116 protein-coding genes and 2 tRNA genes (1 of these 118 running past the window's edge) are annotated in these 112,597 nt (G+C 60.6%); 80 read left to right on the forward strand and 38 right to left on the reverse strand.

Annotated features, from left to right (window positions below; all coding sequences use genetic code 11):
• From RLW55_RS12965 to RLW55_RS12995, 7 genes are all read left to right on the forward strand, one after another.
• Nucleotides 1-81 carry the 3' end of a ubiquinol-cytochrome C chaperone family protein gene (locus RLW55_RS12965; protein WP_414463085.1) on the forward strand. It extends 567 nt beyond the left edge of the window, so only the last 81 of its 648 coding nucleotides appear in the window; its start codon lies off the left edge, out of view; its stop codon occupies nt 79-81.
• Nucleotides 78-596, forward strand: a complete 519-nt coding sequence (locus tag RLW55_RS12970; protein WP_423414420.1) for a YceD family protein — start codon at nt 78-80, stop codon at nt 594-596. Before RLW55_RS12965 ends, RLW55_RS12970 begins: the two co-directional genes overlap by 4 nt.
• A gap of 258 nt (nt 597-854) precedes the next feature.
• Nucleotides 855-1,949, forward strand: coding sequence for a phosphate acyltransferase PlsX (plsX, locus tag RLW55_RS12975; protein WP_409560420.1), 1,095 nt, complete (start codon nt 855-857; stop codon nt 1,947-1,949).
• A 2-nt stretch (nt 1,950-1,951) separates the two neighbouring features.
• Entirely contained in the window at nt 1,952-2,929 is a 978-nt protein-coding gene (locus tag RLW55_RS12980) for a beta-ketoacyl-ACP synthase III (RefSeq protein ID WP_013948273.1), read from the forward strand.
• 158 nt (nt 2,930-3,087) lie between these two features.
• Complete coding sequence (locus tag RLW55_RS12985; protein WP_013948272.1) at nt 3,088-3,393, forward strand: integration host factor subunit alpha; 306 nt, start codon at nt 3,088-3,090, stop codon at nt 3,391-3,393.
• A gap of 72 nt (nt 3,394-3,465) precedes the next feature.
• Nucleotides 3,466-3,996: a MerR family transcriptional regulator gene (locus RLW55_RS12990; RefSeq protein ID WP_409560419.1), complete on the forward strand. Its 531-nt coding sequence runs from the start codon at nt 3,466-3,468 to the stop codon at nt 3,994-3,996.
• Between the two features lie 31 nt (nt 3,997-4,027).
• Nucleotides 4,028-4,738 carry a 4'-phosphopantetheinyl transferase family protein gene (locus RLW55_RS12995; RefSeq protein ID WP_423414421.1) on the forward strand — a complete coding sequence of 237 codons (711 nt, stop codon included), beginning with the start codon at nt 4,028-4,030 and terminating at the stop codon, nt 4,736-4,738.
• Between the two features lie 51 nt (nt 4,739-4,789).
• Here RLW55_RS12995 and RLW55_RS13000 read toward each other — a convergent pair whose 3' ends face one another.
• The gene (locus RLW55_RS13000) at nt 4,790-6,058 is read right to left on the reverse strand and encodes a hypothetical protein (protein WP_423414422.1); all 1,269 of its coding nucleotides are present in this window, start codon (nt 6,056-6,058) and stop codon (nt 4,790-4,792) included.
• Nucleotides 6,051-7,424, reverse strand: coding sequence for an APC family permease (locus RLW55_RS13005; protein ID WP_423414423.1), 1,374 nt, complete (start codon nt 7,422-7,424; stop codon nt 6,051-6,053). The genes RLW55_RS13000 and RLW55_RS13005 overlap by 8 nt, the downstream gene beginning before the upstream one ends.
• Nucleotides 7,425-7,748: 324 nt before the next feature.
• Here RLW55_RS13005 and RLW55_RS13010 point away from each other — a divergent pair, with 324 nt between their 5' ends.
• Entirely contained in the window at nt 7,749-8,762 is a 1,014-nt protein-coding gene (locus RLW55_RS13010) for an alpha/beta hydrolase (protein WP_414463080.1), read from the forward strand.
• 175 nt (nt 8,763-8,937) lie between these two features.
• Nucleotides 8,938-9,015 (forward strand) — tRNA-Pro (locus RLW55_RS13015).
• Nucleotides 9,016-9,034: 19 nt separating this feature from the next.
• Here RLW55_RS13015 and RLW55_RS13020 read toward each other — a convergent pair.
• From RLW55_RS13020 to exbB, 10 genes are all read right to left on the reverse strand, one after another.
• A complete protein-coding gene (locus RLW55_RS13020; RefSeq protein ID WP_423414424.1) occupies nt 9,035-10,063 on the reverse strand; it encodes an FAD:protein FMN transferase in 1,029 nt (342 codons plus the stop codon).
• The gene (locus tag RLW55_RS13025) at nt 10,060-10,863 is read right to left on the reverse strand and encodes a DUF4198 domain-containing protein (protein ID WP_423414425.1); all 804 of its coding nucleotides are present in this window, start codon (nt 10,861-10,863) and stop codon (nt 10,060-10,062) included. The genes RLW55_RS13020 and RLW55_RS13025 overlap by 4 nt, the downstream gene beginning before the upstream one ends.
• 23 nt (nt 10,864-10,886) lie before the next feature.
• On the reverse strand, nt 10,887-11,405 hold the full coding sequence (locus RLW55_RS13030; RefSeq protein WP_423414426.1) for a DUF2271 domain-containing protein: 519 nt from the start codon (nt 11,403-11,405) through the stop codon (nt 10,887-10,889).
• A 20-nt stretch (nt 11,406-11,425) separates the two neighbouring features.
• Entirely contained in the window at nt 11,426-12,079 is a 654-nt protein-coding gene (locus RLW55_RS13035; protein ID WP_414463077.1) for a PepSY-associated TM helix domain-containing protein, read from the reverse strand.
• Entirely contained in the window at nt 12,076-12,879 is an 804-nt protein-coding gene (locus RLW55_RS13040) for a tetratricopeptide repeat protein (protein WP_414463076.1), read from the reverse strand. Before RLW55_RS13040 ends, RLW55_RS13035 begins: the two co-directional genes overlap by 4 nt.
• Nucleotides 12,879-13,562, reverse strand: coding sequence for a Fe2+-dependent dioxygenase (locus tag RLW55_RS13045; RefSeq protein ID WP_423414427.1), 684 nt, complete (start codon nt 13,560-13,562; stop codon nt 12,879-12,881). The genes RLW55_RS13040 and RLW55_RS13045 overlap by 1 nt, the downstream gene beginning before the upstream one ends.
• A gap of 78 nt (nt 13,563-13,640) precedes the next feature.
• On the reverse strand, nt 13,641-16,064 hold the full coding sequence (locus RLW55_RS13050; protein WP_423414428.1) for a TonB-dependent receptor: 2,424 nt from the start codon (nt 16,062-16,064) through the stop codon (nt 13,641-13,643).
• Nucleotides 16,065-16,292: 228 nt separating this feature from the next.
• Nucleotides 16,293-17,108, reverse strand: a complete 816-nt coding sequence (locus RLW55_RS13055) for an energy transducer TonB (RefSeq protein ID WP_409560407.1) — start codon at nt 17,106-17,108, stop codon at nt 16,293-16,295.
• Nucleotide 17,109: 1 nt separating this feature from the next.
• A complete protein-coding gene (gene exbD, locus RLW55_RS13060; RefSeq protein ID WP_409560406.1) occupies nt 17,110-17,583 on the reverse strand; it encodes a TonB system transport protein ExbD in 474 nt (157 codons plus the stop codon).
• A 14-nt stretch (nt 17,584-17,597) separates the two neighbouring features.
• Nucleotides 17,598-18,665 carry a tonB-system energizer ExbB gene (gene exbB / locus RLW55_RS13065; RefSeq protein WP_423414429.1) on the reverse strand — a complete coding sequence of 356 codons (1,068 nt, stop codon included), beginning with the start codon at nt 18,663-18,665 and terminating at the stop codon, nt 17,598-17,600.
• Nucleotides 18,666-19,194: 529 nt separating this feature from the next.
• Between exbB and RLW55_RS13070 the strand changes: the two genes are divergently transcribed.
• Nucleotides 19,195-20,106: a glycosyltransferase family 2 protein gene (locus RLW55_RS13070; protein ID WP_423414430.1), complete on the forward strand. Its 912-nt coding sequence runs from the start codon at nt 19,195-19,197 to the stop codon at nt 20,104-20,106.
• A 28-nt stretch (nt 20,107-20,134) separates the two neighbouring features.
• Here the strand turns inward: RLW55_RS13070 and otsB are convergent, their stop codons facing one another.
• The 4 genes from otsB to RLW55_RS13090 are packed head-to-tail and all read right to left on the reverse strand — an operon-like array spanning nt 20,135 to nt 24,334.
• Nucleotides 20,135-20,947 carry a trehalose-phosphatase gene (gene otsB / locus RLW55_RS13075; protein WP_423414431.1) on the reverse strand — a complete coding sequence of 271 codons (813 nt, stop codon included), beginning with the start codon at nt 20,945-20,947 and terminating at the stop codon, nt 20,135-20,137.
• Between the two features lie 14 nt (nt 20,948-20,961).
• Nucleotides 20,962-22,104 (reverse strand): carbohydrate kinase family protein, encoded by a 1,143-nt coding sequence (locus tag RLW55_RS13080; protein WP_423414432.1) that lies wholly within the window; start codon nt 22,102-22,104, stop codon nt 20,962-20,964.
• Nucleotides 22,053-22,862, reverse strand: coding sequence for an ROK family protein (locus RLW55_RS13085; RefSeq protein ID WP_423414433.1), 810 nt, complete (start codon nt 22,860-22,862; stop codon nt 22,053-22,055). The genes RLW55_RS13080 and RLW55_RS13085 overlap by 52 nt, the downstream gene beginning before the upstream one ends.
• Nucleotides 22,859-24,334, reverse strand: coding sequence for an alpha,alpha-trehalose-phosphate synthase (UDP-forming) (locus RLW55_RS13090; RefSeq protein WP_409560400.1), 1,476 nt, complete (start codon nt 24,332-24,334; stop codon nt 22,859-22,861). The genes RLW55_RS13085 and RLW55_RS13090 overlap by 4 nt, the downstream gene beginning before the upstream one ends.
• Before the next feature lie 328 nt (nt 24,335-24,662).
• Here RLW55_RS13090 and RLW55_RS13095 point away from each other — a divergent pair, with 328 nt between their 5' ends.
• Nucleotides 24,663-25,724: an HWE histidine kinase domain-containing protein gene (locus RLW55_RS13095; RefSeq protein ID WP_414464633.1), complete on the forward strand. Its 1,062-nt coding sequence runs from the start codon at nt 24,663-24,665 to the stop codon at nt 25,722-25,724.
• A gap of 17 nt (nt 25,725-25,741) precedes the next feature.
• Here the strand turns inward: RLW55_RS13095 and RLW55_RS13100 are convergent, their stop codons facing one another.
• The 5 genes from RLW55_RS13100 to RLW55_RS13120 all read right to left on the reverse strand — a co-directional run bounded on the left by RLW55_RS13100 (nt 25,742) and on the right by RLW55_RS13120 (nt 36,440).
• On the reverse strand, nt 25,742-27,658 hold the full coding sequence (locus RLW55_RS13100) for a glycoside hydrolase family 15 protein (RefSeq protein WP_409560399.1): 1,917 nt from the start codon (nt 27,656-27,658) through the stop codon (nt 25,742-25,744).
• A gap of 139 nt (nt 27,659-27,797) precedes the next feature.
• A complete protein-coding gene (locus RLW55_RS13105; RefSeq protein ID WP_409560398.1) occupies nt 27,798-29,717 on the reverse strand; it encodes a response regulator in 1,920 nt (639 codons plus the stop codon).
• 11 nt (nt 29,718-29,728) lie between these two features.
• Complete coding sequence (locus tag RLW55_RS13110) at nt 29,729-35,428, reverse strand: HAMP domain-containing protein (protein WP_409560397.1); 5,700 nt, start codon at nt 35,426-35,428, stop codon at nt 29,729-29,731.
• A gap of 233 nt (nt 35,429-35,661) precedes the next feature.
• Nucleotides 35,662-36,204: a sigma-70 family RNA polymerase sigma factor gene (locus tag RLW55_RS13115; protein WP_013948238.1), complete on the reverse strand. Its 543-nt coding sequence runs from the start codon at nt 36,202-36,204 to the stop codon at nt 35,662-35,664.
• Nucleotides 36,201-36,440: a NepR family anti-sigma factor gene (locus RLW55_RS13120; protein ID WP_013948237.1), complete on the reverse strand. Its 240-nt coding sequence runs from the start codon at nt 36,438-36,440 to the stop codon at nt 36,201-36,203. Before RLW55_RS13120 ends, RLW55_RS13115 begins: the two co-directional genes overlap by 4 nt.
• Before the next feature lie 247 nt (nt 36,441-36,687).
• Here RLW55_RS13120 and RLW55_RS13125 point away from each other — a divergent pair, with 247 nt between their 5' ends.
• A complete protein-coding gene (locus tag RLW55_RS13125) occupies nt 36,688-37,491 on the forward strand; it encodes a response regulator (RefSeq protein ID WP_409560396.1) in 804 nt (267 codons plus the stop codon).
• 165 nt (nt 37,492-37,656) lie between these two features.
• Complete coding sequence (locus RLW55_RS13130) at nt 37,657-38,217, forward strand: SRPBCC family protein (RefSeq protein ID WP_409560395.1); 561 nt, start codon at nt 37,657-37,659, stop codon at nt 38,215-38,217.
• Between the two features lie 71 nt (nt 38,218-38,288).
• Here the strand turns inward: RLW55_RS13130 and RLW55_RS13135 are convergent, their stop codons facing one another.
• The gene (locus tag RLW55_RS13135; RefSeq protein ID WP_414463063.1) at nt 38,289-38,906 is read right to left on the reverse strand and encodes a response regulator; all 618 of its coding nucleotides are present in this window, start codon (nt 38,904-38,906) and stop codon (nt 38,289-38,291) included.
• A complete protein-coding gene (locus RLW55_RS13140; RefSeq protein WP_423414434.1) occupies nt 38,903-40,264 on the reverse strand; it encodes a histidine kinase in 1,362 nt (453 codons plus the stop codon). Before RLW55_RS13140 ends, RLW55_RS13135 begins: the two co-directional genes overlap by 4 nt.
• Before the next feature lie 636 nt (nt 40,265-40,900).
• On the opposite strand from RLW55_RS13140, the gene RLW55_RS13145 reads away from it, so the two are divergent.
• Nucleotides 40,901-42,436 carry a hypothetical protein gene (locus tag RLW55_RS13145; protein WP_423414435.1) on the forward strand — a complete coding sequence of 512 codons (1,536 nt, stop codon included), beginning with the start codon at nt 40,901-40,903 and terminating at the stop codon, nt 42,434-42,436.
• A 14-nt stretch (nt 42,437-42,450) separates the two neighbouring features.
• Here RLW55_RS13145 and RLW55_RS13150 read toward each other — a convergent pair whose 3' ends face one another.
• Nucleotides 42,451-42,660 (reverse strand): DUF2842 domain-containing protein, encoded by a 210-nt coding sequence (locus RLW55_RS13150; RefSeq protein ID WP_409560391.1) that lies wholly within the window; start codon nt 42,658-42,660, stop codon nt 42,451-42,453.
• 107 nt (nt 42,661-42,767) lie between these two features.
• Here RLW55_RS13150 and RLW55_RS13155 point away from each other — a divergent pair, with 107 nt between their 5' ends.
• Entirely contained in the window at nt 42,768-43,889 is a 1,122-nt protein-coding gene (locus RLW55_RS13155; protein ID WP_409560390.1) for a COX15/CtaA family protein, read from the forward strand.
• A gap of 74 nt (nt 43,890-43,963) precedes the next feature.
• On the opposite strand, the gene argC is transcribed toward RLW55_RS13155, so the two are convergent.
• From argC to rplM, 4 genes are all read right to left on the reverse strand, one after another.
• Nucleotides 43,964-44,905, reverse strand: coding sequence for an N-acetyl-gamma-glutamyl-phosphate reductase (gene argC / locus RLW55_RS13160; RefSeq protein WP_423414436.1), 942 nt, complete (start codon nt 44,903-44,905; stop codon nt 43,964-43,966).
• Nucleotides 44,902-45,660: a TerC family protein gene (locus tag RLW55_RS13165; protein WP_409560388.1), complete on the reverse strand. Its 759-nt coding sequence runs from the start codon at nt 45,658-45,660 to the stop codon at nt 44,902-44,904. Before RLW55_RS13165 ends, argC begins: the two co-directional genes overlap by 4 nt.
• A 162-nt stretch (nt 45,661-45,822) precedes the next feature.
• Nucleotides 45,823-46,302: a 30S ribosomal protein S9 gene (rpsI, locus tag RLW55_RS13170; protein WP_013948225.1), complete on the reverse strand. Its 480-nt coding sequence runs from the start codon at nt 46,300-46,302 to the stop codon at nt 45,823-45,825.
• Nucleotides 46,303-46,307: 5 nt separating this feature from the next.
• Nucleotides 46,308-46,769 (reverse strand): 50S ribosomal protein L13, encoded by a 462-nt coding sequence (gene rplM / locus RLW55_RS13175; RefSeq protein ID WP_409560387.1) that lies wholly within the window; start codon nt 46,767-46,769, stop codon nt 46,308-46,310.
• 404 nt (nt 46,770-47,173) lie between these two features.
• Between rplM and RLW55_RS13180 the strand changes: the two genes are divergently transcribed.
• The 4 genes from RLW55_RS13180 (at nt 47,174) to RLW55_RS13195 (ending at nt 49,955) form a co-directional block, all read left to right on the forward strand.
• Nucleotides 47,174-47,764, forward strand: a complete 591-nt coding sequence (locus tag RLW55_RS13180; RefSeq protein WP_423414437.1) for a hypothetical protein — start codon at nt 47,174-47,176, stop codon at nt 47,762-47,764.
• Nucleotides 47,765-47,804: 40 nt separating this feature from the next.
• Nucleotides 47,805-48,620, forward strand: a complete 816-nt coding sequence (locus tag RLW55_RS13185) for an enoyl-CoA hydratase (protein WP_423414438.1) — start codon at nt 47,805-47,807, stop codon at nt 48,618-48,620.
• Between the two features lie 2 nt (nt 48,621-48,622).
• On the forward strand, nt 48,623-49,060 hold the full coding sequence (locus RLW55_RS13190; RefSeq protein WP_423416416.1) for a CoA-binding protein: 438 nt from the start codon (nt 48,623-48,625) through the stop codon (nt 49,058-49,060).
• 253 nt (nt 49,061-49,313) lie between these two features.
• On the forward strand, nt 49,314-49,955 hold the full coding sequence (locus RLW55_RS13195) for a GTP cyclohydrolase II (RefSeq protein WP_409560385.1): 642 nt from the start codon (nt 49,314-49,316) through the stop codon (nt 49,953-49,955).
• Nucleotides 49,956-50,003: 48 nt separating this feature from the next.
• Here the strand turns inward: RLW55_RS13195 and RLW55_RS13200 are convergent, their stop codons facing one another.
• A complete protein-coding gene (locus RLW55_RS13200; protein WP_409560384.1) occupies nt 50,004-51,779 on the reverse strand; it encodes a glucan ABC transporter ATP-binding protein/ permease in 1,776 nt (591 codons plus the stop codon).
• A gap of 195 nt (nt 51,780-51,974) precedes the next feature.
• Between RLW55_RS13200 and RLW55_RS13205 the strand changes: the two genes are divergently transcribed.
• Nucleotides 51,975-52,646, forward strand: a complete 672-nt coding sequence (locus tag RLW55_RS13205) for a RibD family protein (protein WP_423414439.1) — start codon at nt 51,975-51,977, stop codon at nt 52,644-52,646.
• A gap of 4 nt (nt 52,647-52,650) precedes the next feature.
• Nucleotides 52,651-53,250 carry a cytochrome b gene (locus tag RLW55_RS13210; RefSeq protein WP_013948216.1) on the forward strand — a complete coding sequence of 200 codons (600 nt, stop codon included), beginning with the start codon at nt 52,651-52,653 and terminating at the stop codon, nt 53,248-53,250.
• Nucleotides 53,251-53,262: 12 nt separating this feature from the next.
• Here RLW55_RS13210 and RLW55_RS13215 read toward each other — a convergent pair whose 3' ends face one another.
• Genes RLW55_RS13215 through RLW55_RS13230 form a run of 4 tightly spaced genes read right to left on the reverse strand, consistent with a single transcriptional unit; the run spans nt 53,263 to nt 56,585 of the window.
• Complete coding sequence (locus RLW55_RS13215) at nt 53,263-54,096, reverse strand: methyltransferase domain-containing protein (RefSeq protein WP_423414440.1); 834 nt, start codon at nt 54,094-54,096, stop codon at nt 53,263-53,265.
• On the reverse strand, nt 54,093-55,139 hold the full coding sequence (locus RLW55_RS13220; protein WP_409560382.1) for a glycosyltransferase family 4 protein: 1,047 nt from the start codon (nt 55,137-55,139) through the stop codon (nt 54,093-54,095). The genes RLW55_RS13215 and RLW55_RS13220 overlap by 4 nt, the downstream gene beginning before the upstream one ends.
• Nucleotides 55,132-55,536: a 6-pyruvoyl trahydropterin synthase family protein gene (locus tag RLW55_RS13225; RefSeq protein ID WP_409560381.1), complete on the reverse strand. Its 405-nt coding sequence runs from the start codon at nt 55,534-55,536 to the stop codon at nt 55,132-55,134. The genes RLW55_RS13220 and RLW55_RS13225 overlap by 8 nt, the downstream gene beginning before the upstream one ends.
• A 23-nt stretch (nt 55,537-55,559) precedes the next feature.
• Nucleotides 55,560-56,585, reverse strand: a complete 1,026-nt coding sequence (locus RLW55_RS13230; RefSeq protein ID WP_423414441.1) for a zinc-dependent alcohol dehydrogenase — start codon at nt 56,583-56,585, stop codon at nt 55,560-55,562.
• A 20-nt stretch (nt 56,586-56,605) separates the two neighbouring features.
• Between RLW55_RS13230 and mdoH the strand changes: the two genes are divergently transcribed.
• Genes mdoH through RLW55_RS13245 form a run of 3 tightly spaced genes read left to right on the forward strand, consistent with a single transcriptional unit; the run spans nt 56,606 to nt 60,212 of the window.
• A complete protein-coding gene (gene mdoH, locus RLW55_RS13235; protein ID WP_423414442.1) occupies nt 56,606-58,420 on the forward strand; it encodes a glucans biosynthesis glucosyltransferase MdoH in 1,815 nt (604 codons plus the stop codon).
• Nucleotides 58,421-58,424: 4 nt separating this feature from the next.
• A complete protein-coding gene (locus RLW55_RS13240; RefSeq protein ID WP_414463048.1) occupies nt 58,425-59,168 on the forward strand; it encodes an FkbM family methyltransferase in 744 nt (247 codons plus the stop codon).
• Nucleotides 59,169-59,198: 30 nt separating this feature from the next.
• Nucleotides 59,199-60,212, forward strand: coding sequence for a hypothetical protein (locus RLW55_RS13245; protein ID WP_409560377.1), 1,014 nt, complete (start codon nt 59,199-59,201; stop codon nt 60,210-60,212).
• Nucleotides 60,213-60,224: 12 nt separating this feature from the next.
• Here RLW55_RS13245 and RLW55_RS13250 read toward each other — a convergent pair whose 3' ends face one another.
• Complete coding sequence (locus tag RLW55_RS13250; protein WP_423414443.1) at nt 60,225-61,118, reverse strand: TIGR01459 family HAD-type hydrolase; 894 nt, start codon at nt 61,116-61,118, stop codon at nt 60,225-60,227.
• A gap of 263 nt (nt 61,119-61,381) precedes the next feature.
• Here RLW55_RS13250 and RLW55_RS13255 point away from each other — a divergent pair, with 263 nt between their 5' ends.
• The 53 genes from RLW55_RS13255 to RLW55_RS13515 all read left to right on the forward strand — a co-directional run bounded on the left by RLW55_RS13255 (nt 61,382) and on the right by RLW55_RS13515 (nt 105,483).
• Nucleotides 61,382-61,765 carry a YbjQ family protein gene (locus RLW55_RS13255; RefSeq protein WP_409560375.1) on the forward strand — a complete coding sequence of 128 codons (384 nt, stop codon included), beginning with the start codon at nt 61,382-61,384 and terminating at the stop codon, nt 61,763-61,765.
• A gap of 101 nt (nt 61,766-61,866) precedes the next feature.
• Nucleotides 61,867-61,942, forward strand: a tRNA-Trp gene (locus tag RLW55_RS13260).
• Between the two features lie 91 nt (nt 61,943-62,033).
• On the forward strand, nt 62,034-62,231 hold the full coding sequence (gene secE / locus RLW55_RS13265; RefSeq protein WP_013948205.1) for a preprotein translocase subunit SecE: 198 nt from the start codon (nt 62,034-62,036) through the stop codon (nt 62,229-62,231).
• Between the two features lie 49 nt (nt 62,232-62,280).
• Nucleotides 62,281-62,856: a transcription termination/antitermination protein NusG gene (gene nusG / locus RLW55_RS13270; RefSeq protein WP_409560374.1), complete on the forward strand. Its 576-nt coding sequence runs from the start codon at nt 62,281-62,283 to the stop codon at nt 62,854-62,856.
• A gap of 191 nt (nt 62,857-63,047) precedes the next feature.
• A complete protein-coding gene (gene rplK / locus RLW55_RS13275; protein ID WP_013948203.1) occupies nt 63,048-63,494 on the forward strand; it encodes a 50S ribosomal protein L11 in 447 nt (148 codons plus the stop codon).
• A 67-nt stretch (nt 63,495-63,561) separates the two neighbouring features.
• Nucleotides 63,562-64,248, forward strand: coding sequence for a 50S ribosomal protein L1 (gene rplA / locus RLW55_RS13280; protein WP_409563275.1), 687 nt, complete (start codon nt 63,562-63,564; stop codon nt 64,246-64,248).
• Nucleotides 64,249-64,580: 332 nt separating this feature from the next.
• Entirely contained in the window at nt 64,581-65,102 is a 522-nt protein-coding gene (gene rplJ, locus RLW55_RS13285) for a 50S ribosomal protein L10 (protein WP_013948201.1), read from the forward strand.
• A 104-nt stretch (nt 65,103-65,206) separates the two neighbouring features.
• Complete coding sequence (rplL, locus tag RLW55_RS13290) at nt 65,207-65,584, forward strand: 50S ribosomal protein L7/L12 (RefSeq protein ID WP_013948200.1); 378 nt, start codon at nt 65,207-65,209, stop codon at nt 65,582-65,584.
• Between the two features lie 278 nt (nt 65,585-65,862).
• On the forward strand, nt 65,863-70,026 hold the full coding sequence (gene rpoB, locus RLW55_RS13295) for a DNA-directed RNA polymerase subunit beta (protein ID WP_423414444.1): 4,164 nt from the start codon (nt 65,863-65,865) through the stop codon (nt 70,024-70,026).
• A 110-nt stretch (nt 70,027-70,136) separates the two neighbouring features.
• A complete protein-coding gene (rpoC, locus tag RLW55_RS13300; RefSeq protein ID WP_423414445.1) occupies nt 70,137-74,357 on the forward strand; it encodes a DNA-directed RNA polymerase subunit beta' in 4,221 nt (1,406 codons plus the stop codon).
• Nucleotides 74,358-75,013: 656 nt separating this feature from the next.
• Nucleotides 75,014-75,385 (forward strand): 30S ribosomal protein S12, encoded by a 372-nt coding sequence (gene rpsL / locus RLW55_RS13305; protein ID WP_013948196.1) that lies wholly within the window; start codon nt 75,014-75,016, stop codon nt 75,383-75,385.
• Nucleotides 75,386-75,456: 71 nt separating this feature from the next.
• Nucleotides 75,457-75,927 carry a 30S ribosomal protein S7 gene (gene rpsG, locus RLW55_RS13310; protein ID WP_013948195.1) on the forward strand — a complete coding sequence of 157 codons (471 nt, stop codon included), beginning with the start codon at nt 75,457-75,459 and terminating at the stop codon, nt 75,925-75,927.
• A gap of 28 nt (nt 75,928-75,955) precedes the next feature.
• Nucleotides 75,956-78,046 carry an elongation factor G gene (gene fusA / locus RLW55_RS13315; RefSeq protein ID WP_409560371.1) on the forward strand — a complete coding sequence of 697 codons (2,091 nt, stop codon included), beginning with the start codon at nt 75,956-75,958 and terminating at the stop codon, nt 78,044-78,046.
• Between the two features lie 113 nt (nt 78,047-78,159).
• Nucleotides 78,160-79,368, forward strand: coding sequence for an elongation factor Tu (gene tuf / locus RLW55_RS13320; protein ID WP_013948193.1), 1,209 nt, complete (start codon nt 78,160-78,162; stop codon nt 79,366-79,368).
• Between the two features lie 74 nt (nt 79,369-79,442).
• Nucleotides 79,443-79,751 carry a 30S ribosomal protein S10 gene (rpsJ, locus tag RLW55_RS13325; RefSeq protein ID WP_013215045.1) on the forward strand — a complete coding sequence of 103 codons (309 nt, stop codon included), beginning with the start codon at nt 79,443-79,445 and terminating at the stop codon, nt 79,749-79,751.
• 62 nt (nt 79,752-79,813) lie between these two features.
• Nucleotides 79,814-80,515 carry a 50S ribosomal protein L3 gene (gene rplC, locus RLW55_RS13330; RefSeq protein ID WP_013948192.1) on the forward strand — a complete coding sequence of 234 codons (702 nt, stop codon included), beginning with the start codon at nt 79,814-79,816 and terminating at the stop codon, nt 80,513-80,515.
• Nucleotides 80,515-81,135 carry a 50S ribosomal protein L4 gene (gene rplD, locus RLW55_RS13335; protein ID WP_013948191.1) on the forward strand — a complete coding sequence of 207 codons (621 nt, stop codon included), beginning with the start codon at nt 80,515-80,517 and terminating at the stop codon, nt 81,133-81,135. The genes rplC and rplD overlap by 1 nt, the downstream gene beginning before the upstream one ends.
• Nucleotides 81,132-81,428 (forward strand): 50S ribosomal protein L23, encoded by a 297-nt coding sequence (locus RLW55_RS13340; RefSeq protein WP_409560370.1) that lies wholly within the window; start codon nt 81,132-81,134, stop codon nt 81,426-81,428. Before rplD ends, RLW55_RS13340 begins: the two co-directional genes overlap by 4 nt.
• Before the next feature lie 9 nt (nt 81,429-81,437).
• On the forward strand, nt 81,438-82,265 hold the full coding sequence (rplB, locus tag RLW55_RS13345) for a 50S ribosomal protein L2 (protein WP_409560369.1): 828 nt from the start codon (nt 81,438-81,440) through the stop codon (nt 82,263-82,265).
• A 27-nt stretch (nt 82,266-82,292) separates the two neighbouring features.
• Nucleotides 82,293-82,571 carry a 30S ribosomal protein S19 gene (gene rpsS / locus RLW55_RS13350; protein WP_013948188.1) on the forward strand — a complete coding sequence of 93 codons (279 nt, stop codon included), beginning with the start codon at nt 82,293-82,295 and terminating at the stop codon, nt 82,569-82,571.
• Nucleotides 82,571-83,011 (forward strand): 50S ribosomal protein L22, encoded by a 441-nt coding sequence (gene rplV / locus RLW55_RS13355; RefSeq protein WP_409560368.1) that lies wholly within the window; start codon nt 82,571-82,573, stop codon nt 83,009-83,011. Before rpsS ends, rplV begins: the two co-directional genes overlap by 1 nt.
• 1 nt (nt 83,012) lies before the next feature.
• Nucleotides 83,013-83,846 (forward strand): 30S ribosomal protein S3, encoded by an 834-nt coding sequence (rpsC, locus tag RLW55_RS13360; RefSeq protein WP_409560367.1) that lies wholly within the window; start codon nt 83,013-83,015, stop codon nt 83,844-83,846.
• A gap of 18 nt (nt 83,847-83,864) precedes the next feature.
• Nucleotides 83,865-84,275 (forward strand): 50S ribosomal protein L16, encoded by a 411-nt coding sequence (gene rplP / locus RLW55_RS13365; protein ID WP_013948185.1) that lies wholly within the window; start codon nt 83,865-83,867, stop codon nt 84,273-84,275.
• 16 nt (nt 84,276-84,291) lie between these two features.
• A complete protein-coding gene (rpmC, locus tag RLW55_RS13370) occupies nt 84,292-84,498 on the forward strand; it encodes a 50S ribosomal protein L29 (RefSeq protein ID WP_409560366.1) in 207 nt (68 codons plus the stop codon).
• 14 nt (nt 84,499-84,512) lie between these two features.
• Nucleotides 84,513-84,743: a 30S ribosomal protein S17 gene (rpsQ, locus tag RLW55_RS13375; protein ID WP_013948183.1), complete on the forward strand. Its 231-nt coding sequence runs from the start codon at nt 84,513-84,515 to the stop codon at nt 84,741-84,743.
• 163 nt (nt 84,744-84,906) lie between these two features.
• Nucleotides 84,907-85,275, forward strand: coding sequence for a 50S ribosomal protein L14 (rplN, locus tag RLW55_RS13380; RefSeq protein ID WP_013948182.1), 369 nt, complete (start codon nt 84,907-84,909; stop codon nt 85,273-85,275).
• Nucleotides 85,275-85,601 carry a 50S ribosomal protein L24 gene (gene rplX, locus RLW55_RS13385; RefSeq protein ID WP_013948181.1) on the forward strand — a complete coding sequence of 109 codons (327 nt, stop codon included), beginning with the start codon at nt 85,275-85,277 and terminating at the stop codon, nt 85,599-85,601. The genes rplN and rplX overlap by 1 nt, the downstream gene beginning before the upstream one ends.
• A gap of 3 nt (nt 85,602-85,604) precedes the next feature.
• The gene (rplE, locus tag RLW55_RS13390) at nt 85,605-86,279 is read left to right on the forward strand and encodes a 50S ribosomal protein L5 (RefSeq protein WP_423414446.1); all 675 of its coding nucleotides are present in this window, start codon (nt 85,605-85,607) and stop codon (nt 86,277-86,279) included.
• Nucleotides 86,280-86,323: 44 nt separating this feature from the next.
• The gene (gene rpsN / locus RLW55_RS13395) at nt 86,324-86,629 is read left to right on the forward strand and encodes a 30S ribosomal protein S14 (protein WP_013948179.1); all 306 of its coding nucleotides are present in this window, start codon (nt 86,324-86,326) and stop codon (nt 86,627-86,629) included.
• 12 nt (nt 86,630-86,641) lie between these two features.
• Nucleotides 86,642-87,040: a 30S ribosomal protein S8 gene (rpsH, locus tag RLW55_RS13400; RefSeq protein WP_013948178.1), complete on the forward strand. Its 399-nt coding sequence runs from the start codon at nt 86,642-86,644 to the stop codon at nt 87,038-87,040.
• A gap of 42 nt (nt 87,041-87,082) precedes the next feature.
• Nucleotides 87,083-87,625 carry a 50S ribosomal protein L6 gene (rplF, locus tag RLW55_RS13405; RefSeq protein WP_013948177.1) on the forward strand — a complete coding sequence of 181 codons (543 nt, stop codon included), beginning with the start codon at nt 87,083-87,085 and terminating at the stop codon, nt 87,623-87,625.
• Between the two features lie 11 nt (nt 87,626-87,636).
• Complete coding sequence (gene rplR / locus RLW55_RS13410; protein ID WP_013948176.1) at nt 87,637-87,999, forward strand: 50S ribosomal protein L18; 363 nt, start codon at nt 87,637-87,639, stop codon at nt 87,997-87,999.
• 24 nt (nt 88,000-88,023) lie between these two features.
• Nucleotides 88,024-88,599, forward strand: coding sequence for a 30S ribosomal protein S5 (rpsE, locus tag RLW55_RS13415; RefSeq protein ID WP_013948174.1), 576 nt, complete (start codon nt 88,024-88,026; stop codon nt 88,597-88,599).
• Between the two features lie 64 nt (nt 88,600-88,663).
• A complete protein-coding gene (gene rpmD, locus RLW55_RS13420; protein WP_013948173.1) occupies nt 88,664-88,852 on the forward strand; it encodes a 50S ribosomal protein L30 in 189 nt (62 codons plus the stop codon).
• Between the two features lie 66 nt (nt 88,853-88,918).
• Nucleotides 88,919-89,473 (forward strand): 50S ribosomal protein L15, encoded by a 555-nt coding sequence (gene rplO / locus RLW55_RS13425; protein WP_414463042.1) that lies wholly within the window; start codon nt 88,919-88,921, stop codon nt 89,471-89,473.
• A gap of 136 nt (nt 89,474-89,609) precedes the next feature.
• Nucleotides 89,610-90,953, forward strand: a complete 1,344-nt coding sequence (secY, locus tag RLW55_RS13430) for a preprotein translocase subunit SecY (protein ID WP_409560363.1) — start codon at nt 89,610-89,612, stop codon at nt 90,951-90,953.
• Nucleotides 90,950-91,543: an adenylate kinase gene (locus RLW55_RS13435; RefSeq protein ID WP_013948170.1), complete on the forward strand. Its 594-nt coding sequence runs from the start codon at nt 90,950-90,952 to the stop codon at nt 91,541-91,543. The genes secY and RLW55_RS13435 overlap by 4 nt, the downstream gene beginning before the upstream one ends.
• A gap of 187 nt (nt 91,544-91,730) precedes the next feature.
• Nucleotides 91,731-92,108, forward strand: a complete 378-nt coding sequence (rpsM, locus tag RLW55_RS13440; protein WP_013948169.1) for a 30S ribosomal protein S13 — start codon at nt 91,731-91,733, stop codon at nt 92,106-92,108.
• A gap of 100 nt (nt 92,109-92,208) precedes the next feature.
• Complete coding sequence (rpsK, locus tag RLW55_RS13445; RefSeq protein WP_013948167.1) at nt 92,209-92,607, forward strand: 30S ribosomal protein S11; 399 nt, start codon at nt 92,209-92,211, stop codon at nt 92,605-92,607.
• A gap of 109 nt (nt 92,608-92,716) precedes the next feature.
• A complete protein-coding gene (locus tag RLW55_RS13450) occupies nt 92,717-93,739 on the forward strand; it encodes a DNA-directed RNA polymerase subunit alpha (protein WP_013948166.1) in 1,023 nt (340 codons plus the stop codon).
• Between the two features lie 159 nt (nt 93,740-93,898).
• Nucleotides 93,899-94,324 (forward strand): 50S ribosomal protein L17, encoded by a 426-nt coding sequence (gene rplQ, locus RLW55_RS13455; protein WP_013948165.1) that lies wholly within the window; start codon nt 93,899-93,901, stop codon nt 94,322-94,324.
• Nucleotides 94,325-94,733: 409 nt separating this feature from the next.
• The gene (locus RLW55_RS13460; RefSeq protein ID WP_423414447.1) at nt 94,734-95,762 is read left to right on the forward strand and encodes an NAD-dependent epimerase/dehydratase family protein; all 1,029 of its coding nucleotides are present in this window, start codon (nt 94,734-94,736) and stop codon (nt 95,760-95,762) included.
• A gap of 103 nt (nt 95,763-95,865) precedes the next feature.
• Nucleotides 95,866-97,299 carry a Do family serine endopeptidase gene (locus tag RLW55_RS13465; RefSeq protein WP_414463040.1) on the forward strand — a complete coding sequence of 478 codons (1,434 nt, stop codon included), beginning with the start codon at nt 95,866-95,868 and terminating at the stop codon, nt 97,297-97,299.
• 123 nt (nt 97,300-97,422) lie between these two features.
• Nucleotides 97,423-98,076 (forward strand): polymer-forming cytoskeletal protein, encoded by a 654-nt coding sequence (locus tag RLW55_RS13470; protein WP_423414448.1) that lies wholly within the window; start codon nt 97,423-97,425, stop codon nt 98,074-98,076.
• Between the two features lie 256 nt (nt 98,077-98,332).
• The gene (locus tag RLW55_RS13475; RefSeq protein ID WP_423414449.1) at nt 98,333-99,649 is read left to right on the forward strand and encodes a replication-associated recombination protein A; all 1,317 of its coding nucleotides are present in this window, start codon (nt 98,333-98,335) and stop codon (nt 99,647-99,649) included.
• 96 nt (nt 99,650-99,745) lie between these two features.
• On the forward strand, nt 99,746-100,393 hold the full coding sequence (locus tag RLW55_RS13480; protein WP_423414450.1) for a ParB-like protein: 648 nt from the start codon (nt 99,746-99,748) through the stop codon (nt 100,391-100,393).
• A 22-nt stretch (nt 100,394-100,415) separates the two neighbouring features.
• Nucleotides 100,416-101,105 carry a VIT1/CCC1 transporter family protein gene (locus tag RLW55_RS13485; protein WP_423414451.1) on the forward strand — a complete coding sequence of 230 codons (690 nt, stop codon included), beginning with the start codon at nt 100,416-100,418 and terminating at the stop codon, nt 101,103-101,105.
• Nucleotides 101,106-101,242: 137 nt separating this feature from the next.
• Complete coding sequence (locus RLW55_RS13490; RefSeq protein ID WP_409560355.1) at nt 101,243-102,238, forward strand: RluA family pseudouridine synthase; 996 nt, start codon at nt 101,243-101,245, stop codon at nt 102,236-102,238.
• Between the two features lie 260 nt (nt 102,239-102,498).
• On the forward strand, nt 102,499-102,861 hold the full coding sequence (locus RLW55_RS13495) for a MarR family winged helix-turn-helix transcriptional regulator (protein ID WP_423414452.1): 363 nt from the start codon (nt 102,499-102,501) through the stop codon (nt 102,859-102,861).
• Nucleotides 102,862-102,892: 31 nt separating this feature from the next.
• Nucleotides 102,893-103,297 carry a DUF1398 domain-containing protein gene (locus RLW55_RS13500; RefSeq protein WP_423414453.1) on the forward strand — a complete coding sequence of 135 codons (405 nt, stop codon included), beginning with the start codon at nt 102,893-102,895 and terminating at the stop codon, nt 103,295-103,297.
• Nucleotides 103,298-103,410: 113 nt separating this feature from the next.
• Nucleotides 103,411-103,926, forward strand: coding sequence for a DUF6790 family protein (locus RLW55_RS13505; RefSeq protein ID WP_423414454.1), 516 nt, complete (start codon nt 103,411-103,413; stop codon nt 103,924-103,926).
• Between the two features lie 76 nt (nt 103,927-104,002).
• A complete protein-coding gene (locus tag RLW55_RS13510; protein ID WP_409560351.1) occupies nt 104,003-104,683 on the forward strand; it encodes an HAD-IA family hydrolase in 681 nt (226 codons plus the stop codon).
• Entirely contained in the window at nt 104,680-105,483 is an 804-nt protein-coding gene (locus tag RLW55_RS13515; RefSeq protein WP_409560350.1) for an ATP12 family chaperone protein, read from the forward strand. Before RLW55_RS13510 ends, RLW55_RS13515 begins: the two co-directional genes overlap by 4 nt.
• On the opposite strand, the gene RLW55_RS13520 is transcribed toward RLW55_RS13515, so the two are convergent.
• Together RLW55_RS13520 and RLW55_RS13525 are read right to left on the reverse strand one after the other, a co-directional pair.
• The gene (locus tag RLW55_RS13520; protein ID WP_414463032.1) at nt 105,476-106,777 is read right to left on the reverse strand and encodes a hemolysin family protein; all 1,302 of its coding nucleotides are present in this window, start codon (nt 106,775-106,777) and stop codon (nt 105,476-105,478) included. The two genes, RLW55_RS13515 and RLW55_RS13520, sit on opposite strands and share 8 nt — an antisense overlap.
• Before the next feature lie 144 nt (nt 106,778-106,921).
• A complete protein-coding gene (locus RLW55_RS13525; protein ID WP_423414455.1) occupies nt 106,922-108,055 on the reverse strand; it encodes an FAD-dependent oxidoreductase in 1,134 nt (377 codons plus the stop codon).
• 55 nt (nt 108,056-108,110) lie between these two features.
• Between RLW55_RS13525 and RLW55_RS13530 the strand changes: the two genes are divergently transcribed.
• The 3 genes from RLW55_RS13530 (at nt 108,111) to RLW55_RS13540 (ending at nt 111,058) form a co-directional block, all read left to right on the forward strand.
• The gene (locus RLW55_RS13530) at nt 108,111-108,557 is read left to right on the forward strand and encodes a MarR family winged helix-turn-helix transcriptional regulator (protein ID WP_409560347.1); all 447 of its coding nucleotides are present in this window, start codon (nt 108,111-108,113) and stop codon (nt 108,555-108,557) included.
• A gap of 133 nt (nt 108,558-108,690) precedes the next feature.
• Nucleotides 108,691-109,398, forward strand: a complete 708-nt coding sequence (locus RLW55_RS13535; RefSeq protein ID WP_414463030.1) for a DUF2750 domain-containing protein — start codon at nt 108,691-108,693, stop codon at nt 109,396-109,398.
• A gap of 127 nt (nt 109,399-109,525) precedes the next feature.
• On the forward strand, nt 109,526-111,058 hold the full coding sequence (locus RLW55_RS13540) for an acyl-CoA carboxylase subunit beta (protein WP_013948150.1): 1,533 nt from the start codon (nt 109,526-109,528) through the stop codon (nt 111,056-111,058).
• Nucleotides 111,059-111,234: 176 nt separating this feature from the next.
• Here the strand turns inward: RLW55_RS13540 and RLW55_RS13545 are convergent, their stop codons facing one another.
• A complete protein-coding gene (locus tag RLW55_RS13545) occupies nt 111,235-111,486 on the reverse strand; it encodes a hypothetical protein (RefSeq protein WP_013948149.1) in 252 nt (83 codons plus the stop codon).
• A gap of 154 nt (nt 111,487-111,640) precedes the next feature.
• A complete protein-coding gene (locus RLW55_RS13550; protein ID WP_423414456.1) occupies nt 111,641-112,336 on the reverse strand; it encodes a ParA family protein in 696 nt (231 codons plus the stop codon).
• Nucleotides 112,337-112,597: the final 261 nt, after the last annotated feature.

Below are 112,597 nucleotides of genomic sequence, written 5' to 3' on the forward strand. Positions count from 1 at the left end.
AGCGGTGCAGCTGCGCAACTCTTGGACGCGAGCACTTCAATGATCGGGCAGCACTCAATGATCGGAAAGACTGAGACGTGACGGACGCTTTGGATTGGACCGAAAAAACCACCGAAATTCCAGCGGGTGGTTTGAACCGCACGCGAGAGGCGACGGCTGAGGAATTGCAGGACGTTGCGAAGGGGCTCGATATCCTCAGTGTCGCGAGCCTGTCGTCGCGCTATCGCATCGTCTCGATTTCGGGCGGCGCGTACCGACTTTCGGGGACACTCTCTGCGCGCGTAGAACAGGCGTGTGTCGTCTCGCTCGAACCCGTCGCTGGCAAGGTCGAAGCGGCGTTTGACGTCGAGTTCTGGCCCGACCTCAAGTCCGAGGAAAGTGATGAGGATTCCAGCGTTCTAAGCGGCAGCGATGTCGAATTGCTGGAGCATGGGTTGATTCCCGTCGGGCGCATCGTCTTCGAAACGCTGTCGGCATCCCTCGATCCCTATCCACGGCGCGAAGGCGCGGAATTCTCATGGGAAGATCCAAAATCGGGTCAGGAGAGCCCCAGCAACCCGTTCGCCGCTTTATCGAAGCTTAAGGATAAGCGCTAAACCGCGCGTTTGGTTGCCCCGGTCCGCACCCGGTCAGGCCAAGCTAAGAAGCCGTAAAACGGCTTCATGGCGCTATATGCGAATGAAAAGTCAAGGTAAAGTACTCAGATGTGAGTGGTTCTGTCACGAGGTGCGATTTCGCCTTGTGGGCGGGCTCCAAAAGGATATGGTCTCGCCGAATTTCGGGGACTGATAGGGCCGTAAAGCTGAGTCTGGTGCAGGTGCGCCGAACGCGGCGTTCGCGGCAATCGACAAAGAATGGCAAGCCCAAAGACGATCGCACTCGATGCCATGGGCGGTGATCACGGTCCTGAGGTCGTGGTCCCCGGCGCCGCGCTCTCACTTGAGCGCCAGCCCGCATTGAGCTTTATCCTTTACGGCCAGCAGCCGCGCATCGAAGCAGCGCTTGCGCAGCATCCGGCGTTGCGCGCAAAGAGCCGTGTCGTCCACACCGATCTTGTTATCTCGATGGATGAAAAGCCGAGCCAGGCCCTGAGGCGCGGCAAGGGTTCCAGCATGTGGCTGCCGCTCGAAGCGGTGAAAGCCGGCGAGGCAGACGCTGCCGTGTCGGCGGGCAACACCGGCGCGCTGATGGCGATTGCGAAGCTGGTGCTGCGCCCAATCGCAGGCATCGAGCGTCCGGCGATCGCGGCTCTATGGCCAACAGTGAAATCCGAATGCATCGTGCTCGATGTCGGCGCCAACATCGGCGCGACGGCCAGTCAGCTCGCTGACTTTTCCTTGATGGGCGCCGCGATGGCGCGCGCCGTCTTCCACATCGAGCGGCCGTCCGTCGGCCTGCTGAACGTCGGCACCGAAGAGATGAAGGGCAACGAGGACGTCAAGTCCGCGAACGCGCTTTTGAAGTCGGTCGATGTTCTCCCGCTCGAATACAAGGGCTTTGTCGAAGGCGATCAGATCGGGCAGGGCGCCGTTGACGTTGTCGTTGTCGAGGGCTTCGCCGGCAATATTGCGCTGAAGACGGCGGAGGGAACAGCCAAGCAGATCAGCACCTATATTCGATCTGCAATGATGAGTTCTATCGTCAGCAAGATTGGCGCCTTCTTGGCGCAAGGCGGCTTCCGCGTTCTGAAAGAAAAAATGGACCCTCGCCGCGTCAATGGCGGCACGTTTCTGGGCTTGAACGGTATTGCGGTGAAGAGCCACGGCGGCACCGATGCCTTTGGATTTGCGAGCGCCGTCGATCTTGCGTACGAGATGGCCGATTCCGGCCTGATCGCGCGCCTCACGGCCGACATTGACGGTTTTCACCATAGGCTTTCGGCGGCGGCTGTCAGCAGCGCGGCACCTGTGCCCCGCGACACGACCGGAAGTTTGCTTGGAAAGGCATAGATTTGGCAATTCTCCGCTCTGTCATTCGCGGCGTCGGCGCACACCTTCCTAAGCGCGTAGTGACGAATGATGATCTCGCGAAAATCGTCGATACAAGCGACGCGTGGATCCGCGAGCGCTCTGGAATTGTCGAACGCCACATCGCCGACGAAAAAGAGCTGACATCCGAACTCGGCGCAGCTGCTGCGAAGCAGGCGTTGATCCGTGCAGGGATCGACCCTGTCGAAATTGATCTCATCGTCTGCGCGACGTCGACGCCCGACCGCACGTTCCCCGCCACGGCGGTGAAAATCCAGACGATGCTCGGCGTCACGAAGGGCGCCGCATTCGACGTGCAGGCCGTCTGCTCCGGCTTTGTCTATGCGCTTACCATCGCCGACAATTTCCTGAAAGCCGGGCAATCCAAGCGCGCTCTCGTCATCGGCGCCGAGACGTTCTCGCGTATTCTCGATTGGTCCGATCGCTCCACCTGCGTTCTATTCGGCGATGGCGCCGGTGCGGTCGTGCTCGAAGCGCAGCCGCAGCGTGGCATGCGCGACGACCGCGGCATCATCTCGACGCTCATTCGCTCCGATGGCCGTTTTGAAGAACTGCTGTATGTCGACGGCGGCCCCGGCTCGACCAAGACCGTCGGTCATCTGCGTATGAACGGCCGCGAGGTCTTCCGCCACGCCGTTCAGAAGATCTCGGGCGTCATCGAGGAGACGCTCGTTCAAACCGGCTATACGCCCGATGAAATTGATCTCTTCATCCCGCATCAGGCGAACAAGCGCATCCTGGATGGCATCGCCAAAAAGCTGAACGTCGCGCCCGAAAAAATCGTCATGACGCTCGATAAGCACGGCAACACATCGGCCGCCTCCATTCCGCTCGCTCTGAACGATGCTTTTGAGGCTCATCGCATCAAGGAAGGCAGCCTGATCCTGATGGAAGCGATGGGCGGAGGATTTACTTGGGGCGCCGTCCTGGCCCGCTGGTAACGCCCGTTTTGGTGCGCTGCAGCGTAGAATATCGTTCTTTATCAGACGCTTGTTGCAGCGTACCCAGTTGACCCCGCGGCGAACCGCCGCTACCATCCCCGGCCGAAATGATGTTTCGAGATCATTTTCAAAGTGATGTTCGGCTGGGAGGAATTGGGATGGTGGGCAAGACATTGACGCGGGCTGATCTCGCGGAAGCCGTCGTGGAAAAAGTTGGTTTGCCGCGCAACGAGAGCCAGGATCTCGTCGAGCGGGTGCTCGAGGAAATTTCCGGCAGCTTGGCGGGTGGCGACGCAGTAAAACTGTCGTCGTTCGGCTCGTTCGGCATTCGTCAGAAAGGCGAGCGTGTCGGCCGCAATCCCAAGACGGGCGAGGAAGTACCGATTACGCCGCGCCGTGTGCTCGTGTTCCGTCCGTCCAATATTATGAAGGATAGGATCAACAAAGGCCACGCGAGTCGCTAACACCGCTGTTGCAAGTGCGCGAAACTAAGCGTTCAATTGCAAGGGGTTGTTGGGAACGCGAGGGGGCGAGCCATGAACAAGTCGGCGGAAGCATTTCGCACGATCGGAGAAGTGGCCGACGAGCTCCAGATACCAAAGCACGTGCTGCGCTTCTGGGAAGGACGCTTTCCGCAGATTCGCCCGATGAAGCGTGGCGGCGGTCGTCGTTATTACCGGCCGGAGGATATGGAGCTGCTGCGCGGCATCCGTGCGCTCCTCCATGCGGAAGGTTATACAATTCGCGGCGTGCAGAAAATTCTGCGCGAGCATGGCGTCGATCAGGTAAAGGCTGCAGCCCATCGAGTCGCTGCACCTCAGCCAGCACCTACGACCGTTGCGACAGGCCGCAAGCGCGGCCGCAAGCCGATCGCGAAGCCTGCGCCGTCCGTCGTGGCGATCGAGCCGCAGACGAAAGCGCCGGTTGATCTTGCTGCCATTACGAAAAGCCAGATTCAAAGCGCAATCCGCGAGCTTGAAATCGCCTGTGCTATTCTTCGCGGACAGCCTATCAATCCTGTCGCCGCACCCGACGATGTGAAGAAATCGCGTGCAGGGCGAACCTAAATCTCCTGCCAAACTAGCTCCGATCTCAGGAGTGCGCGAAGCACCCCCCGATATCCGGATATTCTTCGTCGATCTCGACAGCGCGGCTGCTGGCCTCGAAGTCGAGGAGGAGCGGACGCCCCGGTTGTCGCCCGCTGATGTCGAGCGCGCAGAAGCGATGAAGAATATCGAGGCACGTCGTCATTGGCGTGCCTCGCGCATCGCAACGCGCATCGCGCTTGAACGTATCGTCGGCCCTGGGCTGCGGCAAATTCCGTTTGAAATCGAGCCGGGCGGCCGACCGGTTCTACCTGGAAGATTGGCGCACTTCAGCATCTCTCACACTGGCAGCGCCGCGCTTATCGCGGTGTCGGCGAGCATGCCCCTCGGAGTCGATCTGGAAAGACGCGCCCGGCCGCTAAAGATGTCGCCCGATCGCCGTCACCGCATCGTCGCGGCCGCTGGACGTTTCGCAGCTCAGCCCCACCTTTCGGCGGCCAACGATGCGGGCGTTATCGCGGCGTGGGTCCGGCTCGAAGCTGTGGCTAAGGCATTGGGCATCGGCATCGGCCGTTTGCTGACGCAGGAAGGAGTCGTTGGCGGCGAAGAGGTGAGGGAAACGGACACCGCGCGGCGCGTGGCGGTTCGAGATCTCACGATTGATGCGCAGCATGTCGGCGTCGTCGCAGCCGAATGCCTTCCCGAAACACTCGCCGTCGAGGTATTTCCGCATACGACGCTTGACGCATTCCTGCGCGGCTAAACGCGATCAGCCGCGGTCTCAGTTCGCTGGGTTTATGGAATGCAGCCGCGTTTACGGCCCGAAGAGCATCGGAAAGAAGGAGTTGTCGACCGATTTCTGCTTCCGGTAGCGATAGCGGCGCTTCGCAGGCCTGTCGGCCGCCGTTTCCGCCTTCAACCTCGAATTTCCCGACGCGCTGGTCTTGACGACCGGCGGTATCGTCTCGTTGAACGCCACCGCAGTCTCGTCCTTGACGGCGAGCAGGACATTCGACTCCGCCGGCCGCCACCGATACCCAAGGCTGAAGTCGATCCGAGTTGTCTTGTCCTTCGCAAAAACCTCATTCAGACGCGCCTGATACTTTCCGGCGAAGAGGCTGATCGGCCCTGCGTACCGCCCATAGGGGTGAAGCTGCCAGCCCTTGGCGAAATAACGGATTGGAATGCCGGAATCGTCTTCCAGCAGCGACACGCTATGCTCCAGCAAGTATGTGCGCACGGTGGAGAAGTTGTCCTCGTGCATGAGATAGGACGCGCTCTTGACGAAGCTGTCACCCTTGCCGAGCGTGTCGCAGAACGTCAGGAAGCCGCTCGACTTCAAGCCGCCATCCGAAAGATCGGTGCTGAAATAGTAGAGCGTGCGCTTGGCGCCGACGCTGGCATCTCCGAAGGTGATCTTGACGCCGCGGCCCGTAGGTTTCGCAATCTTCTCATCGACGGAGTGCAACGTCCCATCGCTCGCCAAATCAAACAGCTCGGCGTCGTAGATCGTTTTGCCGGAGCGGGCGAGGAACGTCATCAGCACGGGCGTCGTGCCGTTGAGCTTGGCGCTGCCAAAGTCGATCCGCATGGAGCGCGTGCGGAAGAAGCTGTAGCTCAGCAATGAAGAAAGCGACGCACGAAGCTCACGAAGCGCGCCAGCCATCTCGCCGCGCGAATATTTCCGCAAGTCCGGAATTTGTCCCGGCGGCTCCAACCCTGCCATCACGTAAGTCTTGGCCGACGGAAAGAAAGCGTCTGCGTAGAGATAGTCGGCGCCGCTGAAGAAATAGAACAGCGTCGGCTGCGGATTTTTGAAATTGCGCGACACGAGCATCCGAATTTTGCTCAGTTGACGCTTTTCCAGACCGTCCCAAGCTTGGTTGAAGCCCGCCGCGTACTGCTTCCAAAAGCCATCGTTTGTGTAGGCCTTGAGCGGCGAACCGTCGGACGGCTGCATGCCCGCAATGAACTTGGCGGTGTCGTCCAGGCTTGCGCGAGGTTCGGCACGTGCGGGAATCGACAAAATCGAAACCGCGAGCGCCGCGAAGGCGATCGCTGCGGTCACGCGCATTCTAGCCATGTTGGGTCCTATCGAGATCCTGACCGAGCATCGGGCGCCGCTGCGCATAAGCATACACGGCTAAACCCGTCATCATAATGACGAGACCAGCCAGAGACTGCAGAGGACGCTCTACGATGAGGTGATACATCATGAAGGCAGTTACGCCGAGGAAGATAAACGGCGTGAGAGGGTAACCCCACGTCTTATACGGCCGCGGTAGATTGGGTTCTTTCCAGCGCAGGATGATGACGCCAACCACGGCGAGGAATGAGCAGAGCGTCAGGCTGAACTGAATCGTATCAAGCACAGCCTCGAAACTCTGCGTCATCAAAAGCACGCTGACGATCGCGAGCTGTAGCAGGATTGCATACGTCGGAACGCCGTTCTTGCTGGTGAGAGCCAAGGCGCGGAATAGCGCGTGATCCTTGCCCATCGCCATCGTGACGCGTGGCCCGATCCAGACCATGGCGCTGATCGAGGAAATGAGCCCGATACAAATGAGCGCGCCGACGATCATTCCGCCGAGCTGACCGAAGATGTGCTTGCCCGCGATCATCGCAACGTCGATCTGGCCCGCCATTACTGAGATCGGCGTCGTGTACAGAAAGACGGCATTGAGCGCGACGTAGCAGCTGATGACGATGACGGTCGCGGCAATGATCGAGCGTGGCAGGCTGACGGCAGGCTCTCGAATTTCGCCTGCGATATAGGTCGCAGCATTCCAGCCCGAGTAGGCGTACATCACGAATACAAGGCTGACGGCGAATGGCGCGCTGGCGATGTAATTGAAGTCCGCCGCTGAGGGCGCAAACGAGATCGGCTGCGGCACGCCATAGGCAAGTCCCGCGACGATCAACGCGATGATTAGCGTGCCTTTGATGATCGTCGAAATATTTTGGAATTTGCTCGAATGCTTGATGCCGCTCAAATGGATGAGCGTCACCGCCCAAACGACGGCAAGCCCCAGAAGGAGAGGGGGTGCACTGGGAATGATCCCCTTAAAATACACGCCGAAAGCCATAGCCGCGAGCGCGATAGGCGCCGAAAAACCGAGCGTCGCCGAAATCCAGCCCGCCAGAAACCCGACGGCGGGATGATAAATGCGCGACAGGAAATTGTATTCCCCACCCGATCGCGGAAATGCGGCCGCCAATTCGGCATAAGCCAGCGCACCGCAGAGCGCCGCAATTCCGCCGACGACCCAGAGCATCAGCACCGAGAAGGCCGACGGAATGGTCGCGACCTGAAATCCGAGACTGGTAAAGACACCGATGCCGATCATATCAGCAACGGCGAGCGCGGTGGCGGTGACCGTCGAAACCGCGCGGACATCGAGTCCGGATGTTACGGAAGACGGTGCGCTGATGGATGCGGCAGTTGTCATGATTGGGGCTTAACCAAGGCCAGCTTGCGGACAGTATTGACTCGGTAACGTTCCAACAACTGCCGCAAAAACATGTTAAATCCGAGTTGCCAAAATACATCTAAGAGGCGCGTGCGGAACGTTTTTCGAGCACGATTATGGCAATTGCCAAATTATGGTTGCCGCATTGGTCGACATTTGCCTCACGAATTGAACAATTTTGGACTTTAGAGCGACACATTCGTTTTTGCGGCGCGCTCCGCCCACTATTCTGTCAGAGGGTAAATGCGATTCGAATGATGGCCGTATCGAATGCGGGGGCGCTATGGCATCGCGCCGGCGGCAATGAATAACGGACGCAGGCAATTCCTCGCACGCACGCTTAGTGCAGGCGCCGCCTGGACGCTTGGCCTCGCCTCGGCCGACGCCAGCCAAGGAAAGCCGCGCCCCATCGTTCCATCGAAGACGCTGGTGCAGTCGCGCAGCCGGCCAACGAAAATCGACAAGACCGCTCTCGTACATTTCGATACTGCACCGTTCCCCTATCACGGCATGCTGCCGGGCACGAACGTGCCGTTTCTCAACGTCAACGAGAACGGCCGTTTGGGCCATCGCACCAATTCAGGGCGCCTGTACTGGGAAGATCAAACGTATGACGACAATCGGGTGCTGCTGCACATTCCGAAAGGATTCGATATCCGCCGCCCGGCGCTGATGCTGGTTTTCTTTCACGGCCACGGCGCGACGCTGCAGCGCGACGTCCTCGCGCGCCAGAAGGTCCCGGCGCAGATTACAGCATCGAACGCCAACGTCGTTCTGGTCGCGCCGCAGCTTGCCGTCGATGCGCGCGATTCAAGCGCGGGGAAATTCTGGCAACCCGGCGCTTTCGGCCGCTTTATCGGCGAAGCGGGTCAACATCTGGCGCGCATGTTCGGCGACCGCAGATCGCTGCGCACATTCGCCAGCATGCCGATCATCGTCGTCGCCTACAGCGGCGGCTACGTCGCGGCGGCGTCGGCCATCGAGAAGGGCGGTTTGAAAAAACGCGTGCGCGGCGTGGTGCTGCTCGACTCCCTTTATGGCGATCTCGACAAGTTCGCACATTGGATCGAAGCCGACCCGTCGGCGTTTTTCGTGAGCGTTTATCTCAGCTCGACGCGCAATCAGAATGCCCAGCTCGAAGACATCCTGGCTGCGCACGACGTTGATGTCAGCGGTCAGATCAACACGCGGTTGGCGTCCGGCGGCGTTGCAGTGGTTCCCGGCGGCGGGGGCCGTCACCGCGATCTCGTGACCCACGCCTGGGTCGACTACCCCATCATCGACCTGCTGCAGCGCCTGCCCGAGTATCGACGTTAAAGCATGCCGCCTTACCGCAGGAGAGTCGCAAAACAATGAGCGGCCGACCGACGCGGCGGGGGAGGACACCGCATCCGTCCTTGACGTGCGGATGCGTTCCGGGTACCCAACCGGCAGACCGGGACGGTCTTCCCATGCAATTTTGAGTTGCGGCGGCCGTCAAGATTTTCCAAATCGGAGCGTAGCGCAGCCTGGTTAGCGCACCAGTCTGGGGGACTGGGGGTCGGAGGTTCAAATCCTCTCGCTCCGACCATTTCTTTCAAAACATCGCGTCAGTACAACATCTGCGCCAAGGCAGGCGTGATGCGTTCCGTTAGGGCACGGCCGTCGAAGGACACGAACCGGGCCGCGAACCCATTTGCCGCTGCGAATGCTGGCCCTTCCTCAGGTCCCAGCACAGTAAGCGCCGTTGCCAGCACGTCCGCCGTCATGCAGTCGTCCGAGACGACGGTGACCGAGATCAGGTCGTGGGCGGTCGGGAATCCGGTCCGCGGATCGACCGTGTGGGCATAGCGGCGGCCGCCGTGCTCGAAATATCGTTGCTCGTCGCCGCTGGTCGCAACGGAAAGCCCTGCGAGCGCAAGCACGGTCTCGGGGCAGGTCCTATCAGCCGCCTGTGTGTGGCGCGGCCGTTCGAATTCCACCCACCAGGGCGACCCGTCCGGTTTTAGTCCTTCGCCTCTGAGTTCTCCTCCGATCTCAACGAGGAGATTGCTGACGCCCGCGACGCGCAGCACCGAGACGACCTCATCAACGGCGTAGCCCTTGGCGATGGCGCAGAGATCGAGCCGCAAGCCGCCGGGCTGAAACACGCGCCGGTTTTCCTTATCGAGCATTGCGCTGCGCCAACCGGACGCTGTACGCGCTGCATCGAGCGCCGCCCCGTCCGGCAAGCCGGGCGCAATGTGAAACGGACCGAAGCCCCACAGATCGACAATCGCGCCGACCGTCGGATCATATGCGCCGCCCGTTCGCTCCGCACAGGAGAGCGCGCTGGAAAGCACCTTGAAGAACCCGTCAGCCAAAGGATGCCACGTTCCGGCGGGCGCAGCATTGAAACGCGAAAGGTCCGACGCTGGCTCCCACGGGCTCATCTCGGCGATCACCTGCGCCAGCACGCGTTCGATCCCGCATCGAAGGGCATCGACGTTGGCGTTGCGCGGGAGCGCCATCTTGGCGCTCCACGTCGTTCCCATTGTTTCGCCGCCGATCTGGCACACCGACAATGTGCGCAGCGCTGCGAGCGTCGCGGGTATCGGCGTTCGGCGCGGGATCAAGACCCGCCGCGCCGCGGCCGTCATTCCGGAAGCACCTCAAGCGTTGCTGCATATGTCGAACGGCGCTTGCTCGCTTCCTTGACGCTGGGCTTGTCGTCGGTGACGCTCGCTTCCATCCAGTATAGGCCGGCTTCAGGCCACTTGACCTTGAACACGCCGTCCTTGTCTGTCGTCACCGAGAAATCGCCCGGCTGATTGCGATAGCGCACGCCGCCAGGCACGATCTCGATCTTCGTATCTGCTGCAGGCTTGCCGTCGAGCAGAAGCTTGAAGCTCGCTTCGTCGTTGGCCACGAGATCATTCGGGTGCGTGATCGGTTGCATTTCGAGGCCCTTGCCCGCAGGCTTCAGAGCGGTCTCGTCGGTCTTGCCCGCCGTCACAAACGTTTCCATGCGGCGCTGCGATTGGATCACGACAACATCGCTCGCCGAGGCCGGGATTTCCTTCAGGTTTTCGACCTTGCCGCGCCAGCGCTTCTTCTCGCCATTATCGGTATACTGCGCCATCAGCCGGTCGTCGACGAGCGCGATGCGATAGGTGCCGGGCGCTTTCAGTGGAATGTCGAAGGTACTGCGAAGCTTGCCGGAGTTCGCATTTTCAGGCGCGATTGTCGATCCATCCGGCGCCGTGATCTGCAGGCCGTCGAGGGGAAGAGGACGGAATTCAAAATAAAACAGATCGTTCGAGACCGCAGCGTCCACGGTGACGAACGTATCTTTGGTGGACAAAACGGTTGCCGACGGCCGCAACCATGCCCGATGGGCGTCAGCCGCTGCCGGAATAAGAAATGCGAACGCCGCTGCGGCGTATACGAGACGTTTCATGGTTCGCGGTATCCCAGATTGCATCATGGTTTCGTGCTGATAGTGACGGTTCCGAGTTCGTGCTCGCCTTTGCCGCTGATCGTCGCCCCTTTTTGCAGCGGCCACTGCACAGGGATCTTCACCACCTCACGCCCGCCGACTTCGCGCGCTGCTTCGACGACAAGCTGGTATTGGCCCGGAGCAAGCCCGCTCAAGATTTTGTTCTTGTCGTCGTCGATGCTGATTGAGTGCGTGCCTGGCGCGCGCGTTGCGCTGGTCAGTCCATCGGCCGGGAGCTTCAACTCGCGGCCGGCGCGACGCCACCATTGGCGGAGGTCTTTAAGCCACTTTTCGCCTTCGTTGCGCTTGTTGGCGATGTCGTACCAGACGGCGAGGTTGGCCGCGACGTGCCGGTCCGGACCTTCAAGCCACACCGCCACGTACGGCTTGTGGTACTCGGCAACATCGAGGTGAGGGACCTCGACCGAAATTTCGAGATCTGCGGCGAGCGCCGGCGTTGCGGCAAGACCGGTAAGCCCAACGGTCAAAAAGAGAGTTCGCATTCTTTTTGTTGCCTTGTGTGTCAGTGGATGAGCAAAATCGCAATCAGGATCGGGATGACCACGCCCAACCCGACGACCGGCCATGTGCTCGGTCGTCCGCGTGCGTACATTTGCAGGAGCAGGAGACCCGTCACGCAGAATGCGACGCAGCACAGCGCAAAGACGTCGATGAAGATGCCCCATGCGGCGCCGACGTTGCGCCCTTTGTGCAGGTCGTTGAGATAGGCGATCCAGCCGCGATCGGTCTTCTCGTAAGTGAGTTCGCCGGTTTCGCGGTCGATCGAGATCCACGCATCGCCACCCGGACGGGGCAGCGTCACATAGGCCTCGTCGTCCGACCATTCGACATCGCGGCCGTCGACATCCACGCCGGTTGCGGCTGCGATCCCCGCCGCGGTTGCAGCAGGAAATGGCGACCGTCCCTTTGTCGGAGCGCTTTCCAGCGGCTTCAGGCTCGATTGATCAAGCGTTGCCTTCGCCGTCGTGACCGACGGCTTGGCTTCGATGCTCGCCGCATGATTGAGCGTAATGCCCGTCACCGCGAAAAGCAGCATCGTGACGAGGCTCACCGCACCGCTGATCCAGTGCCATTGCCGCAGCTGTCGCATCCATTCCGCACGTCGGTTGGAGCGTTCCGCGCGCCGCATCTGAGCATCTGGCACGTTGATATTCACGCTCGCGGCTCCCGCACCGTTGGGGGCGTATCGAGAGCAATCCGGCGGATCTTCTCAATTGGGTGGTTGCGCAGCATGGCGAGAGCATCGCGGCGGTATTTATCAGGCGCCTGCGCCAATGACGCGCGAAACGATTTTTCGGCTTCGTCGATGCGCCCGAATGCGACGAGATATCGTGCATGATGGAACTGGCCGCGGAAACATCCGCGCTGGGCGGCACGCGCAAACCATCGCGCTGCCGCTTGCGGCTTCGGCGCGCCGATCACGCCGTCTTCGCGAAATCGGCCCAGCATGTTCATGGCCTTGGGAACGCCGCGCCGCGCTGCGCTAACGAGCAACGATAGGGCGACGCGCGGATCGCGATTGCCGCCGTGACCACGCGCCAGGAGCTTGCCGAGATTGTACTGCGCCCAGGCGTGTCCTTTATCGGCCGCGAGACGAAACCAGCGAATGGCTTCGTCCGGATCGGCAGCAACAGCCCAGCCGCACTCATAGCAGCGGCCGACCATGTTGAGTGCATCGGCATCGCCGCTGTGGGCAGCAATCCTGAACCAGCGTAGCGCCGCATCGGGGTCGCGTTCGACGCCATGCCCGTCGAGCAGCATATAACCCCAGGCGACCTGCGCCTTCACCGACCCGTTCACGGCTTCGGAGCGCACATGTCGAGCCGCCGTTTCCGGATCGCGCGTGAGGCGAAGCGCGAAGCCCTCTTCCGTTTCGCGGATGTAGAGCGGCTGATACCGTGCGCCTGGCTCGGGGATCGACAGCTCGAAATCCTCGTCTATTAAATCGTGTTGCATCACAGTTCAGCCCAGTGCCGCAACAGATTGTGGTAGTGGCTGCTCAGCCCCAACACGCCCGGCTGATCGTCGGGAAGGACGGAGCGAACGTCTCGGATCGCAGCGTCGAGATCGAACAGCAACGCGCGCCGCCCGTCGTCCTTGATCATCGATTGGGTCCAGAAGAACGATGCCCAGCGGCTGCCGCGCGTGATCTCGGTCACGCTGTGCAGGCTCGTCGACGGATAGACGATGGCATGTCCGGCGGGAAGCTTCACGGTGTGCGAGCCATACGTGTCGACGATGACCAGTTCGCCGCCGTCGTAGTCTTCAGGTGGGCTCAGGAACAGCGTCGTCGAGACGTCGGCGCGCATGCGCATTCCGGCGCCTGGAATGGCTCGGATCGCACCGTCGACGTGCGCGTGGAATTTCATGCCCGCGTCATAGCGGTTGAACAGCGGCGGCAGCACGCGCAATGGCAGCGCTGCGGAATTGAACGTCGGATTGCGACCGAGTGCACGCAGGATGATATCGCCTGCCTCCATGGCCGCTTTAGAGCCTTCGCGGATTTGCAGATTATGCTTGGCACTGGCGGCCTGCTCGCCTGCCGTCTCTTTGCCGTCCACCCAGGCCGACTGTTCGAGAATGTTTCGGACGGCCGCGACCTCTTCCGGCTTAAGTACGTCAGGAATTTGAACAAGCATCGGTAACTCATAAAATGGTGTGCAGGAGGGCGTTGGGCGCCCTCCTGCAGGTTACGTTCGCTGAGATCGCCGTGGACCTCAGAACTTCTTGCCGATCGTGAACACGGCGCTCGTGCCGGCCGATGGCGTGGCGCGGCTGCCGAACGATTGGTCGTAGTTCACACGGTCTGTCAGGTTGTAGCCGTTGACGGCGAACCGCCACCCGTCGAGCTCATACGACAGCATCGCATCGAGACTGAACGTGTACGGGACGACGTACGCGTTGGTGTTGGAACCCGAGATGCTGAACATCTGGCTCTGGTAGATGAAGCCACTTCCGATGGTCCACTTTCCCGGACCTTGGATAAGCTCTTCCGACAGATTGTAGGTTGACCAGAGACTGACCGAGCTTGCGGGAACGCCGCCGATTTTGTTGCCGATGTTTGCAGGTGTCGTTGAGCCCGTCACCTCGCTGTCGAGGTACGTGTAGCCGACGTTTGCCGTCCATGCTTTCGTCAACTGGCCTGCGAGGCCGACTTCGAAGCCGCGAACGCGCTGGGACTCGCCCGTCTGGATCAGGTCACCCGTATCCGGATCGGGAGTGACGACGCCGTTCTTCTCGACTTGGAAGAGCGCTGCCGTTAGGCCAAGGCGATTATTGAGAAGGCTCCATTTCGCGCCGACTTCATAGGTTTCGTTTTCTTCTACTGCGTTCTGAGGGACGGTGAGCGTGATCGGGTTCGTCGCGTTAGTGACGAACTGCCCGACCGGTGATGCTGATTTAGACCACGAGAAATAGTACGTCTGAGACTTCGTCGGCTCCCAGATGACACTCGCTTTCGGGCTCCAGTAGTTGCCGGTCGAGGACGCATCGAGCGGCGGCGCAGCGTTGGGCTGCTGGAAGTTATAATCGAAAGTCGTCCAGCGGGCACCGCCGAGAATAGAAAGTTGGTTCGTCAGCCAGACGCGATCGCTGGCAAACAAGCCGAGTTCCGTGCCGTCGCTCGACCGATCGTTCACCGGATTACGTTTGACCGGGTAGTACTGATAGAAGAACGAGTCCGGGTCGCGGATCGGCGCACCCGCACTCGCGCCGGCAGTTCCCGACGGTCTCCCGAACTGCGAATATCCGGGGCGATCGTCCTCTTGATAGAATACGTCTATACCCGCGACGCTTTCGTGCTTCAGGCCGAAGGCTCTGAATTTCGCCACGCCGCTCGCGACGTTCTGGATGCCCCACGAATTCTGAATGATCGTCGGGTTGCCGCCACCGTTGGAGACGTTCGGATCAAGACCGGCGAAGAACTGTGACGCACACGTCGTCGTGCCGACAGGACCCGAAGAGCAGCCCGGAACGGTCGTCGCAAAATCTCGGTCGTAGAACGCCAATCGCGTATCGTTATAGAACGTGATAGCGCTCGAAACGTCCTTGCGGAAATGCGACGTGACCATATCGACTTTCGTGTTGTCGTGGTCCGAAGCAATGCCGTAGAAATTCGAGCGATCGACCCCAAGCTCAGTTACGGGAAGGCCGCCCGTGGTCGCTCCCGGCCGTAAGACCATCGGCACGCCGAAGTCCGGTGTGCGATCACCTTCCTGATGCAGGTAGTTGAGCGTCCACGTCGTATCGGTGTTGAGACCGAAGGCGAGCGACCCCAGGAAGCCCCAGCGTTCGCTTTCGATGTGGTCGCGATCCGCAAAATCCTGGCTGTGGTACATGCCGACGGCGCGTGCCGCCGTCGTGTTGTTGATCTGTTTATTGACGTCGAGGACGCCACGATAAAAGTTATCGGTGCCGATGCTGAATTCGATGCTTGTGGCATCGCCGAGGTGAGCCGTCTTCTGACGAAGGTTGACGACACCGCCCGTTGTTCCCGCACCGAACGTTTCCGAAGACGAACCCTTGATGACGTCGATTTCTTCGGTTGCGAAGCTATCGCGCACATAGACGCCGAAGTCGCGCAATCCGTCGACATAGAGATCGCCTTTGGCCTCGAAGCCGCGGATGCGGAACTGGTCGCCGTTCATGCCGCCGCCACCTTCGCCGATGGCAACGGTGATGCCGGGAACGGCCCGCAACGCTTGCTCGACAGTAGTCGGATTCTGCTCGCGCAATTGCTTCTCTGGAATGACGTTCACGACCTGCGGCGTGTCCTGAACGCTGCCGGGGAGGCGGCCGATGCCTGTGCCTGCCTGTAGCGTATTGCCGGTGCTCGGGGTGAGTGCGTCAGTGGCCTGCTGAACCTGCTGCGCTTCTGTCGGCTGCGGAGCGACGGGCGCTGCCGCGACAGGCGCGGTTTTTTTTTGAACGGTCTTTTTCTTTGCTACCGCTTTCTTCTTCGCCGTAACTTCAAGCGGCGGCAGGACCGCCTGTTCCTCCGCCGGAGCTTGTTGCGCTGCCGCCCCGCCGCTCGCGAGAACCATCGTTGCGAAGCCGAGCGTTAGTGCTCCCAATTTGGTGGCGTCGCCTGAACCATATGACAGTTCGTCGTCGGGCGATCTTGCCTCCCAAAAAACTTCCATTGCATTCCCCCATTCCCAAACGCAAAAAACTGGAAGTCAGAAGAGTTTCCCCGGTCCCCCATCTGGTTCCTTACGAATTTGTAAACAATGGTACTTTACTCCTTCGGTCAAGAATTAAAATACGCACGATTGACGAAGGTCTTAGATCGTTCCGATAACGCCACATTTTGTATGCGGTTCAGAATGCGGAACGGTGCAATTCAGCGGCCGGAAGACCTGTAACGTCGATCAGCGGACGTTGAATTTTATGGGAAGCGCGATCGTGCGAGCGGTATTCCCCGATGGCTGCGAAGCTTCTGCCATTTTTGGGGGCGCCGGCAACGGCGCGGCAGCCCGAAGCATGCTGACTGCTGCGTCATCGAGGATCGACGAGCCCGAACCTTTATAAATGCGCACGTTTGAAACGTTGCCACCGCCATCGATCGAGAAAATGACGGTCGCGACGCCTTCGACACGTTGGCTGCGGGCCTGATCGGGATAGCGCTTGAATTTGCTGATGTGCATGTAGAGCGCCTTCTGCCACGTCAACTCCGCGGCGTTCGGCTTGCGCGACATCCCTTGATTGGGTGCGGTTGCCTTCGGGCCAATTTCCTTGACGTCGATCGGTGGCGGCGCGGCAGCGAGCGAAGCAAGCATCTCCGGCTGCGCTTCCTGCACCGGTTTGTCTTGGGGCTTCTCTTTGACTTCCTCCGGCTTGACCTTCTCCAGCACGACTTCAGGATTTTCGACGAGCGGCGCTTCTTCCAGTTGCGGCAGATCTTCCTTGGGCTGCTCCTCCTTGACTTCCTCGGTAGCGGGCGTCGCGACGGAATCTTCCGAGGGTGCACCGATCGCCAGATTTTCTGATCGCTCGGGCAACGCAACCGCCACAGCCGCGAGTTCCATCATCATCGCGCCCTCGGGGTCGGCATCGTCTTCGACCGGCGGCGAATGCAACATGGCAAGCGTTCCGCCGACATGCAGCGCCACGACGACGATCGCAGCGATCGTCCACCGGAACCGGCCGTGCCACGCTGGTTCAAGGATGTCGAGCGTCGTCAGCATGTCATTGTTGGTTGGTCGAAACGGAGTTACCCGATGCAGAAGGGGACGCCGCGCCGCCCGACATATCTTCCAGCCCAACCATCGCGATCTTGACGTAACCGGCGGTGCGCAGCTGGTTCATGACTTTCATCATCTCACCGTAGGGCACCGTTTTGTCGGCGCGCAGAAAGACTCGCTGCTGACGGTCGGAGCCGGTCGCCGCATCGAGCGATGGCCCGATATCGCGGCGGCTGATCGGGCCGTTGCCGAGCGCCAGCGAGAGGTCGGCCTTGATCGTGAGGAAGATGGGCTTCTTCTGGCGCGGCTGCGGCTTGGCCTTCGCGACCGGCAGATCGACCGGAACGTCAACTGTCGACAGCGGCGCCGCCACCATGAAGATGATGAGCAGCACGAGCATCACGTCGATGAACGGCGTCACGTTGATCTCGTGGTTCTCGACGAGATCGTCGCCGCCGTCGTCCAGTCTTCCAGCCATCGCCGCCGCCCTGATTATTCCGCCGCCTGCTGCGCGAGTATGGGCTTCATGCCGCGATCGAGATCACGCGAGACAAGCCGCATCACTTCAGCTGAGGCTTCGCCGATCAACGCTTTGTACCGCGAGATCTGACGCGAGAAATGATTGTAGGTGATCACCGCCGGGATGGCCGCGATCAGGCCTGTCGCAGTTGCGAGCAGCGCTTCGGCAATACCCGGAGCGACGATCGCGAGGTTCGTCGTCTGTGTCTCCGAGATGCCGATGAAGCTGTTCATGATCCCCCAGACGGTGCCAAAAAGACCGATGAACGGCGCTGTCGATCCAATGGTCGCGAGCACGCCCGTGCCGCGGTTGATGTGCCGCCCTGCCGCCGCCGACAATCCGTCGAGCCGCGACTGCACCCGTTCCTTGATGCCGTTCTTGTCCGCGATATCGGCCGAAAGACGCAGCTCTGTGATCGCAAGATTGATGAACGACGACACGATGCAGCGTTTGGAGCGCGAACGTTTGCTGTCGCCGAGGCGTTGCGCGGCTTCGGCCAAGCTCGCCGTTGCGTTGATGCGTGAAAACGCCGAGACCAGTCGCCGCTTCGCAGCCGCAAGCTCGAGGGATTTCGCCAGCCAGACGGTCCACGTCGTGACGGACGCGAGGATCAGAAAGATCATGACGCCCTTTACGACGCTGTCGGCGGCAAGGAACATTTTCCACGGTGACAGGTCGTGCGGAAGGTCCGCTTTTTTCGGCGATGCGTCTTCCGCATTCGGTTCCGTCTCCGATAGCGCAGACGCAGCGCTCGTCGCCTCGGTCGATGGCGAAGCCGGTGACGATGCAGCGTTATCAGCCCCGGCAGGCGTGCTTTCGGTGACCGCAGTCGCGGGAGCGGGCGTTTCGGCTGGGGCGGGCGCCGTCATGACCGGGGCGGGAAGAGCGGGCGCTGTAGCCCCGACATCTTGTGCGGCTGGCGCCCCGACGTCCTGCGCCGTCGCGGGCATGACGCTGAACGACACCGTGCCGGAGATGCAAAGAACGACCGCAACCAATCGCCAAATGTGGTGTGTTCCGAAAATACTGCGTAACGTCATTTTGTCAGGATGACCTTCTCTGGTCCCTCACTCTGCCGCGAGTGCGAAAAAGCATAAACAAAACTATACTGCTGTCGTCAAGTTTCCCGCGGGGCGCACGAGGCGAGGCCACACGCGACAAGGCGTCCCCCACAGGCGAAGGCGCCGGGCAGAGAGGCGTGGGCGATCCGCAGCACGCGAATCCGTGTCCGTCGCCGTTACACGTGCAAGCGAAAATACGGTCCGACGCAAAAAAAACGCCGCGGTTGACGCCCTGAGGCCGCGGTCCAGCCGCCCTTCGTGGCAGGAAGCAGGCAGATGCAGAAATTTTTAGGTTTGCGGGTGGAAAAAGCGTGGACAACCTGAGTCAAGGAGTTATCCGCGGCGCGCGGTTCCTGCATCATCGCGTCTGTGGTTCTGTGGCGACGCTGTAACCAAAATGTCTTGTTGTCTTAAAATCGATTAGTGGCCCCTGACAAGGAACGCGGCTAGGAGATACGGATATACTTTATATTTTTTTTGATATTAGACGCATTGAAAGGCATCCTGCATGAGCCGACTGCCAATTTCATGCTTCATTATTTCTAAGGACGAGTCTGATCGCATTGTTCGCACAATTCGTTCCGTCAAATCTTGGGTCGACGAAGTCGTCGTCGTAGATAGCGAAAGCCGCGACAATACGACGGCCCTGGCTTTAGCTGAAGGATGCCGCGTCATTACGCAACCGTGGCTCGGGTTCGGGCCGCAAAAGCGCTTCGCCGAAGATCAATGCAGAAATGATTGGGTTCTGAACCTCGACGCTGACGAGGTGGTGACGCCCGAGCTTCGCGACGAGATCATCGGCATGTTCTCGGCAGGGCATCCGGCACAAATTGCATACGCCATGGCTCTAGACCTCGTTTATCCCGGCGATCAGCGGCCGAGGCGTTGGGCGCGCGACCATTGGTACGTCCGGCTATACGATCGCCAAGTCGTCCGCTTTCGCAATTCGCATGTCCATGACACTGTCGTGATGGGCGGCCATGCCGTCGGCAGCCTTCGGCATTCGGTCTATCATTATTCCTATCGGAGCTATGATGACCTGAAGCAGAAGCTGGGGGAGCGTATGCTACTCTCGGCAAAGCACGCGCAGAATTCCTCTCCGGTGATGTTGTTCGCGCGGCTTCTGTTGGAAATGCCCATCAATTTTTTCAAGTATTACATCGTCCGCCGACATTTCACCGGCGGCTTCAAGGGTCTGAGATACGCTTGGATTCAAGGCACATACCGACAAGTCAAGATTGTCCATATGTGGCGCGCACGATGCGAAAAGAGCGCCTCGGCAGCGACCGTGCCGTGCAATGGGAACACCGGCCTCGAAGCACGCGCGGATGTTCAGGGGGCAATGGCATCTCCTCGAACGGATTTTGGATTGTACCCAAAAACACCGCCTGCGGGCGAAATATATGCTGAACGGGCCTAGTCCCGTCTGCCAAAGCGCACAGCAGCGGTCAGCGTCCCGTTCCCGCGAGCATCTGTAGCCAGTTCAGGACGTCGGCAGGCCCCTGAAACGAGGCTTCGTCCTTCGAGAAATTCTCGCCCGCGACTTTCAGACCGAAGCCGCTCAAATCCTCCGCCGCCTGGAATGCATCGACATCTGAAATATCGTCGCCTAGCATCACCGGCGTCTTGTTCGCAAACTGCGGGAGAGACGCAATTCGGCGCAGCGCCAGTCCCTTCGAGAAGCCGACCGGCAGGATTTCAACGACCTTCCGCCCACCGCAGATCTTGAATTGGTTGGGATAGAGCGGAAGCAGCGCTTCGAGAAGATCGGTCAACGGCTGTTGCATGTCGGGAACCAGCCGGTAGTGCAGGGCGATGCCGCTGCCTTTGTCTTCGAAGACGACGCCAGGCAATTCATGCACGATCTTCTTGATCGCAGCCTGCAGTCCGGGATCGAAGCTCGGCGTCAACGCTTCGATCTCGCCGTCAGCCGCAAGTCGCATCTGTCCACCGTGAACGCCCGCACCAATGAACTTCGAGGGACTGAGCAGGCGATCGGCTTCCATCAGCGGCCGTCCTGTGATGATCGCAACGGCGCCTGCAAGGCGCTGGGACAGTGAGCTGATGAGATCCGGCAAAATGGGCGGGACATGCACTGTTGATGGCGTCAGGGCGACATCGAGCAGTGTGCCGTCGATATCGAGAAAGATCGCAACCGGTTCCTCGGACGAAACAAGCTTCTCGACGTTCGCACGCAGTGCCGCAGCGCGCTCGCGCGGCGAAATACCCGTATCGGTTTGCTCGACCCTCAAATGCTGCATTCCGAATGTCCTTCCTAGATCGGGAAACTGAGAAGCGCAGCTTCGCTTTCGTGCGCCAGTTCTCGCTCTAACACCGGCCGGGATAAAAGCCCCGTCTGTGTATCAATATGCTGCACGACGCTCGCGGCATTGATCGAAGCTGCGCTGAGCGCCCGTACGGCATCGTTCGTGTCTGCTAGATAACATGCGAACGTGGCCGAGAACGCGTCGCCGGCCCCTGTTGTTGCCGCTGCGACGACATGCTGCGCCGTGCGGTAATGAAGATCTTGCCCTCTGGCGATGAACGCACCGTTCGCACCGTCCGTCAGCACGACGGCGCCGACGCCGAGTTCGATCAGCGCGCTCAGAAACTTGGCAAGCGTCATCTCGTATCCGCCGTTACGCAGGCCACGCTTGGCCAGCGGCGGCAGCGGATCGTCATTGCCGACGATCAGCGGAGCTCCGCCGTCTCCGAACGATTGCAGCAGTCGTGGCATCAGCGTCTGCGCTTCGGCGCGGTTCACGCACAGAATGTCGATATGTTTGAGGCTTTGCCAGAAATCGTCGAAGCGCGCCGTAAGCTGACGGATGCCGGGATTGACCGCAAGCCGCGCCCCGGCGCTTTTCGCGTGTTCCACGACCAGCGGATAGCAATCTGCCGACTCATTGCTGAGATTGGCCACGTACACGAGCTGACGTCCGGCGAACGCTTCGGCAGGAAAATCCTCCGGTCGCAAACGCGTGTTGGCGCCGCGGTAGGTAAAGACGGCAGCGTTGCGATCATGCGATGAGATGATGACGGATGAGCCCGTTGGCTCACTCTTGTCGGCGGCTAGCCACGTGATGTCCACGCCTTCTGCGCGCAGCAGGCTGCGCACGATATCGGCTTTGTCGTCATGGCCGACTTTTGCGATGATGGATGTGTTATGGCCGAGCCGCGCCGCGGCCACCGCAGAGTTCAGCGCGCCGCCGCCGCCGCTCGACGCGATCTCCTCGACTTCGGTTTTCTGGCCCTCTTCGAGCAACAGAAATGAACTCTCGGCGTTGCGCATCTTGATCTGTTCGATCTTGTCACTTGCGATCGTGACGATCGTATCAACCATTGCGCCGCCAATGGTGAGGACGTTCATCGCTGTTCCGAAGCGGCTCCCATCAGATCGCTTGTCTGTCGGAACCATTGATCCATCTCCGGACGCCACAACCGCGCGCCGCCCGAAATGCCGGTGGAAGGCGGCACCACGCTAGCCCAGGGCGGAAGATCGAACGTCAGGCGCCGCGAGTTTCCGCCGCCGATGTAAAGCCGGTCAACGTTCGTCAGGCCCTGCACGGAACTCAAGACATACTTGGCACGCTCATTCCAAGCTTCGAGGCCGAGTTCAAGATAGGCCGTGTGTCCGATGTAGCGATCGTAGTTGATATCGTCGCGCGCGTGATGCTGTCCAAGCTCCAGCCCGAAGAAGGCCGAGCCGTTGACGAACAGCGCACATCCCATGCCCGTGCCGAACGTCAGGACGCATTCGCGGCCTGGCCCCTTGGCGACGCCAAGGCCGTAGACGATGGCATCGTTGAGCACGCGCACCGGTGCATTGAGCCTCTGAGTGAGCGTCAGTTCGAGATCGAACTCGCTCCAATGCGGCGTTCCGAGATTAGGCGCGGTCTTGACGTGATGTCGCCCGACGACACCGGGAAACCCCACGGAAACACGCCCAAAAGCCGGAAGCGATTTTACGACGTCGACGATGAGATCGACGATCGTTTCCGGTGTCGACGGCTTTGGCGTCTGTGTCGTGATGAAGTCCGAGATCAACGTGCCGTTCTCGTTGACGGTCGCGGCCTTGATCAGCGTGCCGCCGATATCGACGCACAGAATATTTGGGCTTTTGATGATCTCATCCGACTTCCGAATGCTGATTTTATCTACCGTAACATTCATCATGTCCCCACATTTGCCGAGAGCCGGCTGTCAGTGGTGTTTTTTTTAGTTGCGCGTTGCAAGCGCTCGAGCGCCTTTCCCATTTCGGGTGGCGATTTCGGCGACCGTGCGATACGACGCTGACCCGCTTTAAGCAGCGCCGAGAAATAGCTGCTGCCCCACGCGTCCGCATCGCTCTTGCAGACCGTTTTCATCAGCTTCTGGTAACGCTGCCGCCGTTCGGCGGGAGACATCTCCAGTGCAGTCTTGATGCCCTGAGAGATATCGTTCAGGTCATAGGGATTAACGAGCACAGCGTCCGAGAGTTGCTCAGCGGCGCCCGCAAACTTAGACAGGATAAGCACGCCCGGATCGACGGGGTTCTGCGACGCGATATATTCCTTCGCGACGAGGTTCATGCCATCCATTAGCGGCGTAACGAGACCGATGCGCGACGTTCGGTAGATATCACGCAATTCGCTGCGCGGGATCGTGCGGTGAATGTAGTTGATCGGCACCCAATCGAGTTCGCCGTAGCGCCCGTTGATAGAACCGGCGAGCGATTCAAGCTCGGCCTTGATGTCTGCATACGCTTCGACACTCTCGCGTGTCGGCGGCGCAAACTGCGAAAGCACGACGCTCCGGCGATACTCGGGAAAGTCTTCGAGAAATTTGCCGTAGGCTTTGAATTTTTGTGGCAGTCCCTTCGTGTAGTCGAGCCGGTCGATGCCGATGATGCGATGGATATCGCCAGCCTCGTTCGCCGCCAAGGCTTCCTCCTCGCCCGGCCCGAATGCAAAATCTTTCGGGTCGATACCGACAGGAAAACAGCCGATGTCGAGTTCGGTGTCATCGACGCGGATACGCCCGGAAGGCAACAGCCTGCCATAGACGCTCCGCTGCAAGAAATCGATCAGGTTGCGGACATCTGACTGCGTCTGCAACCCAATGAGATCATAGGCGCCGAGCGCCCGCGCAATCTCTTTGTTCTCCGGGATCGCAAGTAGCGACTGCGCCGGACCGATCGGGATATGCAGAAAGAAACCGATTGGATTTTCGACGCCGAGCTTGCGCAGCTCTCGCGCCATCGGCACCAAGTGATAGTCGTGTATCCAGATAACGTCGTCGGGCTTAAGCAGGGGCGCCAGATGGCGCGCAAACCGCGCATTCACTTCGACATAGCGCGCGTAATATCCGGCTTCGAATTGCGCGAGGTCGAGGCGGTTATGAAAGACCGGCCAAAGAACCGAATTTGAATAACCGAGATAGTAGTCGTTGTAATCGGCTGCCGTGAGCGGCTCTGTCACCGTGGTATGTCCACCGACAGTAATAGACTTGGGCTCGGGTTGATCGGTCTCTTCGATTTGACCGTCCCATCCAAACCAAAAGCCGCTTTGGCGTTCGAGGGTATTGTAGATCGCGACACCGACACCGCCTGCCTGTTGGGCAGCGTTGAAGTCGATGACGCGGTTAGAGACCATGACGAGTCTGGCCAAGAGACCTCCTTCCACGCGCGCGAGAAACTGATCTGATACCGGCCCCTCGCGCAGCACCACGAAGTATAAACCCGCGAAATTGCGACAGGTTCCCGGATTTGTTTATCGCCCGTTTATTTGTTCTTGATACGTTCTTTTGGCACTGCAAAATGCCCACAGCGAGCCTGTGCTGCGACGTCCGTATCGGTCTCGGCAACGTCCCGAACTCTCGCGTTCATCGGCAATTCATGCTACCGAAAAGCCTGTGTAATCTTTGGGGGGCTGGGGCGCCTTTGCTGCGTCACTGGCGTGGAATGCAAAATGGAGGCGCGGGCCGTTCGTGCAACGAATGGTTCAACTCGTCGACAACCTGATCGAGCGAGTTTTTCCGCGGCTACGACGTAAGCCGCAGTATGCATATCCGTTGGGGTTGGCAATTTTTGCAGTCGCGGCGCTAGCGCGACTGGCGCTGTCCCAATGGCTGCAGGACAATACGCCGTTTCTCACGTTCTTCATCGCGGTTCTGCTGGCGTCACTCATCGCCGGAACGGGACCCGGGTTGCTGGTGGTTGTCGCTTCCTTCTTCGCAGGATGGTATTTCTATCTGCCCGGTCCAGGCTGGCTACCGATAACCAATGCGACCGTCGTCGCGCTTGTAAGCTTTTCGATCCTTTCGGTTTTGATCGTCGCCGTGGTTCACATCTTGAACCGCAAGGTCGAAGGTCTGCTGAACGAGCGCTCGCGCAATGAAGCACTGCTGCAGGACAGTGCTCTGGGTGAAATGCAACTTGAACAACTCAATGTCGAACTACGCCACCGCCTGAAAAATACATTCGCCGTCATCGCTGGACTTGTGAGCCAATCAGCCCGCTACACGCGCGATATCGATCAGTTTGCCGCCGCGCTTGGAGGTCGACTTTCGGCGATGGGTAACGCCATGGATCTCGTCGCGACGCGCAACTTCATCGGCGCGCCATTGAGCGAGCTGATCTCCGAAACCATGAAACCTCTGGTGCCGCCGGGCTCAGCGCGTTTCGTCATGCGCGGGCCGGAAACGATCGTGCCGAGTGACGTCGCCAGCGCGCTTGCTTTGACGCTGCACGAATTGGGCACCAACGCCATCAAATACGGGGCCTGGTCGAACGATCGCGGCCGGGTCACCGTGACCTGGACGCTCACCCGCCTCGACAATGACGACAGCCAGTTCGAACTTTTCTGGAGTGAGCGCGGCGGCCCCCCCGTCAGCGCTCCCGAACGGCGAGGGCTCGGAACGACGTTGATCGACAGCGGCTTTCCGACCGCACAAGTCGAAAGACAGTTCAACGAAGATGGCGTCCAGTGCCGGCTCGTCGCCGTTTTGAAACAGGCCACGACGCGGCGCACGCGCGGCCGTGCTTCATCTCTGCATTGAAGCGTCTGCGGAACGTCTTATCCGTTGACGTCGAACGCTCCGCCGCCGTTGCTGCGTGTAACGGCGGAAACGATATCTCGCTCGCTTCGGCTCTGTTTGTTGCTGCTTTCGGCGTCATCGTGATGCGCCGCCGCTGATCCGGTCCATGCGTCTTCCCACTTCCGGGAGAGCGTCATGCCGGAATTGATCAGCCCGGCCATAGAATACGTCTGCGGAAGATTGCCCCAAAGCTCCCCCGTCGAGGGATGTAGATCTTCGCTGAGCATTCCGAAAGAATTCCGGTGACTTAGAATTTCACCGAACAGCTCACGCGCTTCATCGGCGCGGCCGATCGAGGCGAGCGCATCGATGTACCAGAACTGACAGGCGAGAAACGCCGATTCCGGTAATCCGAAATCGTCTTCGGCCGCATAGCGTAGCATCAGCCCGTTGCGCATCAGCTCGCGGCCGATGGTGTTGCACGTCTTGACGAAGCGCGGATCGTCGGGCGGCAGAAAGCCCAGATCGGGCAGCAGCAGAACGCTCGCGTCAAGCTCCTGATGATCGAACGCTCCCGTGAACGATTGGCGCTTGTCGCTCCAGGCACGCGCGAGAATTTCCGCGCGGATTTTCTCGGCGGCTTCCGCCCAGTACGCCATCCGGTCGCCGAGGCCGAGGATCTTTGCAATGCGCGCCAGCCGATCGCATGCGACCCAGCACATGGTGGCGGAATGCGTATGGATGCGTTGGCGCCCGCGATATTCCCAGATGCCGGCATCCGGTTCGAGATAGAGCAAGCGCGCCTGTTCGCCGAGCGCCTCAAGCTCGCGAAACATGCTGGCGTCGCCCATCCGGGGCAATCGCTGATCTATGAACATTTGCGTAGCGCCTAAGATCACACTGCCATAGGCGTCATGCTGCAGCTGGTCCGACGCGAGGTTGCCGAGCCGAACAGGCCCCATGCCTTGATAACCATTGAGATCCGGTGCGATCCGTTCGGCGGCAATATCGTTGTGTACGATGCCGTAGAGGGGTTTCAGCGGGCCTTTGCCGTCCGCGACAATGGTCGTGATGTAGTCGAGGTAATTCTCCATTGATTGCGTCGCGCCGAGGCGGTTCAGCGCACGAATGACGAAATAGGCGTCGCGAAGCCAGCAGAACCGGTAGTCCCAGGTGCGCGGCGTGTTAGGGGCCTCTGGAATGGATGTCGTAAGCGCAGCGGTTATCGCGCCGGTCTCTTCGAACGTGCAGAGTTTGAGCAGGATCGCGGCGCGAATGATTTCCGGCTGCCATTCGTAGCTGACGGCGAGGCCGCGCACCCACGCCACCCAGAAGTCGCGCGTGCGCTCCAGGAATTCGCGAGACAAAGCATCCATCGAGCTGTCGATCGGCTCATCGGAACCGATAACGAGCGTCATCGGATGCGTCAGGGCGAACGGCGTCTCATGCACGACATAGGAAATGGGAATGTCCGTCGTGACTCTAATGGCATTCGATCCGCATGTATATCGGACGTGGTTCGAGCCGTGCGAAGCGCTGGCTGCGACCTGCCCATAGCTGTGCGTCGGCCGAACGCGAACAGAAATGCGTGGCAAGCCGCGCAGCGGTTCGATGCGGCGCATGAGTTGCGTCGGATGAAACGAGCGGTCGAACCGCCAGAAACGCGGCGCGAAGTCCGTCACTTTGACAGCTGCGCCGCTGTCCGAAATGAGTATTGTTTCGAGGATGCAGGTATTGCGAATGTAGCTCGACGTTGCCGACACCTGGCCTTCGAGCACGACGTCGCAAAAACCTTTCTCCTCGTCGCCCGCAAGCAGACGGCAGAAAATCGGATCGCCGTCGAGCCGCGGAAAACACCACCAGACGATGCGCGCGCCTTTGTCGATCAGCGCCGCGACACGGCCGTTGCCGATAGCCGCGACATCGAGTGAAGAACGATAGGAACTGGCAGTCATCGAATTCCCCGCGAGACAGGCTTTGAAAACGAAAACAACGTCTGGAAACTAGCGCGGGTTTCCCGCACCGCACAATGTCGCATGGCCGCAGGTCGCGTGAATGCGCGTGAACGCCCATCGTATCGGCTGAAATTATCCTTCACGCGACCTGATTGGAGGTGCTGGCGGCGTGTTGCTCATCGGCGCGAAAGGCGAGCATCTTGATGAGATCCGTTACGTCGCCCGGATTGTACGGCTTCTTCAGATGTGGATATTCCCGCAAGCGCGGCGGCAGGAACACGAGGTCGTTGTAGCCGGTCGTAAAGGCGAACGGGATCATCCGCCGATCGAGAATCTCGGCAATCGGCGCGCTGTTATCGGCGCCGAGGTTGATGTCGAGCAGCGCAATATCGAAATTGGTTTCCGTCGCTGCACGCAAGCCTTCCGAAAGCTGCGCATATGGCCCGACGACCGTATGCCCTTCCGTTTCGAGATCAAGCTTCAACTGCATGGCAATCAAGGCTTCATCCTCGACCAGAAGAATGCGGCAGCTCCTCGGAGCCGGGATGTTTGCAGCGGGAAGAGGCGTGCGCGCCTTTGGCACGATCGCGATATGGCGCGTGCCGACGAGTTGTGTGCGTGACGAAAGCTCGCCTTGGAAATCGAATTGGAATCCTTCGGGCGAGAAAGTCATCTCAGCCGTGCCGCCGCATTCCGATGCAGCGCTGCGGATCACCGCAAGGCCGAAACCATTGCGCGCCGGCTTGCTGCAATGAGGTCCTCCGCGCTCCTGCCACGAGAACGCGATCTTATCGCCTTCCGGCGTCGTGATGCGCGACCATCCAACGTTGACCTTGCCACCTGCTGTCGAGAGCGCGCCATGCTTGACGGCGTTGGTGACGAGTTCGTGCAGGACGAGAGCCATCGACTGCCCGAACTTGGACGTCAGGCGAATGCGGTCGCCGTCGACGATGATGTCGTTCGTGCTGCGAGAACGGAACGGAGCGAGTGCGCCCTGCACGAGTTCGTGTAGGTCGACGCCCGTCCAGCTGCTCTGGCGCAACAGATCGTGCGCCGACGACATCGCATGAATGCGCCCGTCGAGCGCGGACGCAAACGACGCAACCGAAACCGCATTGGCGCTTGAAAGCCGGGCAATTGCCGCAACATTCGCGAGGATGTTTTTAACGCGATGGTCAAGCTCGGCCATCAGAAGCTGCTGATGGCTCTCGGCCGATTTGCGTTCTGTAATGTCGAGTACCGTTCCGAGCACGCGCTGTGTTTCGCCGATGTTGATTGCGCGTCCGCGTGCGAGAATCCACGAAATGCCGCGTGCACTCGTCACGCGATATTCGAGTTCCGCAATGCTGTCGGCATAGTTGGCCGTGCGGACATAGTTTCTGACCATCTCGCGGTCGTCATCGTGCACGACCGACATGAAGTCTTCAAAGCTTTGCTGTTCGGGAACATCGCGATGTAGCACGTCTGAAGTGTTCGCCGACCAGCGCAGCATCTGCGTTGTGGCATCGTATTCGAACGTGGCAAGTTTCGCGGCCTCGCTCGCGAGGCGCAGCCGCTCGGAGCTTTCTTGCAGTGCCGCGTGTGACGCCTCAAGCTGTTCGGCGCGTTGCTTGACGCGTTCTTCGAGCTCCGCATTAAGGGCATCAAGCTGCCGTGTCTTGCGATAAAGCTCGACGAAAATCTGCACCTTTGCCTTCAGGATTTCCGGCACGACCGGCACGGACACGTAATCGACGGCACCGGTTCGATAGCCTTTCAGAAGATCGTCCGTCTCAAGCCGCACTGCCGAGATAAAGATCACCGCCGTCTTTTCGTGGCGTGGATGGTCGCGGATCATCGCGGCAAGCTCGAAGCCATCGAGATCGGGCATGCACACGTCCATCAGGATGACGGCGATGTCCGTCTTGAGGAGCGCCGTCAGTGCTTCCTCGGCAGTCGTTGCTTTAATGAGCGTCGCGTCGAGCCCGTCGAGAATGGCTTCATACGTCAAAAGCTTTCCCGGCTGATCGTCGACCAGCAGGATGTTGACGGGTTCGATAGGTGCGTTTTCCGCAGGCATTAGTGTCCTCGTCAACGATGCAGCCACATTCTCAACGCCGACAAAAGTTGCTCAGTATCCACGGGCTTTGCAAGGTAATCCGAAGCACCCGCCTCAAGGCACTTCTCGCGGTCGCCCTTCATCGCCTTGGCCGTCAGCGCGATGATGGGCAGACGCTGGTTTTTCTCGCTGCTGCGGATCTTCTGCATAGTCTGATATCCGTCCATTTCGGGCATCATGATGTCCATCAGAACGATTGAAACATCCGTCGTGCTGAGCGTCTCGATGGCTTCGAGGCCGGTCGTCGCCGTCAGCACTTCCATGCCGCGCCGTTCGAGCAGGCTGCTCAGAGCGAAGATGTTACGCGCATCGTCATCGACGAGCAGCACTTTGCGCCCGACCAGATAGTCGTCGGTGTCGTGCAGGCGCGACAGCAATTCTCGCTTCTCCGCCGGCAACTCCGTGACGACGCGATGCAGGAAGAGCGCCGTCTCGTCCAGTAGACGCTCAGGCGACTCGACGCCCTTCACCACGACGGTGCGCGCATATTGCCGGATCTGCAGGTTTTCGTCGCTCGACAATTCGCGCCCTGTAAACACGATGACCGGAATATCGCGCATCGTTTCTTGCCGGCTCATGTGCTCCAGGATCTCGAAGCCCGACATGTCGGGCAATTTGAGATCCAAGACCACGCAGTCGACATTCTCCAGCCGGAGCGTGTCGATCGCCGATTTGCCGTCTTCCGCCGTCAAAATCTCGACGTCGCTTTCTTTGAGAAGCGTCGAAATGCTGAGACGTTCCGCCGGATCATCCTCGACGATCAGCAATCTCTTGGTGGCGGTCGCAGAAAACGCCCCGATCTTGCGCAGCGCCGATTTCAATTGGTCCGCCTGCAAAGGTTTCGTCAGGAACGAATACGCGCCGCGCGCCAGGCCATGATGGCGATCGTCGTCGAGTGTCAGAACTTGCACCGGAATATGCCGGGTGAGCGGATTGTGCTTCAACTGGCTGAGCACCGACCAACCCAAAATATCCGGCAGGTGAATATCGAGAGAAATCGCAGTCGGATTGTAATCCGTTGCCAGCGTCATAGCGTCGACGCCGCGTTGGCAGACAATGCCTTTGAAACCGGTGTCGTGCGCCGAGTCGAGAAGTATGCGAGCGAAATTCGGATCATCCTCGACGATCAACAGAACCTGATCGCCGGCAACGATACTGTCGCGGTCATCCTCGATCGTGGATGGCAACAACCCCGGATGCGGCAACGCGACGGGCGATGTCATATTCGCTTCAGACTTCGTCCGGACATCACTCGCAAGCGAGGCGTAGCGCAGCGGCACGTAGAGCGTGAAGATGCTCCCGACACCGGGTTCGCTCGACAATTGAATTTCACCGCCGAGAAGGTGAGCCAGCTCGCGGCTAATCGCGAGGCCGAGACCCGTACCGCCGTACTTGCGGCTGGTGCTCGCGTCGGCCTGCTGGAAGGCCTCGAAAATAAGCTTCTGTTTGTCGGATGGAATGCCGATACCAGAGTCCTGAACCTCGAATGCAACGATGGTCGGAGCCGTCGATAGAATGGGATGCTCGGAATTCCACTTGTTGCCGTTGGCTGGTTTGACGGCCAGCCGCACGAACCCGTCACGCGTGAACTTGAAGGCATTCGAAAGCAGGTTCTTCAGAACCTGCTGCAGACGCTTGGAGTCCGTGAAAATCGTCTTACCGAGATCAGCATCAAACGTAACTTGGAAATCGAGACCGCGCCGCTCGGCTTCGTGGCGGAAAGGCCGCGCCACGGCTTCGATAAGACCGCCGAACGCGACCTCTTCCGCATCGACCGAAACGGTGCCGGATTCGATCTTCGACAAATCGAGAATATCGCTGATGAGGTTCAGCAGGTCGGTCCCTGCGCCGTGAATCGTGCGCGCGAACTCGACCTGCTTCTCCGTCAGGTTCTTGTCCGGGTTATCGCTGAGCTGCTGCCCGAGGATGAGGATGCTGTTGAGGGGCGTTCTCAGCTCATGAGACATGTTGGCGAGGAATTCGGACTTGTAGCGTGACGTCAGCGCAAGCTCGGCGGCCTTTTCTTCGACCGCGCGCCGCGCCTGATCGATTTCCTCGTTCTTGCGTTCGACTTCGACGTTGCGCTCGGCGAGCTGTTGCGCCTTCTGCGCCAACTCTTCGTTAGTCTTCTGCATCGCGCGCTGCTGATCCTGCAACTCGCCAGCGAGCTGTTGCGACTGCATCAGCAGGCTTTCCGTCTGCATCGTCGCTTCGATACTGTTCAAGACGACGCCGATGGACACCGAAAGCTGTTCAAGGAATGTCAGCTGCGCAGGCTCAAAGTTCTGCAGCGAGCTGAGCGATATGACGGCCTTCAGGCGGTCCTCGAACGTGATCGGATGCACGATGACGCTGCGCGGCGGCGCTTTGAACACGACGGAATCGATATTCGTCGTCGGTTGCGGAATGTCGGTCAGCACGCGGCGCTGCTTTTCGACGGCACATTGCCCGACGAGGCTTGAGCCAAGACCGAGCCGTTCGGGGTAGGGCGCTTGCGTATCATCGGCGTAGCTCGCAAGCAGCTTCAACTCGCTGTTGGTCGCATCGTACTGATAGATAACACCCTGATGCGCGTTGATCAGCGGCACGAGTTCCGACAGCAGTTTCTGCGACACTGTCATCACATCGCGCTGCCCCTGAAGCATGCTGGTGAAGCGCGCGAGGTTCGTCTTGAGCCAGTCCTGTTCGGTGTTGAGCTGCGTCGTGAGACGCAGGTTGCCGATCATCGTGTTGATGTAGTCTTTCAGTTCCGCGACTTCGCCGCGCGCTTCGACCTGAATCGTGCGCGAAAGGTCGCCGCGTGCGACGGCCGTCGTCACTTCGGCAATGGCGCGCACCTGTGTCGTGAGGTTGGCGGCCAGCAGGTTGACGTTGCCGGTCAAATCTTTCCACGTGCCTGCGGTGCCCGGCACGTTGGCCTGACCGCCAAGACGCCCTTCGACGCCGACTTCGCGCGCCACCGTCGTGACCTGATCGGCGAACAACGCCAGCGTTTCGGTCATGTCGTTGATCGTTTCGGCGAGTGCTGCCACTTCGCCTTTCGACTTCACCGTGAGTTTCGGTTTCAGGTCGCCGTTCGCAACCGCGGTCACGACCTTCACGATGCCGCGCACCTGTTCGGTAAGGTTCGCAGCCATGACGTTCACGGTGTCGGTCAAGTCCTTCCACGTACCGGCGACGCCCGGCACGGTCGCCTGACCGCCGAGCCGGCCTTCAGTGCCGACTTCGCGAGCGACGCGCGTCACTTCGGAAGCGAAGGCATTGAGCTGGTCGACCATCGTGTTGATCGTCGTCTTGAGATCGAGAATTTCGCCTTTGACGTCGACCGTAATTTTTCGCGAAAGGTCGCCGCGCGCCACAGCGGTCGTCACTTCGGCGATGTTTCGAACCTGCGTCGTGAGGTTGGCGGCGAGCAGGTTGACGTTATCGGTCAAGTCTTTCCATGTGCCGCCGACGCCCGGCACAACGGCCTGACCGCCGAGGCGGCCCTCGGTACCGACCTCGCGGGCCACGCGCGTCACTTCGGCAGCGAACGACCGTAGCTGCTCGACCATCGTGTTGAGCGTTTCTTTCAGCAGCAGAATTTCGCCGCGCACGTCGACGGTGATCTTCTTAGACAGGTCACCGCTCGCGATGGCGGTCGCAACTTCGGCGATGTTACGAACCTGGGCCGTCAAGTTGCCGGCCATGAAGTTCACGTTGTCGGTGAGGTCCTTCCAAGTACCGGCGACGCCCGACACCTGCGCCTGACCGCCAAGCTTGCCTTCGGTGCCGACTTCGCGGGCGACGCGCGTCACTTCGGAGGCGAAAGCATTGAGCTGGTCCACCATCGTGTTGATGGTGTTTTTCAATTCCAGAATTTCGCCTTTGACGTCGACGGTGATCTTTCGCGAAAGGTCACCGCGCGCCACGGCCGTCGTCACTTCGGCGATGTTGCGCACCTGACCGGTCAGGTTGCCCGCCATCGAGTTGACGTTGTCGGTGAGGTCCTTCCACGTACCGGCGACGCCCGGCACCGCGGCCTGACCGCCGAGCTTGCCCTCGGTGCCGACTTCGCGGGCGACACGCGTCACTTCGGAAGCGAAAGCGTTGAGCTGATCGACCATCGTGTTGATCGTCGTCTTGAGATCGAGAATTTCGCCTTTGACGTCGACGTCGATTTTCTTCGACAAGTCACCACGCGCGATGGCGCCCGAAACCTCGGCGATGTTACGCACCTGTGTCGTGAGGTTCGACGCCATCGAGTTGACGCTGTCGGTCAAGTCTTTCCACGTACCCGCAACACCCGACACCTGCGCCTGGCCGCCAAGCTTGCCTTCGGTGCCGACCTCGCGCGCCACGCGCGTCACCTCGCCGGCGAAGCCGTTGAGCTGATCGACCATCGTGTTGATGGTCTCTTTCAACTGCAGAATTTCGCCCGAGACGTTGACCGTCACTTTCTTCGAAAGGTCGCCGCGCGCAATGGCGGTGGCGACTTCGGCGATATTACGCACCTGGCCGGTGAGGTTGCCCGCCATCGAGTTGACGTTGTCGGTGAGGTCTTTCCACGTACCAGCGACGCCCGGCACCGCAGCTTGGCCGCCGAGGCGACCCTCGGTCCCGACTTCGCGGGCCACGCGCGTCACTTCGGAGGCAAAAGCATTGAGCTGGTCCACCATCGTGTTGATGGTGTTTTTCAATTCCAGAATTTCGCCTTTGACGTCGACGGTGATCTTTCGCGAAAGGTCACCGCGCGCCACGGCCGTCGTCACTTCGGCGATGTTGCGAACCTGCGTCGTGAGGTTGGCGGCCAACAGGTTGACGTTATCGGTCAAGTCCTTCCAGGTTCCGCCGACGCCCGGCACAACGGCCTGACCGCCGAGGCGACCCTCGGTGCCGACTTCGCGGGCGACGCGCGTCACTTCGGCAGCGAACGATCGCAGCTGTTCCACCATCGTATTGATGGCTTCCTTGAGCTGCAGGATCTCGCCGCGCACGTCGACGGTGATCTTCTTCGACAGGTCGCCGTTGGCGACGGCAATCGTCACTTCAGCGATGTTGCGAACCTGAGCCGTCAGGTTCGAGGCCATCAAGTTGACGCTCTCGGTCAGGTCCTTCCAGACGCCGGTCACTTCGCCGATCTGGGCTTGGCCGCCGAGCTTGCCCTCGATGCCGACCTCCCGGGCGACGCGCGTCACTTCCGAGGTGAAAATCGACAACTGCTTGATCATCGTATTGACGATTGTCGCCGACCGCAGGAACTCGCCCTTGAGCGGACGACCATCGACGTCCAGCCGCATCGGTTGCAACAGGTTGCCCTGCGCGACGGCTTCGATCGTGCGCGTCACCTCGGTCGTCGGCTGCAACAGGTCGTCGACGAGGCCGTTGATGGACTGTTCCATCTCCCCCCAGGCGCCGAGCGCCAGGCCGAGCCGCACGCGCTGGTTGGTCAAACCTTCGCGGCCGACCGCATGGCCCAAATGCTGAAGCTGATTGGCCATGCGCTGGTTTGTAATAATAATGTCGTTGACGGTGTCGGCGATCTTGCCGGCTAGGCCGTCCCAGTCGCCGCGCATGCGGACACTGAAATCGCCCTCCTTAACCGCCTGAAGTGTTTGGAGCATTTCGACGAGCACACCGCCCGAACCCGAAGGGTAGCGCTCGGATTCAACGGCGCTGATCTGCTCCGACATTCAAAACTCCCCTCGCGTCGCGTTTTAACCCCGAAGAACGCTCGAACCCGGCAGTTTGTTCCATTGCCCTGCAGGCGCTCTCGGCCGTTCCCGCCGTTTATGATGACCGGTTCGGTAATAAGCATGATCGGCTGAGACGCGGTCATCGAACCGCCGGTCTGCCGAGACCGTGAAGAAACTGCCGCAGCAAGCAGAACGAACAAGGTGGCCAAAGATTGGCTGACGCAAACGCGCTATCGGCCTGACGAGCTTTTGACGGCGTCTTCATCGTCCGGCACAGCTTCGCCTGGGAGCTGACCGGTCATTTCCTCAAGAAGCCGATTGCGGGCGCGGTTGACGCGGCTTTTCATCGTCCCGACCGCGCAGCCGCATACGCGGGCCGCATCCTCGTACGAGAAGCCTTCCGCGGTAATGAGCAGCAGAGCCTCGCGATGGTCGGGCGAGAGCCGCATCAGCGCTTTCTGCATGTCGTCGAATTCAAGATGGGTAAGCTGCGGTGGCGGCACGCTGGCATTCATCGCCGCATGATCCTCATCGAGCTCTTCACGCTGGGATTTCCGATAGTACGTGAAATAGGTGTTGCGGAGGATAGTGAACAGCCACGCCTTGAGGTTCGAATCCGGCACGAAGGAGTCTTTGTGCGTCCAGGCTTTAAGCAAGGTTTCCTGGACAAGATCGTTCGACAGCTGCGCATCGCCGCTCAGCGAATGTGCAAAGGCCCTAAGATTTGGGATCGCCTCGATCAGCGCGTCCCCGAAACTCTTAGTTTCCGTCACTTCTGCTGCTCCTTGGCCTCGAGCTTGCGGACAAGTTCGAGGAGGTCGTCGGGGACGGGCTCCTGGGCGATGGTGTCATACATCGCCCGCATGCGCTGACCGATGAGCTGCGCGGCAAATCCGGGAAGCTGCGGAAGAGGGCCTTTTGCGGCCTCGGGTTCTGGCTGACCTTCCGGTTCCGGAAAGTCGCCGTCCGTTCTCTTGCAATCCTCGGGTGCGTCGAGGCGATGCTGCATGACGTGATCTTGAGCCCTGTTGAAGATTGCGACCGGCCCCGATTGAGACAAACTCCTGTAACATTGTCAGCAGGGGGGCTCGTCTGCCGAACGTGGCACAAGAGATTTTGTTCCGGGTGGGAACCATCTCTTCCACAGGTTCGTTGTTGTTCCGGTAGAGATTGGCCATCGCGGAGGTTGCGCGGGCGGTATTGCCGCTCGCCAAGGATGAGTTTACTCATCCGCTTGGCTTGGGAGGTCCAAAGCTATGTCGATTGCGCAGACAATACGCGTGCACTTGCCTTATTTACGGCGGTTCGCACGGACCTTGACCGGCGCGCAGCAGACGGGCGACGCCTACGTTGCGACGCTTCTCGAAAGTCTGGTTTCAACGCCGTCGGACTTCCCGACGAACATGCCGCCGCGCATGGCGCTCTATCACCTGTTCCTGAAGGTCTGGAATTCGGTCCGGCTCGATTCGAACGGCGGCGACGAAGTGACCAGCGCGCTTGTCGCGGCCCAGCGGAAAATAAACTCGATCAGCTCGCTGCCCCGGCAAGCGTTCCTGCTGGTTGCGGTTGAAGGCTTCACCTCGGCCGAGACGGCCGCCATTCTCGAAGTCACGGAACCCGACGTCGAGAAGCTTCTTGAAGTTGCCGGCCAGGAAATTGCTCATCAGGTCGCGACCAACGTTCTCATCATCGAGGACGAACTGCTGATCGCGATGGACCTTGAAACCATCGTCACCAGCCTCGGCCATTCCGTGCAGGAAGTGGCAACCACGAAAAACGAAGCGCTCGCGGCTGTGAAACGCAACAAGCCGGGGCTCATCCTTGCCGATGTTAAGCTTGCCGATGGCAGCAGCGGTCTTGAAGCAGCGAAGGAGATCGTTGCCGAAGACGAGGTTCCGATCATCTTCATCACGGCCTATCCCGAAAAGGTCCTGACCGGCGAACGCCCGGAGCCGACCTTCCTCATTTCAAAGCCGTTTCAGCGCGACACCGTCATGGCGATCATCAGCCAGGCGCTGTTTTTCGACACCAAGGCCCATCCTCGGACTGCCGCCGCCTGATATCTAAAGCCGGCGCTCCGAGTCTGGGTATACAATCCAGGCAGCCCGAGCCCTTCCGGCCAGACTTTTTCCCATAGTAATAAAGTAACGCGCTTGTGAAGCCGGGTGTCCCGGCTTTTTCGTATGAGCGTTGGGACTGACAAAAAAACTTGGGAGTGAAGCGCAATGAAATTGGCACAGGGTCCTGTCTTCGCCGGACTGATTGCCGGACTGCTCGTGGGAACGCTTGGCGCCGTCACCGCCGCCAACGCGGCCAGCATTGCCGTCGGCAAAAAGCTGGAGCTCAAGGTCGACCCGGCAAAGATGAAAGAAGAGCGCGATCGTCTCTGGGCCAAGTACGGAGGATGGTGCGCGATCCAGGATTGGCATCCGGCTATCGCGAAATGCGAGGAGACCACCGAGGGCGACGCCAAGGTCCGCATCCTGACGCTAAAGGGCGGCGGCACGATCAAGGAAAAGCTGCTCGACGTGAAGCCGAACTTCTACCGCTATGAAATTCTCGAAAGCCCGCTGCCGGTCAAAAATTATCAGGCGCAGTTTGCTCTGACGCCGGATGACGACGACGAGGATGAAATCAATTTCGCTTGGTCCGCCGTATTCGATCCCGCGGACGGTAAGACCGACAAGGAATCCCGCGACGTGATCGATGGCATCTTCAAGGCTGGTCTCGACAACATCAAGAAAACGGCGGGCACCAAGCCTGACGATGACGACGACAAGAAATAAGCGTCACGCGAAACGGTTAAAAAGGCGCCGCGCAATCGGCGCCTTTTTTCTTTTCCTCGCTCGTCGAGCGATCATGCCTTCAGCGTTTCGATCGCGAGACGGATGAGGTCTGCGGTCCGGTCGACGCCGAGCTTCACCTTCATCTGCGTGCAGATGTTGGCGACGGTCTTGTAAGCGATCCCGAGACTTTCGGAGATCGCCGTCATGCTCTTGCCCTGTCCGAGCATCCGAAGAATCTCGACCTCGCGGATCGACAGCGACTGCAGCGGATCGTCCGACGAAATCTGGCTGACCGCAATGCGCGACGCGAGATCTCTGTCGATGTACTGCTCGCCGGCGCGCACCTTGCGGATCGCCGCGATCAGTTCTTCGACCGGCGCGCTTTTGCTGACGTAACCCCGCGCTCCGCCGCGCAGTGCGCGAACGGCATAGATCGGCTCGTGGTGCATACTGAAGACGACGACCCGCGCGTTGCCGTCAGCGGCGAGAATTTGCCTGAGAACTTCAAGGCCGCCGGCGCCTTCGAGATTGAGATCGAGCACCACGACGTCCGGCCGCTCTTGCCGGTAGACGGTGAGGGCCTCATCAATGCCGGACGTTTCCAAAACGTCCGCTTCGAAATGTGCCACGAACAGCTTTCTCAGCCCTTCGCGCACCACACCATGGTCATCGACAATAAGAATTTTCATGCTGCACTCGTGGTCATGTTTTGCTGGCCATCATTCTTATTTCGCGCCAGCGGCAGTGGAATCTCGACAATCAACAACACGCCTTTCCCCCCTTCGCGATCGGCAATGCGGAGACGGCCGTCAAGCGACGCCACGCGCTCTCGCATTCCTGCAAGACCAAATCCTCTCGTTCCATTCACCGTAATTCCCGAGCCGTCGTCCGATACGACGATCCGCAATGCGCCATCGACGCGCCGCGCCGTAAGTCCGATAGCGGAAGGCTGCCCATGCCGCACGGCATTGCTCGTGCCCTCCTGCAAAATCCGAAAAGCGACCTCCTCGATGCCGATTGGAAAACGCGCGTCCTCAATGTCCATCGTGAAGTTGATGTTGGGTCGTCGCGCCTTCCAGAACGCGACCAGCTGCTCGACCGCGATCACCAGCCCCTGATCGATCAGCAGCGCCGGCCTGAGGCGGCTCAGAATAGCGCGCAAATGCACCTGCATGTGCTGGACCGACTGGCGAATGGCCTTGCTTCGTTCGACGACCTCATCGGACGCATTGCGCGAGGCGAGGAGAGGGATCGCCTGCGCATCGACGTCGGCGGCGAAAAGAAACGGGCCAATCTCGTCATGGAGATCGCGGGCGATCTCGGAACGCTCTTCTTCCTGTACGGTCGAAAGTTGCTCGTTGAGGCGGTGGTTATCATGCTCGGACGCTTGCAACTGGTCGGCCATGCGGTTGAAAGCCTGATAGATCAGTTTTAGGTCTTCGGGACCGGCTTCGGCGACGTGGGCCGTGTAGTCGCCTTTTCCGACGCGGTCGAGCGCAGATGAAAGCTGTTCCAACGGTCGGAGCGCCCGCCCGAGCGTGGCGTAGATCAGCGTCAGCACGACGGCGCAGAAGCTCGCGATGATCAGGAATTTGAGCTTCAGATCTTCCCAGACCTCGCTGACTTCATTGTGCGGATCAGCCTGTATTCGAATCGTACCGAGATCTTGGACCCCTTTGGGAAGATCGAACGTCCGCGCTCGCTGCTCGCCGGCAAGAAGCCCGAACAGCCAACTTGGGGGAGGATCAAACGGCTTTTCGAGACGTGACACGCTCGCAATCTTGCCGGTCGGATTGACGAGGCGAGCAACGATGTGCCGATCGCCGTCGAACGAGGAGATGATCCTGCGAACCTGCGTGTTCGCGTCGGGTCCTGGCACGACGGACGTCAGCGCATCGCCGACGGCGCTGCCCGCGACTTCCATGGCCGACGACATTTCAAGATCGATCTTGCGCAGCCCATATAGGTACGTCAGCACGCCGCCACCGATAAGGCAAAGCGCGAGGACGAGCGCGACGAGCGCGAGAAGTCGGCGTCTCAAGGGCATTCGTAAAGCAATGCAAACAATTGTAACATTGTAACTTCTTGGCCCACGCCGATGTGTGCGTCAAGCAAAGTTGCCAAAGCTTCGGTCGGTGAATGGCAAAGAACCTGCATTTCATCGTTTGTAAACGAATTCGAATGCCGGAGCGTACCATTCCATGACGCCGTATTTTCGTTCCTACGCCGCCAACTTCAATCGCATACGCCTATTGGAGATGATCGACCATCGCGAACCGCAAACGAGCCGTCGCGAAATGCAACATTTACAGACGATATGCGCGCAGGAACGGGAAATCCGCGCTTTTTCGGATATGCAATTCGCTGCTCACAAGAAGCGCAATGGCGTCTTGCCGGGAATTATTCCCTAATTTGCGGGAAAAATTTCCAGTCGCAAGCCGCGCGTCTTTACCCGGTTTTGCTATCGCGACGCTTCGATGATGCGCCCTGTGAATTTGGCGGGCGCGCGCAATTGTCTCCAATCTTTTCATTTCCATTAAGCACTTGCTAACTTCGCCAGACGCTTACTCGGGGCATTGCCGAAACCCCGGACTGAGCCCTGAAAGTAATGCCGTCGCGTGTGTCTGCGTTGCCTGAACCCCGTCAAGCGCCGACAATAACGGAAGCGCTGAAGCAGAAGGCTATGCTGCTCCTCCTGTTGAGCGTATTTGTCAGTGCAGTGACATATGCGGTGCTCTCGCTGATCGCGCCGCGGTATGAAAGCGAAACCGTAATCGCCATCGAGCCGGAAGGCGCCACGTCATCGACTGCGATGGATCAGGCAGCGATCAGCACCTACATCGGCGCTCTGGAATCGTCTTTCTTATTGCGCCCCATCGCTGATGAGCTCGCGCTCGCCAAGCAGCCCGAGTTCAACGGCGCGCTGGGGCCGGTCGATCTGCTTCATGCCGCGCGGCGCGCGGTCGGATTGGACAACGACGGCGGCGGTGCCAACGAATTGACGCGGGTCGTCACGGCTCTGCGCGACAGCCTCGACATCCACGGCACGAATGATCGTCACGCCATCGTCATTCGCGCGACGTCGCTTGATCCTGTGCGCGCTGCCAAAATCGCGAATGCCATCGCCGACAAATATGCAGCGATGCTCGCGCAAGAGGCCAAAAGCGTGCAGATGGGTTTCTATCGCGCACCGGATGCGCCCAAGAGCAAAGCGGCGGCACCGCCGGTCGCGCATATCCTATCGAAGGCCGTGCCGAACGCCGTGCCCGCCTACCCGAAGAAGATCGAGCTTTCGGTCGTGGCAGGCGCGGCCTTTGCGTTGTTTGCCGTCGCGTGGATCGTCGTGACGACCGCGCTGCGTGGACTGCCGAAGCGGCAACCTGAAAAACCATCAGCCTCGCACGCGGATGCGCCCGCGCCGAAGCCAGAACCGCTTCTGGAGACCAAGCCCGAGATCGCGGACGAGCCCATACTGGCTGAGAATATATCAGAGCCGGTTGAACTGCCCGCCGAGCCGGATGACATCGCCGCTGTGCCATCCGCCATGACGCACGATCAATCCACCGCCTTTACTGAAATCGAAAAGCTCGCCCTCCGCCTCAAGGCGCAGCGGCCGTCGGGAGGCGGACACCGCACACTCATCACGTCGGAGAGCGAGGACGTCATTCCCTACGAGCAAGCGCTGGAGTTGGCGAAAGTTCTCGCTGGCTGCGGTGCGCAAACAATCCTGATCGATTGGAGCCCGAGCGGAAAGGGATTTGCAAAGGCAGCCGGGGTCGAGGCTAGCGTAGGCTGGAACGATCTGTTGCAGGGCCGCGCAACCTTCGACGACATCATCCATCGGCTGCCTGGCAGTCGCGCTCAAGTGATTGCTAGTGGCGTTGCGCTTCCGTACGGCGGCCGCAAGCTGGATGCCGACCTGCTGAACTTGGCGCTCGATGCCTTGGACGAGGTTTATGACCATATCGTCGTGACAGGACGTCACAACGAAGCGCGTGCATTGTTCGAATGTATCGAAGGCCGTTTCGATGCCGGGATTACGGTCGAGCCGAATGGCGACGACACGTCATCGCCGAGCGACGCAACGACCTTCCTGAGTTTTGACGTCACCGATATCGATATCTTGCATTATCGGCGTCCCGAGCCGCCCGCTTCGGCCATGGCGCAGCGCATTGCCCGTGCGACGCGCGCGCGTGAGTTAGCCGTTCAGCACGCCTAGCCGCGTTCTCTGTTTCAGCGGTCGGGACGTTGCATCCAACTGATGAGCCACGCGGCCGGGAGCGTCCACAGCAGTCCGGCGACGGCGTAATAGGCAAGCTCCGCAAATTTACTGACGTTGCGAACCTGCAGGACAACCGCGACTGCGACCGCCAGAACTGCATAGATGCCCACGAGCAAAAGTAGAGCTACCGTGCCGAGAAGCTTTCTTTTGCGCTGCGTCATAGCTCGACAATCGCCCGCGTTGAAGCCCGCGCCGCATGGGCGCATTGCTCCGCCTCAATGAAAGAGTATCACACCCCGATTAAACGGCTTGAGGATATGCCCCGCCGATGAGCACGATGCAACTTTCGGATAATCGCGGCACGACGGCCCAAAACGGTAAAGACGCCGGTCGGCGCTCCGTTTCGCTCTGGCTTTGGTTCGTGGCCGCGCTGGTGCTGGCGATGGTCGTCGTCGGGGGCGCCACGCGACTGACGGAAAGCGGGCTTTCGATCACCGAATGGCAACCGATCCTCGGCGCGATCCCGCCGCTGAACGAAGCCGACTGGATGGCGGCGTTCGACAAGTACAAACAGATCCCACAGTACACGGCCATTCATGATGGCATGTCCCTCGATCAGTTCAAATTCATTTACTATTGGGAATGGAGCCACCGGCTGCTCGGCCGCGCCATCGGCTTCGTGTTCGCCATTCCGTTTCTGTACTTCTGGTGGACCGGCAAACTGAAGCGCGGCACGGGAAAGAAGTTTCTCGGCATCCTCGCTCTGGGCGGACTTCAGGGCTTCATTGGTTGGTACATGGTCAGCTCCGGTTTGAGCGAGCGCATTGAAGTAAGCCAGTACCGGCTCGCGCTGCATCTGGTGACGGCGTTTATGATCCTCGGTCTGCTCGTTTGGGCGGCGCTCGAAGAATGGCCGCGCGAGGAGCGCATCACGGGCGAGGTGGCGACGCCGTTGATCAAGCGTATGGCCGCCATCATCGTTGCCACGGTTCTTATTCAGGTCATGCTCGGCGCCTTCGTGGCGGGGCTCAGGGCCGGATACATCTACAACACGTGGCCGTCGATGGATGGTCAGTTCATTCCAAGCGACTATTGGATCAAGCCTGCGTATCTGACCTTCTTCGAAGGCCATGCCGCCTCGCAGTTCAATCACCGCATGGTGGCCTATCTCGTCGCCGCATTGGCTTTTTTCCAGATTTGGCTGACGACGCGCACGCCGGTCGATGATCGCATCCGCCTGACGTCGCAATGGCTCGGCGCCGCGGTCGTCTTCCAGATTGCGCTCGGCATTACGACGCTGCTGCTGCACATGCGTCTCGACCTGGCCCTGTCGCATCAGGCAGGCGGCGCGATCGTTTTCATTCTGGCTGTCGTGCATTTGCACGCAACGCGCCGCGCTGGGATCGTTCCGCGCGATTACTTCGCCGCCCGCGGTCGCGCATCGGCCTGACGTTCGCTCGCTCAAGCTCCTTCCCCTTGACGGGGAGGGGTGAGGAGCTGTCCGAACGAAAATGCGAATGCCGCTTACAGGCCGAGCATCAGTTTAATGTTCTGAACGGCCGCGCCGGCTGCGCCCTTGCCGAGATTGTCGAGCCGCGCGACGAGCACCGCCTGATTCAGCGCAGCATTTCCGAACACGTACAGCTCAAGCTTGTCCGTTCCGTTCAGTGCTTCGGCTTCCAGGCGGTTCATCTGCGCCGATGGCTCGGCGATAACGCTCACGTAGGCACTCCCGCGATAGTGCTCTTCCAGCACGAGCTCGATATCGCGCAGGCACGGCTTGCCAGGCAGCGTGTCGAGATGCAAGGGCACGGACACGAGCATGCCTTGCCGGAAGTTGCCGACGCTCGGCACGAAAATCGGCCGCCGCGATAGCCCCGAATACATCTGCAGCTCGGGCACGTGCTTGTGTTCCAGGCCGAGCCCGTAAAGCTCGAACGACGGCGCCGTCCCAGCCTCATAGGCTTCAATCATCGTCCGTCCGCCGCCCGAATACCCCGATACTGCATTGACGGTGATCGGATAGTCCGGCTCGATGATGCCCGCATCGACCAGCGGTCGCAGCAGCGCGATCCCGCCCGTCGGATAGCAGCCGGGATTGGCGACGCGCGTCGCCCTCCGGATGACGTCGGCGTGGCCCGGCGTCAGTTCGGCGAAACCGTAAGCCCAGCCTTCCGCGACGCGATGCGCCGTCGAGGCGTCAACGATCTTTGGAGCCTGCGCGCCAAGCTCATCGGCCAGCGCCACGGTCTCTCGCGCGGCATCGTCCGGCAGGCACAGTACGACGAGATCGACGTCGCGCAGCATGTCTGCCCGCGCGGCGCGATCCTTCCGCTTGGCCGGATCGATGCTTTTAACGTCGATACCGGCGACGCCAGCCAGCCGCTCGCGGATTTCGAGGCCGGTCGTTCCGGCCTCGCCATCAATGAAAACCCGCGCGAGCTTCGTTTGTGTTGCGGTCGTCATCCTAACCACATCCCGATGCGATGCTTGATGCCTTCCCAGATCGTTTCCGAGCAGCCGATGCCATAGTTGGCACAGGCGATCCGGTGGCTGTCGCGATAGATCATATCGAGTGCAACATAAAGAATGATGGCAAGGCCGACCCAGGCGATCCAAGGATAGCGCGCCAGTAGCTTGGCGATGTAAGTCGAGGCCACTGCCATTAGAATGATGGCGATTGCCAAACCGATAATCAGGACAAGGGTTGATTCACCGGCTGCGCCCGCGACCGCCAGCACATTGTCGAGTGACATCGAAAGGTCGGCAAGGATGATCGTCCAAAGCGCGCCCCAGAACGACACCGGGTTCGGGTGCGGGGCGCCGGAGGCTAGGTTCTCTTCGACCTCGTGAATGGAATGCGTGTCGGCTTGGACGATCTGCCTGTACATTTTCCAGCAGACGAACAGCAGCAGAATGCCGCCTGCCAGTGTGAGGCCGATGACTTGAAGCATCTGTTGCGCAACGCCTGAGAAGATGATCCTCAGGATCACGGCGCCGAGAATGCCCCAAAAGATGACCTTCGTGCGCATCGATTTCTCGACGCGGGACGCTGCCATGCCGACCACGATGGCGTTGTCGCCCGCGAGCGTCAGATCGATCATCAGGATGTTGAACAGCGGCACGGCGTGGGTCCGCCACCAGTCCGGTGAGAGCAGTAAGCCGATGTCCGTTACAAAAACCGTCCATAGGTCATGAATGCCGTTTAATACTGCGTCCATTCTCTCTCCGAACCCCCCGGTCCTTAAGCCTGTGCCACAACGGCCGAAAGCCAGTGGCTATGTGGCATCACGGCGCCTCTGCGACAACCCTTCCGCGCCAGAAAAGCAAACAGCCCGCCAAGGTGGCGGGCTGTGCTTTCGTCCCAGGTGATCGCTGTTTGATTAGCGCTTCGAGAACTGGAACGACTTACGAGCTTTCACCTTGCCGTACTTCTTGCGTTCGACAACGCGGCTGTCACGCGTGAGGAAGCCCTGCTTCTTCAGCACACCGCGCAACTCCGGCTCATAATAGGTGAGAGCCTTGGAGATACCGTGACGCACGGCGCCGGCCTGACCCGAGAGACCGCCGCCAGCGACGGAAATACGGATGTCATACTGCGTGGCGCGGTTCGCCAGATCGAGCGGCTGCTGCAGAAGCATCTGCAGAACCGGACGCGCGAAGTAGGCCTTATAGTCTTTCTCGTTGACCGTGATCGTGCCCTTGCCCGGCTTCAGCCAGACGCGAGCGACGGCGTTCTTGCGCTTACCCGTTGCGTAAGCGCGGCCGAGCTTGTCGAGCTTCTGCGTGCGCACCGGCGCCGCTTCGGGCTCCGAGCCCTTGACGGCCGCGAGATCGGCGAGGGTCTTTGTTTCGGTAACCATGGATATTAGACCCTCACGTTCTTGCGGTTGAGCTTCGCGATATCGAGCTTTTCCGGGTTCTGCGCTTCATGCGGATGCGCGGTGCCCTTGTAGACGCGAAGGTTGCGCATGATCTGGCGATGAAGAGGTCCGCGGGCGAGCATGCGCTCGACGGCCTTCTCGATGATCCGTTCCGGATGCTTGCTGTCGAGAATCTGCTTCGGCGTCCGTTCCTTGATGCCGCCCGGATAGCCGGTGTGCTTGTAGTAGACTTTGTCTTCGCGCTTGGCGCCGGTGAATACGACCTTCTCGGCGTTGATGACGACGATGTTGTCACCGCAATCGACGTGCGGCGTGTAGATCGGTTTGTGCTTGCCCTTGAGGCGCGTCGCGATGAGAGCGGCGAGGCGGCCGACAACGAGCCCTTCGGCGTCGATGAGGACCCACTTCTTCTCCACCGTGGCCGGCTTGGCGACATAGGTAGACATTATATTGAAGCTCCTTGGCGGATGGCTCCGCGCCCAGACGGCTGGTCGCGTGGCGTTCCGAGAAGCCGCGTGAATACGCAGAAATGCCGATCCTTGGCAAGAACAATTTCTTGTTTCAAATATTATATAGCAAAATCAAATAGATAATGTATACGGTAAAATAAAACCACATTGCGGTATTAAAATACCGCCTCACGCCGGGGCCATGCCTCCCCGCCGTGCAAGCCTTGTTCATGGGCGGTGCAGGGAGCATGGATTAAATCCCACACTGATCTTCGCGCGCCACACCGGGACCGAAATCTGAAAGCGGAACGGCGGAAGCTTTCTCGTTATCGTCCGAGTGGGCGTAAGAGGTCGCGGGGCAACAGGTCCGCGTGATGCGGAAAGTGTACTGGAGGAACACGATGTCGGTCTTTCTGGCCAAGGCGGCGCTGCGCACGATCATCGGGGGGCTCGCTCTCGCTGCCAGCGTGACACTGGCGAACGCCGAAGATGTCGCCGCACCGACCAATCCTCCGGCCGCGCAGGGCAATGCCAGCGGCTCGGACGCGCCTGCTCCCGACGATGTGAAGCAGATCAAGCTGACCGACGATCAAGTGACGCGCTTCATCGCCGCGCAGGCCGACCTCGCGGCGATCGCCAGCAAAATCCAGGCGGCGGGTGACAAGCCCGATCCAGCACTCCAGTCAGAACTCGAAGGCATCGCCAAGAAGCACGGCTTCAAAACCTTCGCCGAACTGGATGACGTCGCCGCGAACATCTCGATCGTCATGGCCGGACTGGACACCGGCACCGGCAACTTCGTCGATCCGGTTGATGCGCTGAAGAAAGAGCGCGAGGAAGTCGAGAAGGACACGACGATCCCAGACGCCGACAAGAAGCAGCTTCTTGACGAGTTGAATGAAGCGATCGGCACGACGCCGCGCCTCCAGTACAAGGAGAACGTCGAGATCGTGAAAGCGCATCGCGCCGAGATCGAGAAGGCGTTACAGTAGCGAAACGCTCGTTGACGGGCGTCACGCACGGAGTGCCCGAATGCAGGATCTTTCGCCCGTAGCTGCCCCGCTGGTCCTCGCCGAGACCGTTGAGCCCGGCATTGTACGGCTGACGCTCAACCGGCCTGCGGCGCGTAACGCGCTTTCCCGCGCTGTCATTCGCGAACTGCACGATACCGTCGAGCGTTTTGGCGCCGATCTGAGCGTCGCCGTCATTATTCTTGCAGCAAGTGGCAAGGTCTATTCATCCGGCCACGATCTGAAAGAAATGACCGCGCACCGCGTCGATTCCGATGGCGGCGAGGCGTTTTTCCGCGAAACTATGACCGCATGCTCGGCGATGATGCGCGCCATCGTCGCCTGTCCGAAACCGGTTATCGCCGCGGTCGAGGGGCGCGCCACCGCCGCCGGCTGTCAACTCGTCGCAACCTGCGATCTCGCCGTCGCTGCCGAGACGGCCGACTTCGCCACGCCCGGCGTGAATATTGGCCTTTTCTGCTCGACGCCAATGGTCGCGCTCTCCCGCAACATCCCGCGCAAGCGCGCGATGGAAATGCTGCTGCTCGGCGAAGCCTTGTCCGCGGCGGACGCACTGAGCTTCGGCCTCGTCAATCGCGTCGTGGCGCCGGACAAAGTCATGGACGAAGCGCTGAGCATGGCGCGCATCATCGCAGCCAAATCGAAGGCGACCGTCGCCATCGGCAAAGCGGCGTTCTATCGCCAAGCGGAGATGCCGCTCGACGACGCTTATGCCTATGCCAGCGAGGTGATGGTCAACAATATGCTGACGGCCGACGCCGGTGAGGGGATCTGCGCCTTCATCGAAAAGCGCCACCCCGAATGGAAGGACAAGTGATCTTGTCCATTGACCGTTTGGACGACGCCGAAATCCGCGCCATCCTTGCGCGCGTCAAAACATTTGCAGTAGTCGGAGCATCTCAGAAACCCGAGCGGGCGAGCTACGACGTGATGCGGTTTCTGATCGCCAAAGGCTACACAGCGAAACCCGTCAATCCCGGCATTGCCGGTAAGACCATTCACGACCAATTGGTCCATGCGACGCTGGCCGTCGTTCCTCCGCCTGCCGACGTCGTCGATATTTTCCGCAACTCCGACGCCGTTCCGGCGATCGTCCGTGAGGTGATCGCCGAGAAGGACCGTCTGGGCGTGAGCGTGATTTGGATGCAACTCGGCGTCATTAATGAAGATGCCGCAGCCGAAGCCCGCGCCGCCGGTCTGACCGTCGTCATGGACCGCTGTCCGAAAATCGAATTCAGCCGCCTGATGCGCCGATAATTCGACATTCTTTGGTTGGGTGATGGGCTATGCCCTGGATATAAAGCTTATTCCAATTCGGTCCGAAGCCCTCCCCGCGTCATCCTGACGTCCTAAATCTTCCGCAAGGCTATGCCCATTTCATCGCGTTAGCGGATTTCGTGCCTACCTCGCTGTTCCCTGCGGAACATTCAAAAGGCCGCCGAGGTAGGAGACTTTGCGTTCGCCTCGCAAATGGGGCATATGCCTTCTGAGATCCCGGAGCGATATAAAGATGAAGTCGGGTGCCTTGACGTCCGTGAAACTGCCAGCCGATTGGTCGGTCGAGACCATTCTTCCCATCGACTTTCAGGGCAAGGAGTTGATGCTCGAAGCGCACGCCTATCAGGGCGATAGCGAAGAAGAGCAGGTCCTGGCCCTCATCCATCGCGACCCGACGGCCGTTAACGGCTCAGCGCCCGTTCCCGTGGTCCGCGTCCACTCCGGCTGCGTTACGGGCGATATCTTCCATTCGCTCCGCTGCGACTGCTATCAGCAACTCCAGGCCGCGCTGAAGATCGTCAGTGAGGTGCCCTACGGCGCCATCATCTATGTACCCTATCACGAGGGTCGGGGGATTGGCCTATTCAAGAAGATCCAGGCTTACGCGCTGCAGGATCAGGGCTTCGATACCGTTGAGGCCAACATCGAAGTCGGTGCTCCGATCGATAGCCGCGATTATGGTTTGACGGCGCGTGTCCTGCGCGACCTCGGCATGCCGGAGATCAAGCTGCTGTCGAACAACCCGGCCAAGGAGCAGGCTCTCAAGCAGCACGGCATCCGCATCGCCGAGCGTCTGCCGCTCGTCGCCGCGCCGAACAAGTTCAATCAGCGCTACCTCGACACCAAGCGCGCCCGTATGGCCCACAAGCTCTGACGCTTTTTCCTCTCCCGTGGGACAGGGCCATGCTTCCGCACCGGACCATCACGCCGCCGGTTCTCGCGGCTTCTCCGTCGTCTTCGGCACCGTGAAGCCGCCTTCGGCGACGAGCCGCGAGAAAAGCCCGCCGCGTTCCGCAAGCTCGGTGAACTGGCCGTGCTCGACGACTTTCCCCTGGTCCAAGACAAAAATCTGATCAGCGTCAGCAACGGTCGACAAGCGATGCGCAATGACGAATGTCGTACGCCCGGCGCGCAACGTATCGAGCGCTCGCTTGATCTTCGCCTCTGTCTCGGAATCGAGTGCGCTCGTCGCTTCATCGAGAATAAGGATCGGCGCGTCCTTCAGAATGGCCCGCGCGATGGCGATGCGTTGCCGTTCGCCCCCCGACAGCGCCAGCCCGCGCTCCCCAATGACGAAATCGTATCCGCCCGGTTTGCGCATGATGAAGTCGTGCGCTTCGGCCAGACGACTCGCGTGCTCGACCTCGGCGTCTGTTGCGCCCGGTTTGCCGATGCGGATGTTCTCGCCGATCGAACGATTGAAAAGTCCCGCATCCTGAAACACGACCGCGATATTGCTGCGCAGCGATGCGAGCGTCACGCCCGCAATGTCCTGCCCATCAATCAATACCCGTCCCGAGCTGGGTTTCAGGAAACGTTGGAGCAAGCCAATCGTCGTCGACTTGCCCGATCCCGTCGGTCCGACAAACGCAACCGTTTCGCCGGCCTTCGCTGCGAAGGACAAGTCAGTGATGCCCTGCGGGCTGCCGTCATAGCGGAAGTTGACGTGATCGAACGCGACGGCGCCTTCGACGGCCGCAAGCGGCTTTGCGCCGGGCGCGTCGCCGACCGCGCCGACTTCATCCATCAAATCGAACAGAGCCGTGATCGTCGGTGCTTGCTGATCTATGCGCACGGCAAAGCCCGAAAGCTGATCGAGCTTCGAGATCAGCAGCGTCGCAAAAGCCACGAAGCTGACGATCTGCCCGACCGTCAGCTCGCCGCGTCCGACGAGAATGGCGCCCGCCGTAAAGATGACAACCATCGTCAGCGTTGCCGCCGAACGCTGCATCACGGTCAACACGCCCCACCACGTCAGCACCGGGTACTGAGCCGACAAAAGATCGTTCGCGAGTCCGCGCAGCGCATCGGCTTCGGCTTTCAGCCGTCCGTAGCTCTGCACCACAGTGACGTTGCCGACGACATCGACCACGCGGCTCGACAGCGCCGTCTCATGATCTTCGACCGCGGCCTGCCCGACTGCGGTCCGCTTGACGACGAAGACGTGCATCAACGTGTAGGCGCCGGCGAGCGCCACCAGGATCGTCGCCATCCGGACGTCCATGGCGAACGCTGTCGGCACCAGAAGGATAATGCCGAACACGGTCGCCAATTGCTCGCGCATGACGCCGAGCCACAACCAGAACAACGCGCTCATTCCCGACAAAATTGTTCGGATCGTTGCGCCCGAGCCGCGGGCCGCGTGTGCGCTTTGCGGCAAAGAGATTGTCTTTTCGAAAACGCTCGCCAGATGCGCGAGCTTCTGCCGGTGCGCCAGCCGGTCGGCATTGATACCGACGATGACGCCGGCGATAATGCCGAACAGTCCCAGCAGCGCCCAAAGTCCGATATAGACGAAGGCGCTTTCACCTTTGCTCAGGGCATCGACGACGCGCCCGAACAGAATGGGCTCGGCAAGTTGCGTGACGGCGATGACGACGCCGGCGGCCGCAAGACCCATCGCCAGATATTTCTCGGATGCGAGCAGGGCGAGCGAGCGCGTGTAGATTGCGATCAGGCCAAGCGGTTTCGTCGTCATGTCGGGATGCTATGAGAGGATAATGGAGAGGGCATGGCGAACGCCGGTAACACAGGTGAATTGCGCTGCATGCAAATCAACCGTAGACGGCTCAATTGGCGGTCGGCTCTTCGGCTCCAATGCTCCTTGCGCTCGGTTTTGCGCCTTATAGCACGCTAAGACCCTATGACATCCGCTAAAAACCATGAGACAGGGATGTTCGACGCCATTTTGAGCGCATCGCCTGAACGTCCGTTCATCGTCGCCCAGCTCGGACAATCCCTCGACGGGCGCATTGCGACGACACATGGCGAGTCACGCTGGATCAACGGCCCGGCGGCCCTCGATCACCTGCATCGCCTTCGCGCCCACGTCGATGCCGTCGTCGTCGGCGTAGGAACGGTGATCGCCGACGATCCGCAACTCACCGTCCGCCGCGTCGAGGGTCCGCAACCCGTCCGCGTCATCATTGATCCGCGCGGACGCCTCCCGGCATCGGCCCGTTGTCTTGCCGTCGGCGACGAGCCATGCCTCGTTATCGGCGATCATGAACGCGTCGTTCCAGAAGGCGCCGAACTGCTGGTCGTTGCCTCAACCGAGGGACGCCTGGCGCCGTCCGCCATCGTCGCGGCGCTTTTTGCGCGCGGCTTCAGGAAAATTTTGGTGGAAGGCGGCGCCGCGACGGTTTCGAATTTCATCGATGCAAATATGGTTGATCGTCTTCATATCCTTGTCGCGCCAATGATATTGGGTTCAGGTATTCAAGGACTTTCGCTGTTGCCCGTCGATCGGCTCGGCGATGCGTTGCGGCCAGAAACGACGGTGCATGTTCTTGACGGCGGCGACGTGCTGTTTGATTGTGATTTGAGGCATCAACGGAGAGGATAGCGGCATGGCCCAAGATCCGAAATATGCTCTCCCGACCTACACGCCGACGGCGCGCGCCTTTCATTGGCTGATCGCGCTATTGATTTTCATTCAATTGCCCCTCGGCTTCTACATGTCGTACCGCGGCAATGAGATGCCGTCGGTCAACGAAAAGGGCGAACCGGTCAAAGGCGTGTGGGATGCGCTGACCGGCTATCTTTATAGCTCACATAAGTTGCTCGGATTGATTGTGCTGACGCTCGTCGTGCTGCGGCTGCTCTACCGGCTGACACAGGGCGCACCGCGCTCCGACCCGACCGTGCCACCCGCATTGACCGGCATCAGCCATCTCGTGCACTGGGCGCTGTACGCGCTGCTGATCGCGGTTCCCGTTCTCGGCTATCTGGCGATCTCATACGGCGACTTTCTCGATATCTTCAATTTTCGACTGCCGATGCTGACAGTGAAGAATGATGACCTCTCGAAGGAAATCTTCGAGTGGCACGAACTGGGCGCATTCCTGATCATCGGCTTCGTCACGCTGCACATCATCGCCGCCGTCTATCACTATTTTGTCCGCAGGGATCGGGTGGTCGAGCGGATGATCCCCAAGCGGGTCGCCTGATAAAGGACGCGCTTACTGAGGCGCCGCGAAGACGTCGGTATGCCCCACGAACGCTGCGCTGCGCGGCACGTTCACCCACGTCACGATGGTTTTCTCATCGACGCCGCCGTCTTCCGTCACGGCGACCGCGTGGCCGCGCACCAGTTCTTCGATCAGCATGCGATCGGCGCGATCGAGCCGCCATGGGCTCTCACCGGACAGCGCCAGATAGCCGTTGATGCGAAATTGATCGACGAGATGCGAACCAGCGAGAGGACCGGCTGCAGAGCCGAAGCCTTTGTCGCCCATCTGGTGACGCTGAAACGCCGCCGTCATTTGATTGTCGGCCGGCCGATGCGGTGTCCACTTCTGCAAGCCGTTATAGACGAGCGTCGCGTAGAACGCCGCTTTAGCGCTGACGACGGCTTTCGCAAGTTCGCGGATATAGCTCTCGGACGTCAGGTCGAAAAACGCCGACGCCGTGACGAGCTGAACACCCTCCGCGATCAACGCTTGCGTATCGTGTGCCAGATCCGCCGATTTGAAAATGACGCGAATTTTGCGTCCGCTTTTCTCTAGCTCCAGCGCGTCGCCGTCGGTCGTGTGCGCGTCGGCCCAACGCGTGAGTTTCGTGCGCGCAGCATCGAGCAATGCCGCGTCGCGATCGACAAGCGTCCACGTTTGCCGCGATGGCAAAAGGTGCGCCGTCGCGCGAAGATTGGCGCCTGTGCCCGAACCAAGGTCGAGGACGTTCAGTTCGTCGCGCAACGCAAAGCGAGCGGACACGGCGTTTGCGACTTGCGGATTACGTGCGCGCCTATCGGCCGCTTCGCGCAGGTCGAGCCATTCGGCGGAAAAGTCACTCACGGTCGAAGTCCCAGAATAACGGCAGCGATCCGGCGAGCCGTTTCGTGCCAGGTCGGAAGCGTCCGGCCCGCTTCCCAGGCAGCATCAGCGAGCCGGTCGCGGAGTTTTTTGTCCGTCAACGCACGTTGCAGCGCTGCTGTCAGTTCCGGCACGTTGCCAGCTTCGACATGCAGTGCGGCGGCTTCGCCCGCTGTGTCGGCCGCAGCACCGCCTGCTGCGAGCACGATGGGCAGTCCACGCGCCATGGCTTCCGCCAGCACCATGCCATATCCTTCGAAAAGAGACGCCGAGACGAACAGATCTGCGCTCTCGTAAAAGCGGTCGAGCGTGGCCGGCACGACCTTGCCCGCAAGCGTAACGCGATCTTCGAGCCCGTGCTTGCGAATGGCCTCTTGCACCGATTCGACAGCTTGCGGATGACGGTCGAGCGCGCCCGCAATCGTCAGCCGCCAATCGATGTCGGCCAGCGGCGCCAAGGCTTCGACGAGAAGATCATAGCCTTTGCGCGGCATCACAGCGCCGACCGCGAGGATCTGCAGCGGCGCGCCGGTTCCGGTTGCCCGCTGCGCCGGATCGGTTCCGGGCTGCGCGACGGTGATTTTCTCCGACGAGATACCCATGTGCTCGGTTACGATCCGCTTCGTCGCGCGGCTCGTCACGATGATGTGGCTGGCGCGCCTTAGCGCTTGTTCTTCGCTGTCTTTCAATTCGACTTTGCGCGCATGCGGCAGGCCCGTTTCAAGAAACAGCGGATGATGCACGAGGCCGACGACGCGGCCCTTGATGGCATCGAGCACGTCGTTGGTGAAGGCGCCGAACGCCAAGCCATCGACGACGAGCACGGAATTTGCGGGCAATCCTGCAAGCGCCTGCCGCGCGTCCTCCAGATCGCTTTCGGTAGGATTGGGAAACGACGCGGGCAGCGCCAAGACCGAAACCGGAACGCCGAACGCCGGAAGCAATTCCATCACACGGCGATCGTAGGCGTAGCCTCCCGTCGCCGTTTTCAAGTCTCCTGGAATGGCGAATACCGCTTCAGCCACCGATCGGTCCCTCGTAGCTCGCGCGCGCCAGATCCGTTTCAGACAGCGTGACACGGACCCGCGCAAGCGTCTTTCCGTCGTCACCAAGCGCGCCGGACAGCGCCGCCGCCGCCATCTGGTCGAAGATATATTTGCAAAGGAATTCGGTCGTCGTCAGCACACCTTTGAACTGCGGCAGGGTGTCGAGGTTCTGGTAGGCGAGGGGCTTCAACGTTTGCCCCAGGACGTCAAGCGCCGCGCCGATATCGACGACGACGTTCTGCGCCGTCAGCGCCTCGCGGAAGAACGCGACATCGACCACGAAGGTTGCGCCGTGCATGTTTTGCGCCGGTCCGAAAAACGGATCCGGCAGCGAGTGGGCGATCATAATACGGTTGCGGACTTCGACGGAGAACATCTGAGCTTCTTCACCTGATGAGATTAATAGCGAATGACCGGCGGCAAGTCGGATGACGACCAGATCCGCGGCAACACCGATGGCAAATCGTCGAAATGCACCTCTTCCGAAACGAGCGCGTCGAGACGGGCGTCATCCAAGAGGTCAATGGCGCGCGCAAGGCGGTCGGCGTGCTTCAGTATTCCGCGGTGGCTCGGTGCGACGTGCCCGACCTGAGACGATACGATTTGCAAGCGCCGGCTGTGAAACGCGCCGCCAAGCCTCACCGTCACGGGTTCCGATCCATACCAGCTCATCTCAACGACCATACCTTCGAATGCGCAGGCGTTCAGCGCCGCCTCTAGTCCGGCGCTGGTCGCACTCGCATGAAAGACGATGCGATTATCCGTTGGCGCGTCCGATGGTGAAACGAACCGGATGCCGAGCGCTTCGGCAAGTCGTGCCCGTGCCGGATTGACGTCTAGGATAGCGACCTCCGTGCCCGCAATCCGCCGGGCGAGATAGGCCGTCAGCAGACCGACGATGCCTGCCCCGACGACGAGCACGCGGTCGCCAAGCGTCGTGCCCGCGTCCCAGTGGGCGTTGAGTGCCGTTTCTATATTGGCGGCAAGCACGCCCCGGCGCGACGGCACGACCTCGGGAAGCAGCGCCAGCATCGTCTCCGGTGCTTGAAAATAATCTTGATGCGGATGCAACACGAAGGCGCGACGGCCGATGAGCGTATCGGCGCCCGCTGTAACGACGCCCGTCGCCGAATAGCCGTATTTGACCGGAAATGAGAATGCTCCAGCCTGCAACGGCGCGCGCATGCGAGACCATTCGCTTTCCGGCACTTGACCGAGAGCGACGAGGCGTTCGGTGCCGCGACTGATCGCGGAATACTCGGCGGCAATCCGCACATGGCCAGGAGGCGGCGGAGCTAGGCGTTCGGTCCGGATTTCGGCCACGCCCGGCTTGACGTACCAGAGAGCGCGCGCAACCACGATCTGGCCTTGGCTGCGGCGGGTCGGCTGGGCGTTGGGCTCGAAGGTGCTCTGCGGGTCATTCATTGCGAAGGATTGGGTCCGTAATGACGATCGGTGCCGAGCGCGACGGGATGTCGAAGGCTGATGCTGTGGCAATAGTCGAGTGCGAGAGCCTTACGACCCCGGCGGGTATCGATGCAAGAGCGACGCTGGCCCGGCGGCGTTGCACCGCTTTCACATTGAACACTGCAACCTGGCTCCTCATCGTGCTCGTCGCGGCACACGCTCTTGCCCACGGAGGCTGGACGCTGACGTCGGCGATCATGGTCATATGCGTGGCACTCGGTGTTCCATGGCCGATTCTCGGCTTCTGGAACGCTGTCATCGGCCTGTGGCAGCTTCATGGGAGCAGAGCGCAAAAGCGGACGAAATCTAACGGTGAAGCGGCATTTTGGACATCCATCAGCGAACCGCCGCCGATCACGGTTAACACCGCCGTTTTGATGACGGTCCGCAACGAGGACCCGGCTCGGGCGCTTCTCCGACTGAAGATCGTCAAGGCCAGCCTCGATCGCACATCCGATGCCGCGCGCTTTTCGTATTTCATTCTGAGCGACACCAACCGCGCCGACATCGCGGCTGAAGAGGAACGTCTGATCGCCGAATGGCGCGCTGCCGACGCGGATCGCGACAGGATCATTTACCGCCGCCGCACCGAAAACACAGGCTTCAAAGCCGGGAACGTCCGCGACTTCGCCGCGCGCTGGGGCTCCGACTATGAGCTGATGCTGGCGCTCGACGCCGACAGCCTGATGACCGGCGAAACCATCGTCGATCTCGTCCGTATCATGCAAGCGCATCCCCGTCTGGGCATCCTGCAAAGCCTCGTCGTCGGCACGCCGTCATCATCGGCGTTTGCGCGCATCTTCCAGTTCGGCATGCGGCTCGGCATGCGCACCTACACGATGGGCCAAGCCTGGTGGGTCGGCGACTGCGGACCGTTCTGGGGACACAACGCGCTTGTGCGCATCAAGCCTTATGTCGAGCACTGCGCCCTGGACGGTCTGCTCGGCGGCAAACAGATCCTCTCGCACGATCAGGTCGAAGCTGTTCTGATGCGTCGCGCGGGCTACGAAGTGCGTGTGCTGCCGGTCGAAGCCGGCTCCTATGAAGATAATCCGCCCGATCTCATCGAGTTCATGCAGCGCGATAACCGCTGGTGCCAGGGCAATCTGCAGTATGTTCGGCTGATCGGCCTGCCCGGACTGAAGCCGGTGAGCCGTTTCCAGCTTCTCTGGGCAATCCTGATGTTTCTCGGCGTTCCGGCCTGGACACTGTTCGCCGCCCTTTTGCCCCTTATGGTCTTAAACGCACAAAATGTCGCCGACTTCCCGTGGCATGTCGTCGAAATGCTTTATGTCATGCTGATTGTCATGCACCTCGCGCCGAAACTTGCAGGAATTGCCGATGCGATCATGACGCCGGGAGAGGTTCGCCGCTTCGGCGGGAGCGCCCGTTTTTCGCTGAGCGCGGTCGGCGAAATTTTGTTTTCGCTCATTCTCGGTTCCGTCACGACAATTCGCACCTCAATGTTTATGATCGCGCTCGTGTCGGGGAAATCGATCGCTTGGAATGGACAACAGCGCGACGGCACGGGGCTTTCGTGGCGCACAGCCATAGAGGCGCTATGGCCGCAGCTCGTGTTCGGCATTTCGCTCTATCTGGCACTGGCCGTTATTTCTCCGCGACTGCTGCTCTGGAGCCTGCCACTGACGGCAGGATATCTGCTCGCCATTCCGTTTGCGTTTTTCACGGCGAGCCCGGCGGTCGGCCGCTTTTTCCGCCGCCACGGTATCGCAGGCATTCCCGAAGATTTCGCGCCGCCCGCCGAGATACGCGCCCTTGAGGCTGGACGGTAGCGGAATGGTCTCGCAAGCGTTGCAGGGCGTCATGCGATCGCTGCGGGTCTATCTCGGTCCCGATGCGCCGCGCGAGGCCATGGACGATCTCTATCGCCGCTTCATCGAGCCGGGCGCACTCGTATTCGATATCGGCGCCCACGTCGGTGATCGGGTCTCGTCGTTTCGACGTCTCGGTGCTCGCGTCATTGCGGTCGAACCGCAGCCGCTGCTGTATTCTGCGCTCAATCATCTGCATGGCCGAGATCCGCTCGTCGAGATCGTTGATCGCGCCGTCGGAGCCGATGCCGGCATGCACGAGCTGTTCGTCAACACCGCGAACCCGACCGTTTCGACCTTGTCGGAAGACTTCGTGCATCAGGCCGAAGGCGCGCGCGGCTGGGAAGGCCAAGTCTGGGACGCGCATCTGCTGATCGAAATGGTGACGCTTGATGGTCTCATCGCGCGTTACGGCCTTCCTGCGTTTATCAAGATTGATGTTGAAGGTTTCGAAGATGCAGCATTGCGCGGACTTTCGCAGCCGGTGAAGGCGCTGTCGTTCGAATTCACAACGATTGCCCGCAGTGTCGCGATGGCATGCTTCGATCGCCTTTCGGGACTTGGCGACTATCGCTACAACTGGTCACTCGGCGAAACCCAGAATCTCACGTTCGATCGATGGCTCACGGACGCCGAAATTGCCGAATACCTGAGCAATCTGCCGCACGATGCGAATTCGGGCGACGTTTATGCGATGCTCGCGCCATAATGAACGCGTGACCTGAAATCGGAGAATTGAATGCCATCGTACGTCCGCTTGCTTGGCCTGATGTTGATCTCGCTCGTTGTACCTTTCTTATCGGTGCAAGCAGCGTCACTCGATGGCTTGGCCGTCGATGTCGAGAACCAAAGCGAGCCTGTGCTTTGCGCCGAGAAGGACAACGTTGCGGTCGCATTCTCCAATCCCGACGTTCGTTCGTTCCGTATCGAGGCCGCGCACCCGGTCTATCTCTCGTCATCCATGCGCAGCAACATCGAGCCCGACTGGACGGCTTGCGATATGTCCAGCGATCCCATCTACAAGTCTGCGGAAAAACCAAAAAAAATCACCCTCGTCGGCGAACCGAACTTGTGGCTGGTAGGCTATACCTATCCCTCGTTCTGGCGCCCATCGACCGCGACCGTGCGGGTCGGCAAGAAGGTCTATAAGAATATCCATCTGCTGCAGGTGTGGGTCATCAAGAAGGGGCGTGCCGATGAGGTCCTCGTGCTCTATCCGCAGGATGGCTACTGGCGTCCGCGTCCGATGACGCCGCGTAACATGAGCATCACCGCCTATGGCTCGTCGTTTCTCGTTGGTCCGATCGAAAAAGACGGGCGGCCGCTGGTGAAAATCAAGGAAGCTGTCTTTGAGCCGCAAAAGCGCCAGTTCGACTTGTCATTCGAAAAAGGGGGCAGCGCCACGGTTCGCATCGCGAGCGTCGACAGCAACCGCTTAGCGCTCGACGTCGCATTCGATCATGGTGTCAGCGGCGGGCCGTTCGCGATGCTGCGCTCGATGTACGTCACGGAATTCAACAACGACACCGCGCGCATCGCAGTGCGCGAGCAAGGTGCCAAAGGCTGGCGCGAAGACAACATCATGAAGTTCGATCACGCCCGCGCAACCGACATCTGGATCGGGCGCCTGACACCGTCGCAGCACAACACGACGTCGCCTGACGTGGTCTTCAACAGCTTCTCGGATGGCCCGTCGCCGAAACGGCCAAAGTCCGAGGTGCCGACCGAAGTCTCGACCAAGCCGATCAAGTAACGCCGGCTGCTCTTACAAGGTGAGTTCGAGCATTGCGCCAATGGCGGGCGGCGCGTCGTCCGTGAACAGATCGGCAAGCTTCGTCGCCGACAGGTTGATGCCGTCGACCGTCTCGTGGCGGTGAATGCCCGACGCGATGAAAAGGGCGTCGCAGCCATAGTTCTGCGCGCCTTTGATATCGGTGCGGATGGCGTCGCCGATGACGAGGATCTTGTCTTTCTCGACGTTTTTGTCGCGAAGCCCCTCGGCCTTGCGATGCGCCGTCTCGTACGCGCTGAGATAAGGCTTGCCCGCCCAATAAACGACGCCGCCCATCTTCTCGTAGAGGTCGGCGATGGCGCCTGCACAATAGAGCAGGGTGCCACCGACATCGACGATCAAGTCCGGATTGGCGCATACGAACGGTAAGTCTTTTGCAAGCGCACGTTCGAGGGTGCCCTGGTAATCTTCCGGCGTCTCTCGCCGGTCGTCGTTGAGTCCCGTGCAAATGATCGCTTCGGCATCCTCCAGCTCGACCGAGCGGGCTCGAAGCGCGGAGAAAAGCGCCTGATCGCGATCCTGCGGGCCGATGCAGAAAAGCTGCTGGAACTTCTTCTCCTCCAGGTGATGAAGCGCAATATCGCCCGACGACACGATGTCGTCCCAGGCGCTTCTGGGAACATGCCGGGAATCGAGCATGTCCGCCACACGCTTCTTAGGAACCGGCGCATTCGACACCAGAATGACGGTGCCGCCGCCGGCGCGAAATTTCTCAAGCGCGCGGCACGCACCCTCGAACGCCGTGACGCCGTTGTGAACCACGCCCCAGACATCGCAAAAGATGACGTCGTAACGGCTCAATAGCGGACCGGCGTGCGCCAAGACGGGAGGGACCTTGGACGTGTCGCTAAGCGATGATGTCGGCAAATCAGATCTCAATGAATGATACGGCGCCTGTGTCCGCGTGTTGCTCGGCTCTCTGATAGCCAAGGTTGAGCGTCAGTTAAAAGCGGCACATTGGGCAGGCAAGTTCATTCCCGCCGTCTCCGTAGAGTGCGCCGCATCTGATCTTTACGGAAAGATCCGCCCAAATGCTGTTTCCCTCTGTCGTCACTCGCCGAGAGTCGCGTTAGGGTGGCGCCGCCTGCGGGAAATCCGCACGGAAGACGGGCCGAAGGAGAGGAAGCACCATGCTGGTCGTGACGACGAACGAGATTCAAGGCTACCGCATTGTCCGTCACCTCGGGCTGGTTCGTGGCTTGACGGTGCGCTCGCGCAGCGTCGTCGGCAATCTGGGCGCGGCGATTCAGATCTTTTTTGGCGGCAACATCTCGGTTTACACCAAGCTCGCCGAGCATGCGCGCCAAGAAGCCTTCGACCTTCTCGTCGAGCACGCCCAGAGCATGGGCGCCAACGCTGTCGTCGCGATGCGCTACGACGCCAACGAAATTGCCGCCGCAGTGACTGAGGTCCTGGCCTACGGATCGGCCGTCGTCATCGAGCCGGTGGATGGGCAGGGGAAGGGAACAACCCAAATCGGCGGCCCCTGGAGCGGCCCCGACGGTAGCCGATAGAAAAAAGGCGCGAGCGGGGCTGACAAGCCCTCAAACTTCGGTTAAGGGTGCACGCCCCGAAAGAGGCTGCTCGACGGCTGGCTCTTGCCTGCGTCAGTACTAGGGGTGTAGCTCAATTGGTAGAGCGTCGGTCTCCAAAACCGAAGGTCGGGGGTTCGAGACCCTCCGCCCCTGCCAGCCTCGTGGAGTTTGATCTGCCGACCGGCCCCGGAAAACACCGAGGTCGGGTGCGGCATGTTGTCGCTTATGCGCGCAGAAAGCAGTTTTGATGGCGAAGTTCAATCCCATAACCTTTATGCAAGAGGTTCGGCAGGAAGTCGCGAAGGTAACTTGGCCGACATGGAAAGAGGTGTGGATCACGACTTTGATGGTGCTCATCATGGTCGCGCTCGCCTCTGTTTTCTTTTTGCTTGTTGATCAGGCGCTGAGCCACATCGTGCGTTTGGTCTTAGGGGTGGGCACCTGATTTCGGCTCGCATGATTGGTTTAAGTGACGCGCCAGAGGGCCTTTGAGAATGGTTGTCGCGCAAGAACGCGAAGAAAAAGCAACGGTTGCCGGTACGCGCTGGTACATCGTGCACGCATACACGAATTTCGAACGCAAGGTGGCGGACGCGATCCGCGAGCGCGCGAAAGCGGGCGGCCTTGAAGGTCTCTTCGAAGAGATCGTCGTTCCGACGGAAGAAGTCGTCGAGATCAAGCGCGGCCGCAAGATCCCGACCGAGCGGAAGTTTTTGCCGGGCTACGTGCTCGTCAAAATGAAGATGACCGACGCGGCGTTCGTGATGATCAAGAACACGCCGAAGGTCACGGGCTTCCTCGGTGCGGACAACAAGCCGATGCCGATCCCGGAAGCTGAGGCAATGCGCATCCTGAACCAGGTGAAGGAAGGCGTTGAGCGGCCGAAGCCGACGATCACATTCGAGGTCGGAGAGAACGTCAAGGTCGCAGACGGCCCGTTCGCTTCGTTCACCGGCATCGTCGAAGAAGTCGACGAGGAGCGCTCACGTGTGAAGGTCGCCGTGTCGATCTTCGGGCGGCCGACGCCGGTCGAACTCGAATTTACACAGGTCGAAAAGATCGCAGCCTGACGGTGCTCAGCAGCGCCTAGGGCAAGACGAGAATTCCGGCGGTTCGCCGCCGGAGCCCGCATCGGGATTTTGGTTCGGATGCGGTCGATGTGCGGGAGGGCAGGCTTTCCACTTTGGGAGGCTCGCCCGTTGAACCGCTAACCCTGAGCATCGTGCCGTTTGGGTGCGGGCTCTAACAGTGAAGGGGAACTATGGCGAAGAAAATTGACGGCTTTATCAACTTGCAGGTACCGGCTGGGGCGGCCAATCCGTCGCCGCCGATCGGTCCCGCGCTTGGTCAGCGCGGCGTGAATATCATGGAATTCTGCAAGTCCTTCAATGCAAAAACGAAGGACCTGGAACAGGGTACACCGATTCCCGTGAAGATCACGGTCTACTCCGACCGTTCGTTCACGTTCGAGATGCGTCAGCCGCCGGCGACGTACCTCATCAAGAAGGCCGCTGGCCTGCGTCCGACGGGCAAGGGCGGTCAGGGTTCGAAAGAGCCGGGTCGCATTGTTGCCGGTCAGGTCACGATTGCGCAGCTGAAAGAGATTGCTAAGGGCAAGCTCAAGGACATGAACACCGACGATATCGACGCCGCCGCTCGCACGCTTGCGGGCAGCGCACGTTCGATGGGCCTCAAGGTGGTGGAGTAGTCCGATGGCAAAAGCTCAAATCAGCGCTGAAAAGATCAAAGAAACGCGCGACGCCGGTGGCAAGCGGATGCTTGTCGTCAAGCAGGGCCTTCCCGCGGGTAAAGCCTATGGCGTCGACGAAGCCGTGAAGATCATCAAGGAACGCGCCAAGGCGAAGTTCGATGAGACGATCGAAGTTGCCGTCAACCTCGGCGTCGATCCCAAGCACGCCGATCAGATGGTCCGTGGCGTGTGCAACCTGCCGAACGGCTCGGGCCGCACGGCGCGCGTTGCCGTGTTCGCTCGTGGCGCCAAGGCCGATGAAGCGAAGGCTGCCGGAGCGGACGTCGTCGGTGCGGAAGACCTCGTCGAAATCGTCTCGAAGGGCACGATCAACTTCGATCGCTGCATCGCGACGCCGGACATGATGGGTCTCGTCGGACGTCTCGGTAAGGTCTTGGGTCCGCGCGGCCTGATGCCGAACCCGCGTGTCGGCACCGTGACCATGGACGTCACCAGCGCCGTGAAAGGCGCCAAGGGCGGCTCGGTTGAGTTCCGCGTCGAGAAGGCGGGCATCGTGCACGCTGGCGTCGGCAAGGCGAGCTTTACCGAAGAAGCCTTGGTCCAGAACATCAAGGCGTTCGTCGACGCGGTCGTGAAGGCGAAGCCGACGGGTTCCAAGGGCACGTACCTCAAGAAGGTATCGCTGTCCTCGACGATGGGTCCGGGCCTGAAGCTCGACACCGCTTCGGTCGCGCCGGGACCGGCCGCCTAAGTTTGAAGAATTCCGGGGCAACCCGGAAAACCCTGGGCCGGGGCGGTTTCGCTTCGGTCCGGAGCTGTCCGAGATTGTGGGTGCCGATCCGGCTTGCCGGTGACGCCTAAGTCTCTCCTCCGCGGGAGAGCCTGCATGAGACAGAAGTGGATCGGATTTGAGGCGATAAGCCAAAAAGTCCGGTTTGAACCTTCTGGGTCAGCACCGTGCCGCTACTCGCGGTCCACGGGAACGAGGACAGACTAACGTCGCCTGATCCCTCACCGGAGACGGCGGCAAAGGTGCAACCCGCGAGGCTTCGCAAATGAAGCTTCGCAGCAAGGAGACGAGACGTGGATAGAGCCGCGAAACGTGAGCTCATCGACAGCCTTCACACCACGCTGAAAAGCACGGGTGTGGTGGTCGTCGCCCACAACACCGGCATGGTGGCCGCTCAATCCGCAGAGTTCCGCAGGCGCGTTAAAGAAGCCGGCGGCTCTGTGAAGGTGGCCAAGAACAAGCTGGCGCAGCTCGCACTCAAGGATACCGACGCCGAGAAGCTTTCGGAGATTTTGACGGGGCCGACCATTCTGGCCTTCTCGCAAGATCCGATCGCAGCGGCGAAGGCGACCGTCACGTACGCCAAAGGTAACGACAAGCTCGTGATCCTCGGCGGCGCGATGGGCAAGACCATCCTTGACGCGAAAGGCGTGCAAGCCCTTGCCGAACTGCCGTCGCTTGATGAACTCCGCGCCAAGCTCATTGGCCTCCTGAACGCCCCGGCGACGAAAATCGCCCGGACCGTCAAGGAGCCCGGTGCCAAGCTTGCCCGCGTCATCCAGGCCAAGGCATCGAAGGAAGAGGCAGCAGCCTAACCCTCGGAAGTTGTGGGGCTTTGAGCCCTCGAAAAGCTACGCAGCACGGCCCAAAGGGGGTGCTGCAATTCAACCACTAGGTTCAAACCGGAAGGACACTATATATGTCTAAGATCGAGAAAATCGTTGAAGACTTGTCGGCACTCACCGTGCTCGAAGCCGCTGAGCTCGCCAAGATGCTGGAAGAGAAGTGGGGCGTCTCGGCTGCTGCTGCCGTCGCCGTTGCTGCTCCCGCTGCTGGCGGCGCTGCCGCTGCTCCGGCTGAAGAGCAGACGGAGTTCACCGTTATCCTGAAGTCGGGTGGCGACAAGAAGATCAACGTCATCAAGGAAGTTCGCGCCATCACGGGTCTCGGCCTGAAGGAAGCCAAGGACCTCGTCGAGGCCGGCGGCAAGACCGTGAAGGAAGGCGTTTCGAAGGACGAAGCCCAGAAGCTCAAGAAGCAGCTTGAGGATCAGGGCGCAGTCGTCGAAGTGAAGTAATTGACGATCAGCACCGGTCGGGTCGCTCCCGGCCGGTGCTGAGCTGTGCATACCGCACCAGGCCGGTGCGAATAAATACCCGCTCATGGCGGCCGGCTCGCAGTACGCGAGTCACCAGAGCAAACAAAACGGTTTTCCGGAGGGTCCTGGGGTTCTTGAACCTCGAAAAAGGACCCTCCGGTGAACCGTTTCAAGAGGTCCCCAGTTCTCCAGGGACCCTGAGCGCGTCGCATTTGGATCGCGGGACTACCCGCATACGAGAGCACGAAGGGACCGATATGGCTCAAACCCTCACCAGCCGCAAACGCCTCCGGAAGCAATTTGGTTCTATCGGAGAAGTCGCGGAGATGCCGAACCTCATCGAGGTTCAGAAAGCGTCTTACGATGACTTCTTGATGGTCAAAGAACCCCCGGGCGGCAGGCCGGACGATTTCGGCTTGCAGTCGGTGTTCAAGGGCGTTTTCCCGATCTCCGATTTCGCCGGCAAATCCACGCTCGAATTCGTCAGCTACGAATTTGAGCCGCCGAAGTTCGACGTCGACGAGTGTATGCAGCGCGACATGACGTTCGCAGCGCCGCTCAAGGTCAAGCTGCGCCTGATCGTGTTCGATGTGAACGAAGAGACGGGCTCGAAGTCGATCAAGGACGTCAAGGAGCAGGACGTCTACATGGGCGACATGCCGCTCATGACGTCAAACGGCACCTTCATCATCAACGGCACCGAGCGCGTCATCGTCTCGCAGATGCACCGCTCGCCGGGCGTCTTCTTCGACCACGATCGCGGTAAGACGCACTCGTCGGGCAAGCTGTTGTTCGCAGCTCGCATCATTCCGTATCGCGGTTCCTGGCTCGACTTCGAGTTCGACGCGAAAGACATTGTCTATGTCCGTATCGACCGTCGCCGCAAGCTGCCGGTGACGACGATGCTCTATGCCTTGGGCCTCGACGACGAAGAGATCCTCGCGCACTTCTACAAGCACATCTCGATCAAAGAATCGAAGCGCGGCTGGAAAATGCCGTTCCTGCCCGAGAAGTTCCGCGGTGTTACTCCGCAGTCCGACATCGCCGACGCTAAGACCGGCGAAGTGATTGCGCGCGCCAGCGAGAAGATCACGGCACGCCGTTCGCGCGAGATCGCCGAAAGCGGCGTCAAGGAAATCCTGATCTCCGCCGAGGACCTCGCAGGCCGCTTCATCGCCGAAGACATCGTCGATATGGAGACGGGCAAGATCTTCGCCGAAGCCGGTGACGAGCTTGATGAGAATCTGTTGGCCGAGCTCAAGGAGCAGAAGGTCAAGGAATTCCACATCCTCGACATCGACTACGTCAACACCGGCGCGTTCATCCGCAACACGCTCAACATCGACAAGAACGCCAATCAGCAGGAAGCGCTGATGGACATCTACCGGGTCATGCGCCCGGGCGAGCCGCCGACCATCGAAGCGGCGACCGCGCTGTTCCACGGCCTGTTCTTCGATCCGGAGCGTTTCGATCTCTCGGCCGTCGGCCGCGTGAAGATGAACATGCGCCTCGAACTCGATGCGCCCGATACGATGCGCGTGCTGCGTCGTGAGGACATCCTCGCGGTCGTGAAGACGCTTGTCGATCTGCGCGACGGCAAGGGCGAGATCGACGACATCGACCACTTGGGCAACCGTCGCGTTCGCTCCGTCGGCGAGCTGATGGAGAACCAGTATCGCGTCGGTCTGCTCCGCATGGAGCGCGCCATCAAGGAGCGCATGTCGTCGGTCGATATCGACACGGTGATGCCGCAGGACCTGATCAACGCCAAGCCGGCAGCGGCCGCGGTGCGCGAGTTCTTCGGCTCGTCGCAGCTCTCGCAGTTCATGGACCAGACGAACCCGCTGTCGGAAATCACCCACAAGCGCCGTCTCTCGGCGCTTGGACCTGGTGGTCTGACGCGTGAGCGCGCGGGCTTCGAAGTCCGCGACGTCCATCCGACGCACTATGGCCGTATCTGCCCGATTGAGACGCCGGAAGGCCCGAACATCGGTCTGATCAACTCGCTCGCGACGTTCGCGCGCGTGAACAAATACGGCTTCATCGAAAGCCCGTACCGCAAGGTCATCAACGGCCGCGTCACCGACGAGGTTGCGTACCTTTCCGCCATGGAAGAGATGCGCCATCACGTTGCGCAGGCGAACGCTGCCATCGATGCCAAGGGCAAGATGACGGAAGACCTCGTCACCGTTCGCTACCAGGGCGACGTGATGCTCGTTCCGACCGACAAGGTCGATTACATCGATGTGTCGCCGAAGCAGCTCGTGTCGGTCGCGGCCGCGCTCATCCCGTTCCTTGAGAACGACGACGCCAACCGCGCGCTCATGGGCTCGAACATGCAGCGTCAGGCCGTGCCGCTGATCAAGGCGGAAGCGCCGCTGGTCGGCACCGGCATGGAAGAGCGCGTGGCGCAGGACTCGGGCGCTGCCATCGCGGCACGCCGTACGGGCATCGTCGACCAGGTCGATGCAACCCGTATCGTTATCCGCGCAACGGAAGAGCAAGATCCTTCGAAGCCGGGCGTCGACATCTATCGTTTGCGCAAGTTCCAGCGTTCGAACCAGAACACCTGTATCAACCAGCGGCCGCTGATCAACGTCGGCGATCACGTCAAGGCAGGCGACATCATCGCTGACGGTCCCTCGACCGAACTCGGCGAGTTGGCGCTCGGCAAGAACGTGCTCGTCGCGTTCATGCCGTGGATGGGCTACAACTTCGAAGACTCGATCCTGATGAACGAGCGCGTCGTCTCCGAAGACGTGTTCACCTCGATCCACATCGAGGAATTCGAGGTCATGGCTCGCGATACGAAGCTCGGACCTGAGGAAATCACGCGCGATATTCCGAACGTCTCGGAAGAAGCGCTGAAGAACCTCGACGAAGCCGGCATCGTCTACATCGGCGCCGAAGTCCATCCGGGTGACATTCTGGTCGGCAAGATCACGCCGAAGGGCGAAAGCCCGATGACGCCGGAAGAAAAGCTTCTGCGCGCCATCTTCGGTGAAAAGGCGTCCGACGTTCGCGATACCTCGCTGCGTCTGCCGCCGGGCGTCGCCGGCACGATCGTCGAAGTCCGCGTCTTCAATCGTCACGGCGTCGAGAAAGACGAGCGTGCGATGGCGATCGAGCGAGAAGAGATCGAGCGTCTCGCAAAAGACCGCGACGACGAGCTTCAGATCCTCGACCGCAACGTCTACGCCCGTCTGAAAGACGCGCTGATGGGCAAGGAAGTCGCGAAGGGTCCGAAGAACGCCCGCAAGGGTACGATCATCGACAACGTGATCCTCGACGATATCCCGCGCAGCCAGTGGTGGGAAATCGGTCTTGCCAATGAGAAGGCGCAGGCCGAAGTCGAAGCCATCCAGAAGCAGTACGAAGACGCCAAGAAGGGCCTCGGTCTGCGTTTTGCCGACAAGGTCGACAAGCTGCAGCGCGGTGACGAGCTGCCGCCGGGCGTGATGAAGATGGTCAAGGTCTTCGTCGCGGTGAAGCGCAAGATCCAGCCGGGCGACAAGATGGCCGGCCGTCACGGCAACAAGGGTGTCGTGTCGATGATCGTTCCGTCGGAAGACATGCCGTTCCTCGAAGACGGCACGCCGGTCGACGTCGTTCTGAACCCGCTCGGCGTGCCGAGCCGCATGAACGTCGGACAGATCCTCGAAACGCATCTTGGCTGGGCGTGCCGCGGTCTTGGCCGCATGATCGACGACGCATTGCATCAGTTCCACGAGAGCGGCCAGGCGCAGGCTCTCCGCGAACAGATGGAGCGCGTTTACGGTCAGGAGGTCATCAAGTCGTCGCTGAAAGACGATGAGCTTGTCGGCGTCGCTCAGAACCTGCGGACGGGCGTTCCGATCGCAACGCCGGTGTTCGACGGCGCGCGTGAGAAAGACATCGTCGAAATGCTGCAGCTCGCAGGTTTCGATACGTCAGGTCAGGTGACGCTGTTCGACGGCCGCACGGGCGAGCCGTTCGATCGCAAGGTCACCGTCGGCTACAAGTATGTTCTGAAGCTGCACCACCTTGTCGACGACAAGATCCACGCCCGCTCGATCGGTCCGTACTCGCTCGTCACCCAGCAGCCGCTGGGCGGTAAGGCGCAGTTCGGCGGCCAGCGCTTCGGCGAAATGGAGGTCTGGGCTCTGGAAGCTTACGGCGCCGCCTACACGCTGCAGGAAATGCTGACCGTGAAGTCGGACGACGTCGCCGGCCGCACCAAGGTCTACGAGGCGATCGTCCGTGGCGACGATGCCTTCGAAGCCGGCGTGCCCGAAAGCTTCAACGTGCTCGTCAAGGAAATGCGCGCGCTGGGTCTCAACGTCGAGCTCGTCAACAGCGAGCTGCCGCAGATCGAAGCAGAGAACGATCAGCCGGAGACGCCAGAGGAACCCCAGGCGCAGCTTCCGCCAGCGGCTGAATAACGAACAGCGAAGACGATCTCCGCCCCCCGGGAAGGGCGGAGATCGGCAAAACACGACCACTAAATTCCACGGGCACGGTCACCCCAGCCGCGCCCATGAGGAGACAGCCGATGAACGAAATTACCAACATCTTTAAATCGCAGGCTCCCGCTCCGGTCTTCGATCAGATCCGGATCTCGATCGCCTCGCCCGAGGACATCCTGTCCTGGTCCTACGGCGAGATCAAAAAGCCCGAGACGATCAACTATCGTACCTTCAAGCCGGAGCGCGACGGCCTATTCTGTGCGCGCATCTTCGGACCGATCAAGGACTACGAATGCTTGTGCGGCAAGTACAAGCGCATGAAGTACAAGGGCCTGATTTGCGAAAAGTGCGGCGTGGAAGTGACGCTCGCAAAGGTTCGCCGTGAGCGCATGGGCCACATCGAGCTTGCAGCTCCGGTCGCGCACATCTGGTTCCTGAAGTCGCTGCCTTCGCGCATCGGCTTGCTGATGGACATGGCGCTGAAGGATCTCGAGCGCGTTCTTTATTTCGAGAACTATATCGTCATCGAGCCGGGCACGACCCCGTTCGCTGAGCGTCAGCTGCTGACCGAAGAGCAGTACAACCAGGCGATCGACGAGTACGGCGCAGACACCTTCACCGCCGGTATCGGCGCGGAAGCGATCCGCGAGCTGCTCTCGGGCATGGACCTGCCGAAGATCGCGCAGGACCTTCGCCAGGAGATCGCCGAGGCGACGACCGAACTGAAGCCGAAGAAGCTCGGCAAGCGCCTGAAGGTGATCGAAGCCTTCATGGAATCGGGCAACCGTCCGGAGTGGATGATCCTGACGCAAGTTCCGGTCATCCCGCCGGAACTGCGTCCGCTTGTTCCGCTCGATGGCGGCCGCTTTGCGACGTCGGACCTGAACGATCTCTATCGCCGCGTCATCAACCGTAACAACCGCCTGAAGCGGCTGATGGAGCTGCGCGCGCCGGATATCATCATTCGCAACGAAAAGCGCATGCTGCAGGAGGCCGTCGACGCTCTGTTCGACAACGGCCGTCGCGGCCGCGTCATCACCGGCGCCAACAAGCGTCCGCTGAAGTCGCTCGCCGACATGCTGAAGGGCAAGCAGGGCCGCTTCCGTCAGAACCTGCTCGGCAAGCGCGTCGACTACTCCGGCCGTTCGGTCATCGTCGTCGGTCCGGAACTCAAGCTGCACCAGTGCGGCCTGCCGAAGAAGATGGCGCTTGAGCTGTTCAAGCCCTTCATCTACGCGCGCCTCCAGACGCTCGGCCAAGCCGCGACCGTAAAGCAGGCGAAGAAGCTCGTCGAAAAGGAAAAGCCCGAGGTTTGGGACGTCCTCGACGAGGTCATTCGCGAGCATCCGGTGATGCTGAACCGCGCCCCGACGCTTCACCGTCTCGGCATTCAGGCGTTCGAGCCACAACTCATCGAGGGTAAGGCGATCCAGCTTCACCCGCTGGTTTGCGCTGCCTTCAACGCAGACTTCGACGGCGACCAGATGGCCGTGCACGTTCCGCTGTCGCTCGAAGCGCAGCTCGAAGCGCGCGTCCTGATGATGTCGACGAACAACATCCTGCATCCCGCGAGCGGCCAGCCGATCATCGTGCCGTCGCAGGACATCGTGTTGGGTCTCTACTATCTGTCGATGATGCGCGACGGCGAACCCGGCGAAGGCATGATGTTGGGCTCGATCAACGAGGTGCTTCACGCCCTTGAATCGAAGTCCGTCACGCTGCACGCCAAGATCAAAGGCCGCTATAACGCGATCAATGATGAGGGCGAGGAAGTCTCGGAGATCCACGAGACGACCCCCGGCCGTCTGCTTCTCGCACAGCATCTGCCGAAGATGCCGGGCATGAAGTTCTCGATGGCGAACCAGCTTCTGACGAAGAAGAACATCTCCGGTCTGATCGATTTGGTCTACCGTAACTGCGGTCAGAAAGAGACGGTCATCTTCTGCGACCGGATCATGGCGCTCGGCTTCCACCACGCCTTCAAGGCTGGAATCTCGTTCGGTAAGGACGACATGCTCATCCCGGAGACGAAGGAGAAGATCGTCGAGAAGACCAACGTCGAGGTCCGCGACTTCGAACAGCAGTATCAGGACGGCCTGATCACGCAGCTCGAGAAGTACAATAAGGTCGTCGACGCTTGGTCGCGCTGCACCGATCAGATCGCCAAGGAAATGATGGACCGCATTTCGGCGGTTCAGAAGGACGCTACGACCGGACGCGAACGTCCGATTAACTCGGTCTACATGATGAGCCACTCGGGCGCGCGCGGTTCGCCGGCGCAGATGAAGCAGCTCGCCGGTATGCGCGGCCTCATGACGAAGCCTTCGGGCGAAATCATTGAGACGCCGATCATCTCGAACTTCAAGGAAGGCCTGTCGGTTCTCGAGTACTTCAACTCAACCCACGGTGCCCGTAAGGGTCTTGCAGACACCGCCTTGAAGACGGCGAACTCGGGCTACCTCACGCGTCGTCTCGTCGACGTCGCGCAGGACGCCATCATCTCCGAGGTCGATTGCGGAACCGATGCCGGCATTAACGTGCAGGCAGTCGTCGATGCCGGTCAGGTGATCGTGTCGCTCGCGGCGCGTTCGCTGGGCCGCACGGCAGCCGAAGACATCAAGCACCCGACGACGGGCGAGATCATCGTCGCCAACGGCGAACTGATCGAAGAAAAGCACGCCGATCTCATCGGCAAGGCCGAGCTTCAGGAAGTTCGTATCCGTTCGGTGCTGACCTGCGAGACGGTCAACGGCGTGTGCGCCAAATGCTACGGCCGCGACCTCGCTCGCGGTACGCCGGTCAACATCGGTGAAGCTGTCGGCGTCATCGCAGCACAGTCGATCGGTGAGCCGGGCACGCAGCTGACGATGCGTACGTTCCACATCGGCGGCACGGCCAACTTGGTCGACTCGTCCTTCATCGAGTCGAACTTCAACGGCACCGTGAAGCTGAAGAATCGTGCGATCGCCAAGGACTCGAAGGGCCAGAACGTCGCGACGAGCCGCATCATGTCGGTCATCATCGTCGACCAGACGGGCAAGGAACTCGCGACCCACAAGATCAGCTACGGCTCGCGCATCTTTGTCGATGAAGGCGATACCGTGAAGCGCGGCACCAAGATCGCGCAGTGGGATCCCTACACCCGTCCGATCCTGTCGGAAGCCGACGGCTTCGTCGACTTCGAAGACTTGATCGAAGGCTCGTCGGTCCGCGAACAAACCGACGAAATGAAGGGTACGTCGAACCGGGTCATCATCGACTGGCGCACGTCTCCGAAGGGCTCCGAGCTGAAGCCTGCCATCGTGATCAAGGACTCGAAGGGCAAGCCGATCAAGGTCGCGCGCGGCGGTGACGCTCGCTACCTGTTGTCGGTTGAAGCCGTTCTGTCGGTCGATCGCGGCACGGAAGTGAAGGCGGGCGACGTTCTTGCTCGTATTCCGACGGCGTCGGCGAAGTCCGGTGACATCACCGGCGGTCTGCCGCGCGTCGCGGAACTCTTCGAAGCTCGCCGTCCGAAGGATCACGCGATCCTCGCGGACATCTCGGGTACGGTTGAGTTCGGCAAGGACTACAAGAACAAGCAGCGCATCACGATCAAGCCGGACGATGAGTCGGCCGAGCCGGTCGAATACCTGATCCCGCGTGGCAAGAGCCTTGCTGTTCAGCCTGGCGATCGCGTTGAGCGTGGCGATTTCGTGTACGACGGCAACCCGGCGCCGCACGACATCCTGGCGATCAAGGGCGTCGAGGAACTCGCGAACTACCTGATCAACGAGATCCAGGACGTCTATCGACTGCAGGGCGTGACGATCAACGACAAGCACATCGAAGTCATCGTTCGTCAGATGCTGCAGAAGGTTGAAGTCACCGACGCCGGCGAGACCGAACTCATCAAGGGTGAGCAACTCGATCGGATCGAGTTCGAGGAAATCAACGCAGCCGCTCAGAAGGCCGGCAAGCGTGCGGCGTCCGCGAACCCGGTTTTGCTCGGTATCACCAAGGCTTCGCTGCAGACGCGCTCCTTCATCTCGGCGGCGTCCTTCCAAGAGACAACGCGCGTGCTCACGGATGCTGCCGTCAACGGCAAGTCCGACACGCTCGAAGGTCTCAAGGAGAACGTCATCGTCGGCCGTCTCATTCCGGCCGGTACGGGCGGCATGCTGCGTCAGCTCCGCAAGGTCGCGATGCAGCGTGACGATCTCATCGCCAAGGAAAAGGCGAAGACTTCGAACCTGCCGTCGCCTGATGGCGCCTCAGGCCCGGCTGGACGCCGTCGCCGTCGCCCGGCAGAGGAAGCAGCGGAGTAATCTCCGCTCGCTTCTTAAGAGCATTCTAATGCCAACGGCCGCCTCTCTGGGGCGGCCGTTTTCATTTGTTGAGAACCGTCTCCTCGCCCTTGTCTCGACGGGCCATTTCTTATCTGTAGGGGCGGCGCAATGGGTCCTCGGCCTGAAGCCGCGGATGACACCTCGAAATTTCCTCGGGAGAGGGCTGCCGACCGGCGCAATGCAGCCTGGACGACGCGAGTTCTCTTTAAAAATTTTCAGCGATTCCCATTTAAGTGCGGTGCCCACCCAAAAATTTGGTTTTCCGTCGTTTTTAAAGCGTTCTGCGCGCCCGAGCCGACAACAGGTCGCAGGTTCGGTTTGCCTTATGACGGCGAATTCGGCGAAAATAATTTCGCAACCCTGCGGCGCGCCTGTTGACCAATATGGCGGGTGTGTATATAGCTCCGCCCACTCTCACGGGTTGGTGGTAGGTCGCTCGGCGCTTTAAGCGCCTATTTTGCTCCTAAACGCTCCCGTTCATAAAGCAGAGCATATCGACGGGCCATGATCTGTCACCCCAAAGGGCGGCACGATCCTCTGGTTTTTTCTTGCTAGGGGCGAACTTCGCGCACCTGGCAGGTTTGCTTGGCGCATTTCCGCTGTCGGGAATGTGTCCCGAAGTCAGGATTGGGCGAATGCCGACGATACAACAGTTGATCCGGAAGCCCCGGGTAAAGCCAGTCTACCGCGAGAAGTCGCGCCACATGGAAGCGTGCCCGCAGAAGCGTGGTGTCTGCACGCGCGTCTACACGACGACCCCGAAGAAGCCGAACTCCGCTCTGCGTAAGGTCGCCAAGATCCGGCTGACCAACGGCTACGAGGTGATCGGCTACATCCCGGGCGAAGGTCATAACCTTCAGGAGCACTCCGTGGTGCTGATCCGCGGCGGCCGCGTGAAGGACCTTCCCGGCGTCCGCTATCACATCATCCGTGGTGTGCTTGATACGCAGGGCGTCTCGGCGCGTCGTCAGCGGCGTTCGAAGTACGGTGCGAAACGGCCGAAGTAATCGGTCTCGTCCGGGCCGGCGGTGTCGGCCTGTAAGATTTAAAGAGAATTCGAAGCGAAGGGCCTGTCAGGATGTCTCGTCGTCACGCGGCGCAAAAGCGGGAAGTGATCCCGGATCCGAAGTTCAACGACGTCGTCGTCACCAAGTTCATGAACGCGGTGATGGAGCACGGCAAGAAGTCGGTTGCAGAACGCATGGTCTATGGCGCGTTCGAAAAGATGGAACAGCGGGGTAAGGCGAACCCGATCGATCTTTTCCGTCAGGCGCTCGACAACGTCATGCCGTCGGTTGAGGTTCGTTCGCGTCGCGTCGGCGGTGCCACGTATCAGGTTCCGGTCGAAGTTCGTAACGAGCGCCGTCAGGCTCTGGCGATCCGCTGGTTGATCTCCGCCGCTCGCGCTCGCAACGAGTCGACGCTGATTGACAAGCTCTCGGGCGAATTGCTCGACGCCGCGAACAATCGTGGCACTGCAGTTAAAAAGCGCGAAGACACGCACAAGATGGCTGAAGCCAACCGCGCCTTCTCGCACTACCGCTGGTAGGACAAGTTACAAGGATTTCGAGGCAGACATGGCCCGGCAATACCCGATCGAGGATTATCGCAACTTCGGCATCATGGCTCACATTGATGCTGGCAAGACGACCACGACCGAGCGAATCCTCTACTACACCGGCAGGTCCTATAAGATCGGCGAAGTTCATGACGGCGCCGCGACGATGGACTTTATGGATCAGGAAGCTGAGCGCGGCATCACGATCACGTCGGCCGCGACGACCTGTTTCTGGACCGGCCGTGACGGCAAGAAGCGCCGCCTGAATATCATCGACACCCCAGGCCACGTCGACTTCACGATCGAAGTCGAGCGTTCGCTGCGCGTGCTCGACGGCGCTGTTTGCGTTCTTGACTCGAACCAGGGCGTCGAGCCGCAGACGGAAACCGTCTGGCGTCAAGGCGACAAGTACAACGTTCCGCGCATCATCTTCGCCAACAAGATGGATAAGATCGGCGCCGACTTCTACATGTGCGTCGACGACATCAAGGCGAAGCTTGGTGCACGTCCGGTTCCGATGCAGATTCCGATCGGTGCTGAGTCGAATTTCCAGGGTGTCATCGATCTCGTTAAGATGAAGGCCATCACTTGGGACGGTGACGGCAAGGACGCGAAGATGGTCGAGGGCGAAATCCCGGCCGACCTCGTCGACAAGGCGAACGAATATCGCGCCGCCATGATCGAAGCTGCCGTCGAAATGGACGACGCGGCACTCGAGGCATTCCTCGAAGGCAAAGAGCCGGACGAGGACACGCTGCGCAAGCTCATTCGCAAGGCGACCGTCAAGGGCGCCTTCTACCCGATGTTCTGTGGCTCGGCCTTCAAGAACAAAGGCGTTCAGCCGCTGCTCGACGCGGTCGTCGACTATCTGCCGTCGCCGCTCGATCGCGAAGCCTACAAAGGCATTGATCCCAAGACCGGTGACGAGCTGCTCCGCAAGCCGTCGGACACCGAACCACTGGCCATGATCGCCTTCAAGATCATGAGCTTCGAGCATGTCGGCTCGATCACGTTCTGCCGCATCTACTCGGGCAAGCTCGAGCAGGGCATGGCGCTTGCGAACACGACGCGCGATAAGAAAGAGCGCGCCGGCCGCATGTACCTGATGCACGCCGCGGATCGTGAAGAAATCAAAGAAGCCTATGCTGGCGACATCGTCGCTCTGCAGGGCCTGAAGGACACGCGCACGGGCGAAACGCTTTGCGATCCGCAGAAGCCGGTCATTCTCGAAAAGATGGACTTCCCGGAGCCCGTCATCGAGATGAAGGTCGAGCCGAAGACGAAGGCCGACCAGGAAAAGATGGCGATCGCGCTCAACACGCTGTCGCTGGAAGATCCCTCGTTCCGCGTCTCGGTTCACCCCGAGTCGGGCGAGACGATCCTCAAGGGCATGGGCGAGCTTCATCTCGACATTAAAGTCGACATCCTGAAGCGGACCTACGGCGTCGAAGCCACGACGGGCGCTCCGCAGGTCGCCTATCGCGAAACGCTCGCGCGCCCGGCAGACATCGACTACACGCACAAGAAGCAGACCGGCGGTACGGGTCAGTTTGCTCGCGTCAAGCTCAAGCTCGAGCCGAACGAAGTCGGCAAGGGCAACGAGTTCACGACCTCGATCGTCGGCGGTACGGTTCCGAAGGAATACATCCCCGGCGTTGAAAAGGGCGTGAAGTCGGTCTGGGACAACGGCATGCTCATCGGCTTCCCGATGGTCGACATGAAGGTCAACCTTTATGACGGCGCCTTCCACGAAGTGGACTCGTCCGCGATCGCCTTCGAAATCGCGACGCGTGCGGCCATGAAGGAAGGCTGCGAGAAGGCCGGCGTTAAGATCCTCGAGCCGGTCATGGACGTCGAGGTTGTGTCGCCGGGCGAATTCGTCGGCGGCATCATCGGCGACATCAACTCGCGGCGCGGGCAGATCCGTACTCAGGAGATGCGCGGCAACGCGACGGTCATCCGTGCGTTTGTCCCGCTCGCGAACATGTTCGGTTACATCAATACGCTGCGTTCGATGTCGACGGGTCGTGCGCAGTACTCGATGCAGTTCGCACACTATGCGGACGTGCCGCGCAACGTGGCGGATGAGGTCAAGGCCAAGTACGCCTAAGAAGTTGAACCTGGCCGGCGAGAGTATCCGTCCGCTGGGTTCTAAAAAATGAAGCCTGAAATTCCCGGATCGCAAGAGTCGGGACCTGATAGTAGGACTAAGGAGAGCCAACGATGGCGAAGGCAAAATTCGAGCGGAACAAGCCGCATTGCAACGTCGGTACGATCGGACACGTCGACCACGGCAAGACAACGCTGACCGCAGCCTTGACGAAAGTTTCGGCCGACCGCGGCTGGACGGCGACTTCGATCGCCTATGACGAAGTTGCCAAGGCTTCTGAAAGCCAGGGCCGTCGCGACCCGACGAAGATTCTGACGATCGCCACGTCGCACGTTGAATACGCGACCCCGAACCGTCACTATGCGCACGTCGACTGCCCCGGCCACGCCGACTACGTCAAGAACATGATCACCGGTGCAGCCCAGATGGACGGCGCGATCCTCGTTGTGTCGGCCGTTGACGGCCCGATGCCGCAGACGCGTGAGCACATCCTTCTCGCTCGCCAGGTCGGCGTGCCGAAGATCGTCGTCTTCTTGAACAAGTGCGACATCGTCGAAGACGAAGAGCTCCTCGACCTCGTCGAAATGGAAGTTCGTGAACTTCTCTCGAAGTACAACTTCCCGGGCGACGACACGCCGGTCATCCGCGGTGCAGCCGTCAAGGCCCTCAACGGTGAGAAGGGCCCGCTCGCTGACGAAGCGATCATCAAGCTGTACGAAGCCATGGACGAGTACATCCCGATCCCGGAGCGCCCGAAGGATCAGCCGTTCCTGATGCCGATCGAAGACGTGTTCTCGATCTCGGGTCGCGGCACCGTCGTCACGGGCCGTATCGAGCGTGGCACCATTAAGGTTGGCGAAGAAGTCGAAATCGTCGGTCTTCGCGACACGCAGAAGTCGGTTGTCACCGGCGTCGAAATGTTCCGCAAGCTGCTCGACTCGGGTGAAGCTGGCGACAACGTCGGCTGCCTCCTGCGCGGTATCGACAAGGAAGCTGTCGAGCGCGGCCAGGTTCTCTGCAAGCCGGGCTCTGTGAAGCCGCACAAGAAGTTCGCTGCTGAGGCCTACATCCTCAACAAGGAAGAGGGTGGCCGTCACACGCCGTTCTTCACGAACTATCGTCCGCAGTTCTACTTCCGCACGACCGACGTGACGGGCACTGTTAAGCTCGCCGAAGGTACGGAAATGGTTATGCCGGGCGACAACGTCTCGGTCGAAGTCGAGCTCGTTCAGCCGATCGCCATGGAAGAGAAAGTTCGTTTCGCTATCCGCGAAGGCGGCCGTACGGTCGGCGCGGGCGTTGTTACGAAAATTATCGAGTAGAAGGCATTTCCGGGGAAGCGTTCTGAATAGCGCGCTTCCCCAAATCTTTTTGCGAGAAGTGAAAGCACAAAGCCATGCACGGCCAAAACATCCGCATCCGGCTCAAGGCGTTCGATCATCGTATTCTCGATGCATCGACCCGCGAGATCGTGAACACGGCGAAGCGTACCGGTGCTGAAGTTCGCGGTCCCATCCCGCTGCCGACGCGCATCGAACGCTTTACGGTCAACCGTTCGCCACACATCGACAAGAAGAGCCGCGAGCAATTCGAGATGCGGACCCACAAGCGTTTGCTCGACATCGTCGATCCGACGCCGCAGACGGTCGACGCATTGATGAAACTCGACCTCGCCGCAGGCGTCGACGTCGAGATCAAGCTCTAAACAAGAACTTCCGGGCCCTCTGGCGGTAACGCGAATGGCCCTAACGATAGGAAGGAATGCAAATGCGTTCCGGAGTGATAGCACAGAAGATCGGTATGACCCGGATCTTCACCGACGCGGGCGAACACATCCCCGTCACGGTGCTGCGTCTTGAGAACCTCCAGGTTCTCTCGCACCGCACCGAGGAGAAGAACGGCTATACCGCCATCCAGGTCGGCGGCGGCACGAGGAAGCCCTCGCGTCTGACGAAGTCCGAGCGCGGCACCTTTGCGAAGGCCGAAGTCGAACCGAAGCGGAAGATCGCAGAGTTTCGTGTCAGTCCTGAGAACCTCATCGATGTTGGCGCGGAAATCACCGCAGACCACTTCGTTCCGGGCCAGTTCGTCGACGTGACGGGCACCACCCAGGGTAAAGGTTTCCAGGGCGCCATGAAGCGCTGGAACTTCGGCGGTCTGCGCGCCACCCACGGCGTCTCGGTCACGCACCGTGCTCACGGTTCGACCGGTCAGCGCCAGGATCCTGGTAAGGTCTTCAAAGGTAAGAAGATGGCCGGCCACTTGGGCGACGAGCGCGTCACGACGCAGAACCTCGTTGTTGCCAAGATCGACAAGGAACGCGGCCTCGTGATGGTTCGCGGTGCTGTCCCCGGTTCCAAGGGTGGCTGGGTTGTCGTTCGCGACGCCGTGAAGAAAGCTGCGCACGCTGATGTTCCGAAGCCTGGAGCATTCAAGGCGCGTGGCGAAGCGAAGAAGGAAGGCGCGTGATGAAAGCCGAAGTTACCAGCCTCGATGCCGGTAAGTCCGGCGACATCGAGCTTGCCGACGACATTTTCGGTCTTGAGGTCCGCAACGACCTCATCCACCGCATGGTGCGCTATCAGACGCTAAAGCGGATGGCCGGCACGCATCATGCTCAGGACCGCTCGGAAGTCGCGGTCACGGGCAAGAAGATGTACAAGCAGAAGGGCACCGGCGGTGCTCGTCACGGCGACAAGTCGGCTCCGCAGTTCCGCGGCGGCGGCAAGGCGTTCGGACCGAAGCCCCGCTCGCATGCCATTGAGCTGCCGAAGAAGGTGCGCGCTCTGGCGCTCCGTCACGCGCTCTCCTCGAAGGCGAAAGCCGGCGAGATCGTCGTGATCGACAAGGCGACCTCTGCCGAGGGCAAGACGACCGCGCTGAAGGCGCAGTTCGCCAAGCTGTCGCTTGAGAATGCGCTGATCATTGATGGTGCCGAGCTCGAAGTGAATTTCACGCGCGCTGCTCGCAACATCCCGAACATCGACGTGCTCCCGATTCAGGGCATCAACGTCTACGACATTCTCCGTCGTAAGAAGCTGGTGCTGACCCGGGCCGCCGTCGCCGCGCTGGAGGAGCGCTTCAAATGACGATCAAACGCTCCGCATACGACGTCATCGTTGCGCCGGTCATCACGGAAAAGGCGACGCTCGCCTCCGAGGCCAACCAGGTGATCTTCAAGGTCAAGCCTGACGCGACGAAGACCGAGATCAAGTCGGCGGTCGAAGGTCTGTTCAAGGTCAAGGTGAAGGCCGTCAACACGATCGTCCGCAAGGGCAAGCAAAGAACGTTCAAGGGCATCAAGGCCGTCTTGAGCGATACGAAAAGGGCGGTCGTGACGCTCGAAGATGGTCATTCCATCGACGTGACGACGGGGCTCTGAGGATAAGTCATGGCGCTTAGAACATACAACCCAACGTCGCCCGGTCGTCGTCACCTCATTCAGGTCGACCGTTCGACGCTCTGGAAGGGCAAGCCGCTCAAGACGCTCGTTGAGGGCAAGACGAAGACCGGTGGTCGCAACAGCGACGGCCGCATCACGTCGCGCCACATCGGCGGCGGCGCAAAGCAGGCCTACCGCAAGATCGACTTCCGTCGCCGGAAGTTCGACGCGCCGGCCAGTGTCGAGCGCCTGGAATACGATCCGAACCGCACCGCGTTCATCGCCCTCATCAAGTACGAGGACGGCACGCAGGCTTACATCCTGGCGCCGCAGCGTCTGGGCGTCGGCGACACGGTCGTCTCGGGTCCGAAGGTTGACGTGAAGCCCGGCAACGCCATGCCGCTGTCGGCCATGCCGATCGGCACGATCGTTCACAACGTCGAGATGAAGCCTGGCAAGGGGGGTCAGGTCGCACGTTCGGCAGGCTCATTCGTTCAGCTCGTCGGCCGCGACTCGGGCTACGCCGTTCTGAAGCTCAACTCGGGTGAAACCCGCAAGGTCAGCGCCGAATGCATGGCGACTGTCGGTGCGGTTTCGAACCCCGATCACATGAACACAGTCGTTGGCAAGGCGGGTCGCACTCGTCTGCTCGGCCGTCGTCCGACCGTTCGCTCGATTGCTATGAACCCGGTCGATCACCCCAACGGTGGTCGTACGAAGGGCGGTAAGCACTGGGCAACGCCGTGGGGCAAGCCGACCAAGGGCTTCAAGACACGCAAGAACAAGACGACCACGAAATATATCGTCCGCTCGCGCCAGAAGGCGAAGAAGAAGTAGTAGCGGCGCTCTGAAGGAGATTCGACTTTGACACGTTCAGTATGGAAAGGTCCGTTCGTCGACGGCTACCTCCTCAAGAAGGCGGAGAAGTCGCGTTCGTCCGGCCGCAATGAGGTGATCAAGATCTGGAGCCGTCGCTCCACGATCCTTCCCCAGTTCGTCGGCCTGACCTTCGGCGTGCACAACGGCCAGAAGCACATCCCCGTCGCTGTGACGGAAGACATGATCGGCCACAAGTTCGGTGAATTCGCTCCGACCCGTATTTTCCACGGCCACGGCGGCGACAAGAAAGCGGTGAAGAAATAATGGGCAAGCCAAGTCATCAGCGCCGCCTCGCTGACACCGAGGCTCAAGCGGTTGTCAAATCGCTGCGCATTTCTCCGCAGAAGCTGAACCTCGTCGCGGGCCTGATCCGTGGCAAGAAGGTCGATCAGGCGCTCGCTGAGCTTGAATTCAGCGAGAAACGCATCGCGGGCGACGTCCGCAAGTGCGTGATGAGCGCCGTTGCGAACGCCGAGAACAACCACGCGCTCGACGTCAACGATCTGATCGTTGCTGAAGCCTACGTCGGCAAGAACCTCGTCATGAAGCGTTTCCACGCTCGTGGCCGTGGCCGCGGCGCCGCGATCCTGAAGCCGTTCTCGCAGCTCACCGTCGTCGTCCGCCAGGTCGAAGAGGAAAAGGCCGAGAAGAAGAAAGCCGCAAAGAAGTCCGCGCCGAAGGCTGCGGCCAAGGAGGCCAAGTAATATGGGTCAGAAAGTCAATCCCGTCGGCCTTCGCGTTGGCATCAACCGGACCTGGGACAGCCGCTGGTTCGCCGCTCGCGGTGAATACGGCAGGCTGCTTCATGAAGACCGCGCCATCCGCGCCCACATCATGAAAGAGCAGCGCGAAGCCGGCATCTCGAAGGTCGTCATCGAGCGTCCGCACAAGAAGTGCCGCGTCACCGTCATGACGGCGCGTCCCGGCATCCTGATTGGCAAGAAGGGCGAGAAGATCGAGCGTCTGCGCGCCGATCTTGCGAAGCTGACGAGCTCGGAAGTTCACCTGAACATCCTCGAGATCCGCAAGCCAGAAATCGACGCCACGCTGATCGCCGAAGGCATCGCTCAGCAGCTTGAGCGCCGCGTTGCGTTCCGCCGCGCGATGAAGCGCGCTGTTCAGTCGGCTCTCCGTCTCGGCGCCGTCGGCATCCGTATCAACGTCGCCGGCCGCTTAGGTGGCGCTGAAATCGCCCGCACCGAATGGTATCGCGAAGGCCGCGTGCCGCTGCACACGCTTCGCGCCGACATCGATTTCGGCTACGGCGTTGCACGCACCGCTTACGGCATCATCGGCATCAAGGTGTGGGTCTTCAAGGGCGAGATCATCGAGCACGATCCGATGGCCTCCGACAAGAAGCTCACGGAAATGCAAGAGAGCGGCGCTCCGCGTCCGCGTCGTGACGATGGCGACCGTCAGGATCGTCGTGATCGTCGTCCGGGCCGCGGTGGACGCGGCGGCGGTGGTGGCCGTGGTGGCGCGGGTGGCGGCAACGCACCGGCCGCTTCCGACGCTACTCCGTCGGCGCCCGAAGCGTAAGGAATTCAGAGGCACACAATGCTGCAACCGAAACGGACCAAGTTCCGCAAGCAATTCAAGGGCCGCATCCACGGCGTCGCTAAGTCGGGCACCACGCTCGCTTACGGCGAAGTGGGCCTCAAGGCCATGGAGCCCGAGCGTCTCACCGCTCGGCAGATCGAAGCTGCGCGCCGCGCTATTGCTCGTCACACGAAGCGTGCCGGCCGCATGTGGCTGCGCATCTTCCCGGACGTGCCGGTGTCGAAGAAGCCTGCCGAAGTCCGCATGGGCTCCGGTAAGGGTTCGCCCGAGCTTTGGGTGGCGCGCGTGAAGCCGGGCCGCATCATTTTCGAGCTTGGCGGTTTGAATCCCCAGGTCGCTAAAGAAGCGCTGGCGCTCGGTGCTGCGAAGCTGCCGATCAAATGCCGCGTCATTACGCGAATTGAATAGGAGTTGAGGAACAGTCATGGCCGACGAATTTAAGGGCATGTCGATCGATCAGCTCGACGACCAGCTGGCGAAGCTGAAGAAGGAGCAGTTCAACCTGCGCTTTCAGAAGGCCTCGGGCCAGCTCGAGAACACCGCGCGCATCCGGACGGTCCGCCGTGACATCGCGCGCGTCAAGACCGCAGCCGTTGCCCGGCGCGGTGGCAGCGTCAAAAAAGGCGCGTAAGGGAGAACGAGATTATGCCGAAGCGCGTGCTGCAGGGTGTCGTGGTATCCGACAAGAACGACAAGACCATCGTCGTTCAGGTTGAGCGTCGCTACACCCATCCGCTGCTGAAGAAGACCGTGCGTCGTACGAAGAAGTACCACGCTCACGATGAATCGAATTCGTTCAAGGTAGGCGACCAGGTCGAAATTCAAGAGACCCGGCCGATCTCCAAGAACAAACGTTGGATTGCCGTCGCGAATTGAGGCATAAGCCTCGCTTCGCTAAGCGATCGAACGCTTACGTAGAGCGCCTTTCAGGCCGTCGGAGAGTTGGGAATTGCCCCAAGACCCCGCGAGCCGGTTGGGAAAATGATGAGATGGGCTTGGAGAGTATGCCTCTCGAAGCCATGAGAGAAGGAATGACGCGATGATCCAGATGGAGAGCAATCTCGACGTCGCCGACAATTCTGGCGCGCGCCGCGTCCAGTGCATCAAGGTGCTGGGCGGCTCGAAGCGCAAGTACGCGACAGTGGGTGATACCATCGTCGTCTCCGTCAAGGAGGCGATCCCGAAGGGTCGCGTCAAGAAGGGCCAGGTGATGAAGGCTGTCATCGTCCGCGTCGCGAAGGGTATCCGCCGCGCCGACGGTTCGCTGATCCGCTTCGATCGCAACGCCGCTGTGCTGGTCAATGCCAACGGCGAACCCGTCGGCACCCGCATCTTCGGACCCGTGACGCGTGAGCTTCGCGCCAAGAACCACATGAAGATCGTATCGCTTGCGCCGGAGGTCCTCTGATGTCGGCTTTTAAAATCAAGAAGGGCGACAACGTCGTCGTCCTCGCCGGCCGCGACAAAGGCAAGCGCGGTGAGGTGATCGAGGTTCGCCCGAAAGAACACCGTGCCCTCGTGCGTGGCGTCAACATGGTGCGCCGTCATCAGCGCCAGTCGGCGACCCAGGAAGGCGGCATTATTTCCAAGGAAGGTCCGATCGACCTCTCGAACATCGCGCTCGAGGATCCCAAGGACGGCAAGCCGACCCGCGTTGGCTTCAAAGTCCTCGCCGATGGCAAGAAGGTCCGCGTTGCGAAGCGCTCGGGCGAGCAGATCCCGGAGAAGAACTAAGCCATGGCTAAGGAAGAAAAAAAATCAGTGAAGCCGCAGGGCGGCGCTGCCCAGGGCGGTGACAAGAAGGCGAAGGCCAGCAAGAAGGCCGCTTCGTCCGAGCCGCGTGCACCTGCTGCGCCGCGTCCGGCCGATTACAAGCCGCGCATGAAATCGCATTACGAGAAGGTCGTCCGCAACGCTCTCAAAGAGAAGTTCGGCTACGCCAACGTGATGCAGATTCCGAAGATCGAAAAAGTCGTCATCAACATGGGCGTTGGCGAAGCCGTCAACGATCGCAAGAAAGTTGACGTCGCGGCTTCCGATCTCGCGCTCATCGCCGGTCAGAAACCGGTCGTTACCCGCGCCCGCAAGGCCATCGCAACGTACAAACTGCGCGAAGGCATGGCGATCGGCGCCAAGGTAACGCTCCGCGGCGACCGCATGTACGAATTCCTCGACCGGTTCGTCACCATCGCGCTGCCGCGCGTGAAGGACTTCCGTGGTCTGAACCCGAAGAGCTTCGATGGCCGTGGCAACTACGCGACCGGCCTGAAGGAGCACCTCGTGTTCCCCGAAATCGACTACGACAAGGTCGACAACGTTTTGGGCCTCGACGTGATCGTTTGCACGTCGGCCAAGACCGATGACGAAGCCCGTGAATTGCTCAAGGGCTTCAACTTCCCGTTCCGTAGCTAGAGGACCTCGGCACTCAAAGCCGAAAGGCCTTTGGAGGAGAAGAAATGGCAAAAGTCAGTTCGATCGAAAAGAACAACCGCCGCCGCAAGATGGTGGCGGAGCAAGCCCCGAAGCGTAAGCGCCTGAAGCTGCTCGCTAAGGACAAGACCAAGACGCCGGAAGAGCGTTTCGCTGCCCGCTTGAAGCTGGCCGAGATGCCCCGTAACGGCTCGAAGGTGCGCATCCGCAATCGCTGCGAGATCACCGGCCGCCCGCGCGGCAACTACCGCAAGCTCAAGATGTGCCGCAACCAGCTCCGCGAGCTGGCGAGCCAGGGCCGCATCCCGGGCATGGTCAAGTCGAGCTGGTAAGAGGAAGCATCAATGTCCGTGAATGATCCCATCGGCGATATGCTCACTCGCATCCGGAACGCCCAGATGCGTCGCCGTCCGAAGGTTGCGACCCCGGCCTCGAACCTCCGCGCGCGCGTCCTCGACGTTCTCGCTGAGGAAGGCTACATCCGTGGCTATAGCCGCGTCGAAATGAAGGGCGAACTCCCTCAGTTCGAGATCGAGCTCAAGTATTACAATGGCCAGCCGGCCATCCGTGAGATCGAGCGTATCTCGAAGCCGGGCCGCCGCGTTTATTCGCCCGTGAAGGGCATCCCGACGGTCGCCAACGGCCTCGGCGTCGCCATTCTGTCCACGCCGAAGGGCGTCATGTCGGACACGAAGGCGCGCGAAGCCAATGTCGGCGGCGAAGTCATCTGCAGTATTTTCTAAGGCTGGGGCTTTGGCCTCGGCGAAACAAGGTTTGAAGAAGCCATGTCGCGCATCGGTAAGAAACCCGTTCCGGTCCCGTCGAACGTAACGGCGACGATCACCGGTCAGACCGTCAAGATGAAGGGACCCAAGGGCGAGCTCGCCTTTGTTGTTCCCGACGCTTTGAAGGTTCAGAGAACGGACGAAGGCATCGACGTCAGCCTTCTCGAAGACACCAAACTTGCACGCTCGAAGTGGGGCATGTCGCGCACTCAGATCGCGAACCTCATCAAGGGCGTGACGGACGGCTACAGCCAGGATCTCGAAATCCATGGCGTGGGCTTCAAGGCGTCCATGAAGGGCAAGGATACGCTGACCCTTTCGGTCGGCTACAGCCACGACGTCGTGCTGAAGATTCCGGCCGGTGTCGAGGTCAAGGTTGGCGGCGCCAAGCAGGAACTGGTCAACGTTTCCGGCATCGACAAGCAGGCGGTCGGCCAGGTGGCATCCGTCATCCGCGCCTCCCGCAAACCTGAGCCTTACCAGGGCAAGGGTGTGCGTTATAAGGGCGAATACATCCTCCGCAAGGAAGGTAAGAAGAAGTAGGATCGGCACCGATGGCCAATATGAACCAAAAACTTGCGAACCGCCGTGCGCGCGTTCGCCGTGCCGTCAAGGCAGCCTCCAACGGCCGCCCCCGGCTCTCTGTTCACCGCTCGTCGGAGAACATCTACGCTCAGGTGATCGACGACGTGAAGGGCGTAACGCTCGCCGCTGCCTCGACGCTCGAGAAGGACGTCAAGGGTACGCTGAAGACCGGCGCCGACAAGGCGGCCGCTGCAGCCATCGGCAAGCTCGTTGCAGAACGCGCTGTCAAGGCTGGCGTCACCGAGGTCGTTTTCGATCGCGGCAGCTTCCTGTTTCATGGGCGCGTCAAGGCGCTCGCCGATGCCGCCCGTGAAGGCGGTCTGAAGTTTTAAGAGATACTCGAGAGGAACTAGATCGTGGCACGTGGACCCCAGAGAGAGCGTGGCAGAGACCGCGAGGAACGCGATAGCGAGTTTTCCGATAAGCTCGTGCACATCAATCGCGTTGCGAAGGTCGTCAAGGGCGGTAAGCGCTTCGGCTTCGCTGCGCTGGTCGTCGTCGGCGACCTGAAGGGCCGCGTCGGTTTCGGCCACGGCAAGGCGCGTGAAGTGCCCGAAGCGATCCGCAAGGCAACGGAAGGCGCCAAGCGCAACCTTCTTCGCGTGCCGCTGCGCGACGCTCGCACGCTTCATCACGATAGCGTCGGCCGTCACGGCTCGGGTAAGGTGATCTTGCGCTCGGCTCCGGCCGGTACGGGTATCATCGCCGGTGGTGCAATGCGCGCCGTCTTCGAGATGGTCGGCGTTCACGACATCGTCGCGAAGTCAATGGGCTCGACGAACCCTTACAACGTCGTTCGCGCCACGTTCGACGCGCTGAAGGCCCAGGAAAACCCGCGCGGCGTCGCAGCACGTCGCAACAAAAAGGTTTCCGATATCGTATCGCGCCGTCGCGACGGCTCGTCGATTGCCGAAGCCGGCGCCGACGTCTGATAGAGAACAACGAAAGCGGCCGGTTGTGCCGTGCCGCTTTGCTATGGGATTTTGAGGTTACGACATGTCGAAGAAAACGATCACGCTGAAGCAGGTGCGCAGCCCCAATCGGCGCCCCGAGCGGCAGGCTGAGACGCTGATCGGCCTCGGGCTGAACAAGCTCGGTCGCACCTCGACGCTCGAAGATACCCCGGCCGTCCGCGGCATGCTGAAAAAAGTTCAGCATCTCGTCCAGGTCGAAGAAGGGAAATAACCACGCTCGGCGGCCTGCTCCCGGAACGGGAGTCGCCGAGCGCAAGCAAAGAAGGATCTGGGTCCCATGCGGCTCAATGGCATTAAAGACAACCCCGGCGCCAAGAAAACGCGCGTCCGCATCGGCCGTGGTATCGGTTCGGGCCTCGGCAAGATGGGTGGCCGCGGCGGCAAGGGCCAGACGGCCCGTACCGGCGTCGCGATCGGCGGCTTCGAAGGCGGCCAGATGCCGTTGCATCGTCGTCTGCCGAAGCGTGGCTTCAACAAGTGGCGTCCGCAGGATTTCAACGAGATCAACGTCGGCTCGCTGCAGCAGGCCATCGAAGACAAGCGTCTCGACGGCTCGAAGCCGGTTGACCTTGCGACGCTGATCGAGGCCGGCATCGTTCGCCGCCCGAAGCACGGCCTGCGCCTTCTGGGCGATGGCGAGATCAAGGCCAAGATCTCGATCACGGTCAACCATGCTTCCGCCAAGGCGAAGGAAGCGATCGAGAAAGCCGGTGGCACGATCACGCTGATCGAGCCGAAGGTCATCGCCGCTGACGAAGAAAAGCGGAAGAAGTCAGAGGCCAAGAAGGCTGCTCAGGGCAAGAAGCCCGGCGCCGCGAAATCGGAAGATTAATCGCGCGCCCGGCCGGAGCGGGGGACTGGTCCCGGCCGAGCGTTCGAGGCTGGAAGGCACTGGAAACGGCGCGTTCCGGACCCAAGTTGTGGTTGGGCCTGTCGGCCATCGCCACAACGGTTAGGAGAAGAGACCAATGGTTTCCGCTGCCGAGCAGCTTGCTTCGAACCTGAATTTCAGCGCCTTCGCAAAGGCGGAGGATTTGAAGCGGCGCCTGTGGTTCACGCTTGGTGCGCTGATCGTCTTCCGCCTGGGCACGTTCATTCCGCTGCCGGGCATCAATCCGGCCGCATTCGCCGAGACCTTCAAGTCTCAGGCGGGCGGCATTCTTGGCATGTTCAACATGTTCTCGGGCGGTGCGCTTCAGCGTCTCGCCATTTTCTCGTTGAACATCATGCCGTACATCTCGGCGTCGATCATCATGCAGTTGATGAGCTCGATTTCGCCGAAGCTCGAAGCCCTCAAGAAAGAGGGTGAGGCGGGCCGCAAGCAGATCAACCAATATACGCGCTACCTGACGGTCGTGCTCGCCGCGCTCCAGGCTTACGGCATCGCCGTCGGCCTCGAAGGCTCGCGCAACGCCGCCGGCGCTGTCGTCATGGATCCCGGCCTGTTCTTCCGCGCCACGACCGTTATCACACTGGTCGGCGGCACCGTGTTCCTGATGTGGCTCGGTGAGCAAATCACGCAGCGCGGCGTTGGTAACGGCACGTCGCTGATCATCTTCGCCGGTATCGTCGCGGGCCTTCCCGGCGCGCTGGTACAACTTTTCGAGCTGTCGCGTACCGGCTCGATCTCGCCCGGCATTCTCGTGTTCTTCCTGGCGCTCGCTCTGGCGGTCGTCGCGGCCATCGTCTTCTTCGAGCGCGCCCAGCGGCGTCTGCTCGTCCAGTATCCGAAGCGACAGGTCGGCAATAAGATGTTCCAGGGCGAGGCGTCGCACTTGCCGCTGAAGCTCAACTCGTCGGGCGTCATTCCGCCGATCTTCGCCTCGTCGCTGCTGTTGCTGCCGATCACGGTTGCCCAGTTTACGGCAGGGCAGGGGCCGGAATGGCTCAACGAGGCGGTCGCCGCGCTCGGTTCAGGCCAGCCGCTCCACATGCTTGTGTACGCGCTGCTGATCCTGTTCTTCGCGTTCTTCTATACCGCGGTTGTGATCAACCCGAAGGAAACGGCCGACAACCTGCGCAAGTACGGCGGCTTCCTGCCCGGTATCCGCCCTGGCGATAAGACCGCCGAGTATATCGACTACGTTCTGACCCGCATCACCGTCGTCGGCGCACTCTATCTTGCAGCAGTCTGCGTTCTCCCTGAGATCCTGACGTCCTACGCCGGCATCCCGCTCTACTTCGGTGGCACCTCGCTGCTGATCGCCGTCAGCGTCACGATGGATACCGTCGCTCAGGTCCAAAGCCACCTGATCGCCCAGCAATACGAAGGCCTCATCAAGAAGGCCAAGCTTCGCGGGACGCGCCGATGATCCTGATGCTGTTGGGCCCGCCAGGAGCGGGCAAAGGGACGCAGTCGCAGATCATTTCCGAGAAGCTCGGACTGCCTCAGCTTTCCACCGGCGATATGCTCCGCGCAGCCGTGAAAGCCGGAACGCCGGTCGGCCTCAAGGCTAAGAAGATCATGGCGGAAGGCGGCCTCGTCAGCGACGAGATCGTGATCGGCATCATCGCCGACCGCATTTCCGAGCCGGACTGCGCCAAGGGCTTCATTCTGGATGGTTTTCCGCGCACGCTGCCCCAGGCCGACGCGCTGGACGATCTGCTGAAGTCGAAAAACCGCCATATCGATTGCGTGATCGAGCTGAAGGTCGACGACACCAAGCTCGTGGAGCGGATCGAGACCCGCGCTCGCGAAACGCTCGCGGCAGGTGGCACAGTCCGCGCCGACGACAACGCCGAGGCCCTGAAAACGCGCCTGATCGCTTACTACCGCGAAACGGCGCCGCTCATTGGTTACTATTATGCTCACAAGCTGCTGAAGTCGATCGACGGCATGGCGCCGATCGCCGACGTAAGCCGCCAGATTGGTGCATTGTTGAATCAATTCCAGGATGCTTGACAAAGAAAAAAGCACGCATTGACGGAAGGGAAGACCCGAGGTAGAACACGCAACTTTCTTCTAGGGCTCAACTTGATCCGACCAGGGCTTGAACCCCCGGTTCTGCGGTCGTTGCGCCTTTTGGCACTTGAGAAATATCGAAGACGGCATCGTTAATTCGACACGAGATTAAAGGCAGGAGACTGAAGTGGCCCGCATCGCAGGCGTCAACATTCCGACAGGCAAGCGCGTTGAAATCGCGCTGCGTTATATTCATGGCATTGGCCCCAAATTCTCGAAAGAGATTTGCGAGAAGTGCAGCATCCCGCCGGAGCGCCGCGTCAATCAGCTGACCGACGCTGAGGTCCTGCAGATCCGTGAAACCATCGATCGCGATTACACGGTCGAAGGCGATCTTCGCCGCGAAGTTCAGACCAACATCAAGCGCCTGATGGACCTCGGTTGCTACCGCGGTCTTCGTCACCGCAAGGGCCTCCCCGTTCGCGGTCAGCGCACGCACACGAACGCCCGCACCCGCAAGGGCAAGGCTGTTCCGATCGCCGGTAAGAAGAAGGCGACGAGGTAGTTCGTCACCGCAAATTTCTGCGCGCCGGTCTGGTTTTTAAGATCTCCGGCGCGCGCAACGTTTTTAGCCTCATCGGTTGAGGCATGGAGCAACGACGGTAATGGCCAAGGAAGCAGCAGCGCGCGGCAAAGTCAAAAAGCGCGAGAAGAAGAACATCACGTCGGGCGTCGCGCACGTCAACGCGTCGTTCAACAACACCATGATCACGATCACCGACGCGCAGGGCAACACGATCGCCTGGTCGTCTTCGGGCACGAAGGGCTTCAAGGGCTCGCGCAAGTCGACGCCCTACGCTGCTCAGATCGCTGCCGAAGATGCCGGCAAGAAGGCCCAGGAGCACGGCATGAAGGTGCTCGAAGTCGAAGTCTGCGGTCCGGGCTCGGGTCGTGAATCGGCACTCCGCGCGCTTCAGGCTGTTGGCTTCCAGATCACCTCGATCCGCGACGTGACGCCGATCCCGCACAACGGCTGCCGTCCGCGCAAGCGCCGTCGCGTCTAATACGAAATTCTGCCAGCGCGCCGCTCGTCCGGCGCGCGGCGATGCATGCACTGCTCAAGAGATTCCGCGGCCCGCTCCCCCGTCCGCGCCAAACTAAACGAGGTATCTCGTGAACGTTCTCCAGAAGAACTGGCAAGACCTGATCAAGCCGTCGAAGCTTGAAATTCAGACCGGCCGCGATCGTTCGCGCATCGCGACGGTCGTCGCTGAGCCGCTTGAGCGCGGCTTCGGCATGACGCTCGGCAACGCGCTCCGCCGCGTGCTGCTTTCGTCGCTTCAGGGCGCCGCCATCAAGACCGTGCAGATTGACGGCGTGCTGCATGAGTTCTCGTCGGTCCCCGGCGTCCGCGAAGACGTGACGAACATCATCTTGAACATCAAGGAAATTGCGCTCCGCATCCATTCGGAAGGCGTGAAGCGCATGGTGCTCAAGAAGGAAGGCGCTGGCCCCGTCACCGCCGGTGACATCGAAATGTCGTCCGAAGTTGAAGTCCTGAACCCCGACCACGTGATCTGCCACCTCGACCAGGGCGCCGCGATCCGCATGGAGTTCACGGCCGACATCGGCAAGGGCTACGTCGCGTCTGACCGCAACCGTCCGGAAGATGCGCCGATCGGCCTGATCCCGGTCGACAGCCTCTATTCGCCGGTCAAGAAGGTCTCCTACAAGGTTGAGAACACCCGCGAAGGCCAGATCCTCGACTACGATAAGCTGACGATGGTCGTCGAAACCGACGGCTCGGTCCGCCCGGAAGATGCCGTCGCGCTTGCCGCACGCATCCTGCAGGACCAGCTCGCGGTCTTCATCAACTTCGAAGAGCCGAAGAAGGCCCAGGAAGAGCAGCGCCATCCGGAGCTCGCCTTCAACGCCGCGCTTCTCAAGAAGGTCGACGAACTCGAGCTTTCGGTCCGCTCTGCGAACTGCCTGAAGAACGACAACATCGTCTACATCGGCGACCTGATCCAGAAGACGGAAGCCGAGATGCTGCGCACGCCGAACTTCGGCCGCAAGTCGCTCAACGAGATCAAGGAAGTCCTCGCCACGATGGGTCTCCATCTCGGCATGGAAGTTCCGAACTGGCCGCCGGACAACATCGACGAGCTGGCGAAGCGTTTCGAAGACCAGTACTAAGAATTCCGGCTGGCCCGCGGTTCGTGGGCCGGCCGAATACCCGGATAGCTCAGAGAGCACCGGGTCCTATGAGCGAAGGTGAGGCCACAGAAACTCCCGCGCTCAGACCGGACAGCAATCCGCTGACGGTTGCTTTCACAATGTAAGGATGAAGATACGATGCGACACAAGAAACTCGGCCGCCGTTTTGGCCGCCACGTTGGTCACCGCCAGGCAATGTTCTCGAACATGGCGGCTGCCCTCATCAAACACGAACAGATCGTCACCACGCTGCCGAAGGCGAAAGACCTGAAGCGCGTCGTCGATAAGTACATCACGCTCGCAAAGCGCGGTGACTTGAACTCGCGCCGCCTCGCGATCGCGCGTCTCCGCGACGAAGACATGGTCAAGAAGCTCTTCGACGTGCTCGCTGCACGCTACAAGGACCGCAACGGCGGCTACACGCGCGTGCTGAAAGCCGGTTTCCGCTACGGCGATAACTCGCCCCGCGCCGTCATCGAACTCGTCGATCGCGACGAGAGCGTGAAGGGCGCCGAGGACAAGGCCCGCCACGAAGCCATGCTTGCCGAGCAGGCCCAGAGCTAACTCGCGCTTGAGGCGACCAGCACGAATTTGCTATGGCCGGGCAAGCCCGGCCATTTGCGTTTGTGGCTTTTAAGCTATGGCGTTGATGCGCTCGTTAGACTGGCAGCCAAAATCAAAAACCCCGGCGCTGAGAGCTGCGCCGGGGTTTTGCTTTGGGGGCGATATGATGTGTAAGCGTGCGTAGGAGCGGGATTAAATCCTGCAGGCTCAGCACATCGAGAAATTGCGATGCCCCCTCCAGCTCTTTCGCCGAGGTTGTCGCTCATCTGCATTACACGTGTGTGACGCGAGCCCCGCAGACTGCATTTTATCGTCGATCTGACGTTGCCATCTGGACGCTTTCTGCCCGACTATCGTCTCTATTCGGTGCGCGAGGCGCGTGCCGCCTTTGAAACGGTTGGTGCGTCACATGCCTTCGGATTCTCAGGTCGTCGTGACCGGCGCAACCGGTCTTGTCGCCAAGTATACGATTGCCGAGTTTCTGCGTCGTGGACACAATGTTCGCGGCACGCTGAGAAACATGGGTAAGGCGGATGGCGTTCGCGCGGCGGTGACGCGCCTCGGTGCTGATGCTTCGAAGCTGTCGTTTGCGGTCGCCGATCTGACCAGCGACGCCGGCTGGGACGACGCCATCGCGGGCGCCGATGCCGTCGTTCATACGGCTTCGCCGTTTCCGATTTCGCAGCCGGACGATCCCGATGACGTGATCTTGCCCGCGCTCGATGGCACGCTGCGCGTTCTCCGCTCCGCGACGAAAGCTGCCGTCACGCGCGTGGTGCTGACGTCATCCACCGTCGCGATCTTCTACCCCAGTGGCGTGTCGGCGGGGCACATCTATTCCGAGCAGGATTACAGCGATGAAACGCGCCCCGATCTGACGCCCTACGTCAAATCGAAAACCATCGCCGAAAAGGCCGCGTGGGACTTCGTCGAGTCGACACCCGGTGCCCCCGAGCTGGTCGCCATCAATCCGAGTTTCGTGCAAGGCCCGGCCGTCGATGCCGATCTTTCGACCTCGCACGAGCTTTATCGTATCATGGCGAAAGGGACCTATCCGGCAGCTCCGAGCATAAGCTTTCCCGTGACGGATGTGCGCGACGTCGCCGCAGCGCACGCGGAAGCGGCAGTACGTCCCGGCGTCGGCGGCAGCCGCTATCTGGTCGGCGAGGGGCGCTTGAGCCTTTATGAGCTGGGCCGCATCATGGCGCGCGAACTGCCGGATATCGCGTCCAAGGTGCCGAAATTCGAGCTTCCCGACTTTGCCGTGCGAATAGCTGCCATATTCGACAGGAAGTTGCGGACCGTTCTGCCTGAGCTCGGCGAAAAGAAAGACTACACCAACGCCAAAGTGAAGGCAGAACTGGGCCTTACGCTCCGTAACGCCGACGACGCCGTCGTCGCCGCGGTTCGATCATTACGAGACCTTAGGTTGATCTGACCGTACCCCAGACCTTATCTCTGCGATCGGATTCGTCTCGCCGGAGACGGTCGAGCATCAACTATGGGGCGGTCTTGCAAGACCCATCGCGAAGAGCTGATCGATGACAATGAAGAAATGGATCCTCGTCTGTGCTGCCATCGTCGCTGGTGCGGCCGTCACACCGAAGATCTTCAGTCCGGCGGAAACGGCGTCCGCCCAAGAGAAGATGCCGCCGCCCTCGCGCGAGGCTATCCAGTATTCCTACGCGCCGATCGTGAAGAAGGCCGCGCCTGCGGTCGTCAACGTCTATGTCCGCAGCCGCGTTCGCACGTTCGACTCACCCTTCGCCAACGATCCCTTCTTCCGCCATTTCTTCGGCGACGCTTTCGGCCGTCCGTCGGAGCGCGTGTTGAGTTCGCTGGGCTCCGGCGTCATCGTCAATCGCGAGGGCCTCGTTGTCACGAACACGCACGTCATCAAGGGCGGCAGCGACGCCGCCATCCGCGTGGCGCTTGCCGATAAGCGCGAATTCGACGCCAAGGTCATCGCGCAGGACGACAAGGCCGACATCGCCGTGCTCAAGATCGAAGGCGGCGACGGTAATTTCCCCTATCTGCAGTTCGATGATTCAGATTCGCTCGAAGTCGGCGATCTCGTGCTCGCCATCGGCAACCCCTTCGGCGTCGGCCAGACAGTAACGAGCGGCATCGTCTCGGCCTTGTCGCGTTCGGAGATCGGTCAATCGGACAGCCAAGTCTTCATCCAGACCGACGCGGCCATCAATCCCGGTAACTCCGGCGGCGCGCTGGTCGATATGTCCGGCCGCCTCGTCGGCATCAACACGATGATCTATTCGCAGTCCGGCGGTTCTGTAGGTATCGGCTTTGCCATTCCGTCGAACCTGGTTCGCGTCTACGCCGAAAGTGCGGAGAAGGGCCGGAAGGTCGAAAAGCCGTGGCTCGGCGCTAAGATCGAAGCCATGACGCGGGACTTCGCCGAAGGCCTCGGCCTCGATCGCGTTTCGGGTGCCGTCGTCACCCGACTTTACGATAAAGGGCCGGGCGCAGACGCCGGCCTTCAGGCCGGAGACGTAATTACGCATGTCGATGGCGTTGAGGTCGTCGATGCGCGTGCCGTCTATTATCGTTTGATGACGAAAGGCATCGGCCGCACGGCGAAGCTGACCGTCATTCGCAACAAAAAGCCGGTCGATATAGAGATGCCGCTCGTCGCTGCGCCGAAGCCTGGCAAGGGCGACGCCAAGAATCTCTCGGGCAATCACCCGCTCGATGGTGCGCGCATTTCCAACATCCTGCCGTCCGTCGCCGATGAGTACAATCTCGACCAGACGGACGGCGTCGTCGTGACGTCCGTGCGCGACGGCTCGCTGGCCCAGCAGTTCGGCTTCCAGCCGGGCGATGTCATCGTTGCCATCGGGAAGAAGAAGATCGCCAACGTCGACGAGGCCGACCAAGCACTCGAAACGCGCCAGCAGCTCTGGCAGATCTCCGTCAAGCGCGGCAACCGCGTCCTCCAGCTTCAGGTGCCGGGTTAGGGATCGCAGCCCTGGGTGTTAACCTCGATTACCGCGCAACTGTCGAGAAGCTGACAAAATCATGGCCGAGGTTACGCTCGCGACCTACGCGGTCGCGCCCAGTAGGCGTAACGGAGTGAGCCGATGTCCGAGAACCGTGGCGTGTTGATCATCGGCGAGGACGCCGTCCTGAAGGGCGAGGTCAAAAGCGGCCAGCGCGTCGAAATCTGGGGCTACGTCGAAGGTGGCGTCACGGCCTCCGAGGTCATCGTGCAAGAGGGCGGCAGGCTCTTCGGCGCCATCAATTCCGATACCGCAGAAATCCGCGGCACCATCCAGGGCGACGTCCGCGTCCAGCAGCTCATTCAGATCAAGAGCACCGGCCAAGCCGCTGGCAAGATCAAGTACGGCCGCTTGTCGATGGAAGAGGGCGGCGAACTCACGGCCCACGTCCGTAACATCCCGCCCACCCTTGGCGGCGATCTCGACCTGACCGTCACGAAAGGCCGCTCGGTGCGCATCACCACGGCCGACCTCAACGCCCTCGATCCCGACGACCGGCCCGAAAATCTGACGTTCCATATCTCGAATGCGTCGGGCGGTTCCGTCGTCCTGTCCAACGATCCTGCGCAGGCCGTGGCGACGTTCTCGCAGGCTGACCTCGAACGCGGCATGGTCTATTTCACGCACGATGGCTCGGACGCGGCACAGGCCCGTTTCGACGTCGAAGTCAGCGACGTCTCCGGCGCCACCTCCGGCACGCCACAAACGGTCAACGTCGCTGTACGGAACGATTAGCTAAAATCGGACACCCATCTCCAACTGCCATCATCCCGGCGCAGGCCGGGATCCAGACAAGTCGCGACAGCCGTTGGGTGCCGACCTTCGTCGGCATGACAAAGGGTGAAGCGAATGTCCGCGCCCGGCGGCCGGCTCCGCGGAGCGGAGTCGCTCGGCGCAAATAAAGTACTCGGCCGGCGCGCGGGACGCGTGTCGCCAAGCGCCACCAAAAGAGCCTTTGGACGCCAGCCGCGCGGCCTTATATAAGGCGCGTATGACCAATCTCTTCGAAGCCGCCGGACTGGAAAAGAGCGCACCCCGGCCGCTCGCCGATAGGCTGCGCCCCAAGACGCTGTCGGAAGTCGTCGGCCAGGAACATATCGTCGGACCCGAAGGCACGCTGACGCGGATGCTGAAGAGTGGCCGCGTGCCGAGCCTTATTTTCTGGGGGCCGCCCGGCTCCGGCAAAACAACGATCGCGCGCTTGCTCGCAGGCGAAACGAACCTTGTGTTCGAGCAACTCTCGGCCATCTTCTCCGGCGTCGCCGAGCTGCGCAAAGCGTTCGACCGTGCCAAGATCATGCGCGAGCAGGGCAAGGGCACGCTGCTCTTCATTGATGAGATACATCGCTTCAACCGTTCGCAGCAGGACAGTTTCCTGCCCTACATGGAAGACGGCACGATCACGCTCGTCGGCGCCACGACCGAGAACCCGTCGTTCGAACTCAACGCCGCTGTCCTTTCGCGCGCGAGCGTGCTGGTTCTCAATCGTCTGACGGACGAAAACCTTGAAACGATCCTGGAACGCGCTGAGAAGGAGGTCGGCCGGCCGCTGCCGCTCGATGATGACGCCCGAGACGCGTTGAAAGGCATGGCCGATGGCGACGGCCGCTCGATCTTGAACCTCGTCGAAGACGTGTTTGCTGCCGTTCCAGCGAAGGGCAAACCGTTGACGCGCGAAGCCCTCGTCAAGCTCGTGCAGCGCCGCGCGCCGCTCTACGACAAGTCGCGCGAAGGTCATTACAACCTGATCTCTGCGCTGCATAAGGCTGTGCGCGGTTCCGACCCAGACGCTGCGCTCTATTACTTCTGCCGGATGCTTGACGGCGGTGAGGATCGTTTGTTCCTTGCGCGTCGCATCGTGCGGATGGCGGTCGAAGACATCGGTCTCGCCGATCCGCAAGCGCTCGTCGTCGCCAACGCGGCGAAGGATGCCTACGATTTCCTGGGTTCGCCGGAAGGCGAACTTGCATTGGCCGAAGCCGTCATCTACGTCGCGACGGCGCCGAAATCGAATGCCAACTACGTCGCCTACAAAGCGGCGATGCGTGCTGCGAAAGAGCATGGTTCGCTGTCGCCGCCGAAGACGATCCTAAACGCGCCGACCAAGCTGATGGAGGAGGAGGGCTATGGCTCCGACTACCTCTACGATCACGATCAGCCGGATGCGTTCTCAGGGCAGAATTATTTCCCCGAGGAATTCCGGAAGCGCCCGCAATACTACGACCCGCCCGAGCGCGGCTTCGAACGCGAAATCAAGAAACGCCTCGATTATTGGGCCAAACTCCGCGCCGAACGGAGTAGCAGATAGGCCTCCCCGCCATTTACAGTTTGGTAAGTCCGCGAACGGTTCGAAATCCGCTACGACTGTTGCGACGTTAGAATGCCGACCTCCGAGGATCGTCAGATGGCCGAACAATCGATAGAACCAAACCCGCGATCGCCGCAGCCGCTGCTGCATTCGATCGCCATTGCCGATCTGCGACCGACGCAGATGACGGTCGGCATGCGCGAGGTCGAGCGCAAACGCGCCGAATGGAAGAAACTCGCGCCGACAAAGACGGGCACATTCCTCGGCCGCCACATGATCCCTGTCGTCCGCGGCCCGAAGAACCGCTACTACGTCATAGATCATCATCATCTAGGCCGTGCACTGCATGACGAAGGCGTGGAGCAGGTTTTGATTTCGCCGGTCGCCGACCTTCGTGCGCTCGACAAAGAAGAGTTCTGGCGCTTCATGGACAATCGCGGCTGGATGCATCCGTTCGACACCGACGGCGAGCGCCAGACGCGCACGGAACTTCCTAAGTCGATAGCCGAACTGGCGGACGATCCCTATCGCAGCCTCGCGGGAGAACTTCGCTTTGCGGGTGGCTACGCGAAGGATGCAACGCCATTCAGTGAATTTCTTTGGGCCGATGCACTCCGCCGCCGTGTCGATGCCAAGATCGCCAAAGCCGATCCCGAATCTGCGCTGACGCAGGCACTTCAGTTCGCCAAAAGCCCCGAAGCATCGTATCTTCCCGGTTGGTGCGGGCCTCATGCACGCTCATAACGTTAGCAGGTAAGAGAGAAACATGGCGACGACCGAGCAGCACGTTGTAGAACGCGTTGGCTGGCTTCGGGCCGCCGTCCTGGGCGCCAACGACGGCATTGTCTCGACGGCAAGCTTGATCGCTGGTGTCGCTTCGGCCGATTCCTCGCAGCAATCTATTCTCATTGCGGGCGTCGCCGGCCTCGTCGCCGGTGCGCTTTCAATGGCTGCCGGTGAATACGTGTCAGTCAGCTCCCAACGGGACGCAGAAAATGCCGACCTTGCCCGAGAGCGCAAAGAACTCGTCGAGCAACCGGATTTCGAGCTTCAGGAACTCACAGACATCTATGTTGCCCGCGGCGTTGAGCCATCGCTCGCGCGTCAAGTTGCGCAGCAACTGATGGCGCGTGATGCGCTTGGGGTCCATGCCCGAGAGGAACTTGGCATTTCCGAGTTGACGACGGCACGCCCCATCACGGCTGCGATGGCATCGGCCGCGTCTTTCGCGGTCGGGGCGGCAGTTCCTGTCCTGGTGGCGCTTTTCTCGCCGGAAGGCCGCGTGACCTGGTTCGTCACCGCCGCCTCTCTGGTCTGCCTCGCGGCTCTCGGCGCCATCGGCGCCCAGGCCGGCGGAGCGAATATTGGGCGTGCCGTTGTGCGGGTAACCTTCTGGGGCGCGCTGGCAATGGCGATAACCTCGGCCATCGGCCATCTTTCTGGGGCCGCCGTTTAGCGGCCGTTTATCTTACCGCCCTTCCTAGCCGCCCGGATCGGCGCTATACGGAATTCTCCGCTAAGGATTCCTCGTATGATCTTCGCACTTAGCTTGCCACCGGAATGTTCTGGGGCTGCACGACGTTGGACGCTTCTATGACCGACACGCCTTCAAAAGTCGAAACGCTGCGCGTCGCGCACGGCGAGGCCGATATGCGCCTCGACCGCTGGTTTCGCGTGCATTTCCCGGAGGTCGGCTACACCTATCTCCAGAAGCTTCTGCGTTCCGGTCAGGTCCGCGTCGATTCCAAGCGCGCGCAGGCGAACGACCGTCTCAATGTCGGCGCAGAAATCCGCGTTCCTGCGATCGTTCGTCAGCCCAAAAAGTCGGGGCCGGGACTGCAGGCCCCTCCCGGCGTCTCAAAGGGCGACCGCGATACCATCGAAAAGATGATCCTGTTCGAGGACGACTACGTTCTCGTTCTAAATAAGCCGTTCGGCCTCGCGGTCCAGGGCGGCACCGGTACGAAGAAACACATCGACGGCATGCTCGAAGGCATGGCTGATCGCTTTGGCGGCGAGCGTCCGCGCCTCGTCCATCGCCTCGACCGCGACACGACCGGCGTGCTGCTCGTTGCGAAAACGCGCGAGGCGGCAGCGAAGCTCGGCCGAACGTTCCAGACGCGCTCCGCTGCGAAAACCTATTGGGCGCTCGTCAAGGGCGTTCCGAAGCCGCCGCAGGGCAAGGTCGAAGCCGCCCTCGTCAAAGCGTCAGGCCCTGATGGGGATCGCGTGCGCAAGGCGAAGCCCGGCGAGCAGGAAGTCGCGATGCACGCGACGACCCATTATTCGGTTGTAGACCGCGCCGCGCATAAGACGGCATGGGTTTCGCTGAAGCCGGTGACCGGCCGCCAGCATCAATTGCGCGCGCACATGCATCTCATCGGCCATCCGATCGTCGGCGACAACAAGTACGAGGGCGACGTTCACATGCCCGCCGAAAACATCGATAAGAAGCTGCACTTGCACGCACGCCGTCTCGTCATTCCGCATCCGAAAGGCGGAAAAACCATCGACGTTACCGCGCCGTTGCCCGATCACATGCGGCGCACGTGGGAACTTCTGGGTTTCGACGAAGAAAAGTTCGAGTAGAAAGCGGCGCGCCAGCCGACCGTTTTGGGGCTGCAGCATAGGCTCAATCAATTCGTGTCTGGGCGGAACGCGGTTGATACGTTCGCAACGGCTACGTCAGTATAGTTGACAAGGAAACTTTATCCATAATATGGTTTCCTTGTAAATCATATTGGGCAACGATGTCTCGAAAGATTCCCGTATCCGACCTAACCGATCACCTCGGCTATTGGCTGAGGTTGGTCTCCAATAACGTCTCGACCACCTTTGCGCGCAGGCTGGTGGCAGAAGACGTAACAGTTGCGGAGTGGGTCGTCCTGCGGGTGCTTTTCGACGTCGACGAGCTTGTTCCCAGCAAGCTCGCGACGAGAATGGGTATGACGCGGGGAGCGATCAGCAAGCTCTCCGACAGATTGCTGGCCAAACAGCTGATCGAGAGGAAGGAAAATCTCGATGACGGGCGGGCACATACGCTCAAGCTTTCCGGAAAGGGTCGGGGCCTTGTTCCTCGGCTGGCCAAGCTCGCGGACGTCAACGATCAACAGTTTTTCGGCGTGCTGAGCTCAGAAGAGCAGTCAGCGCTGAGGCGAACCTTAGAGAAAATCGTTAAGCGCCACAGCCTGAATGATATCCCCGTCAATTAATCGGAATGACACCGACAACCCGGGAGCAAGGATGAAGGAGAAACAGACAGCCACTGCCATAGCATCCCTTGCGGCGGCGTACGATGCGAGCATGGACTTTCCGACGATTGTCGGAACGCTGATCGCAGCGGGCTTTGAGGGATATAGCGTCGATTATAGGCGCAAGGTATGCGCTTATTATCTTCCCGACGGAGATAGCATCGAACTCTCATTGCTCCCCGACGAAGAGACGGTAGCACCCGAGTTTCTCGGCGAGACGGTGAAGACGGCGATCCACGAAGCGCAGAGCGGGGCTCCCGGATACACTTACAAAGGATTCTGCCGAAAGGTGAAAGCCGCTGGTTGCGCCGGCTACATCGTTTCGTTTTCGGGTCGCCGAGTAGTATACTTCGGACGTACCGCCGAGACGCATGTTGAGCACTTCCCCAATCTCTAACGCTTGCCGATGCCTGCGGCCGGAAGGAACGCACCTCTCTCGTCGGGCTTTTTGCTTCAAGTTCCTCTATTTCAATCGTTAGAAAATTCGAGCTTTTCCCATAGGGCGCCGTCATGATCGCGGAAATCATCAGGTTCGTTCTTTCGAATTTCACGCTCACGTTTCTCGTTGTCGGACTTCTGTTTTCGCTCGCCGCGATTATGCGTGCTCCCAAACCCGTGACAGCGGCCGTGGTCGTCGAGAAGTTGATTTCGTGGCACGTGTTCTGGGCTATCGGCGTCTGCTTCTTCTACAACTTCGTGATGCATTCCTTCTTCGGACAAATGGCGGCTCAGTTCATCGGCTGGGCCGATAGTCCGTTTCAGTTCGAAGTGGGCACGGCGAGCCTCGGCTTTTCAGTCGTCGGGTTTCTGGCGGCGTTCCGAAGCTTCGACCTTCGTCTCGCGGCCATCGTCGGACCGGCATTATTCGCGCTCGGCGCGGGCTTCGGCCACATTTACCAGATCGTGACGCAGCACAATTTTGCGCCCGGCAACGCCGGCGTGATTTTCTATCTGGACTTCCTCATCCCGCTTTTCGGCTTCCTGTTGCTCTGGCTCCAGCATCGCCTCGGCCGGCCGGCCGCCTAATCCGCGCTCGGCGGCCGGCTCCCCGTAAGGGGGGGCACCGGGTGCAAACCAAAAATCCCCATGCTAAAACGCCCCCATGAAACTCGTTGTTTTTGATTGCGACGGCACGATCGTCGACAGCCAGGCGGGCATCGTGCTGTCGATGGTGCATGCCTTCACCACGCTCGAGATGACCCCGCCGACGCGGGAGGCAACGCTCTCGGTCGTCGGGCTTTCGCTCCCTGAGGCGTTTGCAGTGCTGGCCCCCGATGTTGACAAGGCGACGCGCGCTGCGCTCGCCGAACGCTACAAGATGGCGTTCCGGGAGCTGAAGCACGATCCGGCCGAAACTGAGATCCTGTTTCCGCAAGCCAAGGAAACGATCGCCAATCTTGCCGCGCGTGACGACCACCTTCTCGGCATCGCGACGGGCAAGTCCCGTCGCGGCATCGACCGCCTGTTCGATCGCGAAGGCTGGCACGGAAGTTTCGCAACCATCCAGACTGCCGACGATCATCCGTCCAAGCCGCATCCCTCGATGCTTCAGCGTGCCATTCTGGAAACCGACGCAACGCCCGAAATTACGGTCATGATCGGCGACACGACGTATGATATGGCGATGGCACGGACGGCTGGCGTGGCGGCAATTGGCGTCGCCTGGGGCTATCACACGGTGGCGGAACTAAACAACGCCGGCGCTCATATTATCGTCGAACGTTTCGAAGATCTGCCCAAAGCCATCGACGATGTCCTCGCACTTGAAAGCAGCGCCGCATGAACGACGAGAACGGAAAAGGCAAATCCGGCGCTGGGCCTGCGGCGCCGCGGCCATCCGGGGGGCCGGGCAAAGTCCTGAGCGATAGCCTCGCCAAACCACTGCCGCGCCGCTTCTACAAGGAGGTGAGTGTCAGCGACACGGCACCTTTTAGCGTCCTGCTCGATGGTCGCCCGATCAAAACGCCGAAGAAGCGTGCGCTCGCCTTGCCGACGCACGAACTCGCAGAAGCCATCGCCGAGGAATGGCGCGCCCAGGCCGAGCATATCAACCCTGCGCATATGCCGTTGACGCGTTTCGCCAACACGGCCATCGATGCCGTCGCCGATACGCTTGATGCCGTTGCCGATGATATCGCCGCTTATGCCGGAACCGATCTCATCTGCTATCGCGCAGCGACACCAGAAAAACTCGTCGAATTGCAGGCCGAGCATTGGGATCCGATCGTCGCGTGGGCGAACGAGACGCTCAACGCCGAATTTCGCGTCGTATTCGGAATTGTGCACGTCGCCCAGCCAACCGCTGCGATCGTCGCTTATGAGCAAGCATTGGAGCCGCACAACGCTATGCGGCTATCGGGCCTGCACGTCATTACGACGCTGACCGGCTCTGCGCTGATTGCGCTCGCCATCGACCGCGAGTGGCTGAGCCCGGACGCCGCCTGGAAAGCCGCGCACGTTGATGAAGATTATCAGATCTCGCTTTGGGGTGAGGATTCCGAAGCCCTCGCACGCCGCCGTGGCCGCCGGGCCGAGTTCGACGCTGCCGTGCGGTTTCTGACTTTGTGCAGAAAAGCTACGTAGGAAGTCTGCGCCGCAACGGCACCAGACGGCTTGCGAGCACCTTGTCGATACGGCGCGCATCGAGATCGACGACCTCGAACCGCCAGCCGCTGATATCGACGTGCTCGCCCGTCTTCGGCAAATGCTGCAATCCGGCAAGCACGAATCCGGCGACCGTTTCATAGGAGCGGTTCTCCGGCAGCACGATGCCGATCTTGTCGGCCATTTCGTCGACCGGCATACCGCCGGAAAACAGCCACGACCCGTCGTCGCGCTCGACCGCATAGGGCTCAAGGCCCTCGGCATCGGATTTGAAAACGCCCGCAATCGCCTCGAGAATATCGGCGGGCGTGACGAGGCCTTCGAAGTCGCCGTATTCGTCGTGGATGAGCGCCATCGGCACTTCCGCGTCTCGCAGCACCGACAGCACGTCGAGTGCCGCCGCTGTCTCGGGGATCATCGGCGCCTTGCGAACGAAGGACTTCAGATCGAAGTTGTTGCCCGAGAGGAGGTTCGACAGCAGCTCGCGCGTTTGCACCACGCCGATCAGCTTGTCGGTCGAGCCTTCACCGACAGGCAGACGCGAATGCGGCGTAGAGATCAGCCGTTCCTTGATCGCTTCGTCCGACGCAGTGATGTCGATCCAGACGACGTCGGTGCGCGGCGTCATGATGCCGACGACGGCGCGATCTGCCAGACGCATCACGCCCGAAATCAATTCGCCTTCGCCCGTCTCCAGTACGCCCGCCGTCTCGGCTTCCGCGATAAGCGTCTTGATCTCTTCATCTGTGACCTTGCTCTCGCTTTCCTGCGACAGTCCGAGAAGACGGAACACGAGGTTCGTCGAGGTATCGAGAAGCCAGACGATGGGCGCCGCGATCTTCGCAAAACCCGTCATGATCGGTGCAACGAAACAGGCGATCGCCTCGGCGTTGCGCAGCGCCAGCGTCTTCGGCACCAATTCGCCGATAATGACCGAAAGATACGTGATGACCGCGACGACGATACCGAAGCCGGCCGGGTCGGCAATCTGTCGGCTGAAGCCGAGGCTTTGCAGATAGAGGGAAGCGTCCTCGCCGAACGTCTCGCCCGAATAGGCGCCGTTGATCGTGCCGATCAGTGTGATGCCGATCTGGACGGCCGACAGGAAGCGGCCGGGCTGCGCCGAGAGTGCCAGCGCGCTGTTCGCGCCGGAACGGCCCGATGCCGCCATGGCTTTCAATCGCGGCCGGCGTGCCGAAACAATCGCAAGTTCGGAAAGTGCAAAAAGGCCGTTGAGAAGAACAAGGGCCAGAACGATGAGGGCTTCGGTCACGATGTTCGCGGCCGACGGATGTGCGTCCAAGCCACTCCAAGTTGTTGGGAAGCGTTATGCTATGGGCACGGACGGGGCAAATCAAGGTCGCCTTTTAGGTGGCCGCCCCCGGATTTCTGCATCGTCCCGGCCGATGTACGGAACCTACTGCGCTGGGATACGTGCCTCAATGCGTTCCTTAAAATGCGCCAGGACATCAGAAATGCCGGTCGACGAAAAAACACCGTTCAAGCCGGTTGATGCTTCTTCCGCGGCCGGCGTCGCCCGCGCGACCATCTCCGTTTCATAACGCGCAACGGCCGACCAGCCGTTTTCCGCTGTCAGCGCATCCGCAAGATCGACGGCATCGGCGAGCGCGAGATTTACGCCTTCGCCCGCGAACGGCGACATCAGGTGCGCAGCATCGCCCAGCATTGTGAGCCCAGGTCTGCTGATCCAATGGTGGCCAACAGGCAGCGCATACAACTGGCGGACGCCGATGATCTGTCCGTCTTCGATCAACCGGGTCAACATCGGAGCCCAACCGTCGAACGCCTCCCGGACGATTGCGCGCATCTCGGCGGTCGATCTTTTTGCCAAGTTCTGAGCCTCAGCTTCCGGGATGCGAATACCGGCGTAGCCGCGGATATGCCCGTGACCGTTGCGCTGGGCGATCAGCGCGCGGTTGTTGCCGACCGCAAACATTTTGCCCCTCCCAACAAGGGTATCGACGGACGGGTGGCGGCTCGCATCGAAGCCGAGTTCGATAAAGGTGACGCCCTCGTAAAAAGGCGTGGCGTCGGAGAGCAGGGGACGGACGCGAGACCAAGCGCCATCGGCGCCGACGACGATGTCGAAGTGTTCGCTGATTCCGTCGCTTATCACATCGTAACCGCCATTCTCTGTGGGGCGGACACCCGTGATCCTGCAGCCCCAACGCATCTCCGTTGTGGAAAGGGAGCCGAGCAGGATGCGGCGAAGTTCTGTGCGGTCGATTTCGGGCCGGTCGTCGCCAAGGCCGTCGTAGTCGAACAGGAGCGTTCCGTGTTCGTCGTACAAACGATCACCCTGGTCTTCCGGTCGGGCTGCAGCACGAAATTCCGCCTCTAACCCGGCGCAACGCATGGCGCGCTGGCCGGACTCGGCATGAAGGTCGAGAGAGCCGCCTTGCGGACGCTCGCCGGCGTGAGCGTCGCGTTCAAACACTGTCGCAATCACCCCGCGGAGTTCCAGTAGCCGGGCGAGCATCAATCCGCCGGGGCCGCCGCCAATAATTGCGATCCGTGAACCGATTGCCATTTCCATCGCCTCCGATTACATAGGGTCCTATGTTATAAACATAGGACCCTATGTAATGGCAAGCGGTAAGTGGAAGCCGATGGAGACGCCCGGTCATTATTTCAGTCGAATTGCGCGCGGCTTGGCGCGGGTCGGCGACACGCGTCTCCGCGCGCTGGGCTTTGCCTCCGCGCATCTGCCCGTGCTTAGCGCTCTCAAAGACGGCAATCGAATGTCGCAAATCGAACTGGCGCGTTTGGTAAAAGTTGAGCAGCCGAGCATGGCGCAGCTTATCAATCGCATGGAACGCGATGGCCTCGTGCACCGGGAACCGGATCTAACCGATCGCCGCAGCAGCATGATTTCGCTTACCGAAAAAGCTTTGGCGAAGCTGCCTCAGGGGCGCGAGATCCTCCTTCAAGGCAACAAGGAAGCGATGGAGGGGCTAACCGCGCAAGAGGTCGAGACGCTGATGGGCCTGTTGCGTCGAGTGCTGGCAAATGTCGAAGCCATGGACAATTGAGGCGCAGACGTCGCATCGAAAACACAGAAGAAAGAACCGAATTTAACACGAAGGATTATCTTTACCCGAGACCTCCTTGTCCTCGCGTCGCGTTTCAAGAACACTTGCAGGAATGATTCGGGGTCGGTGACCAATGCTCAACGCGCCGCGCATTCCAGAGCTAGCGCAACGCGACCGCTTCGTGCGCCGGGCGGTGGCCGAAGGGCGTGTGCTCACGCTTGCCGATGAGGAAAACGCTTCCGTGCCCTCGCAGAAGGTCGCAGGGCGAACGGTTCAGCTTTTCTGGTCGAGCCCGATCGAGGCAGGGCGCTGGGCCGAGGCACTGGCGGGAAACCGCGAGTTGCAGGATATCTCTCTGGAAGTATTTGCAACTGATATTCTGCCTGGCATCGCGACCGCCAAGGGTTTCGTCGGCACCGACTGGGTTTCCGATCCGATCGAAGCCGAGATCGACCCGCGCGATCTTCTGATCCGCCTCAAGACCGAGGCGATCCCGCTTTATGCCGCCGCCGCCCGTGAGAAGCGCGAAATTTACCTTGTCGGCAATGCCGAGGGCCCGATGCTGACGCCCGGCACGCAGAAGCCGCGCTCGGCCGACAAGCTGCACGTTTTTTCGCACCGGCCCGACGCCGAAGCCCACATGAAAAAGATCGCGGGCAAGCGCGTCATCGTTGAGCCGATCGCGAATTTCATCGCAACGACGCTGCCCTGGGCCGCAGCCCAAAATCATCCCGTTCTGATTGAGCCAGTTCGCGGCGCCGGCTTTGTCGAGGTCAAGGCGGCTGATTTGTCCGCCCGGCTGGCCGCGCCGGCAGCCGAGCCCGCCGCAAAAAGCGCCTGAGTTTCCGGGCATTTGCCTAGGTACGGGGCTTGGCTCCGGCATCGCGACAACTCACCGTTTGCGCTGCATCGGAGCCATGCTAGAGAGCCCTTTCGGCACATTCGGCCCGAGCCAGGCAAGGGGTTCCATGAAAGACATTATCGATGAGCTTGAGAAGCGCCGCGACAATGCCCGTCTCGGCGGCGGCCGCGCCCGGATTGACGCGCAGCATGCCAAGGGCAAGCTGACCGCCCGCGAGCGCATCGAACTTCTGATGGACGATGGCTCGTTTGAAGAATTCGACATGTACGTCGAGCACCGCTGCACCGACTTCGGCATGGAAAAGACGAAGGTGCCGGGCGACGGCGTCGTCACTGGCTGGGGCACTATCAACGGCCGCGTCGTCTACGTCTTCGCGAAAGACTTCACGGTGATGGGCGGTTCGCTGTCCGAGACACACGCCAAGAAGATCACCAAGATCCAGGATATGGCGCTGAAAAACCGCGCCCCGATCATCGGCGTTTTCGATGCCGGCGGCGCACGCATTCAGGAAGGCGTCGACGCGCTCGGCGGCTACGGCGAAGTATTCCAGCGCAACGTGCTGGCGTCCGGCGTTATCCCGCAGATTTCCGTCATTATGGGACCGTGCGCGGGCGGCGACGTCTACTCGCCTGCCATGACCGACTTCATCTTCATGGTGAAGGACACGAGCTACATGTTCGTGACTGGCCCCGACGTCGTGAAGACCGTGACGAACGAAACCGTGACCGCGGAAGAGTTGGGCGGTGCCAAGGTCCACACCACGAAGTCCTCAATCGCCGACAAGGCCTACGAGAACGATCTCGAGGCGCTGCTGCAGATGCGTCGCCTGATGGACTTCCTGCCGTCGAGCAACCAGGCGGGCGTGCCGCTCATCCCGACGCACGACAGCCCCGATCGCATCGACCATTCGCTCGACACGCTAATCCCCGACAATCCGAACAAGCCCTACGACATCAAGGAACTGATCCTGAAGGTCGTGGACGAGGCGGACTTCTTCGAAATCCAGGAAGCGTTTGCGAAGAACATCGTGACCGGCTTCGCGCGCATGGAAGGCTCGACCGTCGGCATCATCGCCAACCAGCCGATGGTGCTGGCAGGCGTGCTCGACAGCGATGCTTCTCGCAAGGCTGCCCGCTTCGTCCGCTTCTGCGATTGCTTCGACATTCCGCTCGTCACGTTCGTTGACGTCCCGGGCTTCCTGCCGGGCACCGCGCAGGAGTACGGCGGCCTCATCAAGCACGGCGCGAAACTGCTCTTCGCTTACGCCGAAGCAACCGTTCCGAAGGTGACCGTCATCACGCGCAAAGCGTACGGCGGCGCCTACGACGTGATGAGTTCCAAGCATATCCGCGGCGACGTCAACTATGCGTGGCCGACAGCCGAAATCGCCGTCATGGGGGCGAAGGGTGCTGCCGAAATTCTTTACCGTTCCGAACTATCGGACCCGGCGAAGATTCAGGCGCGCATCGACGAATACAAGAAGCGGTTCGCCAATCCATTCGTCGCGGCCGAGCGTGGCTACATCGACGAGGTCATCACGCCCTCAGCGACCCGCAAGCGCCTTTGCCGCGCGCTCAACATGCTGCGCAACAAGACGCTCGAAAATCCCTGGAAGAAGCACGACAACATTCCGTTGTGATGGTTTCGCCGCTTCCGGCGGGCTGCGCGCAGCACAGTCGGAAGCGGTAAAACGAAAATGCCCGGCGCGCGCAACGCGTGTCGTCTGGCGTTTCAAAAATTCTGCAAAGAACGAAGCATCAAGCAATGTGCCCGGCGGCCGGCGCGCGGAACGCGTGTCGCCGGGCACAAAACTAATTAGAGATTAATCCACACGCCGCCGCGCCAGTAGCCGCGGCCTTCATGCTCGCGCCAACGATAGTGATCGTGGTCGCCCCACTTCCATGAATCGGGGAACACGCGCAAATGCAGGCCCGGTTCGTACTTGTAGTGCCCGCGCACGTGCCAGCAATCGCCCTCCCTGTTGCAGACAATTGCCGCCGAAGCCGTGGTCGCGGTCAGAGCAAGCATGCCGGCCCCAAGCAGTGCAGCGGTTGTGACGAATTTCATGAGACTTACCTCTCGTTTGTCGATAGGACGGTCTTCAAACGGGATCGAGAGGTAATGGTTTCCCGCGCGGACGCAGCTTGTAGATTTGTAAAGAACATGAACCGCAGCTGGAGGGCGGCGTCGCCTTATGCTCGCGCCGTTTTGAATGATATTATCAATGCGCCGAATAAACGCCGTTGGCGGAACGAACGTGCTGAAGAATTTTCCTCAGCACACTGGCCATCAATTCATTGGCGCGTTCATTGAGCGAGGCTTCCGAGGTTTCAGTGATCGCCCGGCCGCGATTGTGCGCACGCCGATAACCGAGGCGCTCTGGTAGCGAGCCAATGAGCGGCTTATAGCCGGTCGTTTCAAGGTAATGCCGCGCCCAGCGTTCTTCTTTTGCGTCCAGGATCCGGCAAAGGGCAACACACAGCCGATCTTTCGATAGCCCCCTCTGCTCCAGTTCATAGAGCAGCAGCGTTGTTGGATGGAGATCGTCCGAACTCGTGCCCGTCGGCAGGACGATGAGATCCGACGCGCGCGCAATTTCGAACGTCTCGGGCGAGAGATGGCCGGGTGTATCGATAACGATGAGATCGACGTCCGACGTATCCTTGAGCGCATCGGCGACCGATGAAAAAGCCTCCGCGTCGATGGTCCGAAGCGTACGGCTCGTTGCGCGCGTCGTCGACCAGCGCACGGATGTCTGTTGCCCGATATCGAGATCGAGCAGCTTGACCCGTAGGTTGCCTTGCGCCGCGACGACAGCAATCGCTCGCGCCAGCGTGCTTTTCCCCACGCCGCCTTTTTGGCCGATGATGGATAGAACGACAGGCATGGCAATCGACGGGCCAATTAAGACGTTCACGACAGTTCTTAGGCTAGCTCCGAGTGTTAGGCTGGCCAAGCCATCTTTGCCGCCCGGCCGCATCCCCGGCGTTAATCTTTAACGAACGGGGCAAAAATGTCGAACGACATCGCTCCCGGCGAGCCGTGAACGGCTCTGTTATTCCGGCCCCGCATTGGCGGCGAAACTGGGAGCATGGCCGCGCTGGGGCCGTGCTCTCCGCTTTGCGTCTGCTGAGATGACAGGCGAGGGGGGCCGGCTCGTGGAACCCGTGTCGCCGGG

Origin of the sequence: Hyphomicrobium sp. B1 (assembly GCF_049532635.1) — a bacterium.
Classification (GTDB): Bacteria; Pseudomonadota; Alphaproteobacteria; order Rhizobiales; family Hyphomicrobiaceae; genus Hyphomicrobium_B.

Excerpts from the sequence above, each read along its gene's own strand:
- rplE (WP_423414446.1), top strand. The coding sequence starts at position 85,605 with ATGGCTAAGGAAGAAAAAAAATCAGTGAAGCCGCAGGGCGGCGCTGCC.
- nusG (WP_409560374.1), top strand. The coding sequence starts at position 62,281 with ATGGTTGTCGCGCAAGAACGCGAAGAAAAAGCAACGGTTGCCGGTACG.
- RLW55_RS13025 (WP_423414425.1), bottom strand. The coding sequence starts at position 10,863 with ATGAAACGTCTCGTATACGCCGCAGCGGCGTTCGCATTTCTTATTCCG.
- rplO (WP_414463042.1), top strand. The coding sequence starts at position 88,919 with ATGCGGCTCAATGGCATTAAAGACAACCCCGGCGCCAAGAAAACGCGC.
- rplA (WP_409563275.1), top strand. The coding sequence starts at position 63,562 with ATGCTTGTCGTCAAGCAGGGCCTTCCCGCGGGTAAAGCCTATGGCGTC.
- rplC (WP_013948192.1), top strand. The coding sequence starts at position 79,814 with ATGCGTTCCGGAGTGATAGCACAGAAGATCGGTATGACCCGGATCTTC.
- exbD (WP_409560406.1), bottom strand. The coding sequence starts at position 17,583 with ATGGCTGGAAGACTGGACGACGGCGGCGACGATCTCGTCGAGAACCAC.
- mdoH (WP_423414442.1), top strand. The coding sequence starts at position 56,606 with ATGACGATCGGTGCCGAGCGCGACGGGATGTCGAAGGCTGATGCTGTG.
- RLW55_RS13125 (WP_409560396.1), top strand. The coding sequence starts at position 36,688 with ATGTCGATTGCGCAGACAATACGCGTGCACTTGCCTTATTTACGGCGG.
- RLW55_RS13240 (WP_414463048.1), top strand. The coding sequence starts at position 58,425 with ATGGTCTCGCAAGCGTTGCAGGGCGTCATGCGATCGCTGCGGGTCTAT.
- RLW55_RS13485 (WP_423414451.1), top strand. The coding sequence starts at position 100,416 with ATGGCGACGACCGAGCAGCACGTTGTAGAACGCGTTGGCTGGCTTCGG.
- exbB (WP_423414429.1), bottom strand. The coding sequence starts at position 18,665 with ATGACGTTACGCAGTATTTTCGGAACACACCACATTTGGCGATTGGTT.
- RLW55_RS13130 (WP_409560395.1), top strand. The coding sequence starts at position 37,657 with ATGAAATTGGCACAGGGTCCTGTCTTCGCCGGACTGATTGCCGGACTG.
- RLW55_RS13045 (WP_423414427.1), bottom strand. The coding sequence starts at position 13,562 with ATGCTTGTTCAAATTCCTGACGTACTTAAGCCGGAAGAGGTCGCGGCC.
- RLW55_RS13500 (WP_423414453.1), top strand. The coding sequence starts at position 102,893 with ATGAAGGAGAAACAGACAGCCACTGCCATAGCATCCCTTGCGGCGGCG.
- rplP (WP_013948185.1), top strand. The coding sequence starts at position 83,865 with ATGCTGCAACCGAAACGGACCAAGTTCCGCAAGCAATTCAAGGGCCGC.
- RLW55_RS13475 (WP_423414449.1), top strand. The coding sequence starts at position 98,333 with ATGACCAATCTCTTCGAAGCCGCCGGACTGGAAAAGAGCGCACCCCGG.
- RLW55_RS13145 (WP_423414435.1), top strand. The coding sequence starts at position 40,901 with ATGCTGCTCCTCCTGTTGAGCGTATTTGTCAGTGCAGTGACATATGCG.
- plsX (WP_409560420.1), top strand. The coding sequence starts at position 855 with ATGGCAAGCCCAAAGACGATCGCACTCGATGCCATGGGCGGTGATCAC.
- RLW55_RS13525 (WP_423414455.1), bottom strand. The coding sequence starts at position 108,055 with ATGGCAATCGGTTCACGGATCGCAATTATTGGCGGCGGCCCCGGCGGA.
- RLW55_RS13050 (WP_423414428.1), bottom strand. The coding sequence starts at position 16,064 with ATGGAAGTTTTTTGGGAGGCAAGATCGCCCGACGACGAACTGTCATAT.
- RLW55_RS13470 (WP_423414448.1), top strand. The coding sequence starts at position 97,423 with ATGTCCGAGAACCGTGGCGTGTTGATCATCGGCGAGGACGCCGTCCTG.
- RLW55_RS12990 (WP_409560419.1), top strand. The coding sequence starts at position 3,466 with ATGAACAAGTCGGCGGAAGCATTTCGCACGATCGGAGAAGTGGCCGAC.
- RLW55_RS13490 (WP_409560355.1), top strand. The coding sequence starts at position 101,243 with ATGACCGACACGCCTTCAAAAGTCGAAACGCTGCGCGTCGCGCACGGC.
- otsB (WP_423414431.1), bottom strand. The coding sequence starts at position 20,947 with ATGCAGCATTTGAGGGTCGAGCAAACCGATACGGGTATTTCGCCGCGC.
- RLW55_RS13070 (WP_423414430.1), top strand. The coding sequence starts at position 19,195 with ATGAGCCGACTGCCAATTTCATGCTTCATTATTTCTAAGGACGAGTCT.
- RLW55_RS13225 (WP_409560381.1), bottom strand. The coding sequence starts at position 55,536 with ATGTTCTCCGTCGAAGTCCGCAACCGTATTATGATCGCCCACTCGCTG.
- rpoB (WP_423414444.1), top strand. The coding sequence starts at position 65,863 with ATGGCTCAAACCCTCACCAGCCGCAAACGCCTCCGGAAGCAATTTGGT.
- RLW55_RS13120 (WP_013948237.1), bottom strand. The coding sequence starts at position 36,440 with ATGCAGCATCGCCTCGACGCACCCGAGGATTGCAAGAGAACGGACGGC.
- RLW55_RS13200 (WP_409560384.1), bottom strand. The coding sequence starts at position 51,779 with ATGACGACGAAACCGCTTGGCCTGATCGCAATCTACACGCGCTCGCTC.
- RLW55_RS13020 (WP_423414424.1), bottom strand. The coding sequence starts at position 10,063 with ATGACGGCCGCGGCGCGGCGGGTCTTGATCCCGCGCCGAACGCCGATA.
- RLW55_RS13210 (WP_013948216.1), top strand. The coding sequence starts at position 52,651 with ATGGCCCAAGATCCGAAATATGCTCTCCCGACCTACACGCCGACGGCG.
- RLW55_RS13005 (WP_423414423.1), bottom strand. The coding sequence starts at position 7,424 with ATGACAACTGCCGCATCCATCAGCGCACCGTCTTCCGTAACATCCGGA.
- RLW55_RS13135 (WP_414463063.1), bottom strand. The coding sequence starts at position 38,906 with ATGAAAATTCTTATTGTCGATGACCATGGTGTGGTGCGCGAAGGGCTG.
- RLW55_RS13545 (WP_013948149.1), bottom strand. The coding sequence starts at position 111,486 with ATGAAATTCGTCACAACCGCTGCACTGCTTGGGGCCGGCATGCTTGCT.
- rplQ (WP_013948165.1), top strand. The coding sequence starts at position 93,899 with ATGCGACACAAGAAACTCGGCCGCCGTTTTGGCCGCCACGTTGGTCAC.
- rplM (WP_409560387.1), bottom strand. The coding sequence starts at position 46,769 with ATGTCTACCTATGTCGCCAAGCCGGCCACGGTGGAGAAGAAGTGGGTC.
- fusA (WP_409560371.1), top strand. The coding sequence starts at position 75,956 with ATGGCCCGGCAATACCCGATCGAGGATTATCGCAACTTCGGCATCATG.
- RLW55_RS13180 (WP_423414437.1), top strand. The coding sequence starts at position 47,174 with ATGTCGGTCTTTCTGGCCAAGGCGGCGCTGCGCACGATCATCGGGGGG.
- RLW55_RS13195 (WP_409560385.1), top strand. The coding sequence starts at position 49,314 with ATGAAGTCGGGTGCCTTGACGTCCGTGAAACTGCCAGCCGATTGGTCG.
- secY (WP_409560363.1), top strand. The coding sequence starts at position 89,610 with ATGGTTTCCGCTGCCGAGCAGCTTGCTTCGAACCTGAATTTCAGCGCC.
- RLW55_RS13515 (WP_409560350.1), top strand. The coding sequence starts at position 104,680 with ATGAACGACGAGAACGGAAAAGGCAAATCCGGCGCTGGGCCTGCGGCG.
- RLW55_RS13255 (WP_409560375.1), top strand. The coding sequence starts at position 61,382 with ATGCTGGTCGTGACGACGAACGAGATTCAAGGCTACCGCATTGTCCGT.
- RLW55_RS13010 (WP_414463080.1), top strand. The coding sequence starts at position 7,749 with ATGAATAACGGACGCAGGCAATTCCTCGCACGCACGCTTAGTGCAGGC.
- RLW55_RS13465 (WP_414463040.1), top strand. The coding sequence starts at position 95,866 with ATGACAATGAAGAAATGGATCCTCGTCTGTGCTGCCATCGTCGCTGGT.
- rpsJ (WP_013215045.1), top strand. The coding sequence starts at position 79,443 with ATGCACGGCCAAAACATCCGCATCCGGCTCAAGGCGTTCGATCATCGT.
- rplB (WP_409560369.1), top strand. The coding sequence starts at position 81,438 with ATGGCGCTTAGAACATACAACCCAACGTCGCCCGGTCGTCGTCACCTC.
- rpoC (WP_423414445.1), top strand. The coding sequence starts at position 70,137 with ATGAACGAAATTACCAACATCTTTAAATCGCAGGCTCCCGCTCCGGTC.
- rpsI (WP_013948225.1), bottom strand. The coding sequence starts at position 46,302 with ATGGTTACCGAAACAAAGACCCTCGCCGATCTCGCGGCCGTCAAGGGC.
- rplN (WP_013948182.1), top strand. The coding sequence starts at position 84,907 with ATGATCCAGATGGAGAGCAATCTCGACGTCGCCGACAATTCTGGCGCG.
- RLW55_RS13530 (WP_409560347.1), top strand. The coding sequence starts at position 108,111 with ATGGCAAGCGGTAAGTGGAAGCCGATGGAGACGCCCGGTCATTATTTC.
- RLW55_RS13505 (WP_423414454.1), top strand. The coding sequence starts at position 103,411 with ATGATCGCGGAAATCATCAGGTTCGTTCTTTCGAATTTCACGCTCACG.
- RLW55_RS13510 (WP_409560351.1), top strand. The coding sequence starts at position 104,003 with ATGAAACTCGTTGTTTTTGATTGCGACGGCACGATCGTCGACAGCCAG.
- RLW55_RS13000 (WP_423414422.1), bottom strand. The coding sequence starts at position 6,058 with ATGGCTAGAATGCGCGTGACCGCAGCGATCGCCTTCGCGGCGCTCGCG.
- secE (WP_013948205.1), top strand. The coding sequence starts at position 62,034 with ATGGCGAAGTTCAATCCCATAACCTTTATGCAAGAGGTTCGGCAGGAA.
- argC (WP_423414436.1), bottom strand. The coding sequence starts at position 44,905 with ATGACGACCGCAACACAAACGAAGCTCGCGCGGGTTTTCATTGATGGC.
- RLW55_RS13165 (WP_409560388.1), bottom strand. The coding sequence starts at position 45,660 with ATGGACGCAGTATTAAACGGCATTCATGACCTATGGACGGTTTTTGTA.
- RLW55_RS13085 (WP_423414433.1), bottom strand. The coding sequence starts at position 22,862 with ATGATGAATGTTACGGTAGATAAAATCAGCATTCGGAAGTCGGATGAG.
- rplV (WP_409560368.1), top strand. The coding sequence starts at position 82,571 with ATGGGCAAGCCAAGTCATCAGCGCCGCCTCGCTGACACCGAGGCTCAA.
- RLW55_RS13460 (WP_423414447.1), top strand. The coding sequence starts at position 94,734 with ATGCCTTCGGATTCTCAGGTCGTCGTGACCGGCGCAACCGGTCTTGTC.
- RLW55_RS13105 (WP_409560398.1), bottom strand. The coding sequence starts at position 29,717 with ATGCCTGCGGAAAACGCACCTATCGAACCCGTCAACATCCTGCTGGTC.
- RLW55_RS13480 (WP_423414450.1), top strand. The coding sequence starts at position 99,746 with ATGGCCGAACAATCGATAGAACCAAACCCGCGATCGCCGCAGCCGCTG.
- rpsH (WP_013948178.1), top strand. The coding sequence starts at position 86,642 with ATGTCCGTGAATGATCCCATCGGCGATATGCTCACTCGCATCCGGAAC.
- RLW55_RS13435 (WP_013948170.1), top strand. The coding sequence starts at position 90,950 with ATGATCCTGATGCTGTTGGGCCCGCCAGGAGCGGGCAAAGGGACGCAG.
- RLW55_RS13150 (WP_409560391.1), bottom strand. The coding sequence starts at position 42,660 with ATGACGCAGCGCAAAAGAAAGCTTCTCGGCACGGTAGCTCTACTTTTG.
- rplL (WP_013948200.1), top strand. The coding sequence starts at position 65,207 with ATGTCTAAGATCGAGAAAATCGTTGAAGACTTGTCGGCACTCACCGTG.
- rpmD (WP_013948173.1), top strand. The coding sequence starts at position 88,664 with ATGTCGAAGAAAACGATCACGCTGAAGCAGGTGCGCAGCCCCAATCGG.
- rpsK (WP_013948167.1), top strand. The coding sequence starts at position 92,209 with ATGGCCAAGGAAGCAGCAGCGCGCGGCAAAGTCAAAAAGCGCGAGAAG.
- rpsN (WP_013948179.1), top strand. The coding sequence starts at position 86,324 with ATGGCAAAAGTCAGTTCGATCGAAAAGAACAACCGCCGCCGCAAGATG.
- tuf (WP_013948193.1), top strand. The coding sequence starts at position 78,160 with ATGGCGAAGGCAAAATTCGAGCGGAACAAGCCGCATTGCAACGTCGGT.
- rplK (WP_013948203.1), top strand. The coding sequence starts at position 63,048 with ATGGCGAAGAAAATTGACGGCTTTATCAACTTGCAGGTACCGGCTGGG.
- rpsC (WP_409560367.1), top strand. The coding sequence starts at position 83,013 with ATGGGTCAGAAAGTCAATCCCGTCGGCCTTCGCGTTGGCATCAACCGG.
- RLW55_RS13245 (WP_409560377.1), top strand. The coding sequence starts at position 59,199 with ATGCCATCGTACGTCCGCTTGCTTGGCCTGATGTTGATCTCGCTCGTT.
- rpsQ (WP_013948183.1), top strand. The coding sequence starts at position 84,513 with ATGCCGAAGCGCGTGCTGCAGGGTGTCGTGGTATCCGACAAGAACGAC.
- RLW55_RS13340 (WP_409560370.1), top strand. The coding sequence starts at position 81,132 with ATGACGATCAAACGCTCCGCATACGACGTCATCGTTGCGCCGGTCATC.
- RLW55_RS13030 (WP_423414426.1), bottom strand. The coding sequence starts at position 11,405 with ATGCGAACTCTCTTTTTGACCGTTGGGCTTACCGGTCTTGCCGCAACG.
- RLW55_RS13080 (WP_423414432.1), bottom strand. The coding sequence starts at position 22,104 with ATGGTTCCGACAGACAAGCGATCTGATGGGAGCCGCTTCGGAACAGCG.
- RLW55_RS13185 (WP_423414438.1), top strand. The coding sequence starts at position 47,805 with ATGCAGGATCTTTCGCCCGTAGCTGCCCCGCTGGTCCTCGCCGAGACC.
- rplF (WP_013948177.1), top strand. The coding sequence starts at position 87,083 with ATGTCGCGCATCGGTAAGAAACCCGTTCCGGTCCCGTCGAACGTAACG.
- RLW55_RS13140 (WP_423414434.1), bottom strand. The coding sequence starts at position 40,264 with ATGCCCTTGAGACGCCGACTTCTCGCGCTCGTCGCGCTCGTCCTCGCG.
- RLW55_RS13205 (WP_423414439.1), top strand. The coding sequence starts at position 51,975 with ATGTTCGACGCCATTTTGAGCGCATCGCCTGAACGTCCGTTCATCGTC.
- RLW55_RS13155 (WP_409560390.1), top strand. The coding sequence starts at position 42,768 with ATGAGCACGATGCAACTTTCGGATAATCGCGGCACGACGGCCCAAAAC.
- RLW55_RS13540 (WP_013948150.1), top strand. The coding sequence starts at position 109,526 with ATGAAAGACATTATCGATGAGCTTGAGAAGCGCCGCGACAATGCCCGT.
- RLW55_RS13095 (WP_414464633.1), top strand. The coding sequence starts at position 24,663 with ATGGTTCAACTCGTCGACAACCTGATCGAGCGAGTTTTTCCGCGGCTA.
- rplX (WP_013948181.1), top strand. The coding sequence starts at position 85,275 with ATGTCGGCTTTTAAAATCAAGAAGGGCGACAACGTCGTCGTCCTCGCC.
- RLW55_RS13535 (WP_414463030.1), top strand. The coding sequence starts at position 108,691 with ATGCTCAACGCGCCGCGCATTCCAGAGCTAGCGCAACGCGACCGCTTC.
- RLW55_RS13040 (WP_414463076.1), bottom strand. The coding sequence starts at position 12,879 with ATGCAACACGATTTAATAGACGAGGATTTCGAGCTGTCGATCCCCGAG.
- rpsL (WP_013948196.1), top strand. The coding sequence starts at position 75,014 with ATGCCGACGATACAACAGTTGATCCGGAAGCCCCGGGTAAAGCCAGTC.
- RLW55_RS13100 (WP_409560399.1), bottom strand. The coding sequence starts at position 27,658 with ATGACTGCCAGTTCCTATCGTTCTTCACTCGATGTCGCGGCTATCGGC.
- rplD (WP_013948191.1), top strand. The coding sequence starts at position 80,515 with ATGAAAGCCGAAGTTACCAGCCTCGATGCCGGTAAGTCCGGCGACATC.
- rpmC (WP_409560366.1), top strand. The coding sequence starts at position 84,292 with ATGGCCGACGAATTTAAGGGCATGTCGATCGATCAGCTCGACGACCAG.
- RLW55_RS13055 (WP_409560407.1), bottom strand. The coding sequence starts at position 17,108 with ATGCTGACGACGCTCGACATCCTTGAACCAGCGTGGCACGGCCGGTTC.
- RLW55_RS13230 (WP_423414441.1), bottom strand. The coding sequence starts at position 56,585 with ATGAATGACCCGCAGAGCACCTTCGAGCCCAACGCCCAGCCGACCCGC.
- rpsG (WP_013948195.1), top strand. The coding sequence starts at position 75,457 with ATGTCTCGTCGTCACGCGGCGCAAAAGCGGGAAGTGATCCCGGATCCG.
- RLW55_RS12985 (WP_013948272.1), top strand. The coding sequence starts at position 3,088 with ATGGTGGGCAAGACATTGACGCGGGCTGATCTCGCGGAAGCCGTCGTG.
- rplR (WP_013948176.1), top strand. The coding sequence starts at position 87,637 with ATGGCCAATATGAACCAAAAACTTGCGAACCGCCGTGCGCGCGTTCGC.
- RLW55_RS13110 (WP_409560397.1), bottom strand. The coding sequence starts at position 35,428 with ATGTCGGAGCAGATCAGCGCCGTTGAATCCGAGCGCTACCCTTCGGGT.